93 protein-coding genes, 4 tRNA genes, 2 pseudogenes and 2 CRISPR repeat arrays (2 of these 101 cut by a window edge) are annotated in these 115,343 nt (G+C 64.0%); of the genes and pseudogenes, 47 read left to right on the forward strand and 52 right to left on the reverse strand.

Annotated elements, in window-relative coordinates:
- Positions 1-780, forward strand: the final stretch of a protein-coding gene (locus BQ7471_RS06885) for a hypothetical protein (protein WP_076465163.1). Its footprint begins 1,425 nt before the window's first position; only the last 780 of its 2,205 coding nucleotides appear in the window; the start codon falls outside the window, past its left edge; the stop codon is at positions 778-780.
- 184 nt (positions 781-964) lie between these two features.
- On the opposite strand, the gene cas2 (BQ7471_RS06890) is transcribed toward BQ7471_RS06885, so the two are convergent.
- The 7 genes from cas2 (BQ7471_RS06890) to BQ7471_RS06920 form a co-directional block, all read right to left on the reverse strand.
- On the reverse strand, positions 965-1,252 hold the full coding sequence (gene cas2, locus BQ7471_RS06890; protein ID WP_205408268.1) for a CRISPR-associated endonuclease Cas2: 288 nt from the start codon (positions 1,250-1,252) through the stop codon (positions 965-967).
- Entirely contained in the window at positions 1,243-3,120 is a 1,878-nt protein-coding gene (gene cas1, locus BQ7471_RS10815) for a CRISPR-associated endonuclease Cas1 (RefSeq protein WP_083663296.1), read from the reverse strand. The genes cas2 (BQ7471_RS06890) and cas1 (BQ7471_RS10815) overlap by 10 nt, the downstream gene beginning before the upstream one ends.
- A 429-nt stretch (positions 3,121-3,549) precedes the next feature.
- Positions 3,550-6,472: direct repeats of the CRISPR family, unit length 37 nt; unit sequence GTCATAAAGCACCCAGCGCCATAAGGTGCATTAAGAC.
- 401 nt (positions 6,473-6,873) lie between these two features.
- On the reverse strand, positions 6,874-7,533 hold the full coding sequence (locus BQ7471_RS06900) for an AAA family ATPase (RefSeq protein ID WP_083663297.1): 660 nt from the start codon (positions 7,531-7,533) through the stop codon (positions 6,874-6,876).
- Complete coding sequence (locus tag BQ7471_RS06905) at positions 7,530-7,937, reverse strand: hypothetical protein (protein ID WP_129583374.1); 408 nt, start codon at positions 7,935-7,937, stop codon at positions 7,530-7,532. The genes BQ7471_RS06900 and BQ7471_RS06905 overlap by 4 nt, the downstream gene beginning before the upstream one ends.
- Positions 7,913-8,590 (reverse strand): hypothetical protein, encoded by a 678-nt coding sequence (locus BQ7471_RS06910; RefSeq protein ID WP_076465167.1) that lies wholly within the window; start codon positions 8,588-8,590, stop codon positions 7,913-7,915. The genes BQ7471_RS06905 and BQ7471_RS06910 overlap by 25 nt, the downstream gene beginning before the upstream one ends.
- Before the next feature lie 227 nt (positions 8,591-8,817).
- On the reverse strand, positions 8,818-9,846 hold the full coding sequence (gene fbaA, locus BQ7471_RS06915; RefSeq protein WP_076465169.1) for a class II fructose-bisphosphate aldolase: 1,029 nt from the start codon (positions 9,844-9,846) through the stop codon (positions 8,818-8,820).
- Between the two features lie 123 nt (positions 9,847-9,969).
- Positions 9,970-10,590, reverse strand: a complete 621-nt coding sequence (locus BQ7471_RS06920) for a TrmH family RNA methyltransferase (protein ID WP_083663298.1) — start codon at positions 10,588-10,590, stop codon at positions 9,970-9,972.
- Between the two features lie 57 nt (positions 10,591-10,647).
- Here BQ7471_RS06920 and BQ7471_RS06925 point away from each other — a divergent pair, with 57 nt between their 5' ends.
- The 4 genes from BQ7471_RS06925 (at position 10,648) to BQ7471_RS06940 (ending at position 13,564) form a co-directional block, all read left to right on the forward strand.
- Entirely contained in the window at positions 10,648-11,160 is a 513-nt protein-coding gene (locus tag BQ7471_RS06925) for a PH domain-containing protein (RefSeq protein WP_076466239.1), read from the forward strand.
- Between the two features lie 339 nt (positions 11,161-11,499).
- A complete protein-coding gene (locus BQ7471_RS06930) occupies positions 11,500-12,318 on the forward strand; it encodes an HAD-IIA family hydrolase (protein ID WP_076466242.1) in 819 nt (272 codons plus the stop codon).
- Positions 12,319-12,391: 73 nt separating this feature from the next.
- Positions 12,392-12,961 (forward strand): orotate phosphoribosyltransferase, encoded by a 570-nt coding sequence (pyrE, locus tag BQ7471_RS06935; RefSeq protein ID WP_076465170.1) that lies wholly within the window; start codon positions 12,392-12,394, stop codon positions 12,959-12,961.
- Between the two features lie 102 nt (positions 12,962-13,063).
- Entirely contained in the window at positions 13,064-13,564 is a 501-nt protein-coding gene (locus BQ7471_RS06940; RefSeq protein ID WP_129583375.1) for a hypothetical protein, read from the forward strand.
- 46 nt (positions 13,565-13,610) lie between these two features.
- Here the strand turns inward: BQ7471_RS06940 and BQ7471_RS06945 are convergent, their stop codons facing one another.
- The gene (locus BQ7471_RS06945; protein WP_076465173.1) at positions 13,611-15,332 is read right to left on the reverse strand and encodes an NlpC/P60 family protein; all 1,722 of its coding nucleotides are present in this window, start codon (positions 15,330-15,332) and stop codon (positions 13,611-13,613) included.
- A gap of 482 nt (positions 15,333-15,814) precedes the next feature.
- Complete coding sequence (locus BQ7471_RS06950; RefSeq protein ID WP_076465175.1) at positions 15,815-16,591, reverse strand: SDR family NAD(P)-dependent oxidoreductase; 777 nt, start codon at positions 16,589-16,591, stop codon at positions 15,815-15,817.
- Between the two features lie 83 nt (positions 16,592-16,674).
- Between BQ7471_RS06950 and BQ7471_RS06955 the strand changes: the two genes are divergently transcribed.
- From BQ7471_RS06955 to BQ7471_RS06970, 4 genes are all read left to right on the forward strand, one after another.
- Complete coding sequence (locus BQ7471_RS06955) at positions 16,675-19,290, forward strand: DUF2339 domain-containing protein (protein WP_076465177.1); 2,616 nt, start codon at positions 16,675-16,677, stop codon at positions 19,288-19,290.
- Between the two features lie 5 nt (positions 19,291-19,295).
- Positions 19,296-20,084 (forward strand): exodeoxyribonuclease III, encoded by a 789-nt coding sequence (locus BQ7471_RS06960; RefSeq protein WP_076465178.1) that lies wholly within the window; start codon positions 19,296-19,298, stop codon positions 20,082-20,084.
- 10 nt (positions 20,085-20,094) lie between these two features.
- Positions 20,095-20,916: a serine hydrolase domain-containing protein gene (locus tag BQ7471_RS06965; RefSeq protein WP_076465180.1), complete on the forward strand. Its 822-nt coding sequence runs from the start codon at positions 20,095-20,097 to the stop codon at positions 20,914-20,916.
- A 211-nt stretch (positions 20,917-21,127) separates the two neighbouring features.
- Positions 21,128-21,580, forward strand: coding sequence for a GNAT family N-acetyltransferase (locus BQ7471_RS06970; RefSeq protein WP_076466244.1), 453 nt, complete (start codon positions 21,128-21,130; stop codon positions 21,578-21,580).
- Between the two features lie 5 nt (positions 21,581-21,585).
- Here BQ7471_RS06970 and galK read toward each other — a convergent pair whose 3' ends face one another.
- The 5 genes from galK to BQ7471_RS06995 form a co-directional block, all read right to left on the reverse strand.
- A complete protein-coding gene (gene galK, locus BQ7471_RS06975) occupies positions 21,586-22,830 on the reverse strand; it encodes a galactokinase (protein WP_076466246.1) in 1,245 nt (414 codons plus the stop codon).
- An 11-nt stretch (positions 22,831-22,841) separates the two neighbouring features.
- On the reverse strand, positions 22,842-24,350 hold the full coding sequence (gene araA, locus BQ7471_RS06980; protein ID WP_076465181.1) for an L-arabinose isomerase: 1,509 nt from the start codon (positions 24,348-24,350) through the stop codon (positions 22,842-22,844).
- The gene (locus BQ7471_RS06985; protein WP_076465183.1) at positions 24,350-25,093 is read right to left on the reverse strand and encodes an L-ribulose-5-phosphate 4-epimerase; all 744 of its coding nucleotides are present in this window, start codon (positions 25,091-25,093) and stop codon (positions 24,350-24,352) included. The genes araA and BQ7471_RS06985 overlap by 1 nt, the downstream gene beginning before the upstream one ends.
- Positions 25,094-25,278: 185 nt before the next feature.
- Positions 25,279-26,307, reverse strand: coding sequence for a LacI family DNA-binding transcriptional regulator (locus BQ7471_RS06990; RefSeq protein ID WP_083663299.1), 1,029 nt, complete (start codon positions 26,305-26,307; stop codon positions 25,279-25,281).
- A gap of 341 nt (positions 26,308-26,648) precedes the next feature.
- A complete protein-coding gene (locus tag BQ7471_RS06995) occupies positions 26,649-28,262 on the reverse strand; it encodes a xylulokinase (RefSeq protein WP_076465184.1) in 1,614 nt (537 codons plus the stop codon).
- A gap of 202 nt (positions 28,263-28,464) precedes the next feature.
- Here BQ7471_RS06995 and BQ7471_RS07000 point away from each other — a divergent pair, with 202 nt between their 5' ends.
- On the forward strand, positions 28,465-29,766 hold the full coding sequence (locus BQ7471_RS07000; protein WP_076465186.1) for a M18 family aminopeptidase: 1,302 nt from the start codon (positions 28,465-28,467) through the stop codon (positions 29,764-29,766).
- Positions 29,767-29,806: 40 nt separating this feature from the next.
- On the opposite strand, the gene BQ7471_RS07005 is transcribed toward BQ7471_RS07000, so the two are convergent.
- The 3 genes from BQ7471_RS07005 to BQ7471_RS07015 form a co-directional block, all read right to left on the reverse strand.
- Positions 29,807-30,313, reverse strand: a complete 507-nt coding sequence (locus BQ7471_RS07005; RefSeq protein ID WP_076465188.1) for an NUDIX hydrolase — start codon at positions 30,311-30,313, stop codon at positions 29,807-29,809.
- 196 nt (positions 30,314-30,509) lie between these two features.
- Positions 30,510-32,078, reverse strand: coding sequence for an aspartate:alanine exchanger family transporter (locus BQ7471_RS07010; RefSeq protein WP_076466249.1), 1,569 nt, complete (start codon positions 32,076-32,078; stop codon positions 30,510-30,512).
- 10 nt (positions 32,079-32,088) lie between these two features.
- Entirely contained in the window at positions 32,089-32,781 is a 693-nt protein-coding gene (locus tag BQ7471_RS07015) for a TetR/AcrR family transcriptional regulator (RefSeq protein WP_076465189.1), read from the reverse strand.
- 112 nt (positions 32,782-32,893) lie between these two features.
- Here BQ7471_RS07015 and BQ7471_RS07020 point away from each other — a divergent pair, with 112 nt between their 5' ends.
- Together BQ7471_RS07020 and BQ7471_RS07025 are read left to right on the forward strand one after the other, a co-directional pair.
- Positions 32,894-35,614: an MMPL family transporter gene (locus tag BQ7471_RS07020; RefSeq protein ID WP_083663300.1), complete on the forward strand. Its 2,721-nt coding sequence runs from the start codon at positions 32,894-32,896 to the stop codon at positions 35,612-35,614.
- Complete coding sequence (locus BQ7471_RS07025) at positions 35,614-38,307, forward strand: hypothetical protein (protein ID WP_076465192.1); 2,694 nt, start codon at positions 35,614-35,616, stop codon at positions 38,305-38,307. Before BQ7471_RS07020 ends, BQ7471_RS07025 begins: the two co-directional genes overlap by 1 nt.
- A gap of 54 nt (positions 38,308-38,361) precedes the next feature.
- Here BQ7471_RS07025 and BQ7471_RS07030 read toward each other — a convergent pair whose 3' ends face one another.
- Positions 38,362-39,354, reverse strand: coding sequence for an LCP family protein (locus BQ7471_RS07030; protein ID WP_129583376.1), 993 nt, complete (start codon positions 39,352-39,354; stop codon positions 38,362-38,364).
- Between the two features lie 48 nt (positions 39,355-39,402).
- On the opposite strand from BQ7471_RS07030, the gene BQ7471_RS07035 reads away from it, so the two are divergent.
- The gene (locus BQ7471_RS07035) at positions 39,403-39,888 is read left to right on the forward strand and encodes an RNA-binding S4 domain-containing protein (protein WP_076465195.1); all 486 of its coding nucleotides are present in this window, start codon (positions 39,403-39,405) and stop codon (positions 39,886-39,888) included.
- On the opposite strand, the gene BQ7471_RS07040 is transcribed toward BQ7471_RS07035, so the two are convergent.
- From BQ7471_RS07040 to BQ7471_RS07050, 3 genes are all read right to left on the reverse strand, one after another.
- Positions 39,885-42,503: an ABC transporter permease family protein gene (locus BQ7471_RS07040; RefSeq protein WP_129583377.1), complete on the reverse strand. Its 2,619-nt coding sequence runs from the start codon at positions 42,501-42,503 to the stop codon at positions 39,885-39,887. The genes BQ7471_RS07035 and BQ7471_RS07040 overlap by 4 nt on opposite strands.
- A gap of 68 nt (positions 42,504-42,571) precedes the next feature.
- Entirely contained in the window at positions 42,572-43,270 is a 699-nt protein-coding gene (locus BQ7471_RS07045) for an ABC transporter ATP-binding protein (protein WP_083663302.1), read from the reverse strand.
- Positions 43,271-43,293: 23 nt separating this feature from the next.
- Positions 43,294-43,893, reverse strand: coding sequence for a PadR family transcriptional regulator (locus BQ7471_RS07050; RefSeq protein ID WP_076465199.1), 600 nt, complete (start codon positions 43,891-43,893; stop codon positions 43,294-43,296).
- A gap of 250 nt (positions 43,894-44,143) precedes the next feature.
- Here BQ7471_RS07050 and BQ7471_RS07055 point away from each other — a divergent pair, with 250 nt between their 5' ends.
- Both BQ7471_RS07055 and BQ7471_RS07060 read left to right on the forward strand, forming a co-directional pair.
- On the forward strand, positions 44,144-45,883 hold the full coding sequence (locus BQ7471_RS07055; RefSeq protein ID WP_076465201.1) for an ABC transporter ATP-binding protein: 1,740 nt from the start codon (positions 44,144-44,146) through the stop codon (positions 45,881-45,883).
- Positions 45,880-47,895 (forward strand): ABC transporter ATP-binding protein, encoded by a 2,016-nt coding sequence (locus BQ7471_RS07060; RefSeq protein ID WP_076465202.1) that lies wholly within the window; start codon positions 45,880-45,882, stop codon positions 47,893-47,895. The genes BQ7471_RS07055 and BQ7471_RS07060 overlap by 4 nt, the downstream gene beginning before the upstream one ends.
- Before the next feature lies 1 nt (position 47,896).
- Here the strand turns inward: BQ7471_RS07060 and BQ7471_RS07065 are convergent, their stop codons facing one another.
- A complete protein-coding gene (locus BQ7471_RS07065) occupies positions 47,897-49,000 on the reverse strand; it encodes a sialidase family protein (protein WP_076465204.1) in 1,104 nt (367 codons plus the stop codon).
- A gap of 149 nt (positions 49,001-49,149) precedes the next feature.
- Between BQ7471_RS07065 and BQ7471_RS11900 the strand changes: the two genes are divergently transcribed.
- Positions 49,150-49,323, forward strand: coding sequence for a hypothetical protein (locus tag BQ7471_RS11900; RefSeq protein ID WP_407922693.1), 174 nt, complete (start codon positions 49,150-49,152; stop codon positions 49,321-49,323).
- On the opposite strand, the gene BQ7471_RS07075 is transcribed toward BQ7471_RS11900, so the two are convergent.
- Complete coding sequence (locus tag BQ7471_RS07075) at positions 49,255-50,535, reverse strand: LCP family protein (protein ID WP_076465205.1); 1,281 nt, start codon at positions 50,533-50,535, stop codon at positions 49,255-49,257. The two genes, BQ7471_RS11900 and BQ7471_RS07075, sit on opposite strands and share 69 nt — an antisense overlap.
- A gap of 203 nt (positions 50,536-50,738) precedes the next feature.
- Here BQ7471_RS07075 and BQ7471_RS07080 point away from each other — a divergent pair, with 203 nt between their 5' ends.
- The 3 genes from BQ7471_RS07080 (at position 50,739) to BQ7471_RS07090 (ending at position 53,549) form a co-directional block, all read left to right on the forward strand.
- Positions 50,739-51,590 (forward strand): aldo/keto reductase, encoded by an 852-nt coding sequence (locus BQ7471_RS07080; protein ID WP_083663397.1) that lies wholly within the window; start codon positions 50,739-50,741, stop codon positions 51,588-51,590.
- A gap of 164 nt (positions 51,591-51,754) precedes the next feature.
- Entirely contained in the window at positions 51,755-52,165 is a 411-nt protein-coding gene (locus BQ7471_RS07085) for an ACT domain-containing protein (RefSeq protein WP_076465208.1), read from the forward strand.
- A gap of 64 nt (positions 52,166-52,229) precedes the next feature.
- Positions 52,230-53,549 (forward strand): DUF4921 family protein, encoded by a 1,320-nt coding sequence (locus BQ7471_RS07090; RefSeq protein ID WP_076465210.1) that lies wholly within the window; start codon positions 52,230-52,232, stop codon positions 53,547-53,549.
- A 52-nt stretch (positions 53,550-53,601) separates the two neighbouring features.
- On the opposite strand, the gene BQ7471_RS07095 is transcribed toward BQ7471_RS07090, so the two are convergent.
- The gene (locus BQ7471_RS07095) at positions 53,602-54,744 is read right to left on the reverse strand and encodes a type 2 periplasmic-binding domain-containing protein (protein WP_076465212.1); all 1,143 of its coding nucleotides are present in this window, start codon (positions 54,742-54,744) and stop codon (positions 53,602-53,604) included.
- A 192-nt stretch (positions 54,745-54,936) separates the two neighbouring features.
- Here BQ7471_RS07095 and BQ7471_RS07100 point away from each other — a divergent pair, with 192 nt between their 5' ends.
- Positions 54,937-55,197, forward strand: coding sequence for a DUF4235 domain-containing protein (locus BQ7471_RS07100; protein ID WP_076465213.1), 261 nt, complete (start codon positions 54,937-54,939; stop codon positions 55,195-55,197).
- Between the two features lie 30 nt (positions 55,198-55,227).
- On the opposite strand, the gene BQ7471_RS07105 is transcribed toward BQ7471_RS07100, so the two are convergent.
- Positions 55,228-55,587, reverse strand: coding sequence for a sterol carrier family protein (locus BQ7471_RS07105; protein WP_076465215.1), 360 nt, complete (start codon positions 55,585-55,587; stop codon positions 55,228-55,230).
- 133 nt (positions 55,588-55,720) lie between these two features.
- Between BQ7471_RS07105 and BQ7471_RS07110 the strand changes: the two genes are divergently transcribed.
- Positions 55,721-56,719: a hypothetical protein gene (locus BQ7471_RS07110; RefSeq protein ID WP_235821256.1), complete on the forward strand. Its 999-nt coding sequence runs from the start codon at positions 55,721-55,723 to the stop codon at positions 56,717-56,719.
- A gap of 156 nt (positions 56,720-56,875) precedes the next feature.
- Here BQ7471_RS07110 and BQ7471_RS07115 read toward each other — a convergent pair whose 3' ends face one another.
- The 12 genes from BQ7471_RS07115 to BQ7471_RS07170 form a co-directional block, all read right to left on the reverse strand.
- Positions 56,876-57,619, reverse strand: a complete 744-nt coding sequence (locus BQ7471_RS07115; protein WP_076465217.1) for a CDP-alcohol phosphatidyltransferase family protein — start codon at positions 57,617-57,619, stop codon at positions 56,876-56,878.
- A 779-nt stretch (positions 57,620-58,398) separates the two neighbouring features.
- Positions 58,399-60,768 carry a phosphoribosylformylglycinamidine synthase subunit PurL gene (purL, locus tag BQ7471_RS07120; protein WP_076465218.1) on the reverse strand — a complete coding sequence of 790 codons (2,370 nt, stop codon included), beginning with the start codon at positions 60,766-60,768 and terminating at the stop codon, positions 58,399-58,401.
- Between the two features lie 122 nt (positions 60,769-60,890).
- The gene (gene purQ, locus BQ7471_RS07125; protein ID WP_076465220.1) at positions 60,891-61,601 is read right to left on the reverse strand and encodes a phosphoribosylformylglycinamidine synthase subunit PurQ; all 711 of its coding nucleotides are present in this window, start codon (positions 61,599-61,601) and stop codon (positions 60,891-60,893) included.
- Positions 61,598-61,864 (reverse strand): phosphoribosylformylglycinamidine synthase subunit PurS, encoded by a 267-nt coding sequence (locus tag BQ7471_RS07130; protein WP_076465221.1) that lies wholly within the window; start codon positions 61,862-61,864, stop codon positions 61,598-61,600. Before BQ7471_RS07130 ends, purQ begins: the two co-directional genes overlap by 4 nt.
- A gap of 27 nt (positions 61,865-61,891) precedes the next feature.
- Positions 61,892-62,830: a phosphoribosylaminoimidazolesuccinocarboxamide synthase gene (locus BQ7471_RS07135; protein WP_235821257.1), complete on the reverse strand. Its 939-nt coding sequence runs from the start codon at positions 62,828-62,830 to the stop codon at positions 61,892-61,894.
- A 21-nt stretch (positions 62,831-62,851) separates the two neighbouring features.
- On the reverse strand, positions 62,852-64,198 hold the full coding sequence (gene purD, locus BQ7471_RS07140) for a phosphoribosylamine--glycine ligase (protein WP_076465223.1): 1,347 nt from the start codon (positions 64,196-64,198) through the stop codon (positions 62,852-62,854).
- 54 nt (positions 64,199-64,252) lie between these two features.
- Positions 64,253-65,344, reverse strand: a complete 1,092-nt coding sequence (locus BQ7471_RS11135) for a hypothetical protein (protein ID WP_076465224.1) — start codon at positions 65,342-65,344, stop codon at positions 64,253-64,255.
- Complete coding sequence (locus BQ7471_RS07150) at positions 65,334-66,422, reverse strand: vWA domain-containing protein (protein ID WP_076465226.1); 1,089 nt, start codon at positions 66,420-66,422, stop codon at positions 65,334-65,336. Before BQ7471_RS07150 ends, BQ7471_RS11135 begins: the two co-directional genes overlap by 11 nt.
- A complete protein-coding gene (locus BQ7471_RS07155; RefSeq protein ID WP_076465227.1) occupies positions 66,422-67,438 on the reverse strand; it encodes a vWA domain-containing protein in 1,017 nt (338 codons plus the stop codon). Before BQ7471_RS07155 ends, BQ7471_RS07150 begins: the two co-directional genes overlap by 1 nt.
- Entirely contained in the window at positions 67,435-67,947 is a 513-nt protein-coding gene (locus BQ7471_RS07160) for a hypothetical protein (protein WP_076465229.1), read from the reverse strand. The genes BQ7471_RS07155 and BQ7471_RS07160 overlap by 4 nt, the downstream gene beginning before the upstream one ends.
- A complete protein-coding gene (locus BQ7471_RS07165) occupies positions 67,937-68,830 on the reverse strand; it encodes a DUF58 domain-containing protein (protein WP_076465231.1) in 894 nt (297 codons plus the stop codon). The genes BQ7471_RS07160 and BQ7471_RS07165 overlap by 11 nt, the downstream gene beginning before the upstream one ends.
- Before the next feature lie 6 nt (positions 68,831-68,836).
- Positions 68,837-69,826 carry an AAA family ATPase gene (locus BQ7471_RS07170; RefSeq protein WP_076465232.1) on the reverse strand — a complete coding sequence of 330 codons (990 nt, stop codon included), beginning with the start codon at positions 69,824-69,826 and terminating at the stop codon, positions 68,837-68,839.
- Positions 69,827-70,045: 219 nt separating this feature from the next.
- Here BQ7471_RS07170 and BQ7471_RS11140 point away from each other — a divergent pair, with 219 nt between their 5' ends.
- Both BQ7471_RS11140 and BQ7471_RS11145 read left to right on the forward strand, forming a co-directional pair.
- Positions 70,046-71,065, forward strand: coding sequence for a hypothetical protein (locus BQ7471_RS11140; protein WP_129583378.1), 1,020 nt, complete (start codon positions 70,046-70,048; stop codon positions 71,063-71,065).
- An 18-nt stretch (positions 71,066-71,083) separates the two neighbouring features.
- A complete protein-coding gene (locus tag BQ7471_RS11145) occupies positions 71,084-71,608 on the forward strand; it encodes a hypothetical protein (RefSeq protein ID WP_129583379.1) in 525 nt (174 codons plus the stop codon).
- Between the two features lie 172 nt (positions 71,609-71,780).
- Here BQ7471_RS11145 and BQ7471_RS07175 read toward each other — a convergent pair whose 3' ends face one another.
- A complete protein-coding gene (locus BQ7471_RS07175; RefSeq protein ID WP_076465234.1) occupies positions 71,781-73,616 on the reverse strand; it encodes a phosphoenolpyruvate carboxykinase (GTP) in 1,836 nt (611 codons plus the stop codon).
- Positions 73,617-73,875: 259 nt separating this feature from the next.
- Here BQ7471_RS07175 and BQ7471_RS07180 point away from each other — a divergent pair, with 259 nt between their 5' ends.
- Genes BQ7471_RS07180 through BQ7471_RS07190 form a run of 3 tightly spaced genes read left to right on the forward strand, consistent with a single transcriptional unit; the run spans position 73,876 to position 76,047 of the window.
- Positions 73,876-74,508: a DUF47 domain-containing protein gene (locus BQ7471_RS07180; RefSeq protein ID WP_076465236.1), complete on the forward strand. Its 633-nt coding sequence runs from the start codon at positions 73,876-73,878 to the stop codon at positions 74,506-74,508.
- Between the two features lie 4 nt (positions 74,509-74,512).
- Positions 74,513-75,574 (forward strand): inorganic phosphate transporter, encoded by a 1,062-nt coding sequence (locus BQ7471_RS07185; RefSeq protein ID WP_076465238.1) that lies wholly within the window; start codon positions 74,513-74,515, stop codon positions 75,572-75,574.
- 2 nt (positions 75,575-75,576) lie between these two features.
- Positions 75,577-76,047 carry a septum formation family protein gene (locus tag BQ7471_RS07190; protein ID WP_235821258.1) on the forward strand — a complete coding sequence of 157 codons (471 nt, stop codon included), beginning with the start codon at positions 75,577-75,579 and terminating at the stop codon, positions 76,045-76,047.
- Between the two features lie 21 nt (positions 76,048-76,068).
- Here BQ7471_RS07190 and BQ7471_RS07195 read toward each other — a convergent pair whose 3' ends face one another.
- Positions 76,069-77,136 (reverse strand): NUDIX hydrolase, encoded by a 1,068-nt coding sequence (locus tag BQ7471_RS07195; RefSeq protein WP_235821259.1) that lies wholly within the window; start codon positions 77,134-77,136, stop codon positions 76,069-76,071.
- Between the two features lie 245 nt (positions 77,137-77,381).
- On the opposite strand from BQ7471_RS07195, the gene cas9 reads away from it, so the two are divergent.
- From cas9 to BQ7471_RS07220, 5 genes are all read left to right on the forward strand, one after another.
- Positions 77,382-80,681 carry a type II CRISPR RNA-guided endonuclease Cas9 gene (cas9, locus tag BQ7471_RS07200; RefSeq protein WP_076465240.1) on the forward strand — a complete coding sequence of 1,100 codons (3,300 nt, stop codon included), beginning with the start codon at positions 77,382-77,384 and terminating at the stop codon, positions 80,679-80,681.
- 11 nt (positions 80,682-80,692) lie between these two features.
- Positions 80,693-81,604 (forward strand): type II CRISPR-associated endonuclease Cas1, encoded by a 912-nt coding sequence (gene cas1 / locus BQ7471_RS07205; protein ID WP_076465241.1) that lies wholly within the window; start codon positions 80,693-80,695, stop codon positions 81,602-81,604.
- Positions 81,605-81,608: 4 nt separating this feature from the next.
- On the forward strand, positions 81,609-81,929 hold the full coding sequence (gene cas2, locus BQ7471_RS07210; RefSeq protein WP_076465243.1) for a CRISPR-associated endonuclease Cas2: 321 nt from the start codon (positions 81,609-81,611) through the stop codon (positions 81,927-81,929).
- A gap of 50 nt (positions 81,930-81,979) precedes the next feature.
- Positions 81,980-82,591: a CRISPR direct-repeat array (repeat unit 36 nt; unit sequence CAAGTTTATCAGAGGGAAGGGTGACTGATTCCCAGC).
- Positions 82,592-83,400: 809 nt separating this feature from the next.
- Positions 83,401-83,727, forward strand: coding sequence for a DUF4342 domain-containing protein (locus BQ7471_RS07215; RefSeq protein WP_076465245.1), 327 nt, complete (start codon positions 83,401-83,403; stop codon positions 83,725-83,727).
- A 116-nt stretch (positions 83,728-83,843) separates the two neighbouring features.
- A complete protein-coding gene (locus tag BQ7471_RS07220; protein ID WP_076465246.1) occupies positions 83,844-85,079 on the forward strand; it encodes a TsoY family (seleno)protein in 1,236 nt (411 codons plus the stop codon).
- A 28-nt stretch (positions 85,080-85,107) separates the two neighbouring features.
- Here the strand turns inward: BQ7471_RS07220 and BQ7471_RS07225 are convergent, their stop codons facing one another.
- Together BQ7471_RS07225 and BQ7471_RS07230 are read right to left on the reverse strand one after the other, a co-directional pair.
- A complete protein-coding gene (locus tag BQ7471_RS07225; RefSeq protein ID WP_076465248.1) occupies positions 85,108-87,492 on the reverse strand; it encodes an RNA degradosome polyphosphate kinase in 2,385 nt (794 codons plus the stop codon).
- A gap of 423 nt (positions 87,493-87,915) precedes the next feature.
- Complete coding sequence (locus BQ7471_RS07230; RefSeq protein ID WP_076465250.1) at positions 87,916-88,548, reverse strand: hypothetical protein; 633 nt, start codon at positions 88,546-88,548, stop codon at positions 87,916-87,918.
- Positions 88,549-88,626: 78 nt separating this feature from the next.
- Here BQ7471_RS07230 and BQ7471_RS07235 point away from each other — a divergent pair.
- The 3 genes and pseudogenes from BQ7471_RS07235 to BQ7471_RS07245 all read left to right on the forward strand — a co-directional run bounded on the left by BQ7471_RS07235 (position 88,627) and on the right by BQ7471_RS07245 (position 92,330).
- Positions 88,627-88,701, forward strand: a tRNA-Lys gene (locus BQ7471_RS07235).
- 57 nt (positions 88,702-88,758) lie between these two features.
- On the forward strand, positions 88,759-90,855 hold the full coding sequence (locus BQ7471_RS07240; protein WP_076465251.1) for a PfkB family carbohydrate kinase: 2,097 nt from the start codon (positions 88,759-88,761) through the stop codon (positions 90,853-90,855).
- A 279-nt stretch (positions 90,856-91,134) separates the two neighbouring features.
- A pseudogene (locus BQ7471_RS07245) lies at positions 91,135-92,330 on the forward strand (multidrug effflux MFS transporter).
- A 13-nt stretch (positions 92,331-92,343) separates the two neighbouring features.
- Here BQ7471_RS07245 and BQ7471_RS07250 read toward each other — a convergent pair.
- The 3 genes from BQ7471_RS07250 to BQ7471_RS07260 all read right to left on the reverse strand — a co-directional run bounded on the left by BQ7471_RS07250 (position 92,344) and on the right by BQ7471_RS07260 (position 95,451).
- On the reverse strand, positions 92,344-93,222 hold the full coding sequence (locus tag BQ7471_RS07250) for an EamA family transporter (RefSeq protein WP_076465253.1): 879 nt from the start codon (positions 93,220-93,222) through the stop codon (positions 92,344-92,346).
- A gap of 3 nt (positions 93,223-93,225) precedes the next feature.
- Entirely contained in the window at positions 93,226-93,645 is a 420-nt protein-coding gene (msrB, locus tag BQ7471_RS07255; RefSeq protein ID WP_076465254.1) for a peptide-methionine (R)-S-oxide reductase MsrB, read from the reverse strand.
- Between the two features lie 75 nt (positions 93,646-93,720).
- Complete coding sequence (locus BQ7471_RS07260) at positions 93,721-95,451, reverse strand: mechanosensitive ion channel family protein (RefSeq protein WP_076465256.1); 1,731 nt, start codon at positions 95,449-95,451, stop codon at positions 93,721-93,723.
- 207 nt (positions 95,452-95,658) lie between these two features.
- Here BQ7471_RS07260 and BQ7471_RS07265 point away from each other — a divergent pair.
- The 11 genes from BQ7471_RS07265 to BQ7471_RS07315 all read left to right on the forward strand — a co-directional run bounded on the left by BQ7471_RS07265 (position 95,659) and on the right by BQ7471_RS07315 (position 102,930).
- Positions 95,659-95,731: transfer RNA gene (locus BQ7471_RS07265), tRNA-Glu, on the forward strand.
- Positions 95,732-95,791: 60 nt separating this feature from the next.
- Positions 95,792-95,865, forward strand: a tRNA-Asp gene (locus BQ7471_RS07270).
- A gap of 27 nt (positions 95,866-95,892) precedes the next feature.
- Positions 95,893-95,968: transfer RNA gene (locus BQ7471_RS07275), tRNA-Phe, on the forward strand.
- A 124-nt stretch (positions 95,969-96,092) separates the two neighbouring features.
- Positions 96,093-96,428: an NAD(P)H-binding protein gene (locus BQ7471_RS11905; protein ID WP_407922694.1), complete on the forward strand. Its 336-nt coding sequence runs from the start codon at positions 96,093-96,095 to the stop codon at positions 96,426-96,428.
- Between the two features lie 164 nt (positions 96,429-96,592).
- Positions 96,593-97,336, forward strand: coding sequence for an NYN domain-containing protein (locus BQ7471_RS07285; RefSeq protein WP_076466258.1), 744 nt, complete (start codon positions 96,593-96,595; stop codon positions 97,334-97,336).
- Positions 97,337-97,577: 241 nt separating this feature from the next.
- Positions 97,578-98,924, forward strand: coding sequence for a hypothetical protein (locus tag BQ7471_RS07290; protein ID WP_076465257.1), 1,347 nt, complete (start codon positions 97,578-97,580; stop codon positions 98,922-98,924).
- Between the two features lie 121 nt (positions 98,925-99,045).
- Positions 99,046-99,507, forward strand: a complete 462-nt coding sequence (locus tag BQ7471_RS07295) for a phage holin family protein (RefSeq protein WP_076465259.1) — start codon at positions 99,046-99,048, stop codon at positions 99,505-99,507.
- Entirely contained in the window at positions 99,504-99,845 is a 342-nt protein-coding gene (locus BQ7471_RS07300; protein ID WP_076465260.1) for a DUF3618 domain-containing protein, read from the forward strand. Before BQ7471_RS07295 ends, BQ7471_RS07300 begins: the two co-directional genes overlap by 4 nt.
- Before the next feature lie 173 nt (positions 99,846-100,018).
- Positions 100,019-100,264: a DUF3073 domain-containing protein gene (locus BQ7471_RS07305; RefSeq protein WP_076465262.1), complete on the forward strand. Its 246-nt coding sequence runs from the start codon at positions 100,019-100,021 to the stop codon at positions 100,262-100,264.
- A gap of 162 nt (positions 100,265-100,426) precedes the next feature.
- On the forward strand, positions 100,427-101,422 hold the full coding sequence (locus BQ7471_RS07310) for a S41 family peptidase (RefSeq protein WP_076465263.1): 996 nt from the start codon (positions 100,427-100,429) through the stop codon (positions 101,420-101,422).
- Between the two features lie 194 nt (positions 101,423-101,616).
- Positions 101,617-102,930 carry a Fic family protein gene (locus BQ7471_RS07315; protein WP_076465265.1) on the forward strand — a complete coding sequence of 438 codons (1,314 nt, stop codon included), beginning with the start codon at positions 101,617-101,619 and terminating at the stop codon, positions 102,928-102,930.
- Between the two features lie 79 nt (positions 102,931-103,009).
- Here the strand turns inward: BQ7471_RS07315 and purM are convergent, their stop codons facing one another.
- The 8 genes and pseudogenes from purM to BQ7471_RS07360 form a co-directional block, all read right to left on the reverse strand.
- A complete protein-coding gene (purM, locus tag BQ7471_RS07320; protein ID WP_076465266.1) occupies positions 103,010-104,146 on the reverse strand; it encodes a phosphoribosylformylglycinamidine cyclo-ligase in 1,137 nt (378 codons plus the stop codon).
- An 86-nt stretch (positions 104,147-104,232) separates the two neighbouring features.
- Complete coding sequence (purF, locus tag BQ7471_RS07325) at positions 104,233-105,807, reverse strand: amidophosphoribosyltransferase (protein ID WP_076465268.1); 1,575 nt, start codon at positions 105,805-105,807, stop codon at positions 104,233-104,235.
- Entirely contained in the window at positions 105,782-106,195 is a 414-nt protein-coding gene (gene mnhG / locus BQ7471_RS07330) for a monovalent cation/H(+) antiporter subunit G (protein WP_076465270.1), read from the reverse strand. Before mnhG ends, purF begins: the two co-directional genes overlap by 26 nt.
- On the reverse strand, positions 106,188-106,577 hold the full coding sequence (locus BQ7471_RS07335) for an MrpF/PhaF family protein (protein WP_076465271.1): 390 nt from the start codon (positions 106,575-106,577) through the stop codon (positions 106,188-106,190). Before BQ7471_RS07335 ends, mnhG begins: the two co-directional genes overlap by 8 nt.
- The gene (locus BQ7471_RS07340; protein WP_083663308.1) at positions 106,574-107,152 is read right to left on the reverse strand and encodes a Na+/H+ antiporter subunit E; all 579 of its coding nucleotides are present in this window, start codon (positions 107,150-107,152) and stop codon (positions 106,574-106,576) included. The genes BQ7471_RS07335 and BQ7471_RS07340 overlap by 4 nt, the downstream gene beginning before the upstream one ends.
- Positions 107,149-108,918, reverse strand: a pseudogene (locus BQ7471_RS10835) (Na+/H+ antiporter subunit D). Before BQ7471_RS10835 ends, BQ7471_RS07340 begins: the two are co-directional and overlap by 4 nt.
- On the reverse strand, positions 108,915-109,424 hold the full coding sequence (locus BQ7471_RS07355; protein WP_076465277.1) for a Na(+)/H(+) antiporter subunit C: 510 nt from the start codon (positions 109,422-109,424) through the stop codon (positions 108,915-108,917). Before BQ7471_RS07355 ends, BQ7471_RS10835 begins: the two are co-directional and overlap by 4 nt.
- Positions 109,421-112,309 (reverse strand): Na+/H+ antiporter subunit A, encoded by a 2,889-nt coding sequence (locus BQ7471_RS07360; protein WP_076465279.1) that lies wholly within the window; start codon positions 112,307-112,309, stop codon positions 109,421-109,423. Before BQ7471_RS07360 ends, BQ7471_RS07355 begins: the two co-directional genes overlap by 4 nt.
- Positions 112,310-112,449: 140 nt before the next feature.
- On the opposite strand from BQ7471_RS07360, the gene BQ7471_RS07365 reads away from it, so the two are divergent.
- Together BQ7471_RS07365 and dcd are read left to right on the forward strand one after the other, a co-directional pair.
- On the forward strand, positions 112,450-114,888 hold the full coding sequence (locus BQ7471_RS07365) for a heterodisulfide reductase-related iron-sulfur binding cluster (RefSeq protein ID WP_076465280.1): 2,439 nt from the start codon (positions 112,450-112,452) through the stop codon (positions 114,886-114,888).
- 78 nt (positions 114,889-114,966) lie between these two features.
- Positions 114,967-115,343: the 5' portion of a dCTP deaminase gene (dcd, locus tag BQ7471_RS07370; protein ID WP_076466260.1), read on the forward strand. The gene runs 205 nt beyond the window's last position; the window shows 377 of its 582 coding nt (coding positions 1-377); the start codon lies at positions 114,967-114,969; the stop codon falls past the right edge of the window.

Consider the following 115,343-nt stretch of genomic DNA (forward strand, 5'->3'; position numbering starts at 1 on the left):
AGGCGCTTCCTGACGACGCGGAGAGGGGCGACACCTACGCAAGAGAAGGATCAGCTTCTCCCCCGTTCGGAGTATTTTTCCGAGGGACAGCTCCTAGGAGCAGCTACCTACCCTGTCCATCGTGAGCTACTCAATTCTCAGAGTTTCCCCGAAGAGATAATCCAGAACACGAAGGTCGACCAGTCGAATGACAAGGTCCGGATGACTGCGAAGTCGTGGATCGCTCCTGGCTCCATCCTGCGCTGTCGCATTCGCTTCGAGGATCTCACGAGCAATGAACTGTCCGTACTCGTGTGGGTCCTGACGCCTGAGAATCTCGTTCCCGACTCCGAAAAGGACGCAGGCCGCGTGGGCTATCTACGGATGGGACTCGGAAAACCCTACGGCCTTGGCGCGCTCGAGGTTCGGCTTGCAGAAGACGGGCTCCATGCGGTGCGCGGGGGCGGGGATTCGGGCCTTGCCGCAATGTATCGGGATCTCAGTGGATGCTTGGGCACTGCGGAGCATGTTCATCCTGCGACTGATTTCATCCTCCACAAGGAAAAAACACTGCTGAAGACGCCGTGGATTCAAGCCCTTCAACGGGCGGCCTTCGGTTACTCCGATGGAGTGCCCGTGAGATATATGTCTCTCGAAGAAAACAAGGCGAACAATAGAACCGACCCAAAAACAGGATTCCCTCAAACGGACTGCGGCGTTTCACCTCAAGACCTTTTCGGCACCGACGCAACGAAGCCCCTTGAGATTCCTAAGGGGTCTCCAAAGCGGAAGAAGCACTGAGTCCGGTGCAGGACATTCGCTGAGCCGTCTCGTCCCGAAGGAAGGCTGACCTGTAGAGGACTTCACGCAGTGTCAATGAGCGTCATCAGCTCGCCAACGCTCTCAACAGCCACCGCCGATTCCGTTTCTGCGCCGGTCGCACTCCAATTCGTCTCCGCTGGTATCCCCTCTCCCCCTCGCACCTTCACCACAACCCTCGATACAGCCCCACGTCGTCAAGGGCGACGGCGGTTCCGAGGACTTCTGACCGCGCCGCGCACGAGGCACACACCGGGTAGATATGAATGACATCGTCTGCTGCGTCAATAATCGAGTCAAGCTTATGTCGCACCGCATCTAGATCGCCGGTTTCGAGTCGCAGCTGGAACACGGACTCTTGGATTCTGTATCCCCAGCTCTGAAGAGCATGAGCGACTCGGTTCCGCCTTCTATTGGCGGCGATGTCGTAGGCGACGATGTAGGTCATCGCCATGCGACGCCGGTCCACGTGTAGTCAGGTTCCATGATCGCTCGCCCCAACAGTTGGGCTTCATGATGGATATGTCGGCGCCAGGTTCCAGCGAATCCCGGAAGCGCGCCCTTCACATGCCGTTGCATCGTAGCCTCATATCCGTCGACCACGGTTTTCTTCCCCTCTCGGGTGAGCCACACGCCGTCCTCATTGCCCGGAGCAGTGGTGGCGTGTTCGGGGCGAAGGCGATGCATCCGCAGCAGCGCCATCACTGTCGAATCGACGAGGAGCGGTCGGAACTCTTCCATGAGGTCGAGTGAGAGACTCGGCCGTTTGTCGGTTGACGAGTGGAGTATCCCCAGCGACGGTTCAAGGCCTGCGGCGAAAAGTGCGCCTGTACATTCTCCGAGCAGAATAGCGTAGCAGTAGGACAGGGCAGCGTTTGCGAGATCTCGCGGTGGCCGACGGCTGCGTCCATGGAACACAACATCTTCAGGGACCAGCGAGGACAGAGCGGCATAGTACGCAGTGGATGCGGCTCCTTCCAGTCCCATGATCTCATTGATTGAATCGGCATGGATGATGTCCTCGGCGAGGGTCCTCACCTCTCGCACGGCGGATTTCACATCATTATCCGCGTCTCGACGACCGATTCGGTTGAGAACATGGACTTGGTTGCGCAGCTTCGCTCTGACGATAGACCGCGCGAGGGGAAGGCGTTTGTCTTCGTCACCGCTGAATTCTGCCTGAGCGAGCAGTCGGCGAGCGTTGACGGTGGATCGGGGACCCGCCAGCTGCCCGAGGTAACTCCCTCTGCGAGACAGACATATGACGTCAATGTCGTTGTAGAGCGCCCAGGATCGCGCCCCGACCGACAATCCGACGCTACCTGTCAATACGATGCGGCTGACCGCTCGCTGCGGAATCGACATTTGAGGAAGCCCATCGGAGCCATCGACGATGAGCCGACCTTTTGTCACATGGACGCGGGCACCGTCGCGTCCGACGTAGATGACATGATTCGGATCAGACTGTCCTTTGATGTCATGGTGCGGGCCTGATTCCGGTCGTGTTTTCGTGAAGTCGACACCGAGATAGCAGAAGCCCTCGTCAAATGAAGTCATAGTTGTCTTGTCCTGGTTGAGAGTCAGTTCGTATGCGGCAGCGAGGTCGCTGAGCAGATCGATGGCGTCGAGGATGTCTTGGTCACGCGGTGAGCACACGACGATGTCGTCAGCGAATCGAGCGTACCCGTATCCTGCATCGCATATAGCGTGGTCGAATCGGGTGAGGGATAGGTTGGCGAGCAGGGGTGACAAACACGAGCCTTGTGCAACGCCTCCGCTTCGGGAGCGTTGGCGACCTCGCGCACGTCCGGGCATGGCGATGAGTCGGACGAGGGCGAGAAGGTCGCGTTCTTGAAGAGAGGCGGGGAGGGCTTCAAGTGCATGTTCGAGATTGACGTGGGGGAAGAAGTCTTCGATGTTGGTGCGCAGGACATACTGGTAGCCTTCGTCTCTGAGTGTTGCGACGTGGTGAATGGCGTCGTCGGCTCCGATTCCTGTCCGGTAGGCGAAGGAGCAGGATGATTGAACGAGGTCAGCACCGAAAGCTATCGTGTCGACGACTGCACGTTCGACTACCCGGTCTCGGATTGTAGGGATACTGAGTGTCCGAGTCTTGTCGTAGGCCCCTTTGGAAATGTCGATGCGGTTGAGCGGCTCCGGTTCGTATGTTCCGCTCCGAAGCAGTGCTGATAGATCGACTAGGAATGCATCGGAGTCTTTGATTATCTTCTTGCTTTGCCGTTGAAGAACACCGTCGTGTGCATCTCGAGTAAGGACGGACTGCCACGCCCGTTCGAGGACTTCGATTGAAGATAACTGCATGAACACTGGAGACACTGAACAACCTCCAGCGGTATCAGACATACTGGCACGCAGGCGATCTACAGGCTGTCCGAAGAAGTGCCCGGACGGCCGAGATGCCGCAAGCGCATGACGCCCCCCTCGTCTTGATCCACTGTCCATCAGCTCTCCCTACACTGAATGTTTACTGTGTATTATTGCCGCTGCGACCGTCCTGTGAGCGTCTTTCACGTGCATCGTCTCGATCGTCCCGCTGACACCGACGTCCTGTGAGCTTTGCTCCAAAATCCGGCGGACGAACGCTTTGTTCGTCTATCGGTGGCGACAGCCCCATGATCAGCAAAAATGTGGTTAAATGAGGTTGTGCTTGTTGGCTTGTTTGGTGCTTCCCGAGCCAGTGGCGATCTTCCTGGTATCTTGCCTGATCGCAGGACATCCCCAGGAGGGAGGGTCATAAAGCACCCAGCGCCATAAGGTGCATTAAGACGAACTTCCCAACACTCACGCCCAGTCGGTGAGGCTCCGCCTGTCATAAAGCACCCAGCGCCATAAGGTGCATTAAGACGATTTGAATGATTCGAGTGGTGCGGTGGCGACGGTCATAAAGCACCCAGCGCCATAAGGTGCATTAAGACGAGCGTTCTCGACTCCTTGCGCCAGCCCCTTGAAGAGTCATAAAGCACCCAGCGCCATAAGGTGCATTAAGACTTCATTTCGTCTTCTCCGTTCGTGTTGTGTGTAGGTGGTCATAAAGCACCCAGCGCCATAAGGTGCATTAAGACGCCCGCATTTTTGACAAGCGTAGCGAGTCGATTGCGTCGTCATAAAGCACCCAGCGCCATAAGGTGCATTAAGACGGCAGCGAACCCGCTATTATGAGCATCGTCCTGTTAGACGTCATAAAGCACCCAGCGCCATAAGGTGCATTAAGACGGCATCCACAAGTCGTCGCTAGTCCCAAGCAATTTGGGGGTCATAAAGCACCCAGCGCCATAAGGTGCATTAAGACTCGCGTGGCGCATGTACGGCGCGGCCGAGGTCCGTCATAAAGCACCCAGCGCCATAAGGTGCATTAAGACTTGAATAGTGTTTCCTGAGAAGCATTCATCTCATATGGTCATAAAGCACCCAGCGCCATAAGGTGCATTAAGACGTGCCTGTGGCGCTCCCGCCGGGAGACTCTCCCCGTGCAGTCATAAAGCACCCAGCGCCATAAGGTGCATTAAGACACCGAGGAGGAAGACTCATGGATATCGACTTCCCGGTCATAAAGCACCCAGCGCCATAAGGTGCATTAAGACGCACCTCTTTTCGGAGATTCTTGGCGACGAGCCTGCGAGTCATAAAGCACCCAGCGCCATAAGGTGCATTAAGACGCACCTCTTTTCGGAGATTCTTGGCGACGAGCCTGCGAGTCATAAAGCACCCAGCGCCATAAGGTGCATTAAGACATTGTCCGCGAAAAACCCGATCGTGCAGCGACCGTCCAGTCATAAAGCACCCAGCGCCATAAGGTGCATTAAGACTCGCACCTGAAACTCGCGTCCACTCTCCCGGACTCATCGGTCATAAAGCACCCAGCGCCATAAGGTGCATTAAGACACCGAGGAGGAAGACTCATGGATATCGACTTCCCGGTCATAAAGCACCCAGCGCCATAAGGTGCATTAAGACGCGAACTCCTTTCAGTGAGCGGTGGACTCGGCCAGTCATAAAGCACCCAGCGCCATAAGGTGCATTAAGACGCGCTGTGCAGCGCTGCTAGGGGGCGCTTGGATTCAGAGTCATAAAGCACCCAGCGCCATAAGGTGCATTAAGACGGTACACGGGTACATTGGCGCAATCGCCTTTGACAGTCATAAAGCACCCAGCGCCATAAGGTGCATTAAGACCACAATTAATGAACGTTGTAGTCTCTAACGAATATAACGGTCATAAAGCACCCAGCGCCATAAGGTGCATTAAGACGCACGTAGTACGCGGTCAATGCCCACGACATTTCGGTCATAAAGCACCCAGCGCCATAAGGTGCATTAAGACTCTTCCCCAGTCTCTTCGTCAGTCATCGTGACAATCGTCATAAAGCACCCAGCGCCATAAGGTGCATTAAGACGATCATCACGGGAACACTCCAGGCGCGCCGCATCACCTGGTCATAAAGCACCCAGCGCCATAAGGTGCATTAAGACGCTTTGATGAGCGCGCGATTGATCTCGCCTTCGAGGGTCATAAAGCACCCAGCGCCATAAGGTGCATTAAGACCTCAGCGCACCGCCATCCGCGTGGTTTGCGATTTCGGTCATAAAGCACCCAGCGCCATAAGGTGCATTAAGACGAGCGTCTCGATACCCCGCGTGACAGGGGCTTCTTCCGGTCATAAAGCACCCAGCGCCATAAGGTGCATTAAGACCGCCTGCTCATCGCCGACGGCGGGACGCGCATCGCCGTCATAAAGCACCCAGCGCCATAAGGTGCATTAAGACTTTACTATCCGAAGGATTATACGCCCGGTTAAACGCCGGTCATAAAGCACCCAGCGCCATAAGGTGCATTAAGACCCGGTACTCTGCGCGCTGCGCAGAGCTACCTGCGCTCGCGTCATAAAGCACCCAGCGCCATAAGGTGCATTAAGACGGGGACTAACATACCTCCGTAGCAGTTATTCGGGTGTCATAAAGCACCCAGCGCCATAAGGTGCATTAAGACATGATGTCGAACAAAGCATTCGCCTGTTTTCTCATCCGTCATAAAGCACCCAGCGCCATAAGGTGCATTAAGACATCAAAGAAAACGCTTTCGAGGCGACTACGCTAGCCTGTCATAAAGCACCCAGCGCCATAAGGTGCATTAAGACTGTGCAAAACAGCAAGCGGCCGCTTTGTCTCGCTTGAAGTCATAAAGCACCCAGCGCCATAAGGTGCATTAAGACGCTCGTCGCATACATCACCCCAGGGAGTGTACGGTGCGTCATAAAGCACCCAGCGCCATAAGGTGCATTAAGACGCTGCGATAAGTGCTGCAACAATCGCATCACTGAATAGTCATAAAGCACCCAGCGCCATAAGGTGCATTAAGACAATCAGTATCAGAATCAACAGCGCCCAGTTTATACGTCATAAAGCACCCAGCGCCATAAGGTGCATTAAGACACGTTGTCTCTCGGATGGTACGAATCATTGCCTTGGCCTGTCATAAAGCACCCAGCGCCATAAGGTGCATTAAGACACCAGAGCCGCCGATCAGGCGGATACGAGTCTGAGTCATAAAGCACCCAGCGCCATAAGGTGCATTAAGACGGGTGTGATCGTGACGGTGATGGTTTTCGCGGTCTTGGTGGTCATAAAGCACCCAGCGCCATAAGGTGCATTAAGACCGTTTCGAGCCACCAATACACCTGGGTATCCCTATCGATGGTCATAAAGCACCCAGCGCCATAAGGACATCGTCATGCACTGAGTTCTCATCAAGGTCACAAATGATTCAGATCAGTCCACGGTTTCGACGGCTCCAAGTCCTCTCTTCATTGCGGGCGGCGTCAATAAGGTTGATAAGAGAGGTCTTCGTATATCGCCGCGACCCCACTCTTGGAAGAAATGTCGGAACGAATCGCTCCTTATATCGGGTATCCAAGAGTGAGCGATTGTACTGTTCTTCAGTCTTTCCTTCAACGGAGAAAAAGAGTTCGGTGCGCGGTTGACGAGTCCCCTCGCAACGTACTCCTCGATAACGATCCTGCGGTCTTGACTTCTGTGCCCGTGCCATGATCGCATCACCTCAGATGCGCGGAATTCCACCGATTCGTCCGGACATGTAGAAACCGAGCAGATCAGCATCCTTGCGAACACCGTCTCGGGAGAAGTCGGACAGACGCGTCAACTGGGATTCGCCGTCAACTTTGTCCGTCAGCCAGATTTCATCCCTGCGCAACAGGTCGGAGCGCATGAGCTGGATCTCATGGGTGGTGAAGATGAGTTGGTGTCGATCCTCGGAATCCAGCCCTTCGAAGAATGAAGCGACGAAGTTCTCGGTGAGCTTGGGATGCATTGAATTCTCCAACTCATCGATGATGAAGACGCCCTGCGAATCCTCTTCGCGGAGCTGGAAGAGCACCGGCAGGAGATTCATGAACCTGCGTGTGCCATCGGATTCTTCACGAAGAGGAAGGGTGCACGAACAACACTCATCGGCACCCGCCCCTGTTTCGAGGTGGTGACGGGCAACAAGGCGCTTCACCTCCGGGCCGCCCTCGTTGTTCACGTAGAGCAGGATCGCGTCATCCCCGTTCAAACCGACGACGAAGTTACCTCCCTTCTCGCGCAGTTCTTCGACGAGATCATCAGTCGCCTCGGCATCAAGGGGAAGCGCTCCGATTTTCATCTCCTCGAACTCGAGTCCCACTATTCCCGTATCCGCGCGGGTCAGTCCAGAGTTCATCGCTTCGGCGAAGACGGCGTCACGGTTGAAGTGGCGGGAAGATGGACATAGGCGGAACGGGGATGGATGATCGTCAGTTCATCCTCGAACCAGTGACGGGCATCGGCGACGGGGCTGATTCCTTCGGCTCCGAAGGCGCCGAGATACGTCTCATTCTCGGCGACCACCATCGCGTGAGCGCGAGCGCGTTCATCGTCTTCAAGATCTCCGAAGAGGGTGACGGTCCGTCCTTCGCGCTCGAAAATGAAGGTTTCAGTCATGGTGCGAACGTCAACGAGGATTTCCCTGAGGATCCGACGCCTATCGGCCACGACCTCGTAGAGGAGGACTCGTTCCTTTCCCGTATCCTGGCTGGCGCGGCCTCGGCGCCGACCGCCGATCAGTCGAGTTCGCTGCCACCCCATTCGACGGCGGTGAAACCTGTTCGCGAGGGCGGGGCGGTGAACTCCTGCGGCTCGGCCCTCGTTGACGCATCCGCCTTCGAGAACACCATGAACACCCGGATGAACGTCTCCGGTGACGCCTCGCGCCCCTGCTCGTCGGTGAACGAATACCGTACCGCCGGAGTGTACTGATCCGTCGCGAAAGTCACCAGGGAATAGTCGTTCGCCTGCAAGCGCGGCGCCCAGAAGGTGATGAAGTCCGCCGCCTCGCGATCAGTAAGGCCCTGAGCGGCCAAAGTGCGCTCCAAAAAGGGCACGACGTCATCCCTTGCTACGACAGTGCCCTCCTTCTGCGACCATGCGACATTCACGCGCCCCTCCCAGAACAGGGACGGGTATTCGCGCCCCCGCGCGTCCATCAACGTCCCATCGGGGCAAGCCGAAACCGACCACTCGCCCTCGGCACCGGCGTCCGCGGAGGGCGCGAGGACGGGATACGAGGACGTCACTGTGCCATCGACGTCGACGCCCACCTGAAGCCGAAGGTCGTCCTGCGGATACAGGTAGAGCACGGGCTTGTACGCGACCGGCTCCTCCTTCTCAGGGGCGCACGCCCCCAACCCCATGACGCAGAAACCGAGAATGATGGCGACGAGAACGCGAAAACTCTTCATGGGAAATCCCTCTGATAGTGATGATTGACGATCTACCGGGAGCGCGTGAAACAGAAGCGTTTCCCCACTCCGGTGTCCCCTGTTGAATCGCCACAACGGCGGAGGACGAAGACCAGGGTGGGGCCCGGGGAGAGCTGAACTGCTCCCCGGGCCCCACCCCAGCAGGTCCAGCCGATGGGATCAGCCGAGGCCCTCAGTCACGCGATACCGATCGACGGATCAGCGGTTCACTTCATCTTGGTGCCGACCGAGCCGAGGCGCTGGCAGGCCTCGACGACGCGGGCGGCCATGCCGGCCTCCGCCGCCTTGCCCCACGAGCGCGGGTCGTACATCTTCTTGTTACCGACCTCACCGTCGATCTTGAGGACGCCGTCGTAGTTGCGGAACATGTGCTCGACGACGGGACGGGTGAAGGCATACTGGGTGTCGGTGTCGACGTTCATCTTGATGACGCCGTTGGCAACGGCCAGAGCGATCTCGTCGGCGGTCGAGCCGGAGCCGCCGTGCATGACCAGGTCGAACGGGCGATCATTCTTCCAACCGATCTTCGCAGCGACCTCTTCCTGGATGGTGCCGAGGATCTCCGGACGCAGCTTCACGTGGCCCGGCTTGTACACGCCGTGCACATTGCCGAAGGTGAGCGCGGTGAGATAGCGGCCCTTCTCGCCCATGCCGAGAGCCTCAACGGTCTTGAGGGCGTCCTCGGTGGTCGTGTAGAGCTTCTCATTGATCGCGCCGACGACACCGTCCTCTTCACCGCCGACGACACCGATCTCAACCTCGAGGATCGTGTTCGCCTTGACGGAGAGTTCGAGCATCTCCTTCGCGATTTCGAGGTTCTCAGCGAGCGGAACAGCGGAACCGTCCCACATGTGCGACTGGAAGGTCGGCAGTCCGCCCCGGGCCACCTGCTCGGCTTCGAGTTCCATGAGGGGGCGGATCCACGAATCGATGTTCTGCTTGGCGCAGTGGTCGGTGTGCAGGGCGATGGTGACGCCGTAGTTCTTCGCGACCTCAGTCGCGTATGCGGCAATGGCGAGGGAGCCGGTGACGCGGTTCTTGATGGTCGAGCCGGACGCGTACTCGGCGCCGCCGACGGAGACCTGGATGATGCCGTCGGACTCCGCCTCGGCGAAGCCCTGGATGGCTGCGGTAACGGTCTGCGAGGAGGTGATGTTGATCGCGGGGTAGGCGAACTTGCCTTCCTTCGCGCGGTTCAGCATTTCGGCGTAGACCTCAGGGGTTGCGATAGGCACAGGAGCCTCCTAATCGAATGACAAATCCGTCAGTGTTGATTGTCTCATACCCCGCCCCGTCATCGCGAGGATCGAAGTCCCGAACCGACTGCACATATTCGCATCGGCCGCCGGTCGCCCTCGTCAGTCCTCAAAGGAGGCGAGCTCGGATGCGTGCGCCCACATCACGATCGCCGCCGCGTGTCCGACATTCATCGACCGCGTCGACCCCCGCTGTGCGATGTGGACGATCATCTCGCATGCGGCCCGCATGTCATCGCTGAGCCCTGCGGATTCCTCCCCGAAGACGAGGCAGCAGAGTGACGGCAGCGGCGTGGACTCCAAGGGGAGCGATCCGTCGACATTGTCGACTCCGACGAGGGCGAGGCCGTGTCCGGCGCAGTGGGCGGCAAGTTCTGTCGCATCGGCCATATGGTCGACCCGCAGATAACGGTCGGTCACCATCGCACCGCGCCTATTCCACCGCCTGCGGCCCACAATGTGAACGGCCCGCACCCCCAGTGCATTCGCCGTCCTCACAATCGACCCGATGTTGAAATCGTGACCGAGGTTCTCGATCGCCACCTCGAAGGGAAGGGAGCGCCGGGCGATGTCCTCACGGATCGCCTCCATCGTCCAATACCGGTAGCGGTCCTCCACATTGCGCCAGTCGCCGTTTGCGAGCAGCTCCGGATCGTAATGGTCGCCCCGGGGCGCCGGCCCTTCCCACGGGCCGACGCCGCGACGCTCGGCCTCGTCGTTCATATCGTTCACCGCGCCCACGATAGTGCCACGAGGCGCGCGAGATGGCAGGATGGGGGCATGGCACCGCGCGCACACCTCCTGTCCAAGGATGAAGTCATCGTCCGACACATGCGAACCCACATCAAGGCGATCCTCGCCAACATCATCGGCGAGATCCTCCTCCTGGCCGTCGGCGTCGCCGCGTCGATCGTCATGCCGCCCGAATGGGCGCCCTTCAGCCACGCCTTCGTGTGGGCGATCGTCGTCGTCGCGACGATTCCCCTGTTCGTCGCGCCTCTCCTGCGGTGGGCGACCACCACCTACACCCTCACCTCGAAGCGAGTCATCACGCGCCACGGCATCCTTAACCGGCGCGGCCACGACCTGCCGCTGTCGCGCATCTCCGATGTCGCCAACGAGCGCGATCTCATCGACAGGTTTTTCGGGTGCGGCACCCTCACCCTGCAGACCTCCTCCGACGACCCGCTGGTCTTGCACGACATCCCGAAGATCGACTACGTCCAACTCGAGGTCTCCAACCTTTTGTTCAACGATGTGCAGGGTGCCGTCGACGCCGATCCCGCGGACTGACAACGGCCCGGTCCCCGTGCCCCGGTGAGGCCGAGCACATAAGACCCGGGCATCAGGTGCGGGCATCCGCAACCCCGGGCGTCAGGCCCTCGTATCGGGCGCACGCCCCTTCCACGAAGGCGCCGTACGCCCACTCTGACTCAGGTCATCTCGAACCCGCCACAGTTCCTGATAAATAACGCACAGACACGAGGCGCCCCCCGTAAACCAAAGGATGAGCCACTCAGGACTCTCGGAGATCATGCGCCCTTCATGTCACGCCGCTGTACGGGAGACATTTGTGTCTTCATCCACTAGAAGCTGAGCGCGCAAGCCTTCAACACCTAGGATGAAGCCATGATGAGTTTTCACGCATCCACGCCCCTTACTGAAATGCCGCCGGTGTCCGCGTGGCTGTCGGATATGGACGGCGTCCTCGTCAAGGAGAACCGGGCGCTGCCCGGCGCCGAGCAATTCCTCGACGCATTGCGCCGCCAGGGCTACCCGTTCCTGGTCTTGACGAATAACTCGATCTTTACGAACCGCGACCTGTCGGCGAGGCTCGAGCGCTCGGGCCTCGACGTGCCCGAAGAGCACATCTGGACCTCGGCGAACGCCACCGCCGCCTTCCTCGCGCAGCAGTCCCCCGACTCTTCAGCATTCGTCATCGGAGAAGCGGGCCTGACGACGGCATTGCACGGCGCGGGCTACATCATGACGGACCAGGATCCGGAATACGTCGTCCTCGGGGAGACCCGCTCCTACGATTTCAATGCGCTGACCAACGCAATCCGCCTCATTGAGCGGGGCGCGAAGTTCATCGCCACGAACCCCGACGTCACCGGCCCCTCCGATGAAGGCACCCTGCCCGCCACGGGTTCCATCGCCGCGATGATCACCGCCGCCACAGGCAAAACCCCCTACTTCATCGGCAAGCCGAACCCGGTGATGATCCGCGCCGGACTCAATAAGATCGGCGCGCACTCCGAGAGCGCCGCCATGGTCGGGGACCGCATGGACACCGACATCCAGGCGGGCGTCGAGGCCGGTCTGCGCACACACCTCGTCTTGTCGGGCTCAACCTGTCTGGAGCAGGTGGAGAACTACCCGTTCCGACCATTCGGCATCCACGAGGGCATCGGGGAACTCATCGAATTGGTGGAGGCCGTCTCCAACTGACCCGCACTCGTGTTCCCGTCCACTGGGCCGCGTCCAATCCCCTCGGATGCGGCCCGCGCATTAGGCTGGGGCCATGACGAATGACTCTCATAAGGACCGCTTGGCCGGCCTCGTCAAAGAGCTGGCGGTCATCCACGAAAAGGTGACCCTCGCGTCGGGGCGAGAATCCGACTTCTACGTCGATATGCGCCGCGCGACCCTCCACCACGAGGCCGCACCCCTTATCGGGCACGTCATGCTCGATCTGCTTGAAGAAGCGGGTTTCACCCCCGGCGTCGACTATGCCGCCGTCGGCGGACTCACCATGGGAGCCGACCCCGTCGCCGCCGCGATGATGCACGCAGCGGCCTCACGCGGCCTCGACCTCGACGCATTCGTAGTACGCAAGGCCGCCAAAGACCACGGCATGAAGCGCCGCATTGAGGGCCCGGACGTCACGGGCAAACCGGTCGTCGTCCTGGAAGACACGTCCACGACGGGCGGCTCCCCTCTGGAGGCCGCGCACGCATTGACCGAGGCAGGCGCCACAGTCGTCGCAGTCGCCGTCATCGTGGACCGGGCGACCGGTGCGAAGGAGCGCATTGAAGCAGAGGGATTCCCCTACTTCCATGCCCTCAACCTGGCCGACCTCGACCTGGCCTGAGCATTCCCGCCCCAGCGGGCGGCACGGACGAGGAGGAGATATGAGAATGAGTCGGCGCGTAGCTGGGGTGGCATTGGTGATCGGCGCCATGGCGCTGGCCGCATGCTCGCCCTCCTCCCCGACTGCGCAATCCTCGCAGTCCGAGCAATCCGCCCCCTCGCCGCAATCAGGAGGAGCCGGGGCGACGCCCCGTCGGATGGGTGCGCTGCAATGGACGGGGTCCTGGCCGAGGCTCTTGATGCCATGGACGAGGGGAGGGCATTCATATCGGCACGCGACTCGGGCGACTCCGCATCCTCAGTCACCGCATGGTCCTCTTTCGTCATCGCCTTCGCCTCCGAATACCGTAATGACATGGCATCGGCTGCGATGGATGATACGGCGACGGAGGCGCTGGACGCCCTCGACTCGTATACCGCTGCGCTCACGCTGCTGTCCAACCCCACGGTGAGCGAATTCGCCGACCCCGCGCAAGCCGAGGCGAATATCAAAATGGGGCGGGAACCGCAGCGCGATCCCGAATATGCGGCGGCAGTGGACGCGGTGAACTCTTCCCACATCACCTTATCGCAGTGCCTGCCGCACTGGCCGATCCTGTTCTGATACCGCTGCAGCCTCGAGTCGGCGCCCGGCATCGGACCGCGCCCGGTCATGGGAAGGGGCGAGCCACCCAGGGGGCAGTGTTCGACCACCCATATCCGACGGTCATGTGCTGAATGCGGGCGGGGCGCCCCATCCAATCCGTGTGAATAACCTGATCATTGCCGATATAGAGGGCGACGTGGGTAACGACTCCGTCGGTCTTGTAGAAGATGAGGTCCCCGCGTCGGCGCTCCGACAACGGCTTGTACATGAGTGCCGAGTGGTTGTACAACTCTCGCGACGTGCGATACGAGGGCAACCCATGTTTGACGACGGTAATCGGCTGCGGGTCGATGCCGCCCGCATACATCGCCTGCAGGACGAGGCCGGAGCAGTCGAATCCCAGATCGTAGGGGCCCGCCCCACCCCACGTGTAGGAGGAACCTACCTGGTTCCACGCATATCCGATCATCGCTTCGATGTGTTCTTCGCGCGAAGCACTGACGGAGATCGGCGTCGCCTGATACTGGTCGACGTACCAGGAGTACCCGATTCCCAGGGCATTCCATGTGCGTTGATCGACAATCCCCGTCACGGGCAGACCCGCTCGGGATTGGAAATTGCGAACCGCCCGCTGGAAGGTCGCATCGACGGATGCGAGGGTCCCCGAGTTCCAGATGCCGAGGCGCTGTTGGACAATGCGGACCTTGACGCCGTTCATCCCCCATGTCAGTTGGTTGGTGTCCAACCCCAGCGGAGTGATCGACGAGGTCGGCTGCAGGTAGCCGGTGGGCGCCTGATAGTTGATCCATTCGCCATTGGCCTGGAACCTGTAGCGGGTCCCGCCGACGGTCTGGTCGGTGGTCGCCATGATGCCGGATTTCGTGTCGAAGTAGTACCACGCGGTTCCGACTCTGTGCCACGCGAATATTTCGGCACCGGAGGAGGCGTAGAAGCGCCACCCGTCGAAGTGGTGGAACCACCCGGTCGCCATTGCGCCCGAATCAGCGAGGAAGTAGGTGGCTGCGCCCTGCGTCAAGAAACCGGTGCGCATGACGCCCGTCGCAGGATTCAGGTAATACCAGATGTCGCCGTCTAAAACCCAACCGGTCACCATCGCACCGCTGTTGGAAAAGAACCTCCACCCCTCGCCCGAGTGACCCCACCCCGTCACCATTGCGCCCGAATTGGTGAAGAAATACGATTCCCCACTGACCTTCACCAACCCGACGCCCATCACTCCCGTCGCAGGATCCAGGTAATACCAGGCACCGCCGTCTAAAACCCAACCGAGGTTCGCTTCGCCGGAGGGAGCGCAATGGAACCATTTGCCGTCCTCGGCGAACCATCCCGTGCGCATGAACTCATCGGCGCCGAAGTAGTAGTAGTTGCCGTGAATGCGCGCCCACTGCGAGCGCAGGACGACGCCGTCATCGCCGCGCCACTTCCATTTGCCGTCAAACGCCTGCCACGAACCGGTGCCGCCGATATCGGCAAGAGTGACCAGCGTCGAATCGGCTGCGGAGCGTTTCTGCGACTGTAGAGCATCGGAGGAGTCGGCGCTGCTCGCATCCAGGTCTGTCTCCGGCGCACTGTGATGCTCAGCCGAGTCTGTGTCCTCTGCTGGGCTGAATTGCTGGTCGCTGCTGTCTGAACTCTGTCCTGAGACAGGTGTGTACGCGGCCTCGGTCTCGTCGGCATTCGCGGTCGCCGTCAGAGGAAGCATGAGGGCGAGCGCTACGCAGGCGCTCAGGGCTGTCCGGATCAGTGGCGCGCGCAGTGGCCGCATGTGTTCTCCCGCTTCGCTTCGGCCGATTGTTGAGGGTACTCATTGTGCGAGGCACTTCCCCGGTCGTGGCACCCATCCTAGCCGTCAATCTGTGTTTGTGTTTATGCCTGCATGAACAAGCGGTGACGGCGCCATGCCCGAGAGCACGGCGCCGTGACGCATCGGGTTATGTCGAATCGATGATCTGCGATGCATTCCCTCTACAGGACCCACCAATGCGATGACAGCGAACAACAACACAGCGACTCGAAGGAGTGAGTGCCTGAACGAACGCGTAATAATATACGTGCCCACTCCTCAAAAAAAGAGAATCACCTTCATTATCGCACCACGAGCATGTCGCACAACTTACTAGACGGATCTCGTAATCCTATGAGCTCCGTCTCGCATTAAGAAATGTCAAAAAATGACAGTACTACGCCAATAGCTCTCCGATGGACGGCGACTGAACGGCCGTTATCACCTGTGACGAGTAGAAACGGTCACATGTGGGGGACGGAGCGCATGACGCGGCGCACCACTGAGCGCGGCGCGATCTTCATCGCCGCCATCATCACTTTGTAGGTGGGCGTCGGCGTAACGAGGACCCGCCCGACGCGCACCGCATCGAGGGCCTCTGTGACGACCTCTTCGGGAGTGGACATCATCCAGTCGGGGGTGCCCGACATGTCGACGCCCGCGTTGTCGAAGAACGGTGTCTTCGTGGGCCCCGGACACACGCATGAGGCCGTGACACCGGTGCCGCGCAGCTCTTCGGACAGCCCCTCCGTGAAAGCAACGATCCACGCCTTGTGCGCGGAATAGGTGCCTGCACCCGTGCGCGACGCGACGGAGGCGACGTTGAGGATCGCGCCGCGACCGCGGGCGCGCATCGATCGGATGGCGTGGTGGCTGAGGACCATGACGGCGCGGACCATGACGTCGAGCGCGCCCAGTTCACGGTCGAGGTCATCGTCGGCGAATGCCCTGCCCAGACCGAATCCCGCATTGTTGACGAGCAATCCGACAGGTGCAGGACCGCCGGGTGCTCCCGATTCATCGAGACGGGCGGTGACGAAGGCGAGCTCATCCGGATTCGTGAGGTCGGCGACAATGACCTCCGCATTGACGCCCGCAACATTGCGCAGACGCATCGCAAGGTCGTCGAGGAGAGGCTTGCGCCGAGCGACGAGGACGAGGTCGTGTCCGGCGACTGCCAGTTGCCAACAGAATTCTTCGCCGAGCCCTGAGGTGGCGCCTGTAACGAGTGCTGTTCCCACACGATGATCGTAGTACGACTCTGTTCATCATTGCCGGTTCATGTTTATTATCCTCACAAGCACTGTCGTTGACGAGGGGCATCATGAACGATCCATATGGCGATCCGCAGGTCCAGGGCCGAACGGGCGACGAGGGCGGGCAACTGTCGACCTCGTCGGCTCCTGACACTGAAGCCGATCACGTATCCCTGGACACTCTGAGCGAGCAGATCACTCGCCTGTCCCGCGAGATCACCCAGCTCACCGTCGCACTGCAGCAGGCGCGGGTCGTCGCACCGCCGACGACTCAATCCGCTCCGGTCCGCCCGGTGCAAGCGCCGAACCGGCAAACCGCAGTCCAGGCTGCGGCGCCGCAGTTCCGCGTCAGCGCAACGACCCCCGTGAATCCCTTCGCCAGATCGGCGGATCAGCGCTTCGCGCCCTCGGCGATGCCACCGGCCCAGTCTCCGCCTCCCATTCAGGCGGCCCCTCCAAGTGCGGCTCCCGCGTCGCAAGTCCCCCGGCCGCACACACCTCACGCTCCGGCCGCCCAGCAACAGTTCACGCAGCAGCAGGAGGTGCGTCCACAGCGGCGCATCGGCGAACAAGCACTCGGGCAGTACGCCCTGTCCGGCGCCGCCGCCCTCCTCATCTTCCTCGCAGCGGGCAGCCTCATCGCCCTCCTGTGGAACACGATCCCCGATGTCGCCAAAGTCGGCGCAGTCGGCGCACTCGCCCTCGTCCTGACCGGCATCGGCACCCGGCTCGGCATTCGTTCGCACTCCCGCGGAGCACAGGGCGCGCCGACGGGCGTCCCCGCAGCGACCCTCATGGGAACCGGCGGCGGCCTCGGCTTCGTCGCCGTCGTCGGGGCGGTCATTCTCGGGGGCATCGTCTCCCCCCTCACCGCACTGTCCCTGCTGTGCCTGTGGGGGATTGTCCTCGTCATCCTCGGAGCGCGGACCCGATTGCCGATGACGTGGGTGATCGCCGCAATCGGCGGCATCACGACTGTGGGTGTCACCGCCACATATTCCGCGCAGGTCCCCGATCAGGCGTTCATGGGGCTCGTCGCGATCCTCGCCTATGTCATCGCCCTGTCGGCGGTCACCGCCGTCGTCGCCCCCACATGCACGAGCGACGCCTCCCGCCCGTGGTATCTCATGACGAGCCTCGTCGTCGGCGTCGCCGCGCTGGCAGCCGCCCGAACGGACCTCGCCGCGACTACCACCGACCTCGGCGCCGCCATCGTCTCGGCATGCCTCGGGCTGGTCGTCCTCGCCCAATACGTGCTCGTTATCCGAAGCGTCCGCCCCGATGCCCGCGGCTCGGACAACTGGGCGTTCGGGTGGCTCGGGACCCCCGTCATTGCGATGCTCGCCGCATTCAAGAGCCTCGACGCGACCACCCTCGTCTCGAATTCAGCGCCGCCATGGGGCGGAGTCGTGTTCGCGGCCGGTACCGGCGTGTGCGCCCTCGCCGTCGCATTCATCCCCCTCCACGCGCGGGTCCGCATTTGGGCGGGATACTGCCTCTTTGCTTCCGCTTTCATCGCCATCCTCCTGACGAGCGACCTTTCGATGATGAACGCCATCGTCCTCGTCGTCGTCCTCATCATGACGGCGGTTCCTACGGTGCGCTCCGCCTATGGGGCGCACGCCGTGCTCGTCCCGCTCGCCTTCCCCGTGATCATGTTCCGCTACATGGACTATTCGTGGACGGCTGTTGCAGTTTTCGCCCTGCTCTTCGTGGCCGTACTCGCAGCCGCCGTCATTATCGACGAGTATGCCCTGCGCACTGCACCCGCACAGCAGGCCCCGCTCGGCGCCGCTCAAGCGCCCACCGGCACTCCCCCGGCTACGCCCCCCGAACCCGGGATCGCCCCGCCGCGCGGCTCCTCACGCGCAGCAGCGTGGGTGTGGGGAATCGTCGCCGTCCTCGGCGCTTGCGAACTCGTCCCCGACATCGTGCGCCTCATCAGCGCCGACGCCCGGTCGTGGGCCGAGTGGGTGACGTACGCGATCATCCTCATCGGCACGGGAGTGCTCATTGTGGCGGGTTTGCCGACGCACAGACTCACCCCATTCGGCCTCGTCACCGGACGCGGCTTGTTCACCCGCCCTGAGCCGGCTAAGGCAGCCGAGCCGGGCAAGACCGTGTTCGTCGCGCCGCTCCTGGTCGCGATCTTCTCCCTGCTCATAATGGTGACGACCACGGCCGTATTCTCCGCATCCGATGCGCAGGTCGCATCGTCGCAGTGGCTGCGCGCCTTCCTCATGGCTCCCATCATCATGGGACTGGGCCTCGCCCTCGTGTGGATGATGATGCCGACGATCCGCACCACCATCGTGGGAGTGTCCACCGGACTCGTCATCACGATCAGCGTCGCCTGCGTCATCGGCCTGTTCTCACTCACCGACGTGTACTCGATGCCGCTCAATATCGGCCTCATCCTCGCCGGAGCGGCGTGCATCGTCGTCGGATTCAGCCTGCGCGCGAAGTTCTTGCGCCTGTACGGCCTCATCCTCGTCATCGCGATGGTCCTCAAGTTCGCCCTCGTCGACATGTCGGGGCAGAACTCCATCATCCGCATCGTCTCACTGCTCATCGCCGGAGTCATCTGCTTCGCCCTCTCCGTCGCCTACTCGCGATTCTCCGCGCAACTCGACGAGGACGCCCACGATGCTCCCCAGGACACTCATCATGCTCCAGTAGGCTGACCGGCATGAGACTCGCGACTTGGAACGTCAACTCCATCCGCACCCGCGTCGACCGCGTCATCGCATTCCTCGAGCGCTCCGGCACGGATGTCCTGGCGATGCAGGAGATCAAGTGCCGACCCGACCAATTCCCCGTCGATGCCTTCGCGCACGCGGGGTACGAGGTCGCGGCCTGGGGGCTCAACCAGTGGAACGGCGTCGCGGTGGCCTCCCGCCTGCCGATCACATCCGTCGTGGATCATTTCCCGAGCCAACCCGGCTTCGGCGATCCCGTAGTCGTTGAGGCGCGCGCCCTCGGAATCACCGTCGAGGCTGGGGATGCGCCGCTGACCGTGTGGAGCCTGTACATCCCCAACGGCAGGGAGCTCGACCACCCGCACTATGCGTACAAGCTCGAATGGCTCGACGCCCTGCGCCGCGACGCCGCAGGATGGCTCGCCGATGATCCGGGTGCGAGGATCGCCCTCGTCGGAGACTGGAATGTCGCGCCCCTCGACGAGGACGTGTGGGACATGGCTGCCTTCGAGGGCGCCACGCACGTATCCGATGCGGAGCGCCGAGCGTTCTTCGCATTCGAATCCGACGGCTGGCGGGAAGTGACCCGAGGACGTGCGGACAACTACACGTACTGGGACTACCAGAAGCTGCGTTTCCCCAGGAACGAGGGGATGCGCATCGACTTCGTCTACGCCTCCCCCGCCCTCGCCGCATCGGTGACGGGCGCGAGCATCGACCGCGATGAGCGCAAGGGGAAGGGCGCCTCCGACCACGTCCCCGTCATCGTCGACGTATAGGCTGGTGCGCATGCAGCGACGAGGAGCCCCCACAACCCTGCCGGTTGATATTCCCTTCGACTATTCCCTGGCGGTGCTGCGCGGCGATGACGTGATCCTCAGTATCGGGAATACCCGGCTGGTGCGCCCCTTGGCGTCAGTGACGAAAGTGTGCGCCGCATGGGCGACGCTCATCGGAGTCGATCGCTCCATGCTCCGCCTCGATGACTCCGCGGGTCCACCCGGGTCGACCATCCGCCACCTCCTCGCGCATGCCTCCGGTCTTCCCGCCGACTCGCGCGAGCCGCTATTCGCCCCAGGCAAGCGCCGTGTCTACTCCAATGCGGCCTTCGACGTCCTCGGCGACGCAGTCGAGCAGGCGACAGGGACCCCGATCGGACGGTGGATCGACGAGACCCTTTTCGAGCCGCTCGGCATGTCGAGCGCCCTCGTCCCCGCCTCCCCCGCGCATTCGGGCGAGGCGAGCATCGAGGATCTGATCGTCCTCGCGAACGAACTCCTGCATCCGGCGCTCCTGACCCCCGGCCTTGCCGTAGAGGCGGCAACCATTCAATTCCCAGAGCTCGCGGGAGTCGTGCCCGGATACGGGCGCCATACGCCCTGCCCGTGGGGGCTCGGCGTGGAGGTCAAGGGCGGCAAGTCCCCGCATTGGACCGGGGTCGGCGCAGACCCGGCAACTTTCGGGCACTTCGGGGTGTCCGGATCCTTCATCTGGGTGGACCGCGTCAATAATGCCGCGGCCGTGTTCCTCGGAGCCGAACCCTTCGGACCGTGGCACAAGGAGAACTGGTCGCCCCTCAACGACTATCTCCTCGCCCTCGCCCGCAGCTGAGCCCGTCGGCGCCCGTGCACGGATTCTGCTCCCCGGGGGCTGCCGTCTCGCACAGGCGCGCGGCTGCCGCGCCCCGCGAAAACCCCGGCGCCGGGGCACGATGAGTCGGCGGCGCATAGTCGATCCGCAATGCGTCCAGTCGCCCCCATGGCCCCCATCCGCTTTAGAATCTCCACAGGACCACGCGGTCGCTACGACGAAAGGCATGCGCATGAGTGTTGAGATCATCACCGAGTCCTCCGATGAACTCGTCGAGGCGATGGAGCGCCTCATCCCGCAACTGTCGCGCTCGGCACGGCCCTTGGATGCTGCCGGCTGCGAGCGCTTCGTCGCCCAGCCCGGCGTCCGCCTCTTCGTGTTCCGCTCCGACGAGGCCGACTCCGATGGGACTCGCCCGATCCTCGGCATGCTCTCCCTGGCGACATTCGAAATCCCGACGGGGGTGCGCGCATGGGTGGAGGACGTCGTCGTCGATTCCGAAGCGCGCGGCCAGGGCGCGGGCCAAGCCCTCGTGCAGGCGGCACTCGACCATGCGAAGGCGATCGGCGCGCGCACCGTGGACCTGACGAGTCGGCCGACGCGCGAGGCCGCGAACCGCCTCTATCGTCGCAGTGGATTCGAGCTGCGCGAGACGAACGTCTACCGGGTGACGCTCGACAAGTAGGAGACTCAGTCCTCCCTGCGCGCAGGGCCACCCGGAATGGCGGTGAGGAAGTGCGGCTCATTGAAACCGGCCTGCGCGAATGCGCGAGCGATCGCGGCGCCGACTTCTTCGCCCCTCCCTTCGTTGATGAGAGCGATCGCGCTTCCGCCGAATCCTCCGCCGGTCATACGAGCGCCGTAGGCGCCGTTCGCGCGCGCCACGTCGACCGCGAGATCAAGTTCGGGACACGACACCTCGTAGTCGTCGCGCAAAGAATCATGCGAGTCGTTCATCAGTGCTCCGGCGGTCGCCAGGCGCGCCCCCTCAAGGCGACCCGCCTTGAGCAGTTCGATGAACGCCCTCGTCCGGGCGATTTCTGAGACGACGTGGCGCACCCGCATGACCTCGCGCGGCTCCGACACCACCGACAGCGCCGCCTCCACGTCCTCGACGTCGACGAGCAGGTCGACGCCGATCGCACGTGCCGCCGCTTCGCAATCCGCACGACGCGATGCGTATTGCCCGTCGTTGAGCGTGTGGGGAGCGCGCGTGTCGATGACGAGAAGCTGCAGGCCGCTGCAGCTCATATTGAAGGGGATCTGTTCGATCGACATGTCGCGGCAATCGAGGGCGAGTGCATGCCCTTCGAGGCAGCGCAGCGACGCCGTCTGGTCGAGTCCACCGGTATTGGCGCCGGCGATGGTGTTCTCAGCGGCGCGGCAGGCGTCAACGAGGATGATTCGCCCCGCATCGTTCGGGGCATCATTCGATCCCGCGAGGCCGAGCCCTTCGAGGTCGTCAATGGCGACTGCCATCGCGCATTCGAGTGCGGCGGAGGAGGAGAGACCGCCGCCCTGGGGGACGCAGGACCACAGGGCCGCGTCGAAACCGTGAAGGGAGTCGTCCCCCGCCTGTTCCAGCGCCCAGGCCACTCCGGCCAGATACGCCGCCCAGCCGCGCACCTCGCCCTCAGTGCCGCGAGGCCCGATCGTATCGAGGTCGAGGATGTCGACGCGATCGCGGGTCTGCAACGAGACGAGGCGGATGAGGCGGTCGGTGCGGGGGCTGACCGCGAGATAAGCGCGATGCGGCAATGCGATGGGCAGGCAGGGACCGCCGTTGTAGTCGACGTGCTCCCCGATGACATTGACCCTGCCCGGAGCGGACCACACGCCGTGGGGCTCATAGGCGAAGACCTCGGTGAACAGGCTGCGCGCCCGGGCGGAGCCCTCCTCAGGGGTGACTGCAAGATTCCAGATGATATCGGTCATGGTGTCGAGCCTCACAGCCCTTCGGCGAGTCGGTGGTAGGACTGGTTCCAGCGGATGCGCTCGTGGAAGTCGGCGGCTGTCGTCGATTCGTCGATGACGAGGAGTTCCATCTGCGCGATTCTTGCGAACATCTCCCAGACGTCGGGGCCGATCTGCGTCGTCATCGCCGTATGGTGCGCTCCTCCCGCAGTCAGCCACGCCTCGACCGAGGTGTACAGGTCGGGGGCGGGGCGCCACATGACGCGGGCGACGGGGAGCTTGGGCATGTCGTGGGGAGGTTCGACGACCTCGACGACATTCGCGGTGAGGCGGAAGCGGTCGCGCATATCGGATAGGGCGACGACGACGCCCGGGCGCGGAGCCGCATTGAATACCATGCGGACCGGATCCTCGCGGTTTCCGATGCCCAGCGGGTGGATCTCGATGCGCACCCGCTCCGGGGTCAGCGACGGGCACACTTCGAGCATGTGCGCGCCGAGGATCAATTCGTCGCCGGGGACGAGGTTGTAGGTGTAGTCCTCCATGAGGGAGGCGCCGCCGGGCAGTCCCTCGCCCATGACCTTCGCCGCGCGCACGAGGATCGCGGTTTTCCAGTCGCCCTCGGCGCCAAAACCGTACCCGTCGGCCATGAGGCGCTGGACGGCGAGGCCGGGCAGCTGGCGCAGCTCCCCGAGGTCCTCGAAGTTCGTGGTGAAGGCGGTGGCGCCGCGCTCGTCGAGGAAGGCGCGCATGGCGATCTCCTGGCGCGCGGCGTAGCGCAGCGACTCGTGGCGATCACCCGTCGAGCGCAACTCGTCGGCGACGTCGTAACGCTCTTCGTAGAGGGCGACGAGGGCGTCGACTGCGGCCTCGTCCACCGCGTCGACTGCGGCGACGAGGTCGTTGACGCCCCACGTGGTGACGGAGACGCCGAGCTTGCGCTCCGCCTCGGTCTTGTCGCCCTCGGTGACGGCGACATTGCGCATATTGTCGCCGAAGCGGACGACGCGCATGGAGTTCGTCGCGGCCCAGCCGACGGCGGCCCGCATCCACTTCGCGACCCTGTCCGTGACCGCCGGGTTCGAGGCGTGTCCGACGACGGTGGTGCGCGAGACGCCGAGGCGGGTGAGGATGTAGGCGTACTCGCGGTCGCCGTGGGCGGCCTGGTTGAGGTTCATGAAATCCATGTCGATGGTGTCCCAGGGGATTTCAATATTCGCCTGGGTCGCCAGGTGCAGAAGCGGCTTGGAGAGGACTTCGAGGCCGCGGATCCACATCTTCGCGGGGCTGAAGGTGTGCATCCAGGAGATGACGCCAATGACCGAGTCATCCGCCGAAGCGTCGAGCATGGCGCGGCGGATCGAGTCGGAATCCTTGAGGACGGGTTTCCATACGACGGGTGCGGGAAGGACTCCGGATTCATTGAGCAGGCGGACGACCTCTTGGGATTGTTCCGCCACCGTTGTGAGGGTCTCTTCGCCGTACAGGTCCTGGCTGCCGGTGTAGAACCAGACTTCACGGCCGTCGTAGAAACTGGTCATCAGGCATTTTCCTTGCTGGTGGGGGCGGCGTCGTGCTGTCCGTAGACGTTCTGGTAGCGGTTGAAGAGGGAGTCGATCTTGTCCTGGGGGATCGGGATAGGTTCGCCGAGTTGGCGGGCGATGTGCACGGTGCGGGCCACTTCTTCGACCATGGCCGCGGCTTTGACTGCGGCGCGCGCATCGGCGCCGATGGTGAAGGGGCCGTGGTTCTGCATGAGGACGGCGGGGCTGCGCGACTCCTTAAGCGTGTCGACGATGCCGCGACCGATCGAGTCGTCCCCGATGAGGGCGAAAGGACCGACGGGGACCTCGCCGCCGAATTCGTCCCCCATCATGGTCAGGACGCAGGGGATCGCCTCGCCGCGCGCCGCCCATGCGGTCGCGTAGGTGGAGTGGGTGTGTACGACGCCTCCGACGTGGGGCATGTGCGTGTACACGTAGGCGTGGGCCGCGGTGTCTGACGAGGGTGAGCCTTCGCCCTGCACGAGGTTCCCCTCGAGGTCGCATACGACCATGGATTCCGGGGTGAGGTCGTCGTAGGACACGCCGGAGGGCTTGATGACGAGCAGATCCTGTGAGCCGTCCGGGGCGGGGCCGACGATGCGCTGGGACACATTGCCCGCCGTCCAGACGATCAGCTCCCATTTGGGCAGCTCCGAGTGCAGTGCCGCAACGACCTCGCGTGTGCGCTGTACCTCTTCGGCGAACCCGGGTGTCCAGGTGTTCGGATCACGATGATCCATGGGTACTCCTTCGTATCGGTGAGAGTGCGGAATCCGGAGCGTCTCAGCGCCTCGGACGCTTCTCTTCACACGTCGTGACAACAGCTCAAGGTTAACGCTCACACTAGCGTGATTTCAAGGTTTTCCATCTTTAGAAAGAGAGCGGTCCCGCCAGTTTTCATCTGGCGATTCCCGATCAGCAGGCGTCATGCCCCGCGCGGGGCCGCCGTGGATGCGCGGACGACGAGATGGGAGGGAAGACTCACGCCGTCGGGCGTCGAGCCCCCGATCGCCACGATCATGGTGTCAATGATCTTGCGGCCGATCTCCTCGAAGTCCTGGGCGACAGTCGTCAGCGCAGGACGGTAATAGCGTGCCTGCGGCAGATCGTCGAAGCCCGCAACCGACACGTCCTCGGGGATGCGGATCCCGCTCTCCGCGAACGCCCTGTACATGCCGAGCGCGATCTCGTCATTCGCGCAGAACACGGCGGTAGGAAGATCACCCTTCGCCATTGCCCGGCCCTCCTGATAGCCCACCTCGGCGGACCATCCGCGGGCGCCGAGGTCGCGCAGGCGAAGGCCGCGCTCGCTCAGCATGGTCCGCCAGACGTTCTCGCGGATCCGTGCCTCGTATGCCCTCGGGGGGCCGCCGACATGAGCGATATCAACGTGACCGAGGCTGACGAGATGATGAATGAGCTCCCGGGTGCCCGCCTCCTGATCGATGGTGGCGACCACGGCGTTGGGCAGGGAATCGACCGGGGCGGCGATCACCGCGACGAGGGGGATGTCCAATTGCGCGTCCCCGATATCGGAGACGATGTCACGGGTCGGCGCGATGAAGACGAGCCCCTCGACGGGTAGGCCGAGGAAACGGTCGAGGGTTGTGCGGACGGCCTCGTCATCATCATCGTCGATCGGCGAGACGACCGTGTAATAGCCTGCCGATCGGGCCGCAATCTCCACCGCTAGGAGGATCGAAGTCGGGCCATAATGCCACGAGGAGGTGGTGATGATGCCAAGGATCCCGGACTTGCGGGTAACCAATGCCCGGGCCACCGAATTGCGGCGATAGCCGATCGCATCGATGGCGGCGCGCACGCGCTCACGGGTCTCGGGCGTGACGCGCTCGGAGTCGTTGAGGACACGGGACACGGTTTGGTGGGACACGCCAGCGGCTTTGGCGACGTCGAGAATCGATGGGGGCCGTGAAGCGGCGCTGCGGCGCGGCATTATCACTCCTCATTCACACATGCGGATAGCAGAACTGTAGGCCGAAAAAGTCGGAGCGGCACAGATAACCGCGCCGCCCCGATCAGGTGATCCTCCGATCACTGGCCTCTGATCGCTGACTTCCAGCCCGGCGCTTGTTCCACACGTCGAAGGCGACGGCGAGTTCCTCGTTGGCGTTCACCGTGCCGTTCTCGGCGAGTTTCAACAGGCCCGCGATGGCGTGAGGGCCCCCACAACAAGGCTGTGTGCAGGACGGGAATCAGTTGGGAACCCTGGAACACGACATTAACAGCCAGAGGGCGGCGCTCCGCCGACCGTGCCTGTCCCGCCAGCCTTACGAATCAGGCATCGGCTTCGGTTGCGTAGGCCGCAGCGGCAGCGTCTACAGCCGCCGCGCCTCTGAGGTAGAGTTCCATGTAGCGCTCGCACGCCGACGCATCGGCCTCGTCGGGTTCAATGACACTGACCTGCGCAGTGGCGAAAACCCTCTTATCGAGATAGTGCGGAAGCGACTCGCCCTCGTCTCGGCATGCCGCGAAGCGCGCGAGCACGGCGATGCCCCACGCGCCTCCCTCGCCTGCCGTCTCTCCCACTGCGACTGGCGTGCGCACGGTATCGGCGAGGATCTTCTGAGCGACCCCCGCTGTCTTGAAGATGCCGCCGTGGGCGAGAAGTCGGTCAAGGACGACGTCCTCGCGGGTGAGGATGTCCATGCCGACGCGCAGCGGGGCGAAGACGGCCATGAGCTGCGTGCGCATGAAGGTCGCGAGGTCGAGGTCGGCGGCGGGGGCGTGAAGGACCATCGGACATCCTGCGTCGACGCCGAGGATGGGCTCTGCGGCCAAGAGATTGTAGGACAGGACGCCCGCACCATCGGCCGCGCCGGTGAGGGCATGACGGTAGAGCATGTCGTAGAGATCGCCGACTTCGAGGTCTACTCCTGCGAGCCGCGCAAACTGGGCGAAAACGCCGACCCACGTGTCGAGTTCGGAGGCGCCGTTATTCGAATGGACCATCGCGACTGGCGCCCCATCGGGGGTAGCGACTTGGTCGATCTCCACATGGACGCCTTCGATGGCCCGGTCAAGGACGACCATCGCGAAGACCGAGGTTCCTGCGGAGACATTGCCGGTGCGCGGCGCGACGGCATTGGTCGCGACCATGCCGGTCCCGGCGTCCCCCTCGGGCGGACACAGTGCGATCCCCGCTTCGAGTGCACCAGTCGGATCGAGGAAGCGCGCCCCCTCTTCGGTGAGGACGCCTGCAGGGTCGCCCGCTGCGAGGACCTGCGGCAGAAGCGATGTGAGGGTCCACGGAACACGGTCCTCGACGAGGGCGTCATAATCGGCGACGCAATCGGCGTCGTAGTCGAGGGTCGTAGAATCGATGGGGAACATGCCCGATGCGTCGCCGACTCCGAGGACGTGACGCCCGGTGAGCATCTGGTGGACATATCCGGCCAGAGTCGTGATCCGGTCGATCCTGGCGACGTGCTCCTCGCCATTGAGGACCGCCTGATGCAGGTGAGCGATCGACCAGCGATGGGGGATATTCACCCCGAAGAGACGGGTGAGCTCCTCGACTGCCGGACCGGTAGAGACATTGCGCCACGTTCGGAAAGGGACGAGGAGTTGCCCGTCGGCGTCGAACGCCAGGTAGCCGTGCATCATGGCGGAGATGCCGATGGCGCCGTATCCCGTGGGGGTCACGCCGTAATGCGTGGCGACCTTGGCGACGAGGTCGGCGTAGGCGCTTTGAACTCCGTGCGCCACTTCGTCGAGCGGGTAGGACCACAGGCCGTCGACGAGACGGTTTTCCCAGGCGTGCGATCCGGTGGCGATGACGTCATGGTCCGGTCCGATGAGCACCGCTTTGATGCGGGTCGAGCCGAACTCGATGCCGAGTGCCGTGTCTTTGCCTGTGATGATGTCCTGGATCGATGCGGGCTCGCTCATGTGCTGCCACTCCTCGTGTCGTCGTCATTGACAGTGTGCGCGACGAGCGCGCCTCCAATAGGTTAACGCTAACACGGTGCAGATCCCCCGGGAAGGCCACACAATCTCGCAGATCAGGGCACTGATCAGATGAGCGACGCAGCACGGGGTAGACGAGGGCGCAGCACGGGTGGGGTGTGCCCGTGAGCCCTACCATGGGCGTATGACTTCTTTCGAACTCGACGCAGCCTCGCACCACGCCATCGACTATCAGCACTTCCTCTTGGACTCCCCGAGTCCCTACCACGCGGCGAGCCTCGTCGCCCAGCGACTCGAAGACGCCGGATTCACGCGCCACAACGAGACCGACCCCTGGGACGCCTCACCCGGCGGCCACGTCATGCTCCGCTCCGGCGCAGTCGCCGCATGGGTCGTCCCCGACGCCGTCTCCGCGGACGCCGGCTTCCGCATCGTCGGCGCACACACCGACTCCCCGGCATTCCACATCAAACCCTCGCTCCAATCGACGACATCGGACGGATGGGGCCAGATCGACGTCGAAGTGTACGGCGGAATGCTGTGGAACTCGTGGCTGGACCGCGAACTCGCCATCGCCGGCCGACTCATCATGCGTGACGGATCGACCGTTCTCGTACGCACGCCCGCACTCGCACGCATCCCTCAATTAGCGATCCACCTCGACCGCAGCGTCAACACCGACGGAGTGAAACTCGACCCTCAGCTGCACCTGCACCCCGTGTGGACCGTCGACTCACCCGAGGCGGACCTGCTCGACCTCGTCGCACGCTATTCCGGGCTCGACGACGCCTCCGAAGTCGTCGCCCACGACCTCATCCTCATCCCCACGCAGGGGCCGGGAACCTTCGGCGAGAAGGCCCAGTTCTTCGCAGCAGGCCAGCAGGACAATCTGTCATCCGTGCACGCCGGACTCACCGCGCTCGAGCGGCTGGCGGACGAGACCCCCGCGGACGGCGACATCCGGGTCTTCATGTGTTTCAACCACGAGGAGATCGGCTCGGCGACGAGGGAGGGGGCGGCGGGCCCCATCTTGGAAACGGTGCTGCAACGCACCGCCGGAGCCCTCGGCCGCGATTCGGATGCCATCGCACGCATGTACGCGGCCTCCTCGTGCATCAGCGCCGACGCCGCCCACTCGGTCCACCCGAATTATGCCGACCGTCACGACCCGCAGACGAGGCCGGTCATGGGCCGCGGACCGATCCTCAAGATCAATGCGATCCAGCGCTATGCGACGGATGGGGAGGGGATCGCACTGTGGCTGCGCGCCTGCGACGCGGCGGGAGTCGCCTCCCAGTCCTTCGTGTCAAATAATGCGATGCCATGTGGGTCGACGATCGGGCCGATTACGGCGACTCGATTGGGCATCCTCACCGTCGATGTCGGCATCGGCCTGTTGTCGATGCACTCGGCGCGCGAGATGAGTCATGTGGACGACCTCGTCGCCTTGTCGCGCGCACTCGAATCGTATTGGGCGGGCGCCTAACGCCGCGCCGCTTCTCGGGGTCCGATGCGTCAGCGTGGGTTCAGAACTCGAATGCGGCGGCCTCGTGCCCTGACAGGGCCCGTTGAATAACCCGCGTGAATCGCTCATTCATCTCGGGCAGTTCGTCGCCGCGCACGAAGCGCGCGTCCGTATTCTCCCCATCTGCGGGCCACGGTTCCCCGCCCTCCCATATGAGCAGGAAGGCGCTGTCGAGATAGACGGCGCGGTCCCCATTCGGGTATGTCATCGGTCCGACGACTTCGGTGGACACGAGCCGCAGCGGGCGGGCGCGCACCCCTGCTTCTTCTTCTACTTCGCGCACGAGTGCGGCGGCGGGCTCCTCGCCGGGGTCGACGATGCCCGTCACGGGCGTCCACCTGCCATTGTCGGAGCGTTTGACGATGAGGATCTCCACGTCGGCGGGATCGAGACAGGCACGCGGGTCGTGCCCGTCCGTGCGCACGACGACACCGGTCACCCCCGGCATCCACAGCAAGTCGTGGCCGATGTGCCTGCGCAGTTCAAGCACGAAGTCCGGTGTCGTCATGTCCACCACCCTACCCCGATGATCATCTGCTCCTCGCGGTACCTACCGCTAATCTGCACACAGTTTCACTCCCGACGACACGGTCGAACGGGAAGAGTTTCTCATATACGCAGTTCAAAGCCGACTCTCCATGTCAGCACATGAGCGTGCGAGGAGAAACTGTGTGCGTTTGTGCGGGTGCGGGAAGGCACCCGGCTCACAGGCTCCAGATGAGGGGGACCAGGAAGATCTTGATAACGATGGAAAAGGCGAAGAGAGTCGCATAGGCCGCTTCGATCCGCTCATCGGCGACGCGGGCGTCGGCGGCCTGCAGAACTGCGGGCTGACCGAGGAACCCGGCGACTCCGCCCGCGCTGCGCGCTGCCGACAGACCCGCGAATCTCCCGGCGAGTGCTTGGGCAACGCAGCAGATGATGACGATGACGAAGGCGAGCAGTGCGGCCCTCCATCCCATGTCGGAGGCGAGCAGGGATGCCAATTCGGGACCTGCGCCCAGGCCGAGCCCGGCGAGGAAGAGCATGAGCCCGATCTGACGGATCGTGAGGTTCGCCGATGTCGGCAGGGTCCACACCATCGGCCCCGTTCGTCGAAGCGCCCCGAGCAGCATTCCGACGATGAGAGGGCCTGCGGCCGATCCCAGTTGGAAGGCGGCGCCGCCCGGCATGGGGAAAGGGACCGCGCCGAGGAGCAAACCGAGGACCATGCCGATGCCGAACGCCATCGCATCCACTTCCGAGATGCGTTTCTGCGAATCCCCGAGCCACGTCTGAATGGCGTCGAGCTCAGCGGTGGGAACGACGACTGCGACGTGGTCGCCGAGTTGGAGGTCGAGATCGTCGCGGGCGAGCAGGTCGAGGTCTCCGCGCCTCACGCGCGTAATGACCGCGCCGAAACGGGTCGTCACAGTGAGGTCGGCGATGGATCGCCCGGCAATATCCGGGTTGGACACGACGATCCTTTCGAAGGCGACGTCGCTGCGGTCGTCTTCGAGATGCCGATCGACGGGGGTGCCGACCTGGGCTGCGGCCTCTTCAATATTCGCGGGGTCCCCGACGACGAGGACGAGATCGCCCGCATAAAGGTCCTCCCCCGGGACGACGACGCGGGTGCGGCCGTCGCGTCGCAGATACGACATGCGGACCCTCTGGTCTCGCCACGCGGCGATCGCTCGGGTATTGATGTGCTCCTCGACTCTCACTGTCACCGTCTCAAGGCTGGATCCTGCCAGGGACGGCGTGTCCCGGTGGCCGATCCAGTGGCGGGTGACCGTCATGGTGACGACGATGATGCCGACGATCACTCCGATCGGGTAGCCGAAGGCGTAGCCGACTGCCGCCTGTGGATCGCCGGTGACGCGGGTGGCTGCGTCGAGGGCGGGCGCCGCAGTGAGGGATCCGGTGAACAGTCCGAGGGTGAGTCCCCTGGGCAGATCGAGCAGGCGTCCCCCGACGAGGGCGACCACCGCGCCGAGAAGGGCGACCGCCGCGCAGGAGCCGAGGAGAGCCGTCTGTTTGCGCAGGTCTGCAAAGAATATGGCTCCCGCGGAGATTCCGACGGTGTAGACGAAGAATGCGAGGCCGATCTGCTGGACGATCTGCATCCCCTCGCCGATGTTCGGGTTCCACGCGGACACTGCAAGGCCGACGAAGAGCGCTCCGGCGGCTCCGAAGCGCAGCGGTCCGAATCGAATGGCGCCGAGCACGGCGCCCGCTCCCACGACGAGGAAGAGGGCGAGAAGGTGGTTCGTCTCAAGCAGGGATGCCATGACTCCCACACTAGTCACGCGCGCCCTTCTCCCACGCTCCTGCTCGGGTGGAACTACTCACCACCTGTTCCCGATGCTGAACCGCTCTGGGTGTGGAGAAGGCGACGATGATGGCTTCAATGACTTGCCGCAGCAGATCGGAGTCGTCGGTGTCGACTCCGAAGTAGTCGGGGCTGAGCGAGTCGAGATAGAAGATCGTGAGCATGCGCGCGATCGTTCCGGTGGGGAAGAGCGCCCGCCTGCCCATGCGGGCCAGCACATCCGAAATGATCGAGGTGACGGCGCGCTCAATGTGCTCGCGCTGGGCTAGCGGGAACTCCGCGAGGTCCTCGCCCGCGAGCGAATGGCGCATCCGGTAGAGGTTGTACTCCATGGCGAGGATATACGTCGACTGCTGATTGGATCTGACGGTGTCGAGGACCGTCATGATCGAGTCGATGGTCGGCGTCCCATCGAGGTGCACGAAGGCTTCTTGCAGATCATCAACGGTGCGATTGGAGCGCTCGATGAGCACGTCACGCAGGATGTCGTCGATTGAAGAGTAGTTGGAGTAGAACGCACCCCTGGTGAATCCCGCCCGCGAGACGATGTCGTCGATTCTGGCGCCACTGATGCCCTTGGCGATGAATACCTCGGTCGCGGCATCGATGAGGCGCGCACGTGTATTCGAGCGTTTGCGCAGTGCACGGGGGGAGGCGGGCATTGAGGTCCTCTCAATGTGGTGTCTGTGTTCTCACTCTACCCCCACTTTCAATACATAAATGCATCGAGTACAGTTTTGTATCGAAAGCGGGTTTCGAATGAAAGGGCCTCCCGTGTCCTCCCTTCTGTACCGACTCGGACGCTGGTGCGCCCGACACGCCGGACGAGTCCTCGCCTCCTGGGCGGCGCTCCTCACCATCCTCGCCATCGCCGTCGCGAGCCTCGGAATGAATCTCACGGGCTCTTTCAAGATCTCCCAGGCCGAATCCATGGACGGCCTCACCATGCTCGCCGAGCGCCTCCCCCAAGCCGCCGGCACCTCCGAGCAGATCCTCTTCACCGCAGCAGACGGCGACATCACCGCCCACCGCGACACGATCGACGGCTTCGTCGCCGACGCCGAGCAGATCGACGGCATCGCCATGGTCTCCGACCCATTCGCTGAAGCAACCAACACCGTGTCCGAAGACGGGGCGCACGCCCTCGTCCAAGTACAGGCGGACACCTCCGTCGGCTCAATAGCCACCGGCGACACTGAACAAGCCGAAAGCGTCAAGACCGCTCTCGACGCCCTCGTGACGGCCACCGAATCCACAGACTCCGCACTCACCATCCAACTAGGCGGAACCATCGGTCAAAGTGTTGACATCGGACTGTCCGCGACGGAACTCATCGGCGTCCTCATCGCCGCGATCGTCCTCATTGCGACCTTCGGTTCCCTGCTCACAGCGGGCGCCCCGATCCTGTCCGCATTCATCGGCGTGGGAACGGGGATGCTGGCGCTGCTCGTCGCAGCGACCTACACGCCGATCAACTCGGTGACCCCCGTCCTCGCCGTCATGATCGGCCTGGCCGTCGGGATCGACTACGCGCTGTTCATCATCTCGCGCGCCCGCGAGTACCTGCGCAAGGGCATCGAACCCGTCGAGGCCGCCGCACGCGCGAACGCCACAGCGGGGTCCGCCGTCGTCTTCGCAGGCGGAACGGTCATCGTCGCCCTGTGTGGCCTCGGCGTCGCAGGCATCCCCTTCCTCACGACCATGGGAGTCTCCTCGGCCGCCGTCGTCGCCATCGCCGTCCTCGTCGCACTGACCGCAGTCCCCTCCCTGCTCGGACTGCTCGGAACGAGGGCGACACCGAAGACCCGCCCCGCTCAGACCCGCTCCTCCGACGCCGCGGGACGCCGTACGGTCGCCGCCATCTGGATCGACCTCGTCACCCGGATTCCGGCCCTCACGGTCCTCATCGTCATCGTCCTCCTCGGTCTCGCCGCCATCCCCGCGACGGGCATGCGCCTCGGCTTGACCGACAACGGCTACGAGGCGAAGGGCACGCAACTGCGCGACACCTACGACGCGATCAGCGAGGCGTACGGCCCCGGCTACAACTCCCCCATCGTCGTCATCGCCGACATCTCCCAAACCACCGATCCCATCGGGGTCACCAACGACCTCGCCGACGCCCTCGATGACTTCGACGGCGTGGACCGCGTCGCCCTCGCCACGCCGAATCAGGACGCAACGATCGCCTTCGTGCAGATCCTGCCCGACAAAGGACAGACCGATCCGGCGACGACCGCCCTCGTCAAAGAGATCCGCGACCATGCGGGAGGACTCGAGTCCGACCTCGGAATCCGCGAGGTCATGGTGACCGGCCAGACCGCCGTCGCCATCGACATCGCGAGCCAGCTCAACGCCGCGCTCATACCCTTCGGGATCGTCGTCGTGGGCCTGTCGATCATCCTGCTCATGATCGTCTTCCGCTCCATCGCCGTGCCCCTGACGGCGACGCTGGGCTATCTGTTGAGCCTGGGCGCCGGTTTCGGCGCAGTCGGCCTCATCTTCGGATGGGGATACTTCGCCGATGTGCTGGGGGTCACCAAAGTCGGAGTCGTCATCTCCTTCCTGCCCGTCATCGTCATGGGCGTCCTCTTCGGACTGGCCATGGACTACGAGGTGTTCCTCGTGTCCCGCATGCGCGAGGAGTGGATCCACTCCCACGATGCGAAGCGTTCAATCCGGCGCGGATTCATCGGATCCTCGACGGTGGTCACAGCAGCCGCCATCATCATGACCGGCGTGTTCGCCGCATTCATCCCCCATGGGAATGTCTACATTAAGCCGATTGCAGTGGCACTCACCGTCGGCATCGCAGCCGACGCATTCCTCGTGCGCATGACGCTCATCCCCGCGCTCATGGCGATGCTCGGACGCTCCGCCTGGTGGATCCCCGCATGGCTCGACCGCCTCCTGCCCGTCGTCGATGTCGAGGGCGAGGGCCTGGCACGTTCCCTCGAACACCAGGATTGGGCAGCCGTTCACGGCCAGTCCATGATCCGATTGGAGAATGTACGCGTCCGTGAGGACCGCGATGTCGCATTCACGGGACTGTCACTCGTCCTGCCCGCGGGCGGGCTCGGCGTCGTCCGCAGTGACGACGCGGTCGCCAGGGCCGCCCTCGCCGCCGTAGTCGGCGCCAGGCTGCGCCCGACCCGCGGAATCGTCGTCATCGGGGATCACCCCCTGCCCGACGGCTCCGCCCTCGTTCAGCGCTCCACGATGACGATGCGCGCCTGGGACGATCCAGTTCCCGCCCACGCTCTCATCGTCATCATCGACGACCCCGGGGGCCGCAGGTGGCAACGGGTGCGCGAACTCCTCGGCGAGGGCCGGACGGTCCTCGTCACCGGGCCGATGGGCATGCCCATCCCCTCCGACATGGTTGTCGACTCCTCCGCGACGCTGCACGCTGACGGCGCATCGAATCCAAGCCGCACCCCGTCGGCTCCCACAGGCGGGGCCTTCCCCGCCGCTGCCCCGAAGGAGGGCGAGTAATGAAACGACATTGGATACTCCTCACACTCATCGTGATACTCCCCGCATTGTTGGGGCTGACGACACTGCAATCGGTATCGCACGCGGAGGCGAACTCCTCACTGGTGCGCGCCGCGATCGTCAACAATGATGAGATCGCGACGACCGCTGACGGCACGCAGATCCCCGGCGGGCGCCAGATCATCGCCGCACTCACCGAAGATCGGGGCGAGGACGAGGACGGCCTCGACTGGGACGTCGTCACCGCTGTGACCGCCGCCGAGGGCCTTGCAGGCGGCGCCTACGACGCTGTCGTCACGATCCCCGACAACTTCTCGGCGAGCCTCGTGCGCGTTTTGACCGAACGCTCGGCGGCGGTCCCGGAGTTGTCGGTCCAGTACGCCGATTCGGCATCCTCCCAGTCCGCCAGAGTCGCCTCCGCCCTCGTCGACGCGGCGGCGGATCAATTCGGGACGACCCTCACCGTGTCCTACCTGACCCAGTCCCTCGAAGCGACCGGCACAATCGCCGATTCCTTCGCGCAAGCCGCAAACGGGGCGAAGAGGGTCGCCGACGGGCAGGCGAGCGCCGCATCCGGAGCGGTGAGCCTCGCCGAGGGAACCTCGACGCTCGCATCGGGCAGCGGCGAGCTCGCCTCCGGAGCATCCGCCCTCAATGAGGGGGCGGACAGCCTCGCAGATGGCGTCTCCCGACTCTCGAGTGGCGCCTCCAACCTGTCCGATGGCGCCTCCTCGCTGTCCTCCGGCACATCCCAGGTGTCATCCGGAGCCGCAGCCCTGGCAGGGGGCTCGCGCACCCTCTCCGATGGGGTGTCTTCATTGTCGTCCGGCTCCGCTCAACTGAGCAGTGGCGCCTCCGCACTCGCAGGCGGCATCTCACAGCTCGCTTCCACGACTCCTCTCCTCAACACCTCCACATCCGCCCTGTCTCAGGGCGTCACGGAACTGTCATCGGGCGCCAACTCCCTGTCGCAGGGGGCCTCGGCACTCTCGGACGGTGTGAGCGCCTACACCGCCGGCGCGGTGCGAGTGTACGCGGGGCTCACGCAGTCGCCCGACGGCACCACCCCCAGCCTCCAACAGGGGGCGGGGAGCCTCGCCGACGGACTGGAGCTGCTCAACACGCAGGTGTCCGCGATCGACGCCTCCGCGCTCGCCGCCCTTCCCGGCTCGCTGACGAATGCATCGCAGGGGGCCTCCTCCCTGTCCGGCACCGCCTCCTCCCTCGCGCCACTCATTCAGGCCTGCGGCGCGGGCGATGCCGCGATGTGCGCGCAGGCGATCAACGTGTCCCAGGCGGTAGCGAGCGGCGCATCCGACCTCGCCACGCAACTCGACGCGGGAGCCACATCCGCGACGGAACAAACGAGCGCCCTCGCGGCACAGCTGTCGACACTGCAGTCCGCAGTATCCGACTCCGCGAGCGGAGCAGCCGCCCTGTCCAATGGCGTCAATAGGATCGTCACCGGCATGGAGTCCGGCCTCGTCGGAGACGAGGCACAGCAACTGACCGACAGCGCGCGCAACCTCGCCGCGGGAGCACAGCGACTTGCCACCGGAGCGTCGACCGCCAGCGCGGGCGCACAGGCACTGGCATCGCAAACCCCCCGATTCGTCGCCGGCACAACCCGCGCCGCCGACGGCGCCTCCGCCCTGGTCACAGCCGCCGAGCAGCTCTCCGCAGGAGCCTCGCAGGCCGCGAGCGGAGCAGTTCAGACGGCGAGCGGTGCGAACTCCCTCGCCGATGGGGCGGCCCGCACCGACGAGGGTGCTCAGGCGCTGGCAAGCGGAGCATCGACCCTCGCATCGGGCGCCTCCACCATCGACTCCTCCATGCCGGGGCTCACCTCGGGGGCCTCCGCTCTCGCAGACGGCGCGCAGACCCTCGCCGATGGTTCGATCACCCTCGATGATGGGGCGCACACCCTGTCGTCGGGGATGACGGAACTGATGAGTGGATCGCGCACCCTCGCGGACGGGCTCTCCGATGCGGGCGACAAGATCCCGACCTACACCCAAGACGAGGCATCGGCATCCGCGACCGCCCTCGCCTCCCCGATCGGCGTGTCCGCCGCCGCGCGGGCGACATCGACGGCGACGGTGTGGGCGCCGACGGGCATAGTCCTCGCCCTGTGGCTCTCCGCCATGGTCGGAACCCTCGCCTTCGGGGCGCTGCACTCGCGCCGCGTCGACTCCGCGGCCACTCCCGCCGCGCTCGCCTGGTCCACGCTGTGGCCGAATCTCATTGTCTCCGCCGTTGCGGCGATCCTCCTCGCGATGGCACTCCTCCTCGCGGGGGTGAGCATGAGCGGCCTGTGGGGCTCGCTGGCGCTCATGGTCGCCTGTGCGGCGGCGCTCACGGCGGTTCATCAGGCCCTTATCGCGGTATTCGGCCAGCGCATGGGCGTTCTCGTCTCCGTCGTCCTCCTGGTCGGCCAGGCAGTAACCCTCGCGGGTATCCTCCCCGCAGCCGCACAGTCCGGGTTCTTCGCCTCCATACGGTCCGCACTCCCACTGCCCGTAGTCGAGGACGCGTTGCGGACGCTTATGGTCGGCTCCGGCTGCGGGTCGGTCGGCGCCGCCGTCGGAGTGCTGCTCGTGTGGGCACTCGCCGCCGTCATCGCGTCCATCGCGGCCGTGGCGAAGCGCAGGCAGACGACTCTGTCCCAGTTGCGGGCGCGCGCTCGAGCCTAGCGGCCCGCCTCTAGTCTCCTCCCGCGGTCGGCCGCGTCCGAGGGAGGCCCGTATCTACCCGGCTGCCGTCCGGCAGGTCCCCGGGCTGTATCCGACTCCTTCGAGGACGCTCTCGGCGCCCCCTCCGCCGGGTCCTCTGTCCTCCTCGACGAGGTGAACATCGAGGCCGCCGCGGCGTACCGCCGCTGACACGGACCTTGCCGTCCGCACCGTGTCGAGGAGGGTCGTCGAGTCGTCGACGCTGATGGCGCGCGCAATGGAGTCGGCGAGGCTCCTGCCCCTCACGAAGGAACGGGTCTGCCGCTCGAAGCGGACGCCAACGGCTCTCATCACCTGTGCCGCCCACTCGGCCCGCTCCTCGGCGCGGTCGCCGACGGGAGCCCATCTGCCGTCGCGGTAGTACTCCAAATGTCCCGCACGGACGAGGGCGAGTGCCGTCGCCCCGTCGACCCGCACGCGCCCAGCCGTGGGCAGGTGAAGCCCGAAGCGGGTATCCCGCATCGGAGTCGGGATGTCGAGGGTGATCCCCCCGAGTACGTCGATGAGGGAGGAGAATTGGTCCATCGTGATGACGATGAGATGGTCGGTGCGCACCGACAGGGACTCGCAGAGGACATTGACCGTGTTCTGCGGCCCCCGCTCCAGGATGGAGGCGAGCGTCTGCCCCTGCGACGCGTTAGTCAGTTCCAGGTCGTGGGGGATCGAGATGATGGAGGCCCTCTCCCCGCCCGTTTGGAGGAGCAGCGCCACTTCGGCGTGAGCGCGGGACTGGGAGGGGTCTGCCGAGTCGGTCCCCAGGATCAGCCACGTCTCCGGCTGACTATCCGGCAGGGACTCAACGGAGTGCGGCAGGGCGATGGGGAGGCGCTCGGGCAGCATCCAGATCCGATGCACGTCCGCGATGGCGAGGCCGAGTGCCACCGCCAGCACGGAGACGAGGAAGATGTCGAGGAGGCGCATGGAATGGACGAGGGTGATGATGCGCCGAGTGGGGCCCGCGTCCACGGCGGCGCGGTTCTCTTCGGCTAAGTCCTCTCGTCTCGTCACAGTGCGATTATGCCGTGCCCGGTGCCGTGGCGTCGTAGCATCACCGTCATGACGTCTTTCACCGAGTCTTCGTCAACGCCCCCCGAGGAGGCCCCTCCCCCGATCCCGTCCGGCGCCCTCGCACCGGGGAACACCGTCCGGGTGGATACGTGGCTGTGGGCGACCCGCCAGGTCAAGTCGCGTTCGCAGGCGACCAGTGCGGCACGCGCGGGACACGTCAAGGTGAATGGGGAGACGGCGAAGGCGGCGCAGAAGATCCGTATCGACGATGAGGTGCGCCTGAGGATCGAGGGCTTCGATCGGATTCTGCGGGTGACCGGGCTCCTCGTGAAAAGAGTCGGTGCACCGCAGGCGCGCACCTGCTACGAGGATCTCACCCCTCCCCGGCCGCGCCTGTCGATCCCCGTCGCCATGCGGAAGCGCGGGAGTGGGCGCCCGTCGAAGAAGGAGCGGCGCGAACTCGATCGGCTGCGGGGTCGCGACTCGCACGAGCACTACGAGGCGGCGGTGCGCGCCCTGTCGGATGAGTCCTAGTCGATACGCCGGATTCTGGAGAAGCCCTTGGGGCGCGCCGCCACCGCGGCGATAGCGGCGATCACCGGGGTCGCAACCGCCGACACGATGACTTCCGTCCACGGGATCACCGGAGTGAGGACGAGGTCGCCCAGGATTCCCGAACGGTCGAGGGTGACGACGATGAGGACGCCCGCCGCCAGTCCCGAGACCACTGCAATGGGCACGCACACGAGGGCGAGCCCCACGCCCTCGAGCAAGGGGATCCGCATGCGCAGCTTCGACGAGGCGCCGATGGCCTCCAGGACGTCGAAGTCTGAACGCATATCGCCTCCGGCGAGGACCACGACGAGTGCCACAGTCCCCAGTGCGGCGAATAAGGAAATGAATGCCGCACCGTGCGGCAGCGCCGACGACGCGAGATCCGGTTGGATCACGGTGATCGATGTGCCCGGTGCCTGCTGGGCGATAGCGGTTGCGAAGCTCTGCGAGCCCAAGACGGTGACGGGGCGATCGAGGATGAGGAGGTGTCCGAGGGTGCGCACCGGAAGATCGAGGCGGTCGGCGGCTTGAGGGGACAAGACGATGACAGTGAGGGATGCCAGCTCCACGGGAACGTTGATCGAGGAGACGACGACGGGCGGCGGGATCTTCGACTTGCCCTCGGCTCGGGCGCTCACAGTATTCGTCATATCCAATGATCGCAGCGTCACCGATTCGATCCCCGCCTGGGCCGATGATGCCGGGATGATCGCGCCCCCCTCTTGGAGCACCGCCGTGACGCGCTCGAGTTCGTCATCCCTGACGAGGCCGGAGGCGGACAGATAGGTGCCGTCATCAACGATGTAGACGAGGTCGAGCTCCTCGATCGCATCCGCTTCACGGGGTGCGGAGAATCTCGTCCCGTCGGTGAAGAGAGCCTCGACTGCCGTGTCGGGACCGTATCGTTCCGACCGCACAGCCGCGCCCCTCACAGGGGCGTCGCTGACGATGGTCGCCTTCGCGCCGATCTCCTTGACCGCCAGCTCCTGTGTGAGCGCGGCCTGGGAGGGAGAGGCTGAGGCATCCGCATCGCCGATGAATACCGAACCCCTCGGCCCCAGGTGGGGGGTGGAGTTCCACACCGCGGTGTTGGTCGACGTCAGTGTGATGAGCAGCGTGCATGCGATGAATGCCGTGGTGAGAAGCGACGCCATCGCGGGGAGGGTCCTGTGGCCGTTGCGGACGGCGTCGCGGGCCGCCAAGCGGATCCCGATCGGCGCAGCGGCGATCGCACTCCATCTGATCGTGATGAGATAGGGGATCGACCCGATGATGCCCATCTCCAGCAGTGCAATGCCGATGAGGAGCAGTGCGATGGATCCGTGCTCGGCCGCGATGAACAGCAGCGCCAGAGAGGCGACGAGGGCGATTGGGTAGAAGACGATGCGGCGCACCATCCCCGACGGGGTGCGCACTCGTCCAGCGATGACGGCGACGGCATCGACTGAGGCGAGATCGCGCGCCGGTTTGATCGAGGCGATGATCGACAGGATGAAAGGAACGACGAGGGCGGAGATGGTGCTCGGCCAGGGGATCCTCGAGATCCCCCACCCCCACGTGGATGAGATGATCGCATTCGCCATGAGGGTGAGGACGATGGTCACGGCCGATGACATGAGGCCGATGTGGAGTCCGTGGGCGAGCAGGAGACGCCGCTGATCGCCACGATCCCCTCCAATCGACAAGAGGATCGCGGCCGTGCGCGATGCGGCGTTCTGCGCAACTGCGAAGATCGGTGTGACGAGAAGGAGCAGTTCGACGAATACGAGGAGCACTGCGACGATGAGGACGAGGACCTGCCACTCCTGCTGATAAGCGATGCCCGTATTCGCAGTGGGAGGGGAGTTGATGATGACATCGCGTGAAATGACGAGGAAGCCATAGGCATTGATCCTCTCGATGTCCTCCCAGGTGATGGGTGCCGCGCCGCGGACGTACCACGAGGTCGCCGAGTCGATGGAGGGGGCGAAGGAGGACAGGGTGATGGTGTCCGCGCCGAGGATTATGCGCCGCTCGCCGTCGATCACGCGATCGACTGTGACGTGCACCGATTGCAAAACGAGCGGGTGCCCCGAGGAGACGTCGACGATGAGGGAGTCCCCCGCCGCCGCACTCAACTCCTGCGCAAGGTCGGCGCTGATGAGAATGTGCCGCCGGTCGAGGAGTGGCGGGGGGTCGGATATGTCGATGGGGGGGACGTCGAGTCGGGCCGTCTGGATCGTCTCGGAGACCAGGGTCGACGCCGAGAAGTCGGTGCGCGACAGGCGCGCCGCTGTGAGGACGTCGACCCTGATGAGGGAGTCTCCCTTCGGCACCCATTCGTTGAGAGCGTTATTCGCGGCGTCGGCGTCGAGCTCCTCGTTTCCGACGATGGTGACGGAAGAACCGAGAGCGTCCTGGGTGATGGAGGATCGAGCGACCCTGGAGACGACGCCGACGATATCGCAATCGGCTCCCAGCCATTCCGCAGCCGGGTATCTCGCCGATGTCATGATGACCCACGCATTGGCTCCGACGATTGCGAGGACGACGGGGATGGAGATGAGGGAGACCGCTGCGACGGTCCTGCGGGGATCGTGTCTGACCGTCCTCAAAGCGAGGCGCCATGCGACGATCCACCGGCGTTGCCACCTGAGTAGCCTGTTCGCCCTTTTCGGAGATCCTATCGCACCCACGCCAGGAGATCCTCAGGCCGGTCCTCGCACGAACGGTCGACGATGCGCCCGTCTCGCAGGAAGATGGTGCGGTCCGCCCATGCGGCGAACCGGGCCTCATGGGTGACGAGTATCCCGGCGGCGCCTTTGTCGATGTGCGTGCGCAGTGCGAGCATGACCTGTTCACCCGAATGGGAGTCGAGGGCGCCCGTCGGCTCGTCTGCAAGGATGATCGACCGATCGCCCACGAGGGCGCGCGCAATGGCGACCCGCTGTTGCTGGCCCCCCGATAGGGCGGAGGGGAAGCGGTGGGCAATATTGAGTGCGCCGACGTCCCCGAGTGCCGCGAGTGCCGCTATGCGGGCCCTCTTCGGCGATATCCCGTCGAGGTGGAGCGGCATTTCAACATTCTCAACGGCTGACAGCGTCGTCAGCAGATTGAAGTCTTGGAAGACGTATCCGATGTTCCTGCGCCTCACCGCGGCCCGGTCGGCCGACGATAGCGACGCGATATCGACCCCGTTGATGAGGACGGCGCCGTGGTCGGGCTTCTCCAGCCCGCCCGCGATGGATAGCAGCGTTGATTTTCCTGACCCGGAAGGGCCCATAATAGCCAGGAGTTCCCCTGGATTCACCTCGAGGTCGATGAGCGAGAGGGCGTGGACCCGGGTTTCGCCGGCGGAGTGCTCGTGACTCACGCCGACCATCCTCACCGGATAGGGGACGCTGATCATCGCACTGCGTCGGCTGCCATCCGCTGGGACTCGATGGTGGCATCGCCGTTCTTCGCACGGGCGAATGCGGCGCGCCTGGCGGCCTCGGAGATCGCTCCCGACTCGATGTGGTCGAGCCAGTTGAGTTCCGACTCGAGGTCGAAGATGTGACGCTCGAGGATGAGTTTCCACGCGAGCTCGTCGTCGGAGGCGCCGGCCTTGACGCGGGTAACGTCGCGCAGACACGCCAGGGTGGAGCGACGCTGGGTCTGGATGAGCATAGTGACGTCGACATCCGGGTTCGCGGCGGCGACGGCGAGTTTCATCACGAGTTCATCGCGCGACGGTGCGTCTCGCGGAACCGGCGTCGACCACCATTTCTCGAGGATGGCGCGTCCGGCGTCGGTCAGTTCGAAGACTTCGGAGTCCCGTCCGGCCTTCGTCTCGGAGTGGGAGACCACGGAGCCGTCACGTTCGAGGCGCTGCATCGTCTGGTAGACCTGACCGATGTTGAGAGGCCAGGCTCCACCGGTCTGGTCCTCGAAGACTTGGCGGAGGCGGTAGACGCCTGCGGGGTGTTGAGCGACGAGGGCGAGGAGCGCGTTGCGGACCGACATGATTCTCCGTTTGCTCCGATCTGAGTGGGAGAGTGCTGAAAAACTATGAGCATCGTATCGTCCCGACCCGGCGACTGTCATTATCGTGGACACTGTCGCGTTCGGCATACCCGAACCGTACCGCCCGGACCTGGGGTCTCGTCGGGTGCTGTGACTTCTCCCCCCAGCACAAACACTGAACATGGCAAGGCGTCAGATCAAGAAATAGGGTTTCAGCGACCTGAAATTATCGTGATGAAAGAAGTCATACATGCTTTTCCCGCTCGCATGGCGCCACCTCAAGGCGAGGATCTGGGAGATGCTCGCAGTCGTCGTGCTCCAGACGGCCGCCACCCTCGCCGCTCTCGAACTGCCCGATCTTAACGCCGCCATCATTGACCAGGGCGTCTCCACGGGCGATGCCGCGATCATCTGGCGACTCGGTCTGCTCATGCTCGCAGTCGCCGCCGTCCACATGATCTGCACTGCGATCGCGATCTACCTCGGTGCGCGCCTCTCAATGTCCCTGGGCGCCTACCTGCGAGAACAAATGTTCCTCCATATCCACGGATTCGCCTCCCAGGATTTCCACGCCTTCGGCGCCTCATCGCTCATCACAAGGTCCACCAACGATGTCCAGCAGATCCAGACGACGACAATGATGACCTTCTCCGTCATGATCGGCGCTCCCATCATGGGCATCGGCGGCGTCATCATGGCGCTGCGCCAAGACGTTCAGCTTTCCCTCATCCTCGTAGTCCTCGTCCCGCTCCTCGCCCTCGTCATCGGACTCATCATGAGCCGTCTCAGCCCCCTCTTCTCCACCCAGCAGGAGCGCATCGACCAAATGAATACGGCACTGCGGGAGGAACTCACCGGCATCCGCGTCATCCGCGCATTCATCCGACAGGGGTTCATCCGCGAACGCTACACGGACGCGAATGATCGCCTCCGCGCAGTCGCTTTGAGGATCGGCACATGGTTCACCCTCATGTTCCCCGCCGTCACCGTCATCATCTCCCTGGCAACCGTCGGGGTCATCTGGTACGGCGGCGCCCTCATCGACTCCGGCGACCTGCAGATCGGCGCGATGATCGCCTACATTTCCTACGTCGCCATGATCTCCACAGCGGTCATGATGGCCGCGATGATCTTCATCATGGTGCCGCGCGCGAATGTCGCAGCGGGGCGCGTCGCCGCCGTCCTCGATCACCCCTGGTCGATTTGCGACCCCGAGGCGCCACAGGACGAACCCGCAGGCACCTGGGAGTTCGCCCTCGACCGCGTCACACTGCGCTACCCCGGCGCCCAAGAAGCAGTCCTCGATTCAGTGTCGATGATTCTTGCCCCCGGCACGACCACCGCGATCATCGGCTCGACCGCGTCGGGCAAGACGACTCTCGTCAATCTGCTGCCCCGGCTGATGGACCCCACCTCCGGGAACATCACCGCCTCGGGCACTCCGCTGACGCAACTGCCCATCAAGGTGGTGCGCGACCGCATCGCCATGGTCCCCCAGCGCGCCTACCTCTTCTCCGGAACCATCGCCTCCACCGTGTCGAGCACGTCGACGCCCGACGATGCGCAGCGCGAGCGGGTCGTGTGGGCGCTCGAGGGCGCTCAGGCGACCGAATTCGTGTCCGCCCTCCCCGACGGCATTGATCACGAGGTCGAAGCCGGTGGGACGAATTTCTCCGGCGGCCAGCGCCAGCGACTCGCCATCGCCCGGGCGCTCTACCGATCCGCCGACCTCTACATCTTCGATGATTCCTTCTCCGCCCTCGACTATGCGACCGATGCGGCGCTGCGCCTGGGCCTGCCCCGGTACACGCGGGGCGCCGCGGTCCTCATCGTCGGCCAGAGGGTCGCATCGATTCGGCACGCCGACTGCATCCTCGTCCTCGAAGAGGGGCGGATCGCAGGCAGGGGGACGCATCGCGAACTCATGGCGTCATGTGCCACGTACCGGGAAATCGTCGAATCCCAGATGAGCGAGGAGGAAGCGGCATGAGCGAGCGCGAACCCCGCCGCCCCCAGCGCGGCCACGGGCCCCACGGAATGCAAGCACCCGTCGAGAAGTCGAAGGACTTCACGGGCTCCCTCAAGCGCCTCATCGCACAATTACGGCCCGATGGGTGGCTGGTGTCGTTAGCCCTGGTCGGAGCCGCCCTATCCGTCGGTCTCAACGTCGCAGCACCGAAGATCCTCGGGAAGGCGACCGATCTGCTCTTCAACGGCGTCATCTCGAAGATGATCGCCGACGCCCCGTCGAAGGAGGCCGCCATCGCCGCCCTGGAGGCGCAGGGGCAAACGGAAATGGCGACCATGCTCTCCGCCATGGACGTCACCCCCGGCGCCGGGATCGATTTCGCCGCGCTGGGCGAAGTCCTCTTGTGGTGCGTCGGCATCTACGTCGCCTCGGCGCTCATCTCCTTTTTCGGCGGGTGGGTGTTGAGGATCGGTGTGCAGAACCTCGGGTGGCGCATGCGCGATCAGGTGCAGTCGAAGATCGAGCGCCTGCCGCTGTCGTATTTCGACTCGCATTCGCGCGGTGACCTCATGTCGCGCGTGTCGAATGACGTCGACAATGTCACGCAGGTGATGAACCAGACGCTGTCCCAGCTGTTCCAGGCGGTGCTCACCGTCATCGGGATCTTCGCAATGATGCTGTCGCTGTCGGTCGGGCTCACCGCCCTCGCGATCCTTGTGATCCCCGTGGGCGCCGTTATTGCAGGGATCCTCATGGGCAGGGCGCAGCCGCAGTTCCGCCAGCAGTGGAAGTCGACGGGCGAGGTGTCCGACCTCGTCGAAGAGTCGATCTCTGGGCATGAGGTGCTCGCCCTATACGGACTCGACTCCGAGTTCGACTCCTCCTTCGCGCAATCGAATACTGCGCTGTACCGGTCGAGTTTCGTCGCCCAGTTCGTGTCGAACCTCGTGATGCCGCTGATGAACATGGTCTCGAACATCTCCTACGTCATCGTCGCAGTCGGCGGCGGCCTCATGGTCGCGCGCGGCTCCATGAGTCTGGGCGACGTTCAGGCATTCATCCAGTATTCGCGCCAGTTCACGCAGCCGATCGGCCAGTTCGCCTCGATGGCGAACTCCGTGCAGTCGGGCGTCGCCTCCGCTGAGAGGGTCTTCGAGTTCCTCGACGCCGAGGAGACGCCCGCCGATGAGGGCGCTCTCACTCTCGCTGCGGCCCGCCGACGGAATGCGGCGGATGGAGTGCTCGTTGACGAGGCCGCGGATTCGGCATCGACCAGCGTCAAGCGCCTCCGCGGGCGCGTCGTCTTCGACCATGTGCGCTTCTCCTATGTGGAGGGGAGGCCCATCATCAACGACCTGTCACTGACGGTGGAACCCGGTCAGATGGTCGCCATCATCGGGCCGACTGGGGCGGGCAAGACCACGTTGGTCAACCTGCTCATGCGCTTCTATGAACTCGACTCCGGGGCGATCAGCGTCGACGGAGTCGATATCGCCGACCTCAACACCGATGCGCTGCGCTCCCACATGGGGATGGTTCTTCAAGACACGTGGCTCTTCGACGGAACCATCGGCGAGAATATTGCCTTCGGAGCCGAGGGGGCCACGCATGACGAGGTCGTCGATGCCGCGAAGCAGACGGCGTCTCACCGCCTCATCCGTCAGCTCCCCAAGGGCTACGACACCCACGTGTCCGACTCGTCGGACACTGTGTCGCAGGGCGAGCGACAGTTGTTCACGATCGCGCGGGCGTTCGTGTCCAAGCCGGACATCCTCATCCTCGATGAGGCGACCTCGTCGGTCGATACCCGCACCGAGGTCCTCGTTCAGCGGGCGATGGATCGCCTGCGCGAGGGGCGCACGGCCTTCGTCATTGCGCACCGCCTGTCAACGATTCGCGACGCCGACCTCATCTTGGTGATGGAGCAGGGCGATGTCGTGGAGATGGGGCGCCACGAGGACCTCCTCGAGCGCGACGGCGCCTATGCGCGCCTGTACAACGCCCAGTTCGCGGGGCCCGTCGACGCCGCCTGAGCTAGGCGGGGTTGACGACGGGGGGCTTGGCGCTGCCGGGGGTCCCCCTTCTGGGGGTGATGCGCACCCGCGCATCGTCCCATGAGGGCGCCCCGTCCTCGATGAGGACTCCGAGTTCGTCGAGGCCGATGACGGCGCAGACTATGCTCCGGTAGTCGTCGGCCTCCCAGACGAGGGCGAGCGTCGACTCGTCGAGGGCACAGGCCGCCGAGTACGCTGCGGCGCCGGAATCGATGAGGATCGCGGGAGACCATGTGGCGCCCTCGTCGGCTGAGACGTGGAGGGCGAGGCGGGTCCGTTCGCTCGGATGGTCGCACATGGAGGCGACGAGGACGGAGCCGACTCGTGCGAGCCCCCCATTGCAGGCGGGGTCTGTGAGTCGCTCGTCCTCGCGCGCGGGAGTGAAGATCCTCCCCCGGTCCGATGACCATGCGCAGCGCCGGTGTCCCGCTGCGCGGGCGTGCATGAGGACACGCCCGTCGGCGAGGCCGATGACCTTGTTCTCGTCGCATCCGGGTCCGACGGGCTCCCCGAGACTCCATGTGTCGCCGCGGTCCCAGGAGAGTGCGCAGATCGCGTAGTCGCACTCGTCGATGCGGGCAACGAAGGGCTGGATGAGTGTGCCGTCGGCGAGGACAGCGCCATTGCCGGAGGCCGCGAACATGCCTGCGACGCGAGGTGGCCTCAGGTGTGACATGTCGCGGTGGGTCCAGGTCTCGCCCTCGTCTGTAGAGGTCGCGAGCCATAGTTCGAGGCCCTTTCCCTGCGCTGTCGCTGAGAAGTAGGACTCGCCGGAGGAGCCGACGTACCAGCAATGGATGTTGCCCGTGGAGGGGTCGTAGATGAAGGAGGCGTCGCCGAAGCCGTGTCCGGGGGTGTGGCGGCGCAGCGCACGTGGAGCGGACCATGTCTTCCCCGCGTCGTCGCTGCTCACGAGGGCGATGTCGAAGTCTGCGGGGAGGTCGCGCCAGTCGGAGCGCACGTCGTAGGCGACGAGGATGCGCCCCGGGGCTGTCACGGTAAGTGCGGGGATCCGGTACAGGGGCGTCTCGAATGCGGATCCGGGGAAGGGATGACCGGCGCGGGCGATGGTGGTGATGTGCATGAGTCCGATTGTGGGCCCCAGGCGTGCGCCTGCACAATTCCGCCACCGGGAAAACTCCCATTGTCGACATCACTGGCAGCAACGGCTAATGAGGGAATCGGCAAGCCGAGGCCCTCAAATACAATTTCGCAGGCTATTGGTCCAGGCGGATCACCGACGAGCACCGACTCGCCTATAGGGTGACAGATTCGGGAATCCTCATCGCCGCCTGCTGCTACCACCACGGAACGCAGTCGCTGCCGCGCCCCGGGCGTTCAACGGCCGGGCGGGCACGTAACAACAGGGGCGGGCGGCGAATCGGCTGTGGGCGCCGTCGCGGATGAATCACCGTCTGCACCCTCATCGTTCGATGATTGCGCATCCGACGACTGGGACAGAGCAGCCGGGTCGGGGACAATGCCCTCGACGCCATTTCCATCCTTGTAAGCGATGCCGATGGGAAGCGGTTGATCGGCCGCGAGCGCCGACCACAGGGCGTCGGCCTTGTCATCGAGAGCGACGACGCGAGCGGGTGCCCATTCCGGATACTCGAAGGGAAGAGTGACGAACTGAATGGACGCTCGGTCGATACCGGCTACCGATGCGAGCAGACCGACATCGGTATTGAGATCGGCGAGCCCCGGTGATGGATAGACGGACGCGAGCGTTGCTTTCATGAAGGAAACGACCGATGCAACGTCGGTAATCGGGTTCTTCGAGAGGATCTCTGCGAGCATCGCTCCGATGAGTTCCTGTTGGCGTCCGATTCTGGAGATGTCGGAACCGTCGCCGAGACTTTTGCGCGCGCGGGCGTAACCGAGAGCCTGGGTTCCATTGAGCTGTTGACATCCGGCCGACAGGCTGAGAGCGGCCTCTGGATCAGAGATATCCGAGGGAATGTCGAGCCAGACGCCGCCGAGGGCGTCAGTCATTGCGATGAAGCCCGTGAAGTCGACGACTGCGAATGCGTCGATAGTGAGACCGGACAGCTTCTCTACCGTCGACACAGTGCATGCTGCGCCCGAGGCGATGTCGTATCCCCAGTTCGCTCCGACCGTCATGGAGGAGTTGAACATTCCACTTTCTACCGGCTCCGACACCGAGCCGTCGGCTCGCGTACAGGCGGGGATGTCGACGAGGAGATCACGCGGAATGGAAATGATCTGGATGCGGTTCCTATCTGCGGATACGTGGATGAACATGGTGGAGTCCGCTCGGATGCCCTCCACCCCATCTTCAGTCCCATAAGCGGTGCCCTGCCCCTGTCTCGAGTCCGTTCCAATGACAAGAATGTTGAGAGCCCGCCCCTCGAAGGAATCGACCGGCGCGCGCTGCTCGTTGTCGGCCCCTGTAGCTCCGAGTCCCGTCGTATCGATCGTATTCGACGCGAGTTGGGCGGAAAGATCGCGGTACACGTAGAGGGCAGTCGTGGACACGAAGACGGTCAGTGCAACTACAACGAGGACGAGGCCGCGAAGCAGGGTCACACGGTGGGGATCCGTCTGCGCATGGAGGATGGGCGCAGATGAGGGGTGTGATTCCTCTGCGTCGACCATCGCACCTCCTCAATTTGATAACGATTTGATAACGCCACTGTATCGACCTCTCATCACCGCCACAACCAGAGCCTCGTCACACGGACCCCGCCTACCGGTACCGCTATTGCGCCTGAGCCCAGCGTCCGGGCGCCGCACGTGAGAAAATGAGTGCGCATCGCCCTCGTCGATGTCTCAGCAGTACCCCCGAGGAGATGACGACCATGCCAGCACCACTGCCGCCGATCCCGACCCTCGCCCTGTCGACAGGGGCGCCGATCCCTCGGCTCGGATTCGGGACCTTCAAAATCTCCCATGGCGCCTACGAGGCTGTAAGCAGCGCGCTCGCCCTCGGGTACCGCCATATCGACACTGCTCAGATGTACGGGAACGAGGCCGAGGTCGGACGTGCGATCGCCGACTCGGGCATCTCCCGCGAACAGATCTTCCTCACCTCGAAACTCAACAACAGCAATCACGAGCCACGCCCAGCCCGGACCTCCTTCGATCAGACGCTTGAGGACCTGCGCACCGATTACGTCGACCTCTTCCTCATCCACTGGCCCCTGCCCACCCTCTACGGCGGGGATGTCGCCCTGCCATGGCCCGTCCTCGAAGAGTTCTTCAATCAGGGGCGTGCGCGGGCGATCGGCTTGTCGAATTATCAGATCCCGCACATCCAGGCGGTGCTGGACCGAGCACAGATCGCGCCTCACGTCCTTCAGACCGAGGCCCACCCCTACCTGCCGAATAATGAGATCCGCGAGTTCGCACGAGCACACTCCATGGTGGTCGAGGCTTGGTCGCCGCTGGCCCGCGGCCGCGCCACATCCGACCCGACTCTCGCCGCGATCGGCGATCCCATGGGGGTATCCGCTGCGCAGGTGGCGCTGCGGTGGGCGTTGCAGCGCGGGGATGTCATCTTCCCCAAGTCCGTCACACCGTCGCGCCAATCAGAGAATCTCGACATCTTCGGCTTTGCTCTGTCGCAGGCGGAAATGTCAAGGATCGATGCACTGAATGAGGGGGAAGCGGGGCGCACCGGCTCACACCCGGACACCATGAGTCGAATCTGAGCGATCGGGTAACCGAATCGCGGACACAATAATGTGACGCGCGCCTCACCTCGGAGCGCAAAGGCGCCGATGTCCTGCATTTTGGGCCGCCTCCCCACCTCCGGGACCATCCATCAGGGGAAACACTGATACCGCAGCACATGCTTACGCGATAACCTCAGCGCATGTCACAAGCAGAAAACCTTGACCATGTGCTTGCCACTCTCGCCCCCAAACCCCAGGGCGAGTACGTGTTCGCCCTCGTTGACGAGGTCCCCGCAGGCATCCACCCCTTCGCCATCATCCGTGACGAAGACAAGTACACAGTCGTCTTGGAGAAGACGGAGGCCGAAGCACTCGGGCTCCCCGTCGACAAGACCTACGCGCACCTCTTCCTCGGCCTCGATGCTGACCTCGACTCCATCGGTGTGACCGCGACGATCGCGCAGGTGCTGTCGGCGCGCTCCATCGTCGCCAATGCGATCGCCTGCGCCCGTCACGATCACTTCTTCGTCCAGGCGGACCGCGCCGCTGAGGCCGCAGCGCTCCTCGCCGATCTTGGCAAACATGCTCGCGGATGGCTTCCTAAGAACTGATTCGCCTCTCGCATACCCGCCGGGAGACCTCCCCCGAGGGGGCCCGGCGGGTACAGTGGTATGCATGGCAAAGCAGCTCTCGCGGACTGACCGCGCCATTGTGCGCCTCGCGGATGGCACAGTGAAACAGCAGAATCTTTTGACCGGCACCGAGGTGTGGACGGTCCCCGGCAGGGGCAATCGCCCGCTCTCCGCCCCTCAGCTCAACCCCCGCCCGATCGACCACTCCCAAGACGGCTGCCACTGCGCATTCTGCGCGAAGCGCTACCTCGAGACTCCCCCGGAGAAGTCCCGCCTCATCATCGACGAGGACGGTCAGTGGCAGGAGATGTCTGGCCTGCCCGCTGACAAGCTCAACGACACCACCGCCGAGTTCCGCCGCATCCCGAATCTCTTCGAGATCGTCTCCTACAACTACTGGCACCTCAATCACGGCCACATGCCCTCGGAGTCGGAGCACCGCCGTATGGCGGAGTACCTCGCCTCCTCGCAGGGCTACGACCATGTGATGAGGGTGGTCCGCGCGCGCATGCTCGCCTCGGGCATTTCCGAGGGCGAATTCGAGGCGATGACGGATTCGGCGAAGCTCCAACAAGCGAATGGTTTCTTCTCCGGCGGACACGACCTCATCGTCGGGCGCAGGCATTACGTCGACGGGGCGAAGGATACGACGCAGCTCGCGGGGTCAGGCACCCTCACCCCCGAGGAACACTACCAGTACATGGCGTTCACTGCTCGGGCCATGCACGACCTTTATGACCTCGACCCGAACGTCCGCTATGTCGCCGCCTTCCAGAATTGGCTCAAACCTGCTGGCGCATCCTTCGACCATCTGCACAAGCAGCTCGTCGCCATTGACGACTATTCGGTCCAAACTGAGGCGGAACTCAACCGCCTGCGTTCCCAGCCCGACATTTACAACGAGATCCTCAAAGTCGGGGCGACCCGCAAGCTCCTCATTGCACAGAATGAGCACGCCGTCGCCATCGCCGGGTTCGGGCACCGCTTCCCGGGTGTTGCGATCTGGCCGCTCCGCGCTCCGCGCAACCCGTGGGAAGCGTCGGCCGAACAGATGCGCTCCGTGTCGGATCTGCTCCACGCGGTTCATGCGGCTACGGGAGTCGATGTGCCCTGCAATGAAGAGTGGTACCACCGTCCCCCGACGGTGAAGACGCCGATGAGGTGGAGGATCCTCCTCAAGTGGCGGATCTCCACCCTGGCGGGCTTCGAGGGCGGAACCCGCATCTACCTCAATACGATCGACCCGTGGCAGGTCGTTGATCGTATGTTGCCGCGCCTGCGCGATATGCGCGAAGCGGGCACGATTTCACCGATGGACCTGGGCGGCGAATGCCGCGTCACCCCGGAGATGCTCGCGGATTGACGCGGGCCAGGTCGAGTCCTATCGCGTCGTCATCGTCGACAAGGGAGCACCATTAACCGTGGCCCCGGACGGCGGAACTCCACTGCGCGAGTAGATCTGCGGGAGACGATGAGAGCTCCTCGGCGACACTCACAGCATCCCCATGCGGAGTCATGAACCATCCAGCGGGGGTGCCATCAGCGGCTGAGCCATCGAGCGGATAGGCGGTGCCCTGTGAGGCGATTGTTCGCTGGCCATGCCATGTGAGGAGCCAGGCGAGGAACGACTGCACGCCGTCCTCGCCATCGCCGCTCGACGCGGGTGCGGCGTACAGGTAGCGCATCGTGCACGTCCCTCCTACGGCCTCCGCATAGGACTCAGCGCCCGGCGTCGTCGTCACCCGGGCGATCGTGCTCATGGGGGCGACGAGGAAGGGCATGTCCCCCGCCTGCGCGCCGGACTCGGCATCCCTTCCCACTGCTGAAAGGGTCCATGCGGAATCGGCTCCCTCCTCGGAGGATACGAGTGCGCCCCCTGATGCGAGCGACCGCGACCATTGCGAGATATCCGCACCGATTGCGGATGCAGCGCCGAGGAGGAGGGTGCGTCCGGTCATCGAAGACTCGGGGTCGGGCACTGCGAGGAGGCCCGCGATAGAGGGAATGGCCTGGAATCCAGTGCCCACGCTCGCGCGAGTAGCGCTCGCCCAACTCCGATCGACGAGGACGCACACGTCATCACGCCCATAGGCGACGGCCTGCGGAACGGAAGCGAGACCCGTCCCCTCCGCAGAGGCGATGCCCTCGACGGCGGCGCCGAGGGCGCCCTGCCCCGATGCCTCGACGAGGCCGGAGGCGTCGAAACCGAAGAGGACATCCGCATGGATGCTGGCGAGCTCATCGGTTGATGACACCGTTTCAATAGCGAGGGTGAAGCCCGTGTCGGAATGGAAAGCATCGGCGAGCTCTGCGGGCACAGTCGTATCCGCAGGCGTGGCGACCGTGAGCGTTCCGGAGCCGGTGCGAGGCTCGGGACCACCGAGTGTGCCGGATTGGGGAATGTCTGCGGCGCTCGACGACGGGTGCTGGGGGACGATGGGCTCGGCGAAGGGATCGGAGCCGTCGTACTTGGGCGAGACGGAGGGGGAACAGGCGGCGAAGAGAGCCGATGCCGCAATGAGGGCGACACCTGCGGCGATTCGTCGAGACACGGGCATTCAGGCACTCCTTGTGACGGCTGGACCCTCACAGTCTAAGCCGCAGGCGCGCCCATCCCCGTCGAGCGCGCAGCGCGCCACCGCCTTGGCCGCACGTATTCACTTCGAGTCAGCGTACACGACTGCGAAGGCGCTCACCGCGTCGTATGCTCCATGTGAAACGAAACGATTGCATCCCGAAGAGGAGACACAATGGACGGCATCGGCTGGAAACTCGCCAGTGCAGGAGCAATGGCGGCAGCAGCATTCGGCGCGGGGAAGGTCGCCGAGGTCGGATGGAAGCTCGTCACCGGTCGCGATGTCCCCCATGAAGATGATGACGAGGTCGCCCTCGTGTCGCTCGTCATCTTCGCAGCAGCCTCCGCCGCGATCATCGCCGTGGCACAGCGCTACGCCGTTCAGAGCGCGAAGAAGGTCTATGCCACTCACGCGCTTCCCCAGATCAGCGCCTGAATCGTGTCGGCCGCACCGGCCCGGCGGCGACTAGATGATCGGGAAGTAACGACCGAGGTCGGCGCGCTCTCCCGATGCCTGGATCCTCCCATCGGCTACGGCCTCGTCCCACGACAGCCGCCCCGTTGCGAGGCTGAGCCACACCTGCATCGACATCTCGACCACCGCAGGAGGCGTTCCCCTACGATGGGTCGTCCCCTTCAATATTTGGATTGCACCCGCCGGAGGGACCCTCACCTCGACTGATCTGCCCGGGTGCAGCGCGCCGATCTCCTCCAGGGTGAAGCGAACCGCCGTCAGGACCGCTGGGCGCGGCGCCGACTCTGTCTCGCGCATCCATGTGGACAGTGCGCTCATCCCCTTATCAGAGGGGATCCTCCTCGTCCCCATGACCTCAGTATAGCGACGAGGATCACGCAGATCAGAAGGAGAATCGGGGGACTCCCCCAGTGACAGACGGCCTCGGATCCGTCACAGTTGTCTATGAACCGTGTCACCCACGAATCGATTGTGAGGAGGGCTAATGGGTGCGAGCAGCGCGCGACGCGATAAGGCCGTCGAGTCCACTCGCATCCACGCGACCCCTGCGCCGACGACCCCTCCGCCGCTTGCACGCCCCGGCAGGTGGCTGACCACCGCCTCTATCGTGGACCTCTCCGATATGGACGGCTACGCGTGGGATGCACAGTTGCTGCTGCGCTTATCGGGGGCGGATCGCGTCGGGGAGATCTCCGCACGGCGGACCGTTTTCATCCCCGACCTCGACGACATGATGCCCGCGGTGACCGACGACTTTTGGCTGCCCGACACATGGGGCCGCGCCCTCGGGCATCGTCTGCGCGAGGCGGTCAAACGACGCCACACCCTGTGGATCGGACTCGTCAACGAGGAGAACTTCCATATTCTCTCGGGCTTCATCGGCCCCGGGATCCTCCATATCGCAGGAACTCAATCCGAGCAGACAGGGCTCCTGCCCGTCGCCCTCAATCCGATCGACCTCATCACCTTGTGGAGCTCCTCGCCGACCCGCGCCGCATATCTGCGCACCGTCCTGGACGGCGTCGACACCCTACGGGCGACTCGAAGCGCCATCCGCGCCCTCGGAACCGCGCGTGTGGATACCCGAGTCCGCTCCCGTGCAGCGCGGCTGACCGTGAATCCCACCTTCATCGCCTACGCCGTCGTCTTCATCTACTCGTCTCTGCGGGCGCTTCCCGTTGTCTTCGTACCCGGTTTCAAAGGGAATGTCGCGGTGCTGTGGAGCATCGACATCATCACCGCGATCCCGTACACGTGGGGGATCCTCGCAATGGTCGCTGGGCGCAATCGCTTTATCCGCTTCGCGGGCCTCACCGTCACAGTGGTGACCTTCATAGCGCCCTATGTGTACTTCTGGGTTCACGGGCGCCACAGCCCACCCGCTGTGCTGGTGTTCGTGGCGGCGATGATCGTCGGCGCCATTGCTCTGGAACTCGGCCGCTGGTGGCGCGATCGCCTCGTAAACGACTGGCTCGTCCGCTAGCTCCTCGCCCTCGTCGCGGCACCGTTGGCGCGGACGCGTCATTGCATCCGGGAGGCGCATCCCACCCGCAGGGCCCCCTCGCGCCTTACATCCGAACGACGACTCTCGAATACAGGGAGGCCCCGCACAATGAACGAGAGGAGCCTCATCTCCGCGTTACCTGCCCCGCACTGTCCGTAGGACACCCGCGAGCAGGAACCAGGCTCCGGAGACTGAGAATATGACGAGCGCCCACAGCGGCTTGGCCGGGTACGTCGCAATGAGGACGCCAGTCGAGGCGATCCACACCACCGAGGACACTATATTGGCCGTTCGGTAACGCTTGACCCTCATCGGGTGCGTGAAGTGCAGGGGCGCGAGGGTGAGGACGGCGAGTGCGACAGTGACGATGATATTGACGGCTGCAGGCGTCTCGAGGACGTACATGATGACGGCGACAATATTCCACGCTGCGGGGAATCCCACGAAGTAGTTATCCGAGGACTTCTCACCCTCATTCGCATAGCAGAACACGGACGAGATGATGGCGGTGACCGCCATGACGAGGGCAATGATCTTGGAGCCGAAGGGCAGATACATATACATGAACAGCGCAGGAAGGAACGTCCACGTGATGTAGTCGATGATATTGTCGAGGACCGCTCCATCGAACCATGGGATCACCTGCTTGACGCAGGCCTTGCGGGCCATTGAACCGTCAACCCCGTCAACGACCAGGGCGACTCCCAGCCACAGCCACATCATCGAGATGTACCCCTCGATGAGACTGATCGTTGCAAGAGTCGCGAACAAGAGCCCCGACATGGTGAAGGCGTGAACTACCCACGCCGCGATGACCCTCTTCGTGCTCGCAGCACTGGGGGCATCCGGAGTCGGTGGGGTGGTGGGCAGGGCTGGCACAGTAAACTCCTGTAGGGATGCGGATAGTGGGACACTCGTTCGTAACGGGTCCACCCGGTTCGGCTCATTCCAGTGTGCTCGACAAGTAGCCTTCCCGGGTAATCGCCGCACCGTATCCAGGGATGTTTCAGGGCTTCCCCCCATGCGGGTCCCATAGCCACAGTCCGCTTCGAGGGGCATGGGTCACATGCGCAGTCGGCAGACCTGTGGCCGCACGCCCCGCACCTCCTAGCGCGAACACCAATCCGAACGCTACGCACACCGTCGGAACCACCGCACAGAATCCGAACGTTGTACCGTTCGGATCGAGGCCGTAGCGTTCGGGCCATTGTGCGGCGTGTGGCATCGACAGAAGCGGTACGACCGGCCGATGTCGCTTTCGACGCGGTGTTCGAGAATCGCTGAGAAGCGTCCACGCTTACATGACTGATCCCGGTGGATCGGTTCGGTAGCCTCTTCCCGATCCGCCGATATCGATTCCACATGCTCGTTGCGACATATCCCCTCCTCGGGACGTTGATGCTCACCTCGGCAGTGAGGTTGTGCAGACACGATCCGCCATCAGCGGCTCACCGTATCTCATCACCGATCGGGGTCCGATAACCAGGGAGTCAGGGCCGACTTCTGCACATCGACAGCACAAGTCATCTGTGGCACAACCTCCTCATAGAGCAAGCCCTCCTCCCCGCAGAAACTCGTTTGCTGGCACATAGTTTCCTGACGCTGTGTGCGTTTTGACGGGGTGACTGGTCCCTTCCACACGGTCCCGTCAACAACGGTCAGAACCTCGTTCGCAGGGCGTTCTCCGATAAGATCCGCAGATCGTCGAGGTCGGCGACCCAACCCGCACTCCCGATGTCGGCGAGAACATCGGTGCCGGTGACGACAAGCATATCGCCGCCCGTCGTACCGATCCTCGCAGCGGGCACGTCCTCCGCCTCGGCGGCCGCATACACCGCATCCAGCGCAGCCTCCGGCACGGCGATGATCGCCCTGGCCTGTGACTCGGAGAACAGGGCCTCGAAGTCGGAGATGCCGTCGCGGCCGGTGATCGGCGCCAGATCGAAGGATCCGCCAATGCCGAAGTGCAGGCACGAGTCGACGAGGGCCTGCACCAGGCCACCATTGGACAGGTCGTGAGCAGCACGGACGAGCGGGCGCCCATCCGGATCGGAGGCATCCGTCAATGCCCGCACCACGGTGCCCAAGGCGACCTCCGCCGCCAGATCGACCATGGGCGGAAGCCCTCCGAGGTGGTTGTGACGGATCCTCGCCCACGCGGAGCCGTCGAGCTCTGCACGGGTCTCGCCGAGCATGACGACAGCCAGCCCCTCATCGGTGAAGCCCGACGGATTCGCCCGCGTCACATCCTTCATGATGCCGAGCATGCCGACCACGGGAGTCGGGTTGATCGACGAGGTCGGGGTGTTCTTCACTGTCCCGGAGGAGTTGTACAGGGAGACGTTCCCGCCCGTGACGGGGATCCCCAATTCGACGCAGCCGTCAGCCAGACCCGTCATCGCGGTGACGAGCTGCCACATGGCATCCGTATCCTCCGGGTTGCCGAAGTTCAGGCAGTCGGTGATCGCGACGGGCTCTGCTCCGACGATCGCTACATTGCGGTAGGACTCAGCGAGCGCCTGGCGGGCACCCTCACGCGGGTCGAGTTTCGTGTACCAGCCGTTCGCATCCGTCGACAGCGCCACTCCCAAGCCGGTCTCCTCATCCACTCGGATGACGCCCGCATCGTCGGGCTGCGCCAGCGACGTATTGCCCTGAACATAGCGGTCGTATTGGTCTGTCACCCAGGCTTTCGACGCCTGGTTGACATCGCCGAGCACTGCCCGGATATCGGCGACGAGGTCGGCGCCCGTGGCGGGCCTGGGCAGTCGATCCGAGGAGTCCGCCTGCAACTCGTCCTGCCATGCGGGACGCGCATAGGGGCGATCGTAGACGGGACCCTCGTGGGCGACGGTCTTGGGATCGACCTCGACGATGCGGTGGCCGTAGTGGTCGATGGTGAGCACACCGTCGCCGGTGAGATGGCCGATGACGGAGGCCTCGACATCCCACTTGTTGATGATCTCGAAGAACCTGTCGGCGTCCTCTGGGGTGACGATCGCCATCATGCGCTCTTGGGACTCGGACATGAGGATTTCACCGGCCGTGAGGGTCGGGTCGCGCAGGAGGACCTTCTCAAGGTCGACGTGCATGCCCGAGTCGCCGTTGGATGCCAGCTCCGAGGTCGCGCAGGAGATGCCCGCCGCGCCGAGGTCCTGAATGCCCTGGACGACTCCCGCATGGAACAGGTCGAGGCAGCATTCGATGAGGACCTTCTCCATGAAGGGGTCGCCGACCTGGACGGAGGGCCGCTTGGCGGGCATCCCGTCTTCGAAGGTCTCCGAGGCGAGGATGGAGGCTCCGCCGATGCCGTCGCCGCCGGTGCGCGCGCCGAAGAGCACGACGAGGTTGCCGACCCCTTCAGCGTTGGCGAGGTGGATGTCCTCGTGGCGCAGCGTCCCGATGCACAGGGCGTTGACGAGGGGATTTCCCTGGTAAGAGGGGTCGAACTCGGTTTCACCGCCGATATTGGGCAGGCCCAGGCAGTTTCCGTAGCCGCCGACGCCCGCGACGACGCCATGGACGACGCGCGCCGTATCCGGATGGTCGATGGCGCCGAAACGCAGCTGGTCCATGACGGCGACAGGGCGGGCGCCCATGGAGATGATGTCGCGGACGATGCCGCCGACGCCGGTCGCCGCCCCCTGGTAGGGTTCGACGAAACTCGGGTGGTTGTGGGATTCGACTTTGAAGGTGACGGCCCAGCCGTTGCCGATGTCGACGACACCTGCGTTCTGCCCCATGCCGACGAGGAGATGGCGTTTCATCTCCTCAGTGGTACGCGCGCCGAATTGCTCGGCCAGGTGCTTCTTGGAGGACTTGTAGCTGCAGTGCTCGGACCACATGACCGAGTACATGGCGAGTTCGGCGTTCGTGGGGCGCCGACCCAGGATGTCGCAGATGCGCTCGTATTCGTCGGCCTTGAGGCCGAGCTCCTTCCACGGCATCTCCTTGGTCGGGGTCGCGGCCGCGGCCTCGACGGTGTCGGGAAGCTCGCGGGGGCTGGTGGGGGTGACCTCGGCGGTCATGCGGTGCTCCATTCGTTTCCCCAGTGGCCTTGCGGCCCGGGCGTGACGTTCATCAGTTATCCGCAGGGTTCCTGCGCGTGTCGTCCCCATCGTGTATCCGAGAGGGACGAGGGCGGATCCGTTCAGCCGACGAGGCTGGTGAGCACGGATCGGAAGATTCCGAGGCCCTGTGTGCCCCCGTGCCCGGCGTATGAGCCGTCGCCATGGCGGTCGAGGGGTCCGAAGCCCGCTTCGACGGCGTGCTCGGGGTGGGGCATGAGGCCGACGACATTGCCAGCGTCATTGGCAACTCCGGCGATGTCGTTCGCCGAGCCGTTAGGGTTGAGCCCGACGTAGCGGAAGACGACGCGCCCCTCCCCTTCGAGGCGTTCCAACTCGGCGGGAGATGCCTGGAAGTTACCCTCACCATTCTTGAGAGGCACCGTAATGATGTCACCCTCGTTGAATGCGGCGGTCCACGCGGTGGAGGCGTTGTCGATGCGCAGATCCTGGTCGCGGCAGAAGAACTTCTGGTGATCGTTGCGGATGAGGGCGCCGGGCAGCAGGTGCGCTTCGGCGAGGATCTGGAATCCGTTGCAGATGCCGAGGACGGGCATTCCGCCGTTGGCGCGCCGGATAATCTCCGACATGACGGGGGCAGTGGCTGCGATGGCCCCGCAGCGCAGGTAGTCGCCGTAGGAGAAGCCTCCCGGGATGACGACGGCGTCGACCTCGTGAAGGTCGGCGTCCTTGTGCCACAGGGCGACGGGTTCGGCTCCGGCGAGGCGCACTGCGCGCGCGGCATCCCGATCGTCAAGGGTGCCGGGGAAGGTGACGACTCCGATCCGTGTCACTGCGCACCCTCGCTGTCCTCGAGGGCCTCGACGCGGACGACGTCCTCGATGATCGGGTTGGACAGCACCTCGGTCGCCGCGCGGCGCGCATCGGCCAGGAGCTCGTCCGTCACCGGGCCGTCCGCCGCGAGGTGGAAGCATTTGCCCTGTCGGACGGACGCGAAACTGGTGATCCCGAGTCTGGGCAATGCCGATCCGACGGCCTTGCCCTGGGGGTCAAGGATCTCCGGCTTCGGCATCACTTCCACGATGATTCGCCCCACGGCGCTCCTCCTTTGTCGAGTGCGGATTCAACGTCCGCCGATAGTGGTGTGTGACAGTTGGGGTTCCGCGTCGGTGAGACGGCGGAAGGCTTCGATGTAGCGGTCCCGGGTCGCGGCGACGACCTCGTCGGGCAGGGCCGGGGGCTCGTCGCCCGAGGAGCGGTCCCAGCCCGATTCTGCGGAGGCGAGCCAGTCGCGCACGTACTGCTTGTCGAAGCTGGGGGTGACGGCGCCCGGGGTCCACTGGTCAGCGGGCCAGAAGCGCGACGAGTCGGGGGTGAGGATCTCATCTGCGAGGACGAGGGCGCCGCTCGTCGGGTCGATGCCGAACTCGAACTTCGTATCCGCGATGATGACGCCCTTGTCGAGGGCGATGTCGCGGGCGCGCTCGTACAGGGCGATGGAGGCGTCACGCAGGCGGGCCGCGAGGTCGGTGCCGACCATGTCGGCGGCACGCTCAAAGCTGATGTTCTCGTCATGGTCGCCGACTTCGGCTTTCGCGGCGGGGGTGAAGATCGGGGCGTCGAGCCTTGACGCCTCACTGAGGCCGTCGGGCAGTGCGATACCGCAGACCCGCCCGGCCCTGCGGTATTCGATGAGGCCGGAACCGGTGAGGTATCCGCGCACGACGCATTCGATGGGGATCATGTGCAGAGCTTTCGCGACAACCGCCCGGCCCTCGACTGCGAGGGGCACCGACAGGGGGTCGGCCGGGTCATGGAATGTTGAGAGCAGATGGTTGTCGATGATGTCGCTCAGGCGCCCCATCCACCAGACGGCCATCTGATTGAGGACCTTGCCCTTGGAGGGGATCGGCGTGGGCAGGATGAAGTCGTAAGCGCTGATGCGATCGGATGTGACCAAGAGGAGCCTGTCCGGGGATTGCGTCCCCTCGGGCGCGTAGATGTCGCGCACCTTCCCGGAAGACATGTGCACCCATCCGGGCAGTTCCATGTGATCGGTCATTGCAGTCCTCCGTGTGAGTACTCAGTCCAGTGCGCCGGGCCGCTTGCGATCGAGTTCAGCGGGCCAGGTGGCGATGTCGCTGCGATGATGCTCGCCCTCGAAGTGGATGAGGGCGACGCCCTCGTAGGCGGCGGCGCGCGCGGCATTGATGTCGGAGCCCCTGCCCACGACGTTGAGGACTCGACCGCCGGAATTGACGATCGCCTCCTCGGGTTCGAATCCGCAGCACCCGGCCGCGACATCCTCCATCGGGGAGACGATCCGCGTGGAGGTGCCCGCGTGGATGACATGCACCCCGTCGAGGGATTCCGCATCGTCAATGCCGGTGATCTCATGACCCGTGTCAGTAGTCCCCGGGTATCCTCCGGACGCCATGACGACGGTGACCGCCGCGTCAGGCGACCACACGGGGGCGGGCGCCTTATCGAGGGTTCCGGTGGCGGCCGCATGCAGCAGCACCCCAAGGGGCGAGTCGAGTCGTTCGAGGACGACCTGCGTCTCCGGGTCGCCGAAGCGGACGTTGAATTCGACGACGCGAATTCCCTTCGATGTCATCGCCAAACCGCAGTAGAGCAGGCCGACGAAGGGGGTCCCCCGATTCGCCATGGCGTCGACGGTTGGCTGGGCGACGGTGCGCACAACTTCGCCGACGACGCCCTCGTCGAGCCACGGCAGCGGCGTATAGGCGCCCATGCCGCCCGTATTGGGACCGGAGTTCGCGTCGCCGACGCGTTTGAAGTCCTGCGCGGGGACGAGGGGGACGATGGTGGCGCCATCGGACAGGCAGAAGAGGGAAACTTCGGGGCCGTCGAGGTAATCCTCGATGACGACGGCGCCGCCTGTGCGGGACAGGCATGCTTCAGCGTGGGCGCGGGCCTCGTCGATATCGGAGGTGACGACGACGCCCTTACCCGCGGCGAGGGCGTCATCCTTGACGACGTGGGGAGCGCCGAGATCGGCGAGCGCCACCTCGACCTCGTCCATGGTGGTGCAGGTGAAGGAGCGAGCAGTGGCGACACCCGCTTCTGCCATGATCTCTTTCGCGAAGGACTTCGACGCCTCTAGGCGGGCGGCCTGTGCGGTCGGCCCGAAACAGGGGATCCCCTCCGCGGTGACGGCATCGGCGACTCCGGCAACGAGCGGCGCCTCAGGACCGACGACGACGAGGTCGACCCCGTACCCCTTCGCGCGGCGCAGCACGTCCTGCGGATCGAGGAGGTTCATGACGACAGACGTGCCCAGGGGTTCTAAACCCGGATTACCGGCCTGGACGACGAGGTCGATCGGATGATCGGCGGTGGATGTTCTAACGAGTGCACGGGCGATGGCGTGTTCACGCCCCCCGTTTCCCACGAGCAGGACCTTCACATCATCAGCCTAACGGGATTTCACCCGCCGATGTGACGACGTCCACCATGACGATCACCACGCGCCATTGGGATCGCCGAAACGGTTCTGATCGTAGGAGTCCTGCCGTCCGCCCGCGCCGGATCCCAGGCGCTTCTCGAGCTCCTCGCGGCGCTGGCGCTCCGAATCCGTCTCCCCCTCCCACGGGGAGGGGGTCTGGCTGGCGTCCTGGCCGTCACCGCCGGACGAGCCGCCCTGCGAGTTTGAACCTGAGCCACCCGAAGAGCCGGCGTCCCCAGTGGAATCGGGGTCCGACGCACCCGGGTCTGTCGAAGAGCCCCCACTGCCGCGACCCTGCTCCGATCCTCCGTTCGCATTGTTCTGCGCATCTTTGGACTTGTTCTCCAAGCGGTTCGACGACTGGTCGGCCTGCTCGCCCGGATCGGATGCCCCATCAGCGCCCTGGTCGTCGGAGCCCGAGCCGTCTTGTCCGCCATTCGAGTCCGAGCCGCCTCCGGACTGGCCTCCTCCGGACTGGCCTCCTCCTCCGGACTGGCCTCCACCACCGGCGCTACCGGTCGACTGGCAGGGGGTTACAAGGCCGAGGGCCTCGTCGTAGTGCTCGGCCGCCGCAGACCAGTCCTTTGCGGCTGCGGCCTCATCCCCCTGCGTCTCAATGCCGAGCGACAGGTTGATGCGAACCTGGCATTCATAGGAGTACGTTTCGATGCGACCCTCTTCGATTTCCTTCGCACGCGGCACACCGTCGTAGGCGACCCGCAGCGCATCCACTGCCTCGCCGATATTGCCCTGGCGCAACTGCGCAGTGCCGTGGTTGAAGTGAGCGACCCACGTCTCGGGGCCGTTTTGCGTCCACCACCGTTGATTAACATACCCCTCATCTGCGGCTGCGAATGCCCCGTCGTTCCACCTGCCCAGCGAGTGCGCCGACCACGCGGGCAACACGATGAGGAACAGGGCAATCATAAAAGCGAGGACGAGGATCGGCGAGGACCAGGCGAGCTGGCGCAGTGCGCCTCGGGACCTGCGGCGCGGTCGGCGCTGGTCGGCGTCGAGGGGGATCGCCTCACCGTCGGCGCCCACCTGTGGGACGCCGAAGGGCAGCATGATCTCCGATGGGTTCTTCCCGCGCTTGCTAGATCGCATGGGACCTCCTCATACGGCGGGATTTCGCTGCAAGAACCCAGCCCTCCCACGCGAGCAGGGCCGCCATGATGAGCGCGGAGGGCCACAGGATGTACCGGTACGTCGAGATCTGCTCGCGCGCCTCGGTCACGACCTGGGCGTTCCTGTCGAGATCCGCGGCCATTGACGCGATCGAGTGGGAATTAGGCGAGTGGATGTAGTCGACGCCCAGACGCTCGGCGATAGAGCGGAGCGTGGCCTCATCGATGTGCGAGATCGCGATCGGATTCCCCGGCTGCGACAGGTCGCGGATGTACTCGGGCTCCTTCTCAACCGGTGAGGCGCCCCCGGACTGGAAGTCGCCGCTCTGCGCGGTATCACTCGATGACGAAGACCCCGGGGTTCCGAGCCTGTGCACCTGCATGGGACCCCCCTCGTCGGTGCCGTATCCGATGACGGCGCCCCCGTCGATGAGCGGAGCGACATCGTCCCAGTCGGACTCATTGGCCGTCGTGTACCCCCAGTAGTCCTCATTCGAGGTCTCGCCGTCGGTGAAGACGAAGAGGGTCCGCACATTCTGGGGGTTCTCCTTTTGCGCGCGCGCCAGCGCCACCGCGAGTTCGGCTGCGGGTCGATTCGGTGAGGAGCCCTGGGAGGATTCCGATAGCTCCTGGGTGAAGGTGTTGAGGAAGGAATTAACGGCATTACGGTCAGTCGTCAGCGGCAAGATCATCTGCAGAGACGAGTCCCAGGTGAGGACCGTGAGTCGGGATCCCGCCATCGCGTCGATGATGGTGCGGACGTCCTCCCTGACTCCGTCGATGCGCGCCGTGGAGCCGTCCCAGTCCTCTGCTGCCATGGATCCCGTGCGGTCGATGACGAGCCACACCTCGGTATTGGAGACGACCTCGACGGCCTCGCCCGGAAGGGACGGTCCCGCGCAGGTGACAGCGAGGACTGCAACGATGAGCGCCCGACGGACAGCGTCGAGGTTGCGGGTGCGGGTCGTGCGGCGCATGCCCGCCCACACGAGACCGCCTCCGATAATGACGATGAAGACGATGATGAATGCGACGGGAAAGATCGGGCGGAAGATCATCACAGCCTCCCCACCGCGAGGAAGGCGAGGAGCGAGAGGGTCCCCGCGATCGCCCACGCCAGAGCAGCCGTCGGCTTATCCGTCTCGAGGACCTTCGAATCCGCTTCCAGGTCGACCCTTTGGAGGGACTCGATCTCTTCGATGATATTGTCCACGGATGCTGGGTTTGACACGTCGTAGAAGTCGCCGCCAGTGGTGGCGACCAGGCTCTTGAGTTCCTCGCCCTCGGCGGTGAGCAGCCCCTTCATCCCGGGGTAGACCGCGGTGACGACGACATCATGATCCGCTGCGAATTTCATCGCCTGGGGGAGGGTGTAAATCTGTGAGCCCATAACCTCGTTGTCGGTGGCGTACAGGATGAGACGCGATCGCTCGGAGTCCGTATGGTCGAAGCCGAGGACGCATGCCGCCAGCCCATCGCCCGCCAACGACGAAGCGTCGTCGTTGTCATCGGTGGTCCCGGATAAGTAGTCGATGAGTTCCTGCGTGACGAGGATCCCGTCGTCCTCCTGCCCCAGGAAACCCTTCTTCATGATGGAGGAGGTCTCTGCGAGCATCCGGTTCGCGAGCCGGTAGTCATCGGTGAGCGGGAACTTCGTGACGGAGCGGCTGTTCCACAGTTGCAGGCTGATGCGTTCGCCGGAGAAGTGGTCGACGATCTGCGTGAATGCATCGGCGATTTGGCCGTCGTAGGGGATCATCGAGCCGGATGCGTCTAGACAGATAATGATGTCCCTGCTTGCAAGCTTCTGGCTGTCGATGCGCCTGTCCACAGGGGTTCCCGCGGTGACTGCGGCAGCACCGACTGCGAGGCCGAAGCAGGCGCATACCGCGGCGATGATCCAGCGCGAGCGGCGCTGAAGCATCTTGAACTGGGGCAGATCAGACAGGTACCCGGTGTTGGCGACCCAGCCCAGGCGGCCCGAATGCTTCGAGGATCCGGCGAAGCGCCATCCCAGGTACGCGGCGACTGCCACGGCCACGATGGCGAGGACGATAAGGATCGGATACTTCATGCGTCGATCGCCGCCGATGCTTGCTTCATGAGGACGCGCACTCGAATGGACGACGCTTCATTGGAGGCGTCGAGGTTTCCGGTGACATCCGATGCGTTCGCTCCGTCGAAACTAGGTGCCTCGCAGCGGGCGAGGAGATCCGCCAGTTGCGGCCACATGGGGACGAGGGCGCGCACTTCCTCTGCGGTGGCGACTTCGAGGTCCCTGCCACTGCGCTCGGTTCCCAGGGCGCGCATAAGCCCGGCGACTGCGAGGCTCGCTCCGGCCTCGTTCCATTCTCCCTGCTCGTAGCGCTCGTGGATCGAGGTGAGGAACTCGTGGTAGCGCTCTCTCTGAGCGGCGTCCAGCGACTGCAGTTCCGGCACCGATGAGATGTCGGAACTCCACCACCGCCAGATGTTGAACACGATCCACACGATAATGAACAGAAGGATGAGAGAACCCACAACCCACATCCAGTTGGGGTAGATGATGGGGCTCCTCACCTGGTCGATGAGGTCATCGGACACGACTCCCCCTTCGCAGTGCTTCCATAAGGGCGTGCGGCAGTGCCGCCGACGAGCCGACTCCGACTCGGATGACACCGCGCCGGTCGAGTATCTCCGCAACCGCCTGAGTGCGGCGGCGGACGGCCTCGTGGGCCTGGGACGCGAGCGTGCTGTCGCGCAACAGGAAGTCCGGCAGCGGCCCCTCGTCGACGTCGATGACGCGCGTGCCCACCGGCAGATCCGCCGGATTCATATCCTCCACGCTGATGGCGATAACCTCGTGGCGCGCTCGCAGCCGCTTGAGGAGAGAGTCGGTGGCGGGAGTCGGTTCGGGTTGCATCGCGTCAGTGATGAGGACGATGAGGGATCTCCTGCGGGTCATGACGAAAGCGCGGTCGAGTAGGCGCGCTACATCGGATCGCGGCGATTCGAGAGTGATGTCCTCTTCAATGCGCCGCATGATCGTCTCCGCGTGGGCGTTGCCGCTGCGGGCCGTCATATGGCGGACCCTGCTCGCATCACCGGAGACGAGGCCGATCTGGTCTCCGCGGGCGACGGAGAGCCAGGCGAGCGCCTCGCACGCGGCGAGGGACACTTCTTCTTTCGTCTCCCCCGATGGTGCGAGAGCGCCCATGGACCGGCCGGTGTCGACGACAAGGATCATCTGAAGATTCGCCGACGCCTCGTATCTTTTGACCACTGGCTTGTCAAAGCGCGCCGTCGTCGCCCAGTCGATGGCATGGACATCGTCGCCGGCCTTGTACTCCGCAAGGTCGAGGAACTCCCAGCCCTTGCCCGCGCGTAGCCCCGCATGCTGCCCGTCCATGACGGACAGCAGCTTGCGCATCACCGGCAGGTGGATTCTGGATGAGAGCGCGTGGAGCTCTCTGGAACGGACGGGCATGGCGGCTCAGGGGACGGGCACCGCTGAGAACACGGCGTCAATGAGGCCTTCGACGAGCACGTCATCGGCGAGGGCGTCGAAGGTACGGATGATGCGATGGCGCAGGATCGAGTGGCGCAGCTTCTTGATATCTTCGGGGATGACGTAGTGGCGCCCGTCCATGAGGGCGACCGCCTGTGAGATATGCATGAGGGCGATACCGCCTCGCGGGGATGCCCCGACCCTCACATGCTTATTCCAGTCGGGCAGGGGCTTGGGGCCGCCGCCTCGGGAGGTGTTGATGAGGTCGACGATGTACGCCTTGAGGGTCGAATGGACGAAGACCCTCTTCGTCAGCTGCTGCAGGTCGACGAGGTCATCAATGCTGATGGGTTTGGCGGCGATGGGCGACCGCATGACACCGGAGTCGATTCGTTCGAGGACCTCGAGTTCCTCGCGGGGCTGCGGGTAGGTGATCACCTGCTTCATGACGAAGCGGTCCATCTGCGCTTCGGGCAGGACGTAGGTGCCCTCTTCCTCGATGGGGTTCTGGGTCGCCATCACCATGAATGGCGAGGGCAGGGGGTAGTTGACGCCGCCGATGGTGGTCTGGGCCTCCTGCATGGCTTCGAGCATCGCGGACTGGGTCTTCGCCGACGAGCGGTTGATCTCGTCGAGGAGGACGAAGTTGGCGTGGACCGGGCCGAGCTGGGTGGTCATCTCCCCCGCCGCCTGGTTCCAGATCTGCATGCCGACGATGTCATTCGGCATGAGGTCGGGAGTGCACTGGATGCGCCTGAATGAACCGGACACGGATGCTGCGAGTGTCTGTGCGGCGGTAGTCTTGGCCAGGCCGGGCACAGATTCGATGAGGATGTGTCCACCGGAGAGGAGCCCCGCGACCAGGCATTCGCGCAGCCCTTCCTGCCCGACGATCTTCGATGAGAAGATCTCGTTGATCCGGTCGAGTTTGGTGCGCGCTCTGGCGAGCTCGTCCTCGTTGAGGTATTCGGCCACGTGCCACTCCCCTCGGATGATGGTGGGTTCTCTTCGCCCTGTTGACCCCAACAGTGTAACCGCCCGGCACCGACGCATCAGAGTCGGATGATGGACGGACGGGGACTGCTCCCCATGCTGACACCCGAATGAGGGCCATCTGGACGACACGGGGATTCACACACCCGAGTGATGGTGATTCCCTATGGTCGACGAGCAGAGTTCGAGCAAGGAGGGACAATGCTTCAACGAGGCCGACGAACGGATGGATTGACCAAACGACCGGAGTTGAATGATCCGACGGTCAACGGTTTCAATCCTCTTGCTTCGATCACCACCAATCTTTTCGTCACTTGTATGACAGTGCTTGGCATTACGCATACAACGTCAATGATTCAAACATTTCCCAAACCGCCAACAGGCGTGACAATCGGATGGAATCTACTGACCGAGTACGCGATCAGTTCTGAACTCCCACCAGTACTCCTTGGAGCGGAGCGTGGCGTTGCCGCACTTGCAATGACAGTCGCAACCCTCAGTAGTCGCTCATGGCGCGAAGTTCGAGAATCCTCGGTCAGGGTTATCATCTGGGAGGCAGCATTAGAGACTCGTCTCACGACGATGCTGATATTCCTCGGCATAATATCGGGAATTAATACAACATTCCTTGCGTTGGCAACATGGCGCAGACAGGACTCTACTTATCTCTTATTCATCCCAATGCTTGCCCTTCATTTCATTATCGCTGCACTCCCCTCAGTGATGAGAACGAGCGGCGCTTCGCTCGTCCGCACCTACACGCTACAACTCACAGCCCTCGAGAGAAGTGCTGTCACAACTGGCGACCGCGAATTTACTCAGATCGTCCAGAGTGCAAAGGAGAGCGAAGGAGTCGGCTCCAATACCAGCAGATCGACAAGATTACGTCGACGATCTACCCGCGCGACAACCATGCACACTCGACACCGACGCAATCGCAGCCTTCCATGGTTCGTCATTCCAACAACCAGCGGCATTCTGCTCTTATTGACCGGTGCCATATTGAGAAACGTATGGCTACCCTTCGGAAACTCACTCATCGGCATCAGTCTTAGCTGTTTTACATTACTATTTCTTCTACCAATAGCAAGTGGAATATTTACAACTGATCACCGCTTTCAAAGAGTTATTGGATCAAACATCTTAATATATATCGCCTTCATTGAGGCAACAATGGGATTCTATAGTTGCAGAACCACACAGTGGACTGTATTGACATGAATCTGCGCAATACTCGTCTTGATCATTCCGCCAATAATGGCTTTAAGTGGCAACCGGAAGTTCTGGTCGTCAAAGCCCTTCGTCGGCATTCGAAACAGCAAAGTACAGCAAGTGTTTACGACCGCCACCGAATACCGCAGGAGAATCCTCGCATTCGACACCGACAGCGGAAACAACGGCGAAGCTCTTCTCAAGCGTCTGCATGCAGAACTCCTCGCAGGGCAAACCAAGGATTCTGCTATTGCGATGGTCATCGCCAGGATCGACCAATCCTCATCCGGAGTCGCAGCATACGACACCACCTCGTCGGGAATGCGCGAAAAAGCCCCTTTCCGCCCGCTATCTGAGCCGCACAATCGTCTCCCAGCGGACATCGCACATGTAGCGATACAGATGCCTGAAAGCCCCGAAGACAATGACGCTCATCGCCCGCCCGTCAGTACACGTCGAGCGGCATCACTGCTACTCGGATCAGCAGGGCTTGCCGCGACTCTGATCGGCGGAGTTATCGCAGTTCATCGACGCAATCGCCCTTCCACCTGACCTGTTGCTCTCACCGGGGCAGTGCTCCTGCCCGCCCGACGGGCAGCGCACGGGAAAGGAACAGAAGCCACGGCTCCGCCAGGGGCACCGACACGCAAAAAGGCCGCTGGCCGACCCCTCAGGGCCGACCAGCGGCATGCCACTGCGAGCAGTGCACTAGGAACGGGAATGCTCAGCCGCGGGCTGCTGCGATGCGCTCACGGAACTTCGCGAGCTGCTCAGTGATGGCCGCGGGGAGCTTGTCGCCGAACTGGGCGAAGTACTCCTCGGTGCCATCCATTTCAGCGGTCCAGGCATCGAGATCGATCTCGAAGAGCTTGGCCCACACAGCCTCGTCAATGTCGAGACCATCGAGGTTGAAGTCCTCGAACTTCGGGTAGCGGCCGGTGACGCCGTCAATCGCCTCGACCTCGCCCGCCGCGCGGCGAACGATCCAGTCGAGGACGCGCGAGTTGTCGCCGTAGCCCGGCCACATGAACTTGCCGTTCTCATCCTTGCGGAACCAGTTCACCTGGTAGACCTTCGGGAACTTGTCGCCGAGCTCGGCTTGCATCTCGAGCCAGTGGCCCCAGTAGTCGGCCATGTGGTAGCCGCAGAAGGGGAGCATGGCGAAGGGATCGTGGCGCAGCGAACCGGCCTTGACGTCGGTCGCGGCGGCAGTGACCTCAGAGGCGACCGAAGCGCCGATGAACACGCCGTGAGCGGCCTCGTACTGCTCGGCGACGAGCGGCACGTTCGTGGCGCGGCGTCCACCGAAGAGGATCGCGTCGACCGCGACACCCTGGGGAGCCTCCCAGTCGGGGCAGATGATCGGGCACTGCGACGCCGGGACAGTGAAGCGGGAGTTCGGGTGAGCCGCCTTCTCGCCGGACTCGGGGGTCCAGTCCTTGCCGAGCCAGTCGATAAGGTGAGCCGGAACCTCCCCGTCGATGCCTTCCCACCACACGTCACCATCGTCGGTCAGGGCGACGTTGGTGAAGATGGAGTTGGCGCGCATGGTGTCCATGGCCATCGGGTTGGTGTCGTAGGAGGTGCCGGGGGCGACGCCGAAGAAGCCGGCCTCGGGGTTGATCGCGTAGAGGCGACCATCGGGGCCCGGGCGCATCCAGGCGATATCGTCGCCAACGGTCTCGACGTTGTAGCCGGGGATCGTCGGCTGGAGCATCGCGAGGTTCGTCTTGCCACAGGCCGAGGGGAAGGCAGCGGTCACGTGGAACTGCTGGCCGGTCTCCTCGCGGGTCAGGCGCAGGATGAGCATGTGCTCAGCCATCCAGCCGTCACGACGAGCCATGGTCGAGGCGATGCGCAGCGCGAAGCACTTCTTACCCAGGAGGGCGTTGCCGCCGTAACCGGAGCCGAAGGACCAGATCTCATTGGTCTCGGGGAAGTGGGTGATGTACTTCTCGTCGTTGCAGGGCCAGTTGTCGTCGACGGCGCCCTCAGCGAGCGGAACGCCGACGGAGTGGACGGCGGGAACCCACGGCTTGCCCTCGGCAATGAGGTCCATGGCAGCAGTACCCATGCGGGTCATGATGCGCATGTTGCACACGACGTAGGGGGAGTCGGTGATCTCAACGCCGAGCTGGGAGATCGGGCCGCCCAGCGGGCCCATGGAGAAGGGGATCACGTAGAGGGTGCGACCAACCATGGAGCCGGCGAACTTCTCCTTGAGGATCGCCTTCATCTCCTTCGGATCGGCCCAGTGGTTCGTCGGACCGGCATCTTCTTCCTTCTCGGAGCAGATGAAGGTGCGGGACTCAACGCGCGCGACATCGGACGGCTTGGAGCGGGCGAGGAAGGAGTTCGGGCGCTTCTCCTCGTTGAGCTTGGTAAACATGCCGGTCTCAACCATGAGAGCGGTGAGACGATCCCACTCTTCCTGCGAGCCATCGCAGAACTCAATGGCATCAGGCGTCGTCAGCGCTGCGATCTCAGCCACCCATGCGAGGACGTCTTCGGGAGCGTTGGCGGGCGCAGCTGCGCGCACATCCTGTTCAGTCACGGACATTTTGCCTCCTGAGGCACTCGGTATTTCGGGGCGCGGTCACGCCCTTGATCTACGCGATCAATCATCGCTGATAACCGTGGATTGCGCGCGGGCGATTAGTCCCGTGGACACGTGTGCAACAGTTCACATGTCGTGTGGGTATACACACGCGTCATTCCCCCCGAGTCTTATCGCGATGCGGAAGTGGACGCGGCGCCGGTTTTATGCCCTAGTCTGTAAGCGCGACTAGTCCGCACCTCATCATCTCAGGAGGAAAATCGTGGGACTCCGCAAGGCCTCGTCTGGCCCGTCCTTCTTCGACCTGTTCACCGATCAGGCCACCAACCTGGTCACCGGGGCTCAGCTTCTCGCCTCGATCCTCACCGCATCTCCTCAGGAGTGCGTCGCGCTGCGCGATCAACTCCACGAGGTTGAGCACTCGGCCGATGAGATCAACCATCACATCGCCCGGCTCGTCAATCAGACCTTCGTCACGCCCTTCGATCGTGAAGATCTCGGCCGCCTGTCCTCGTGCCTCGACGACTGCATGGACCTCATCGACGAGGCCGGCGACCTCTACGTCATGTACGGGCTCGAAAACATCCCAGGCCCGACCGCATCCCTCATCGCCGAGCAGGCGGACATCCTCACGCGCTGCGCCGTTCAGACGGCGACGAATATGCCGTCGTTGAAGTCTCCTCTCGACATGCGCGAATACTGGGTGGAGATCAACAGCCTCGAGAACGAGGGCGACCTCACCTACCGCCGCGCGCTGACCGCGCTTTTCGATTCCGGGCTCGATCCGATCACGATCATCAAGCTCAAGGATCTCGTCGAGGTTCTGGAGAAAGCATCGGACGCCTTCGAAGATCTTGCGAATACGATCGAAATGATCGCGGTGAAGGAGTCTTGAGGCCGTGGATCTCAATCTGATCCTCGTCGTCCTGGTCATCGTCATCGCACTGGGATTCGACTACACGAACGGCTTCCACGACGCAGCGAATGCGATCGCCACGTCCGTATCCACGAGGGCGTTGACGCCGAGAGCCGCACTGTTCATGGCGGCCGTCATGAACATCGTGGGCGCGCTGTTGGGCACCGAGGTCGCCAAAACGATCGGTGAGGGGATCATCGACATCTCCCACTATTCACTGTCGACCGATGTCTCCATGCAGCGCGAGGGCCTCGTCATCGTTCTCGCCGCGCTCATCGGCGCCGTCGTCTGGAACCTCATCACATGGTGGTTCGGACTCCCCTCGTCGTCATCGCACGCTCTGATCGGCGGCCTCGTAGGCGCGGGCCTGGCCTCTGCGACTGCGGTGAAGTGGGGCGGGATCCTGTCTCACGTCATCATCCCGATGTTCGCCTCACCCTTTGTGGGCTTCTTCCTCGGCTACCTGCTGATGAAGGTGCTGCTCAAACTCGTCCAAAACCTCCCTTACCATCCGACGATGCGCCGCTTCCGCATCCTCCAGACCCTCTCCGCTGGTGCAATGGCACTCGGACATGGATTGCAGGACGCGCAGAAGACAATGGGCGTCATCGTCATGGCACTGGTCGCGGGCGGCTACGGCGAGCACCATGCCATCTTCGATCCGGTGACGGGCGACATGCAGATCCCCCTGTGGGTCAAGATCGCCGCCGCCGCCGCGATTTCACTCGGTACGTATTCGGGCGGCTGGCGCATCATGCGCACCCTCGGCCGCAAGATCATCGACCTGGATCCCGCACGCGGCTTCATGGCCGAGAGCGTGTCCGCGATCGTGCTGTATCTGTCGGCGTATGTCCTCCATGCACCGATTTCAACGACTCACACCATCACCTCCGCGATTCTCGGGGTCGGCGCGACCAAGCGCTTCTCAGCGGTGCGCTGGGGAGTCGCCGGCAATATCGTCGGCGGTTGGTTCCTGACCATCCCCGCAGCTGCGGCGGTCGCGGCGGTGGTCTTCTGGATCACCGGCTTCATCGTGGGAGTCTGATCGTGGGCTCGTCTCACGCCGATCAACGGGGTCTGTCCGCCCGCGCCATGAGCGCGAGCGGCGTCCTCGTCGGAGCGTGCGCCCTGGCGTTGTCGGGATGCACCCCGTCATCCGTCATGAATCTCTCCGTCGGCGATTGCATGCAGCTGCCAACGGATTCGACTGCGGTCACCATCGACCGCTCATCGTGCACCTCCCCCCACCAGGCGGAGGTCGCGGCCGTCATCAATGTTCAATCGGATGCGGACGCCGCTTTCCCCGGGAATGCGGCGCTCAATTCGCAGGCGGAGACAGCTTGCGTCGAGTCTTTCGAGGATTACGTGGGCGCAGCCTACGTGTCCTCCTCGTTGGATGTCACGTGGCTGACTCCAACAGCGGAATCGTGGCAGCGGGGCGACCGTTCGATCGTGTGCCTCGTTCACGCGATGGGATCGGCTGAGCTGACCGCCTCGGTCAAGGGCTCCGGGCTCTGATCTCCTGTGTACGGCCCACGTTCAGGAGGGGACGCCGAAGACTTCCTTCGTCCTTGTCCCATGGCGTTCGATCCCGATGACTGAGGGCGAGGCCGATGTGTGGACGACGTGCGCGATCAGCAGGTCCGTGGTGCCCAGCCAGGGGCTCGACGAGGGGAAGAGCCTGGTGAGAGTCGACGGCGCCGCATCGCGCAGTGGCTGCAGGAGGAGCGGGATCGTGGGGCGGTGGACGCAGATCGCCGTCGGCCCGGAGGCTTGGGCGACCAGGCCGCTCATGACTCGGGAGGCCGCTTCCGGATTCGCCTTCGTGGCATCCTCGGTGAGGTCGTCCTCGTAGAGGATCGGTGCGTCGGAGAGACCCGCCCATGGTGCGAGAGTCTGGCGGCACCTCGTCCACGGCGAGGAGACCGCCGATTCGATGCCGAATGCGGAAAGGATGTCGATGAGGTCGAGGCTCTGGCGCGCTCCGAGGCGCGTGAGGGGGCGCCTCGCCTCCCCGCCGAACCAGGAGGATCGGGACATCGCCTTCGCATGGCGGACGACGGCGAGCGTGGTCGTCACGAGGAGCCCATCGCGGGCTCGGGTCACCACTTCGGACAGCAGACGACGATCGCCTCTGCGCGTCAGCATCTGTTCGGCCCGGGAGGGCTTGGCCCACCTGGTGAGGTCGATTTCAGCGGTGGGCGCGGTGTGGACGGGAAGCCTGGTTCGCTCGACGGCGCCCCCCGATGAACGAGGATCGGATGAGACGAGGGTGCCGATCCAGTAGTAGACCTCTTTCGTCTGCCCGGATCCGAGACGATAGCGCTGCGTCGTCAGCGGCGCCCCGAGGACGACGACCAGCCCCGTCTCCTCCTCCACTTCACGGACTGCTGCGTTGACGATCGACTCACTGCGCTCGGCCTTGCCCTTGGGCCATGACCAGTCCCTGTATCGGGGCCGGTGCACCATGAGGACTTCAATGTCATGGGGGTCGATGGATTCGCCCGGGATGGGGGTGCGCTCGGGATCCGTGAATCGCCACACCACCGCGCCCGCTGCGCGCACGAGGCGCGAAGGAATCGGAGCTGGACGGATGAGACGCGGCACCCTCCAAGCCTACCGGCACCGACGCCCCCGCGCGTGTCGGCGGACCAGGGATGGCGTTTGACCGCATTCAATCCGATGATTCGCCGTTGTTCATGCCCGCGGACGACGCTGGCGCGTTATCATTGATTCTGACTGATTCTCAGTAAGTTCCGACTCGTTAGCGGAACTGAATGCTCCACCGGGCCACTCGATTGAGTGGCCCGGTTTTCGCCCAAATGTCCGAGTAATGCGCCATGATTGGAAACATGACCATCAACGACGACAACAATCCTCATCCCATCTATCGAATCGGCATTGATGTCGGAACACACTCAACAGGCTTCTGCGCGGTAGAAGTGGATGACTCGGGCTCTCCCCTCCGCCTCCTCAACTCGGTGGTGTTCATGCACGATTCTGGAATTGATCCAGCCGGAGCGAAAAAGGCCGAGACCCGGAAGGCTGTGTCTGGTGTTGCTCGGCGAACACGACGCCTCTACAGGAGTCGGCGTACTCGTCTTTTCGAACTCGATAAGACGCTGAGACGGCTCGAGTACCCGTTGATCGATCTTGAGTCCATTGAGGATCCCCGTGCGCCGTGGCATGTGCGATCCCGACTCACCCACGAGTTCATCTCCGACGAGGTCGAACGCCGTGAAGCGATCTCGATCGCTCTGCGTCACATTGCCCGCCACCGCGGATGGCGCAACCCTTATTCGAAGGTCGAATCCCTCCTCATCCCAACAGAGCCGTCCGAATTCCTTACTGGGTTGAATCAACGCATCGGCGAGAAGCTCGGTGAGAATCTCGACCCCGACCTCACACCGGGAGAGCTCATGTCGCGGCTCTTCGTCGCCTTCCCGACTGCTCGTATCCGCGGCCCTAAAGGCATCTTGAACGGGAAACTTCACCAGTCCGACAATGCACAGGAAATTCGTCTCATCGCCGAGATGCAGGACATCGATGATGAGGAACGGGATCTGCTCATTCGAACAGTCTTCGATGCGAAGTCTCCTCGAGGCAGTGCACAAGGCCTTCGAGGAAAAGATGCTCTGCCCGGCCAGCACCACCACGTTCGCGCAGAGAAAGCGCATCCTGTCTTCCAACTCTTCCGAATCGTCGGTGTCTTGACGAATCTTCGAATCAGAGAAGGCAGAGAAGAGCGAAGACTGACGCCTGATGAGCTCCGAGGTCTCGTCGACTATTTAGAGGTGACGGGCGCTGGTGACACTCCCACGTGGGGCGATATTGCTGACAATCTCGGTGTTGAGCGTTCAGCACTGCGGGGCACGGCTTCACCCGGTCCTGATGGTTCTCCTGCGCTGTCGTCTCCCCCGATTAACGTCACTGATAGAGCCATCGCGGCATCGAAGATTCCGTGGCTCGTCGACTGGTGGACGAGTGCATCTTCCGACGAGCGGGGTCGCATGGTTGACGCATTGTCGAATAGCGGCGGTTCAGAGGATACCCCCGATGCTGATGACGAGATCGCTGAGATCCTCGAACAGGCGTCTGAGCAGGATCAGGAGAAGCTCGATGCAATCTCCCTGCCGGCGGGTCGAGCCGCCTATTCGCTCGACTCCATGAGGCGTCTGAGTGAATACATGTTGGCGAATGGTGCTGACCTTCATGAGGCCCGCAAAGCCGTGTTCAACGTTGACGACTCATGGAGACCGCCAGCCGATCCAATCGGAGCCCCCGTTGGCAATCCTGCGGTTGACCGTGTGACGAAACAGGTCGCTCGATGGCTGTCCGGCGTCGAACGCCAGTGGGGACCTCCTCAGGCGATCAACATCGAGCACGTGCGGCATGCGTTGGGAAGCGAACGCGCTGTTCGAGAAGCAATGCGTGACAACGAAACACGTTTCAAGCGCAACCAGCGCATGTTCACGAAGATGCATGAGCAGCTCGGCCTGTCGGGTCGGCCCAGGCGCAGCGACCTCATCCGCTATCAGGCTCTGCAGCGTCAGAACGGCCAATGCCTGTACTGCGGCTGCATGATCACATTCGATACTGCGGAGATGGATCATATCGTTCCCCGCGCCGGATCGGGTTCGACGAACACGCGGATGAACCTCGCTGCAGTGTGCCGCACATGCAACCACACGAAGAGCAAAATGCCCTTCGCCGTGTGGGCGGCGACTGATTCCCGTCCTGAGGTTTCCCTGAAGGAGGCTGAGCAGCGCGTGCGTCACTGGCTCCGCGACGAGGGAGTATCAGCTCGGGATCACAAGAGATTCCAGAATGAGGTCATTCGTCGTTTAAGGACGACGACACAGGATGAGGAGTTCGACGGCAGGTCACTCGAGTCGGTCGCATGGATGGCCAATGAACTGCGCAATCGTATCGACCAGCACTTCAACGCACATGATCGGCTCGTCGATGTTGCTGTTTACCGGGGTTCTCTCACTGCCGAGGCCCGTAAGGCAAGCGGTTTAGAGCGGAGGGTCAACCTCATTGGTACAGGAGGCAAGACGCGATTCGATCGGCGACATCATGCGATGGATGCTTTGACCATCGCTCTCATGAACCGTTCTGTTGCTGCGTCCCTCGCATTGCGAACGAACCTCCGCGATTCTCAGCGGATCACGCGCGAGCCTGAGACGTGGAAGTCCTTCACGGGCACCACTGAGGAGGCTCGCCGACAGTGGTCACTATGGGATGACGCAATGCGACGCGCATCTGACCTGTTCAACATCGCATTGACTGAAGATGCGATCCCCATTGTGGAGAACATTCGTCTTCGTCAGGGCAGTGGGGCAATGCACGAAGCGACGATCTCTCCGTTAACCCGCGTCGCACTCAGCTCTGCTATGCCCGTTGATCTCGTCGACAGAGCATCGACACCCGCTTTGTGGACAGCCCTCACTCGTCTGCCCGACTTCGATGATCAGCAGGGACTACCCGCTGACGAGAACCGGGAAATCGTCGTTAATGGGCGCCACATTCGTGCGAGCGAGGACGTCTCATTCTTCGACACGGATGCCGCATGCATTGCTGTGCGGGGTGGGTATGCGCAGTTGGGAGCCTCTATCCATCATGCGCGTATCTTCCGGATCGAGGGGAAGAAGACGACATATGCGATGGTCCGCGTTTACCAAGTCGATTTGGTGAAGCATCGCAATGAGGATCTTTTCACCGTCGAGCTTTCGCCTTCCACGATCTCGATTCGCACGGCCGAACAGAAGATTCGGAGGGCGCTTGAAGATGGAACAGCCACCCAAATCGGTTGGCTCGTCGAAGGCGATGAACTCAGGATTGATTCGTCGGCGTTCACCTCTGCGGCAATCGGCGAGTTCTTCTCCGCATACCCGATGTGCCAGAGTTGGCGAGTGGCGGGTTTTCCAGGTCTGGCGAGGCTTCGACTGCGTCCACTCGCCCTCGCCTCAGAGGGGATGCCGGACGACGCGAGCGCGGGGATCAAAGAGATCATCGCAGGCCAGGGGTGGCGCCCAGCCGTCAATGCTGTCCTCAAGTCAGGGAGCGTTCATGTTGTTCGCAGAGATGCTCTGGGACGCCCCCGCTATCGGCGCACGTCGACTCTTCCGTTGTCACAACCATTGATTTGAGGCGATTGGCGTTGGCTTCTCAGTGGCGCATCGTAGACTTCTCGAACTTTGAGGGCGGCCTTAAGTCTGTTCGCGGAGGCATCGAGATCATTCCTGACTCCGGCGATCCAATGGTGGTACCCGTGGCCGATCTCGCGGTTGTACTCATCGGGATGCACGTGTCATTGAGTGCGGCCGTTCTACATCGGCTGTGCGAAGCGGATGTCGCCGTCTTGTTTTGCGACTGGCGCGGCATTCCTGAGGGCGGTGCGTATTCGTGGTCAGATCATGGACGTGTAGGGGCGCGGCATCGGGCACAAGCCGAGCTCACACTTCCCCGGAAGAAGAATGCTTGGGGGCGTATCGTTCGTGCGAAAGTCCTTGGACAGGCTGAGGTGCTCAAGCGCGCTGAGATTCCCGGCGGTGGAGAGCTACTCGCCCTCGCTGATGAAGTGCGCTCGGGGGATCCGATGAACATTGAGGCTCAGGCTGCTCGCCTGTACTGGCAGCGCTTCTTCGGGCGGAAAGACAAGCGTCTTCCCGGATCGGGCGAGTTGCTCGGGCACAATCCGTGTCTGGACTATGGATACACCGTTCTTCGCGGACTGGTCATGCGCTCGGTGATTGCAACGGGGCTCAATGGTTCGCTCGGCATCTTCCACCGTGGACGCAGCAACGTCTTCGCACTTGCAGACGATCTGATCGAGCCATTCCGCCCGTGCATCGACGATGCGGTGTTGGGACTCCCATCGGATGCCTCGCCGTCAGATCCCGACGTCAAACGTGCACTTGTCGCTGCAGCAACCCAGCGTTTCAACGAAGACGGGCTGCATGTCCCCGCTGTGGTCGAGTCGTTCGCCCAACAATTCGGGCGCTACGTCGAGGGTGACATTCAACGCCTCGACCCGCCTGTGTGGCGCGGCCCCTTCATCATGGAGTCGTAAGACGATGGCGGACGACGCGATGTGGTGCTTGGTGATGTTCGACTTACCGGTTGAAACGAAGACTCAACGTCGCGAAGCGACCAGGTTTCGCCAGTCACTATTGGACTGGGGCTTCTCCATGGTTCAGTTCTCCGTATACGTCAAGTATTGGCCGACGGGCGGTCAAGACGCCGCGACCATCTCCGCCATCAAGCGATGGCTTCCGCCTGGAGGACAGGTACGGGTCCTCGCCCTGACAGACCGACAGTGGGCGACGGGGCTTCGTTTTGACAACGCGAAGCCCCAATCAACGGAGCCGAAGCCCGAACAGTTGATGATTTTCTAACCCCGGACCGCTCAAAACCGTTGAAATCCTGCGGAAAACCCTTCCCTCGCCAAGTTTATCAGAGGGAAGGGTGACTGATTCCCAGCATTCGCCGAAGACTTTGACCTGGAAGCACAAGTTTATCAGAGGGAAGGGTGACTGATTCCCAGCTATCCAAGGTGAGGTGTACGTCCTCACCCAAGTTTATCAGAGGGAAGGGTGACTGATTCCCAGCCATCGAATTGTGCGCCTACACGCACTGCCAAGTTTATCAGAGGGAAGGGTGACTGATTCCCAGCCAGCCTGAGCCTCATGGTTGTCGCTGTTCAAGTTTATCAGAGGGAAGGGTGACTGATTCCCAGCGACTGGTCAATTTCCAGACCGAGGAAATCAAGTTTATCAGAGGGAAGGGTGACTGATTCCCAGCGTTCGATTGACGTCCACGATTGTAGTCCCAAGTTTATCAGAGGGAAGGGTGACTGATTCCCAGCTATGTCAGTGGCGCTGGGCGCGGCTTCGCAAGTTTATCAGAGGGAAGGGTGACTGATTCCCAGCCCGCCTGGCGTGGGGGGCCGATTCCGATCAAGTTTATCAGAGGGAAGGGTGACTGATTCCCAGCTCATCCCGAATGTCGGTGCCTCGACCATCAAGTTTATCAGAGGGAAGGGTGACTGATTCCCAGCGCGTTACACAACCCCCACATTTGTGCGCCAAGTTTATCAGAGGGAATTAGCAACAAATCCAAACAGCATATTCAACACTTCCAATATCGTGGTCACGACTACCAGAATAAATGACGATCAATCTTAATCCCCGTTCTTGACCTTCACTCTGATAATGGGGTTGTGCTCACGACGCGCATCGACCCCTTATCACCATTGGCCTGCAGGAAGCGGTGCTGAAACAACGGAAGTTATTCGAGAGGGGAACACCAGATCGCAGTTCGTGTTCTTCTCTCAGTTTGCCGCGCAGGCAGGATGAAGATTGGACTCTGGTTACTTCTTTCCTAGCGCACTGGGACGCGATGAATTCGTCACCGCCCGTTTCTACAGCCAGGCAACCGGCAGTAATCAGCGCTTGGTCGAAGTGTTGCGGCATGTCATCACTCCATCGTCAGCGATTATGCGACTCCCCTCTTCGTCGCGAGAATTCAGCGACATAATCGCCGGAGTCCAACGAGTCGTTGAAACCCAGTTAGCTGTCAGCGCGCCCGGAGTTGCGAGGCCGATCGGCGCGTGAGGACTCGAGCATCAATTGCTGTAGCCTTGTTCGAATGAACGCACCTGATGGCACAGGACGGCAACCCGCAGGTATTCAGGGCGAACCGACGATTTTCCACCGGTGCCCCAGCATCATGACTACCGCATTGCGGAATCGGAAGGGATTGAGATCCGGGAACAATCAGGGGGAATCCTCACTGCGCCGGGCACGCGTTGATGCTTGAATCAAAGACGGCGCTGAACCTGCGCCACACCACCCCCAAGGAGCAGCCATGACCACCGAGAACCCGAACCCCTCCTTCTCCGAACGTATCGACGTTGCCGGCGACCAAGTCGTTGCAGCAGTCAAGCAGCTCCTCAAGGACGGCTCCGTACGCCGGATCATCCTGCGCGACGACAATGGGCGCGAATTGTTCTCCGTCCCCATGAATGTCGGTGCGGCGGTCGGCGGCCTCGCCGTCCTCGCGGCGCCCACACTCGCAGCGGTCGGAGCGATCACCGCCCTCGTCACGAAAGTCACCATCGACATCGAGCGCACGGACATCACCCCTGAGGCCCCGGAGGTCGTCGATATAGAGCCCGACTCCCCCGCCGAGTGACGCCCCTGCCGGGGGAAACTCGCACACCCACGCGATCCCACTCCCACCAGTTGCATACCCCCAGGGGTATCCTCTAGCCTTTCGTGAACATTCACTTACGAGAGGTTGGACCACGCATGATCACCCACTTCAGTGAGAATTACCGCCCGCTGTACTTCCTATCCGCACTGGGCATGGGCGGCCTCAGCATCTCGTTCTTCATGTACTTGATGTTCCTCGTCCCCCACCCCAACACTCCCATCCCCACCTTCGACTCGCTCACTGCACAATTCGCCAAAGGCAATGTGACGGCGAACGTCCTCATGGTGGTGACGCTGCTGGCCATCGCCTACTTCGCCGTCCGCCACGTGCAGCTGCTGATCGCGAATATCGCCGCCTACCGGCGCTTCACCCGCACGCCCGACTACACGGCACTGATCTCCTCCAATGCGGAGGTCCAACTCATGGCAGTGCCGCTGACCCTGTCGATGACCGTCAGTGTGCTCTTCGTCCTCGGAGCACTCACCGTCCCCGGCCTGTGGGATGTCAAGGAATGGCTGTTCCCTTTCGCGCTCGCCGTGAATAGCGCCATCGGGGCGTACGCCTTCATGCTCTTCGGCCGATACATCAATCGGATCCTGTCCGACGGATCCTTCAACGTCGACGACACCAACCACTTCAGCCAGGTTCTGCCCTCATTCGCCTTCGCAATGATCGGCGTCGGCTTCTCCTCATCGGCGGCCATGAGCCAGACCCTGGTCACATCCCTCATCGGCGCCGCCGGGACCGCCCTCTTCCTCGCTGCAGCCGCGCTGTGGGGATTCGTGAAGATGCCCGTCAGTTTCGGCGCGATGCTTCGTCATGGAATGGCCCGCGAAGCCGGCCCAACCCTGTGGCTCGCGATCCCGATTCTCACCCTCTTCGGCATCGCCGGAATCCGCGTGAGCAGCGGACTCGCCCACAATGTGTTGCACTCCGATATCCCGGGCATCGTATGGCTCGTCTTCTTCGGCGCCATCGTCGCCCTGCAGCTCATCGTCGGCCTCTTCGGCTGGGCGGTCATGCGCCGCCAGGGCTACTTCTCCCAGTTCGTGAGCGGCCCGGGTCGGTCCATCCCCGCGTACGGCCTCATATGCCCCGGGGTCGCCCTCATCGTCCTCTCTCAGTTCTTCATCGGCCGCGGCCTGGTGGGCTCGGGAGTCCTTGAGAAGTTCTCCGTCACGCACATGGTGCTGCTCGCCCTCGTCTTCTTCCTGCAGCTGCTGACGATCCGCACCGTGGCGCGCCTAAACGCCAAACTCTTGGGAGTGCCGAAGCCGAGCGCCGAAGCGTCGGCGGACGAAGAGAACACGGAAGCGGTCTCTCTGCGTTGACCCCGCGCTGCGCTGATCTGGGCGGGGCCTACCTTCCGACAACCCGGGAGGAGGCCTCGTCCATCAATTCGGATTGCACATCCACCAAGGGGGAGCCGTCCTTCGCGAACTGGTTGCGCTTCCACTTGCCGTTCTTCTTCAATGCCCACGAGGACGTCCCCTCGGACACTCCGCGGCGCACGAGTCCCGCCAGATACGCGATCTGCGTCTCGTCTTTGATCCTCACCAGGGCCTCAACCCTTCGATCGAGATTGCGGTGCATGAGGTCGGCCGAGCCGATCCACACCTCCTCTGCTCCCTCGGGCCCGAAAGCGTAGATCCGGGAGTGCTCCAAGAAGCGACCGAGGATCGAACGGACCCGGATATTCTCCGATAGGCCCGGCACCCCCGCCCGAATCGCACAAATGCCGCGCACCAGAGCATCGACGCGAACGCCCGCCTGGGACGCCCGATAGAGGGCGTCAATGACAGCCTCGTCAACGGCGGAATTGACCTTAATGCCAATCCATGCATCCTCACCCGCCTTCTTCCGGGCGATCTGGCCGTTGATCCTCTGAATGAGGCCGTCCCGGATCGACAGAGGCGCCACGAGCAGGCGGTGGAATGTCGAGCGCGGCGCGTAACCGGAGAGCTGATTGAATAGGCGCGTCATATCCTGCGCCACCTCAGGATCACAGGTGAGCAGACCCAAGTCCTCATATCCGCGCGCCGTCTTCGGATGGTAGTTGCCGGTGCCGACGTGACAGTAGCGGCGCAGGCCATCGGTCTCTTGGCGCACGACGAGGGCGAGCTTGCAGTGCGTCTTCAAACCGACCATGCCGTAGACGACGTGGACGCCCGCCCTCTCCAGTTTGCGGGCCCAGCCGATATTCGCCTCCTCATCGAAGCGCGCCTTGATCTCCACGATCGCGACGACCTGTTTGCCCGATTGCGCTGCCTCGATGAGGGCCGACACGATCGGCGAATCCCCGGAGGTGCGGTACAGGGTCTGCTTCATCGCCAAGACATTCGGATCGCGCGCCGCCTGCGTGATGAACGCCTGAACCGAAGTCGCAAAAGAATCGTAGGGGTGGTGGAGAAGAACGTCGTGGCTGCGGATCTTGGCGAAGATATCGCCCGCGCGCGCCGACTCGAACTCTGCCAGTCCCGCTGCGGTGACCGGGACGTACTTCGGGTACTTGAGGTCGGCGAGGTCGAGATCGTGCAGTTCATTGCACAGCGTGAGATCGAGCGGCGCGGGCAGTGCGATGACATCCGCCGGAGCGATCTCCAGCTTCTCCACGAGGAATTCACGGACGAAGGGCGTAATCGTCTCTTCCACTTCAAGGCGGACGACGGGACCGAAGCGGCGCCTGAGGAGCTCCTCCTCCATGGCGGTCAGCAAGTTCTCCGCATCGTCCTCTTCCACTTCGAGGTCCTCATTGCGGGTGACGCGGAAGCCGTGGGCCTCGACGATCTCCACCCCCGGGAACAGGTGGTCGAGGTGTGCGCGCACCACGTCTTCCAGGGTCACGAAGGTGGCACCCTTTTCAGTGCCGACAATGTCTTCCACTGACCCGATGCCCGTCTTGCCCGCCGTCTCCACATTGATGAGGCGCGGCAGCGACTGGGGGACCTTGACGCGCGCGAAGTGCAGCTTGTCGGTCAGTGGGTTGCGCACGACGACGGCGAGGTTCAGCGACAGGCCGGAGATATAGGGGAAAGGGTGGGAGGGGTCGACGGCGAGAGGCGTGAGGACGGGGAAGATCTGGCGCCTGAAGTAGCGGGTGAGCTCCATCTGCTGTTCCTCGCCGAGGTCGTCCCAGCGGCGCAGGCGTATCCCCGAAGCATTCAGCGACGGCAGGATCTCCGACTGGAATGCGGCGGCTTGGCGCTCGAGGAGTTCACGGGCGCGCGCCTGGATCCCCTCGAGGACTTGGCGGGGCTCCAGCCCGGATGCGGATGCCTTCGCGATGCCCGCGGCGATCCGACGCTTGAGGCCGGCGACTCGGACCATGTAGAACTCATCGAGGTTGGAGGAGAAAATCGCGGAGAACCACGCGCGCTCCAGCAGTGGCAGGTTCACGTCCTCGGATTGTTCGAGGACGCGCTGATTGAACGCCATCCATGAGATCTCCCTGTCGGCGAAGCGCCCCCTGGGCAGGGGCTCGTCCTCGCCGAGCGGGGCTGAGGCGTCGATGTGGGTAGCAAGGGCAGGCAGTACCATCTGCGCCGGTATCGGGTCGTCGTCGTATTCGGAGTCCTCATGCTCGACGCCGACCAGTCCCGCCCGGTCCGCAGGGACAAGCATCTCATCGGCTCGCGCCACCTCCACTGCGGTTGCCTCGCCCACCTCCGGGGCGACTGCATCCTCGGGGATGGCCGGTCCCGGCCAAGAGCCATCGGGGGAGGAGAAGGTCGGGGAGTCGGACATTCGGGGTCACTTCCTCAATGTCGGGTCGCTTGGCGCGGTCCTGGGCGACGAGGGCGCTCCGCCCCATCCATGGGGTTAAACCCTCAGCGCGATTGCAGCCGCTTCCACCGCCGCTGCGGGCGCGTCTACTGTCGATCTTAGGCTGCCGGGTCGCTCCCCGCCGCTCGACGGCTCCCCGATAGCTGGGACTCAGACGGGTTCACCTTCGATGTCTTGGACGTGTCCTTTCTCATTCAAGGCACCCGGGGGTCGACATCGTTCCTCCGGAGCACCCGGATCTCGGGGGCTTCGCGCCCACCCTCGGGACCTATTCCAATGGCGTCATCGCGCCTGCGACTCCGCCCCTCCCCGACATCAGCACCTCGCGACCTCGCCCCACACACCAACACTCCCCAATCCTGAAGTGAGAGCCCTCTGCGGCACTCAATCCAGGTTCCCTACCGCTGCCTCCCGCGCGGCGAGGTCCAAGTCCTCAGCGGTCCTCAGCAGCGCATGGGCGCGCATCGTCACCGCGTGCGCGAGAGGATCGTTCGGGTCGGTGATCCACGATGCCCCACCGCCCTCCCCCGCTGCGAGGATCCTCATGGCGCGCGACGCATCTGCGAGGACACTCTGGAGGTCGTCATCGGTGAGGGTCCCGCGCAAGAGTGCGGCCACCTCGTCCATGACGGAATCGAGGGGGCGCACGTCGACGGGGTGCTCCAGTCCGGGGATGATCGCAGCGCGCTCACCGTCCTCGTAGCGGCTGTGGACGAGGGCGGGGTCGCGGTCGAACCACTGGAGGAGCAGGTAGAGTCGCCAGAAGGCTCCGGGGAGTGTGAAGTCGGGGCTGGAAGACCATAGGTGGGCGACCGCGTCGACGCCCTCCCGCTCAACGAGGGCGCGGAGGCGCTCGACCATCTCGGGCCCGAATTCATCATCGGGGACGCCCATGAGCGCCCACGCGCTGGTGTGGGCGACAGCGGAGGCCGCTGCGGGGTCCTCGTCGCCGACGAGGGCCTCGGCTCGCATCGGCGACAGCATTGCTGGCCGACGGGGGACACGGGATTGGGCCATTGAAGCGCCGTCCTCTTACACTAGGGATGCGGCGTGTCGCATGCTGGTGGTATTGTCCAGCGGTGGCGCAAACGCCGCGGGCCTATAGCTCAATGGTAGAGCAGCGGACTTTTAATCCGTGGGTTGGGGGTTCGAGTCCCCCTGGGCCTACCAGCACCGTCAACCATCATCACTCCCCGCGTCGGCGAACTCATAATCATAATAGAGCCTATGAGCGATGATGCACCCTCCACCGAGACCGCGCTGACGAGCACCGAGCGGGCTGTGGGCGCCCTCGTCGGGCTCGCCGCCGGGGACGCCCTCGGCATGCCGACCCAGTCCATGTCGCCCGAGCAGATCCGCTCCGAATACGGCTCCATCACCGGTTTTCGCGATGCATCCGCATCCCAGCCTTACGCGCCGAACCTGCCCGCCGGGCACATCACTGACGACACGGAGCAGGCACTCCTCGTCGCAGACCTGCTGATCTGCGGCGACGGGACGATTGACCCCGCAGCATTGGCGCACGCCCTCCTTGAGTGGGAGGCGGCAATGATCGCGCGCGGCTCCCTCGACCTGCTCGGCCCGTCAACGAAACTCGCCCTCGAACAGGTCCGCTCGGGGGCGGACCCCGCAACGACTGGGCGCACGGGTACGACCAATGGCGCCGCAATGAGGGTCGCCCCCGTCGGAATCGCGACCTCCACAGCGGATCGTGAGTCCTTCACGATGCGCGTCCTCGATTCGTGCCGCGTCACCCACTCGACGCATCAGGGCTTCGAGTCGGCGGCGCTCGTCGCAGCGACGGTGTCCCTCGGCATCGACGGGGCGGGGGTGCGCGACGCCCTGCGCGGGGCGCTGGAACTCGTGGCGTCACTGGAACCCCAGGGGACGTGGACCGGCAGGGCCAGTGTTGTCGCCACGACGAGGGCGGCCCTCGCCCACTCGTCCACGGCCCGCGCCGACGACATGAGCGACGATGACTTCCTCGACCTGCTGCGCGCAGAAATCGGGACAAGTGTCGAATCCTCAGAGTCGATCCCCGCAGCATTCGCCCTCGCCGACCGCTACTGTGACAGACCCTTCGACGCTCTGCTCGGTGCGGCGAATCTCGGAGGGGACACGGACACGATCGGAGCGATCGCGGGAGCCATCCTCGGCGCCTGCATCGGCCCCGGCATCGCGGGCCCCGACGCGAGGACGCTCATCGAGGGCGTCAACGGGATCGACCTATCGGCGCCCGTCGATGCTCTGCTCGCCCTGCGCCGGACTGCGCCCGAGGCGAAGAAAGGCGCAGCCGTGAGCCGATCCGGCCGTCCAGTGAGCGAAGGGGATCGTCTGGGCCGCGTCATCCTGCTCGGGCAGGTCATCGTCGATCTCGCGCTGCGCCTCGACGCGATTCCCTCCCCCGGCTCCGATGTCTTCGCCGAGGATGCGGGGATGCACACGGGCGGCGGTTTCAACGCTTTGTATGCGGCGACGCGGATGGGCGCCAAAACGGTGAGCCTCTCCGGTGTCGGAGACAGCGGTTTCGCCCGGATCATCACCGCCGACCTGGAAAGTATCGGGGTCGACGACGCGGGGCCGCACCTCACCGGCATTGACTCAGGCTATTGCGTGGCGCTCACCGACGCATCGGGTGAGCGGACTTTCGTGTCGACCCGCGGTGCGGAGACCCTTGTCCCCGCCGACGCGTGGGCCGCCTTCGCCCGCACCCGCATGCGCCCTTCGGATGTCGTCTATATCGACGGCTATGCACTCGCTCATCCTGCGAATGTTGGGGCGCTGAGAGCTGTCGCCGCACAGGACCTTCTCGCCGGTGCGCGCGTCATTGTGGACGTGTCGCCAATGGTGGAGTCCGTCGATCTCGCTGACCTGCTCATGCTCACCCCCTTGCGCCCCCTGTGGTCAATGAATGAGCGCGAAGCGCTAATCCTCTTGAGCCGCCTCGGCCTCGACGCAGCGGCCCGCACTGAGTCGACCGCTCACGGGGAGCCGCGCCCGGCGCTGTCCGCGAGTGCACTCGGCGAGTGCTTCGCCTCCGCGGTGCTGGTGCGGGCGGGGGCGGCGGGCGCGTGGCTGTGGACCCCTGGGGAGTCGTGCCCGCTGTACATCCCGACTCCGACGGTGAGCGTCGTGGATACGAATGGCGCCGGTGACGCTCATTCCGGGGTGCTGGCGGCCGCCCTCGTCGAGGGGGTTCCCCTTGAACGGGCGCTCGTCCTCGCCAATTGTGCGGGCGCTCTCGCGTCGACCAGGGTCGGCCCCGCCACCTGTCCGAGTCGCGACGAAATCGAAGCCGCAGCGGATGCGCTCCTCGCCGGTTAGCCCCACGCCCAGCGCAAAGAATCTCACATTTTGCGGCTTACGAGGCACCGCAGCGAATGCGTACCCTGAAACCATTCCTCCATCGCGGACTCCCACACTGTCGTCGGCATGCCCTTCAACATGCCCCGGCTGCGGGCACGCGCCACCTCACACATCACCGACAGAGAGCACATGAGCACCAGCACCGAACCATCCCCGGGTGCCACCGCTGCATTCGACTCCGCTGAGGCACCCGACGAGCGCTCGTCCTCGAGTATCGTCGGCGGAGCACTCACCACGATGCTCCTTGCAACGCTCGCCCTGCAGAACGCCGTGCCCCCGTTGGCGACGGACATGTACTCGCCGTCCTTCCCGAATATCACCGCCGATCTGGCGACCACGGCTACTCTCGTCGGGTTCACGCTCACCACCTTCTTCATCGGTTTCGGTGCCGGTCAGATCGCAGGCGGAGCCCTATCGGATCAGATCGGACGCCGCCGCCCGATGATCGCCGGAGGCCTCATCGCGGTGATCGGTTCGATCATCTGCGCGTCCTCCCCGAGCAGCGCCGTCCTCCTCATCGGCCGTTTCTTCCAGGGCTTCGGCGGCGGTGTCGCCTCCGCCGTCGGACGCGCCATCCTCGTTGACGTTGCACACGGCCACCTGCTGGCCCGCGCCATGTCGCTGCTTCAGGCGATCGGCGGGCTCGCCCCCATGATCGCCCCCGTCATCGGCGGCCTCGTCGTCACCTACGCGTCGTGGCGCATGATCTTCTGGTTCCTCACGGGTTCACCGTCATCATGGTTCTCGCCGCGTGGCGTTATGCCCCCGAATCCCTTCCCGCTGAGCGGCGCCGTGGCGGCGGCCTGTCTCGCTTCGTGTCCGGCATCGGTCACGTCATGCGGATCCGGCTCTTCGTCGGCTTCATGCTGACGAGCTCCTTCACGAGTTTTTGCATGTTCGGCTACGTGTCGAACTCGTCCTATGTCCTCCAAGAGCAGCTCGGCCTGTCCGCCATCACATTCTCGTGGATCTTCGGGGGCAATGCCCTCCTGTCGACGCTACTGGCCCTGGTAAATGTGCGGCTCATCGGGCGCTACGAGCCCCGTAGGCTCATCCTCTTGGGCATGAGCCTCGCTGCGGTGGGCGTCATCATCCTTGCCCTGTCGACCTTCGCGTGGACTCTGCCCCTCATTCCCACCTGTGTCGGCTTCTCCTTCATCATGGCGGCGAACGCCTTCATCTTCGGCAACGCCTCCGCTCTCGCCCTGGGCGAGGCCCGCGAACACGCCGGGACCGCGTCTGCGGTGCAGGGGCTCACGCAGGCGCTCGCGAATTCCATCGCCTCTCCACTCGCGACCTCTGGCGACGGACAGACCGCCGTCCCCATGGTGCTCGTCATGATCGTCGGCTCGCTCGGCGCGTGGGCGGCGTTCTGGCTGATCGCCCGCGGCGGCCAGAGCACTCATAGGTCGCGCCTGCCCATCGAGGAGTGACGCGCACGCACTGTTATGAGACGAGGTCGGCGGGCCGATGCCGCGGTTTCGGTGGCGCCGACGCGATCCATACCGCGATCGAGATGAGGACGAGGCCGACGAGTTCGCCAGGGGTGGGGACCTGCGCGAGCATCACCGCTCCGACGAGGGCGGAGGTGGCGGGCAGCAGTGCTGTGAAGAGCGCGAAAGTCGCTGCACTGAGGCGAGCCATCGCCATGGCCTCAAGGGTGAAAGGGATGACGGTCGACACAATGCCGATAATGATGAGCGTTCCCAGCACATTCCACGAGCCCACTGCGGCGATCCCCGCGGGGGCGAGCAACGGCGCGGATAGGAGCGAGGCGAAACCGAGGGATGCGGACAAGTTGGTGACCGCTGAGCGTTTCGACGCGATCGCCTGCCCGATGAGAATATAGCCCGCCCATGCGGCGGCCGCGGCGAGGATCCAGGCGATTCCCGTGATCGTGCCGGGCTCGTGGATGTCGAGGCCGAGTCCGCCGATGGAGGCGACGCCTGCGAAGGCGAGGAGCGCCGCGATGCGCGGCTCCCAGCCCCGCCCTCGTATGACTGCAACCGATACGGGTCCGAGGAATTCGAGGGAGACTGCGACGCCGAGGGGCAGACGCATGATCGCCTCGTAGAAACAGGCGTTGAGGGTGATGATGAACGCGCCGAAGATCATGGACCCGACACAGTCGCGCCTGCCCCACGCCTCGCGCCATGGTCGGCGCCAGGCGAGCAAGATGAGGGCAGCGGTCAGGACCCTCCACCAGGCGACCGATGCCGGTTCGATGCGGGAGAACAGGCCGACAGCCAGGCCCGCACCCACGTATTGGATGAGCGCGGATCCGACGATGAAGAGCTGCGCGGGGACACGGTCCGCGAGCCGCATGGACTACTCCTGGGTGGGGATGAAGGTGAGCGCCGCAGAATTCATGCAGTAGCGGCGACCGGTCGGCTGGTCGGGGGCATCGGGGAAGACGTGGCCGAGGTGGGAGCCGCAATTCGCGCAACGCACCTCGGTGCGGATCATGCCGTGCGACGTGTCCTCCGACTCGGTGGTGGAGGCGTCCTTGGACTGGTAGAAGCTCGGCCACCCGCAGTGGGACTCGAACTTCGCGGTCGCGTCGAAGAGCTCGGCGCCGCAGGCCGCACAATGGTAGGCGCCGGGACGGTCCTCGTTGAGGAGTTCGCCTGTGAAGGGGCGTTCGGTGCCCGCTTCTCGTAGCACGTGGTACTGCATAGGGGTGAGGATACGGCGCCACTGGGCGTCCGTGAGGGAGGCGGCGTCGTTGAGAGCCTGGAATTCAGTCATACGTCGATTCTCACCCCATCCCATCCTGTGCCGCCACCGGGACCCCATGGTGGACTCCGGCGATACGCGGCCCGGCTATTCCTTGTCCGTGTCCTCCTCGCGCCGTCCGCGTGCGTCTTCTTCTCGTTTCTTCGCCAACGCCTCACGCTCGGCGAGAGCCTCCTCGCCGGGGCCGGCGAAGATCTCGGAGCGCTCCTCCGCGTCGGGCGAGCCGGAGTAGAGGCGCTCTCCCCTGCCGCCGCTGGTCACTGTCGGCAGCGTCATGGTCCGCGTCTCCTGCAGGGGGGCGCCGACTCGCTGGGCGATCCGGGTTTCGGAGTCTGTTCCACAGGCGGGCGAGGAGGCGGAGACGACCCTGTCGAGGGTGCTCCTGGTCATCACTTGGGTCCGTGCCCCGTGCTCTTCAGTGGGCTTGCCCTCTGCGAGGTCGCGCATCCTCTCGGCCAGTGCACGCCTGCGGGCGCGCTTGGCCTTGCGCCTGGCTGCGACCATGCGTGCAGCGTGTGCGGCAGCATCATCGTCCGCCCCGGCGGACAGCGCGTTTTGGGCGGCCTCCATGACAGTGATACCGTCCTCGTCAATGGAGGTTTCGGAGGCGTCGTCGGCGATCTGGGACAGTTCCGAGGCGAAGGCGGCGACCCGTTCCCGCGAGCGGTCCTCAGGGACGGAGAGAGCTTCGAGCGGCTGTGTGCGATTCGCCGGCCTCGCCCACGGTTCCTCGTCAACGACCCAGGCAATGAGGTTCTCGCGCAGGTAGCACCGCAGATCCCACAGGTTGCCCGAGTTGGTCGCCGATACGAGGATGCGCACAGTGACGGTCGACGTGTCCGAAGCCGTCATCTGCACGTTCCAGGTCCGCCCGTCCCACAGGTCCGTCGCAGACAGGAGCTGTTCGACTTTTTGCCGGATGAGCGCCATGGGTGCCGCCCAGTCGAAGTGCAGTTCGACCGTTCCGAGTTGCGCTGCGGCACGACGGGTCCAGTTCTCGAAGGCGGTCGACGTGAAGTACGTGGAGGGGATGATGAGTCGGCGCTCGTCCCACAGCCTCACAACGACGTAGCTGAGCGTGATCTCCTCGATTGCGCCGGACTCGCCCTTGTCGTTGGCGACGACAACATCGCCGACCCGGATCGCGTCCGTGAAGGCGAGTTGGATTCCCGCGAAGACGTTCCCGAGGGTCTGCTGGGCGGCGAGGCCCGCGATGACGGAGATGAGGCCAGCTGAGGCGAGAAGGGTTCCCATCGCCTGGCGGGCGGCGTCGAAGGTCGCAAGGATCGCGCAGATGCCGATAATGGCGACGATCACTTGGATGAGCCTGCGGATAACCTGTGCCTGCGTCTCAAAGCGCCGCGCCCGGCCATAGTCGGCGCTCAAGCGCATCTTCGCAGCATCTTCGAATACCCACGCCGCCGCATAAGCGATCCACGTCATTGCGGCGATCGCGATGATGAGGAGCACGTGGAGGGAGGACTGCACGAGGGTCGCGTTCCCCCATCCGGTGAGTTCTGCGCCCTGGAGCATCCAGCCGAGGCCGAGCCACGCCCCCCACGTCATGAAGGTGACGTACAGGGGTGTGCGGACGCGTTTGACGAGGGCGGCCCCGGGCGCCCACCTGCGTAACATGCGCCTGAGTGCCGCGGAGACGAGGGCGGCTCCGATGAAGGCGATGAGGGCGCCGACGACTCCCCCGCCGAGGAGCGAGGCGATGTCGAGGGCGTTGCCGACGGCATCGTCTCCGGCGCCCGACTGGGCGTCTTCCATGGGCAGGAGCAGTGCGGCGATGAGCGTCTGAGGGAGCGTGGTCATGCGTCAAGCGTAGAGGCCCGGCGCTGCGTCGCCCGGGGAGGCCCCGTGCGTTTCCCATGAGTCGCCGATCGGTCTGGGACGGCAAGGGTCACGTCGGCGGTGAATGATACCCCTTGTGAGGGGGTTCACCGAGGAGCATTTTGCATACTAGTGGGTTATCTGCCTATTATTTTCCGCGTCACGGACGCCAGTCCGGTGGCCACTCAGGCCCCCATCGTCTAGCGGCCTAGGACACCGCCCTTTCACGGCGGCGACACGGGTTCGAATCCCGTTGGGGGTACTCTTCCCCCGGCATCGTGTCGATCGTGGAGAATAATTCAATAGGTCTTACCTGTTGTAAGGCCCCGTAGCGCAGTTGGTTAGCGCGCCGCCCTGTCACGGCGGAGGTCGCGGGTTCAAGTCCCGTCGGGGTCGCCGACCAGACCGGAAGGTCACGGTCCTGGCTCTGTAGCTCAGTTGGTAGAGCGTTCGACTGAAAATCGAAAGGTCACCGGATCGACGCCGGTCGGAGCCACCAGCAAACCCCGAAGCATTGCTTCGGGGTTTTTGGTTTTCCGGGAGCCCCATCGGTACACTCCGCTTAAAGGACAAAATGTGTTGGTGAAACGCTGAGTTTTGGACTTGTTGGAACCACGGGGACGATCGGCCGCGAAGTCTCCTCTCAACTCGTCGCCTCCAAACGCTCCATTCGCGCACTCACGCGCAACGACTCACGCGCACGCCGTCTCCTCGGACCCGACGAGGACGTCGTCGTCGAGGACATCGCGAATCCGAACGATGTCGCCGCAGCGCTTCACGGAGTCGACTCCGTCATCCTCACCCATGGCGGCGACTCCGACCCGCAGCGCATCAACTGCGGTGCTGTGAAAGCTCTCGTCACCGCGTTGAGCGGCGAGTCCGGCCAGGCTGGTTCGTCGAGACCAACCCCGGTCAGATGCGCTACCATCATTACCAGCAAGAATGGAAACAACGGGTGACAGATCTGCTGTTCGACTAGCATCCGTGCTAGCCTGTGAATCCACAGGTCCCTTGCCGTTGACCCTCCGCCAATATGGAGAGTTGCCGATGACAGGGACCGATTGTTTTGGAGCATGATGACAGGTAAGACCCCTACCGGTACCCGCGTCAGGAACCTATGTCCATGGACAGGCGCCGTGTCATCGTTACTGCGATTATGGTCGACGGAGGCTTCTACAGGAAGCGAGCACGGGCGTTGTTCGGGGACAAAAGAGCCGATCAGCGTGCGGATGAGCTGCTCGAGTACTGCCGACGTCACATTCGTAAGTCACACGCATCGCTCTACCGCATCTACTACTACGACTGTCCACCATCGGAACGAGTCATATTCCATCCCTTGACGCGCGCACAGATCAACTTGCGCAAGAGCGCCGAGTTCGAATGGATGACGCAGTTCATGCGGGCGCTGACCACGAAACGCAAAGTTGCGCTCCGTCGCGGGGAAGAACTTGAGACGCAACAGGGCTACATGCTGAAGTCAGAACCATTGAAGAAGCTTCTCGCGGGCACGAAGCAGATCTCCGATCTGACCGAAGAGGACTTTCTGCTCGACATCACCCAAAAGGGTGTCGACATGAGGATCGGCTTAGATATCGCTTCTCTTGCCGAACGGGGAGCTGTCAATCAGATCATCATGATCTCAGGAGACAACGACTTCGTCCCAGCAGCGAAGCACGCCCGCCGCTCCGGCATTGACTTCATCCTCGATCCGATGTGGGCCAACGTTACCGATAGCCTCAGCGAACACGTTGACGGCGTCCGTAAGTGCGTTCTTCGACCTCCTCAGAATCTACAAGATCCTCTGCACATCTCGAACATGGGGAATACCGAATCCCTCGTTGATGATGATGACCCGCATGAACTCTGAGTCACTAGTTAGTCGCCAGCACTCGAGTTCGTCATTTCTGCGGCCAGACACAGTTGAGCACGAGAACACCCTCCTGCCCCTTGCCAGCGTTCACATCGCGCCGAACCTGCTCCCCGTTGAGGTGAAAGGAGACGAGAGCCCCTCGTAGTCAGCAGACACGCCAGCGCCGAAGATCCCGCCGTTTTCCGCTCCCCGCCGCGTCACGAGTGAGAGACGGAGAAGAACCTGGGACAATGATCGCATGCCCAATGCGAATGGAAGCCTCAGTCCGAAGCCCTGGTGGCGCACTCGTAAGAACCACAGTGCACCCGGCCCGGGTTCGTCGGTGAACGTCTTCCTGCGCAACATCACCTTCAATGCGACCGATCGCGAGGCATGCATCCTCGACTCGATCACCCTCGGCTTCCGTTCCGGCTCCTTTACCGCGATCGTCGACCCGACGCTCGCGCACTCCCGCGTGCTCCTCCTCATCATCGCGGGCCTCCTTGAGCCGACCTTAGGCAGCATTGATGTCCGCTCACAGCGCTCAGGACGCATGGCGGCGGTCGCCCTCGTCCACCGCCACTCCACCATCGACGCTTCTCTCACCGTCCGCCAGAACCTCTTCCTGCCTCTCGCGGCGACCGGCACCGTGTCCGACTGGGGCCGTCTCAACTCCGCAGTGTCCCTCGCCTCCCTCGCCGAACGATTGTCGGATCGGGCGGACTCACTCCCCCCGATCGACCGCTTCCGCCTCGAAGTCGCGCGCGCCATCGTCTCCGGCGGGGATGTCATCCTCGTTGAAGACCCGACGCACCTGCCGTCCCGCGCGGACCATGCGAGCGCCATCTCCCTGCTGAAGAGTGTCGCCACCCATGGCTCGACAGTGATCCTGTCAACTGCATCGCCCGCGACCGCCGCCGCTGCCGACCGCGCCGTCGTCCTCACCTCCGGCATGGTCGTTGACGACCTCGTCCCCGCTGACGAGGCCGCAATCGGGGCTGCGCTGCAGGAGCACGTGCAGAACCCGGCAACCCTGCTTGGCCCGATCCCCTCCGCGCAACCACCCGTTGACGATGCCGTCCCGGTTGAGGCCGAGGCGGATGATGATCCGATGGTGCCGCCGTTCCACCCGCTCGACGGCGACTACGACAATATCGGGCGAGTCGGCGCACAGCCCGACGACCAGGACGAATCCTCCCCCGCGTTCACCGCGTGGCTCACGCGCATGTCCGCCCGCATGGGCGAAGGAGCGGACGACGACGCGGAGTCGGGCAACGGGACAGCCTCGGCGATCGACATGGCCGCCGAGGAGCGTTACCCCACTGCGCCGACGCCCGCGCAGCAGCTGCCCCCAGTCGCCCAGGGCTTCCCCCGGCAGCGCGCAACCCGTCACCGCGAGCCCGATCCGATCACGCAGGCGATCCGTATCCACGCGCAAGCAGCGCAGGAAAATGCGCCGGAGCGCCCGAGCGCCGATGAGGTGAGCGCGCTGCTGGCCGCACAGCGACCAGCGTCAACGACCCCCACCCCCGAACAGGCTCAGATCATCGACAAGGCGCGCCAGATCCTCAACGACCTGCCCGGGCCCGTTGTCCCCGAAGACTGAGTCCGCACCCCGTGCGCGTCGAAAATCCCTCAAGGGATCACCCGCGGGCGCAGATCGTGAGAAACTGAGAGGTACCAGCATAACGACCCGCGCACGTCTTTCAAGGAAGCGAGTGCCTTCGATGACGACACCATTCGAGTCGCTCGGCGACGCCGGGGCCGCGAGCCCGCGCCCGGCTGCCTCTTCGACAACGGATCCGAAACGACCGGCAACGATGGGTGAACTATTCGCCGCCCTCTCCACCCAGGTCACTGCCCTCGTCAACGGCGAGATCGAACTCACCAAGCTCAAGGCGAAGAACTTCGCGAAGAAAGCGGGCATGGGAGGGGCGCTCCTCTCAGTGGCGGGAGTCCTCGCCCTGTACATGCTCGGCTGGGCGTTGCACACCATTGAGCTCGCGATCGCCCTCACCCTGCCCGCATGGGCGGCCTCCCTCATCGTCGCAGGCGTCCTCCTCATCATCGTCGCAATCCTCGCTGCGGTCGGAACGAATGAGTTGAAGAAGAGCCAGGAGCATACGCCCGACTTCACCAGCGGGTTCAGCCAAGACATCGACGCCGTGAAGAAAGGTCTGGGGAAGTGAGCAGCACGGATAATCCGGTCGAGCGCACCGAAGCCGACATCCAGGCGGAACTAGAGTCCCTGCGCCTGCAGATGACGCAAACCGTTGATGAGCTTTTCGGCAGGGTCCAGCCCGCCTACATCGTGTCGCAGGCGAAGCAGAATGCGCAGGACACGATCGCAGAGTTGTTGGAAAAGACCCGCGAGAAGGCCCAGGAGTTCAAGACCCTGGCCGCACAGACTGCGCAGGATGCCCGCGAGGGCGACGTGGAAGCGTTGAAGAAGGTCGGTTATACCGCTGTTGGTGCAGTCGCCGTGACCGTCCTCGTCATGTGGCGGATCGCACGCAGAAAGCGCTGAATACTGCCCGAACTGCACCCGCTACTCCGTGGGAAACCATGATGCCGAGCACACGGGACGCATCCTGTGTGGGGACTTGCCGCCGGTTGAGGCTATGATATTCCCACGACACATTCTGATCATCCAGGGAACCGCCTAGCGCGGACCCGAACTACGCGGAGGGGGTCGACGCCATGGGGCGCGGCCGTCAAAAGGCTAAGCAGACGAAAGTCGCTCGTAAGCTGAAGTATTTCAGCCCGGACACGGATCTGGAAGCTTTACAGCGGGAGTTGGCATCAGCGGATCACGATTCCGACCATTCGGATGACGATGCTGACGAGGACGACCTCTACTCCAAGTACGCGGACTTCGCCGACGAGGACGACGAGGACGATCCTCGCGAACTCGACGAGGACTTCTGGGTCAACCCGTCGAAGTAGCCTCTGGGCGCGGCGGCGCCGCGCGGACGCAGTTCAACACGCGAAGTCGCGAATAACCGGAAGCGCACGATTCCCCCGGACTGGTCCGGAGGAAGTCTTCCGGGTTCTCACAGGGCATCCCCTCATAGTGGGCCGTGCGGAGGCGACCATACGATCAATGACATGTTGAAGAAAGTCCTCATCGCACTCGTTGCCGTCGTCATCGCACTCGCGGGGGGCGCCCTCGCCCTCGTCCACGTCTATGGGCCCAGCTACGGCATCATGCTCACCGGCACGCCCATCTTCCTAGTGGCGCCATCACCGCAGAAGTACGCGACGACCGTCCTCGAGGCGACCGATCTATTCGCGCTCGATGCGGATTCGCCCGAATATGCGGACGCCCGCGCCCGCGCCGTCGAGGCGTCGAAGAGCGCGACGGACTACTCCGACCTCCACGAGCCCTTGAAAGAAGCCCTGAAAACGGCGGGCGGCAAACACTCGAATTTCGTGAGCCCCCAGACACGCACCGACGTCGCCGAGAAATCGCCGCTCGTCGACCCAACGGTGACGGTCGACGGCAGAGTCGCCATCGCGACCGTCCCCGAATTCGACTCCTACGAGGGCGACCCCGAAAAGTATGCGAATATCCTCGCCAAGGGCCTTGATGGGGCCGTGTCGGGAGGCGCCTGCGGCGCAGTCATCGATCTGCGCGGCAACGGAGGGGGCGACATGGGACCCATGCTCGCGGGCCTCTCGCCCCTTCTGCCCGACGGGATGGCGCTGGAATTCGTCGGAAAGCACTCGGTGACACCGGTCATCATCTCCGGCGCCTCGGTCACCGGCGGGGGAACACCGACCGGTGTCGAGGGAGTCGGCAAGTACACGGTTCCCGTCGCAGTCCTCACCGATGGTGACACCGCCTCCTCCGGGGAGGCGACCGCCCTCGCATTCAAGGGTCTTGCCGACGCGCGCAGCTTCGGCGCACCGACTGCGGGTTATGCGTCGGCGAATATGTCATTCCTGATGCCCGATGGGGCGCTCGTCATGATCACCAGTGCCTACGACCGTGATCGGGAGGGGACCACCTACGGCGACGATCCGATCGCTCCGGATGAGCAGGCCGATGACGCTCTCTCCGCAGCGAGGGCATGGCTCTCCGCCGAATACGGGTGCCGGTGACAGCATCTCGAAAGCAGTACAGCTGCGGCACACGATCCCCGAAGTGAGTCGGGTCGGGCATTTCAGAATCACCGAGGGCGACCTCAGCTCATTCGGGTGACACCTCACGGCCTCTCCAGGATCAGGCTTAACCGTGGTCGTCCCGCGAGTTTCATCAAGGATAAGGATTAAACTTGAGAAGGAAAGGGGGCGCTATGGCCGGCTGGGATGAGCAATTCTGGGAATCCACGATCGAATCAGGGCTCCCGAGGCGTGCGCGTCGTTCAGGTACATATCGTTCCTACATCCCCGATCCGCTCGTCGGTTCCCCCCTCATTCTCACTCCCGAACTCGACGCCCTCGTCGCCGAGGCCGAGCGCGCAGTCCGTTCAGTCGCATCAAGCGACGACCTCGCAGGAATCTCCCGATTCCTTCTTCGATCCGAGGCGATCGCCTCATCCCAGATCGAGGGATATGCGCCCTCATCCAGGCAGGTGGCATTCGCAGAGCTCGAGGAGTCCGAAGGCAAGCTCAATGCTTCGGAGCAGGCGCGCCTAGTCGTTCACAACATGACGATCGTCGAAGAGGCGCGAAAGACTCTCGTCCACAAGCCTCGAATCGAGGCCGAGGACCTCGTGCGCCTTCAAGGAGCACTTCTCGCCGACTCACCCGATCTTGCAGGACTTCGGCAGGTTCAGAATTGGATCGGCGGAGACTCACACACTCCACTCGAAGCCGAGTTCGTCCCACCGGCCCCCGAGCGTGTGCGCACCCTCCTGTCAGACATCATCGACTATGCAAACGGGGCAGCGCACTCTCCCATCGTGCAAGCCGCCCTCGTCCATGCTCAACTCGAGACGATCCATCCTTTCGCTGACGGAAACGGCAGAGTCGGGCGCGCACTCATCCACACGATCCTCATGAGAAGAGGTCTTACCGAGAAAGCCGTACTGCCGATCAGTCAGGTTCTCTCGACATTTACGGATGATTACGTGTCCGCCCTCGACGCGTACCGGTACACCGGCCCGATCGGAAGCTCCGAATTCCACGCAGGACGCGCCCACTGGATCTCCTTCTTCACACGTTCGCTCGTCGCCGCGACCGAACAAGCGCGTTCGATCGAGAACGAGCTCAAGAGCATTCGAGAGGAATGGAACGAGGAGCTCGCCCGCTATGTGAATGCGAGCGGCCGATCCCGGGCGATGCGCGCGGATTCAGCATCGTCACGAATCCTTAACGACCTGCCGTCCACTCCCGTTCTGACCGCCACTTCAGCCAGTCGCATCCATTCAATTTCGACGCAAGCCGCGCGCCAGGGTCTCATTCAACTCGACGAAGCAGGAATCCTCGAGCGTCGAGACATTCGCGGAAAGACCTTCTTCTCGGCGCCTCGCGTGCTTGAGTTAGTCGATCTTGCTGCGAGACGACTCGCAAGCACGGCTTTCGATACGCGGATCAGCTCGCCGGTTTCAGCGGTTCCCATCATTCCTACCTCGGACACCTCACGGCCTCTCCAGGATCAGGCTTAACCGTGGTCGCCCCGCGAGTTTCATCAAGGATAAGGATTAAACTTGAGAAAAGTCCCGCTGCTTCCTCCGACCGACGCATTCAAGCCGTGCGATAGCTGCCGTGCAGTCGGACCGCGCCGGCCGTGACGCCCTTCGTCCCGGAGATGACGCGGCCACCGGCAGCGCCCTCGCCGACACCGCCCATGGACACGGTGCCGAGCACCCACGCACCCACTCCCGCGGCTCGCACTAGGCGCAGCACCTCATCAGCGGACTCGGAGCCGACGACTCCGACCATGCCGACGCCGAGATTGAGGGAATCCTCCATTCCCTCCCAGGTGACCGCCCCGCCGCGGCGCACCCAGTCGAACACCGGGGGCACGACCCACGAGCCCCGATCCACGGTGCCGACCGCGCCCGCGGGCAAAACCCGCGACAGATTCGCACCCAGGCCGCCGCCGGTTACATGGGACAGGGCATGCATGCCGCGTGCGCCCTCCCCCGCTCCGACGGCGTCGATGAGGTCGAGGCACAGCGTCGTATACAGGCGAGTCGGCTCTAACAGCTCCTCGCCGAGGGTGCGTCCGAACTCGTCAACCTGCGCATCGAGGCCGAGGCCGGTGCGCGCCACGACGGAACGCACCAGCGAATACCCATTCGAGTGCAGACCCGAGGACGCCATTGCGATGAGCACATCCCCATCCGAGACCCTCTCGGGACCCAGGACCATCGAAGCGTCGACGACTCCGGTCGCAGCCCCCGCGATGTCGTAGTCGTCGGGCGCCATGACTCCCGGGTGCTCAGCGGTTTCACCGCCGATCAGCGGCGTCCCCGTCGCCTCACAGGCCCGGGCGATGCCAGTGACGATCTGGGCGATCCGCTCGGGGACGACGCGGCCGCAGGCGATGTAATCCGTCATGAGGACAGGGCGCGCCCCGATGACGACGATGTCGTCGACGACCATTCCGACGAGGTCCTGACCGATCGTGTCGTGGACATCCATCGCCTGGGCGATGGCGATCTTCGTGCCGACCCCGTCCGTCGACGTGGCGAGGAGGGGACGCTCCATGTTGAGAAGCACCGAGGCGTCGACCATGCCCGCGAATCCGCCGGTCGCCCCAAGGACCGTCGCATCATGGGTCCGTGACACCGCCTCCTTCATGAGTTCGACGGCGCGGTCTCCCGCAGCGGTATCGACTCCGGCAGAGGCGTAATCGAGGGGGGCAGTATCACTCATCGAGGCTCCTAGTGTCGGCGGCGGCGGTGGATTCGATTCGCGGCGCTGAGCGCTCAGCGAGTACTCGCGGCGCGCATGGTCCGGGGTCAGCCGCTGATGGCCCCCGGCGTGCCGGGAATGGGCGTCCCCTTCGGGATCGCCTCGGGATAGTCGCCGGTGAAGCAGCCCAGGCACAGGCTGGTCCCCTGCTGGGTCGCACGGACCATTCCCTCCATCGACAGATAGGCGAGGGAGTCCGCGCCGATCGACTGGCACACCTCATCGACGCTCATTGACGAGGCGATGAGTTCCGCGCGCGTCGGGAAGTCAATGCCGAAGAAGCACGGCCAAGTGACCGGCGGCGATGAGATGCGCACATGCACCTCTGTCGCGCCCGCCTCCCTCAACATCTTGACGAGGGCGCGCTGCGTGTTACCACGCACGATCGAATCGTCGATGACGATGAGGCGCTTGCCCTCGATGACCGCGCGCAGTGGGTTGAGCTTGAGGCGGATGCCGAGCTGACGCAACGACTGGGTCGGCTGGATGAAGGTCCTGCCGACATACGCATTCTTCACGAGGCCGTGGGCGAAGGGGATCCCCGACTCTTCGGCGTAGCCGATCGCCGCAGGAGTGCCCGACTCGGGGGTCGGGATGACGAGATCGGCCTCGATCGGCGCCTCCGTAGCGAGGAGCGCGCCCATGTCGCGCCTGGCGGCGACGATCTGCCGATCGCCGATGACCGTGTCGGGGCGGGCGAGGTAGACGTACTCGAAGACGCAGGTATTGGAATGGCGCACGGCGAAGCGGCGCGAGTGGACGCCGTTGGAGTCGATGGCGACGAGTTCGCCGGGTTCGATCTCACGGACGAAGGTGGCGCCGCACAGGTCGAGGGCCGCAGTCTCGGAGGCGAGCACCCACCCCGAATAGAGGCGCCCGAGGACGAGGGGCCGGTAGCCGTGGGGGTCCCTGGCACCGTAGAGCGTGTTCTCATCCATGAAGACGAGGGAGAAGGCCCCCTTGAGTTTCGGCAGCACTTTGAGGGCGGGGCCGACCAGCGGCGCGGGCTCCCGGTGTGCGGCGCGCTCCCCGCCCTCTGCGGCATCGGCGCCGTCAATGGGTTCGTCGAGGGCGATCGCGGGAGGGATGAACGGGGAGGGGCCGGGGATGCGATCGGCCAGTCCGAGCAGTGCAGTAACGATCGAGGTATCCGTGTTGGCGCCGCGCTCCACGTCCTCGCCCTCATCCGCAATGGAGTTCGCGAGAGCGCGCACTTCGTCGGTGTTCGTGAGGTTCCCATTGTGGCACAGTGCGACGGTGCCGGTCGGGGTGGGGCCCAGGGTCGGCTGGGCATTGCGCCAACTGTCCTCCCCCGTCGTCGCATAGCGCACGTGGCCGAGGGCGAGGTGACCCGTCAGCCCGCGCAGCACCTGCTCGGAGAAGACCTGGTTGACGAGGCCCTGATCCTTGTAAACGAGGATCTGTTCGCCATTGGAGGCGGCAATTCCCGCGGACTGCTGTCCGCGGTGCTGCAGGGCGTAGAGCGAAAAGTAGGTGAGGCGCGAAACGTCCTCTCCCGGGGCCCATACGCCGAAGACGCCGCAGTGGTCGTGGGGGTGGTCGTCCTCGTAGGGGCCGAGGTTGATCGGTGTCTGGTCACTCTGAACGGAGATCGGGAGCACGCGTCAACTGTGCCACATTCGAGCCGTCTCGCGCTGGGGTATCCACGGGAGCATCCGCGAGGTCATCAACGGCGAGCCCCCCGATGGGGATCCCGGCTGCGGGCCGCTCGGTCCGGTCAATGCTGCGGGCGACGAGGTGGGAGCCGACGGGGGCGGTGATCACCTGCATGACGACGACGAGAATCGAGAGCACCAGCCATGCGGGACTCCACATCGTCACCGTAATGCCTGCGCATACGAGGAGCAGCCCGAGCAGCTGCGGCTTGGAGGCTGCGTGCATCCGGCTCCACGTGTCCTTCATCGTGACCATGCCGATGGCGGCGACGAGGGTGAAGAACACTCCTGCGAGCATGAGCAGCGCGCCGACCCAGTCGGTGATGTCACTCATGAGCGTCTCCCTGTTCGGCTTCGTCGAGTTCGGCGAGTTCGGCCTGTCGGGCCTCTTCCTCACGGCGCCGCAGCTGATCCGCGGCCTCTTGGGCAGTCAGGATGCGCCGCTCTTCAGCCCTTTCGCGGCCGGCGAAGCGGGCGATCACGACAGGCGAGAGGAATCCCACGACCGCCAGCAGCAGAATCACCGCGGCGAGGTCGTCGCGCGACCACCACACGACCATGACGGCAACGAGGCCGATCCCGCAGGCGGTGATGACGTCGGAGGCGATCGCACGATCGAGGAGGGTCGGGCCTAGTCCAACCCGCACGAGGGCGAGGACCGCGGCGAGTCCCGCCAGGATCGCGGTGGTGAGATAGACGAGGCTGAGTGCGCTCATTCCTCCCCCTGTCCGGTCGTCTCGCAGTCCTCGAGGCGGGAGACGACATCCGAGGGTGCAATGGCGCGGAGGATCCTCGCCTCCTGTTCGCGGATGGCTCGACGCACTCCCTCGGGACCGCCCTGGGCATCGAGGTCGAGGATGTGCAGGTAGATGCGCGCGCACGCCTGATCGACACGGACGACGATGGAACCGGGGATGAGGGAGGTCATCGCGGACAGGATCGTCAGGTGAACCGGGTCATCGGAGCGCAGGTCGACGCGGACGATACCGCGTGCGACGCAGGCGCCCGACAGCACGATCCACGACACCTGCAGGCCCGACTTCACCAAGTCGACGAGGAATCGGCTGAGGAGTCGGAGCAGGGCGATCGGACGGGCCCTCCACCTCGTGCCGACGCGCTCCATGGGGAGCAGGAGTTGGATTCCCACGGCTGTGAGGATCCCCGACACGACGGTCAGGGGTGTCAACTCGTGGAAGAGCATCAGCCATACGACGACGAGCCATAGCGTCAGTGACGCAGAGATGCGACCCTGGCGCCGGGTCTTCATCACCCGCGGAGGAGTACCCATCATCGGCCGCCCTTCCCGGTACCCGACTGTTCATCGAGGGGCGTCGCCCTCGGATCGGGGGCGATGTCGACGGACTGCGTCCCCCCGGACTCATCGACGGAGACGCCCAATCCGCGCCCATTGGAACTGAGGACGGCGCTGACATAGGAGGTGCGGGCCACCTGATCCCTCGCGGATGCCTCGACGTAGTCCCAGATGGAACCGGAGAAGAGTGCCATCGCTGCTTGCACCGCGAGCAGCCCCGCGACAACCGCGTACATAGGGCGCGAATTACGGACGGACGACGATTCGGTCTCGGTGCGCGAAGCACTCGCCGCCCGCGCCGACTTGACGGCGACTTGACTCTGAGCGGCTCTGGCCCGGGCGAATCGGCGCTCCGCGCGGGCTCTCAAGCGCTGCGGCGCGTCAGCGCGAACGGCGGGCGCCGACAGGAAGGCCGTCGAGTCGTCGGCGGACTGCCAAAACGCCAGGTTCCACCACTTGATAACCGCGAAGAGAGTGAGGAAGGAGGTGACCATCCCGCCACCGAGGAGCAGCCACCCCTGCGGGCTCGCCGCTTCCACGGATGCGCGGGCGAGGCCGAGTTTGCCGATGAAGCCGGTCAGCGGGGGAATGCCGATGAGGTTGAGTCCCGCCGTGAGGAACATGACGGCCAGTTTTGGCGCCGCGCGATACAGGCCCGACAATCTCGTCAATGAGGTCGTCCCCCTGCGCCGCTCAATGAGTCCCGCAATGAGGAACAGGGTCGTCTGGACGAGGATGTGGTGCGCCGCATAGTAGACGGCGGAGGCCAGCCCGATCCGGGAGGTCAACGACACGCCCCAGACCATGAAGCCGATATGGCTGACCAGGGTGAAGGACAAGAGCCTCTTGATGTCGTCCTGGGCGACGGCACCGAGGATCCCGACGAGCATGGTCGCCAGCGCGATGACGCTGAGCAGGGTCGTCAACCGTCCACCCGGGAAGAGGAGCACCTAGAGGCGGATGAGCGCATAGACGCCGACCTTCGTCATGAGGCCGGCGAAGACCGCGGTCACAGGGGCGGGCGCCGTCGGATAGGAGTCGGGCAGCCACGCGTGCAGGGGGAAGACAGCGGCTTTGATACCGAAGGCGACGAGGAGGACGACCTGGATGGCGAGCGAGGCTCCGGGATCGATCTGGGGCAGTCGTTGGGCGAGCTGAGCCATGTTGACGGTGCCGGTCGCCGCATAGACGAAAGCGATCCCGGCGAGGAAGATCGCCGAGGAGATGAGGGAGACGACGACGTAGACGGTGCCCGAGCGCACCCTCCCGCGGGTCGCCCCCAGGGTGATGAGCACGAATGAGGCGGCGAGGAGGATCTCGAAGCCGACGTAGAGGTTGAACAGATCACCGGTCAAGAAGGCGTTCGACACGCCCGCGGAGAGGACGAGGAAGGTCGGGAAGTACACGGAGACCGGTGCGCGCGGATCGTCGTCAATGGCTGATTGGGACAGCGAGTAGATGAGGACGGCGAGGGTCACGATCTGACTGACGAGCAGCATCACTGCGGCGAGTCGATCGGCGACGAGGGTGATGCCGATCGGGGCGGCCCAGCTTCCGACATCGAGTACGACGGGACTCGAGTCTGCAGCAATGGCGAGGATGGCCGCCACCAGAGTCGTTATGGTCATGACGACGAGGGCGATCGCCCGCTGGATGCGGGGCCTGCCCGCCAGGACGAGGGCGAACCCGGCTGCGCCGAGCGGCAAGAGGACGGGGATCGTGAGGAGCCATGCGGGCACTGTCATCGTGCATCCTCCCCTCGCGCGGGACCGTCGCCACCGGAGAGCGGCGCGGTGCCGCCAAAGGCGTCGGGGGCGTCCTCCGCATCGCGGTCGTAGTTGATACCCGCGTCTTCATCGCCGGTTGCCGCCCCTTCGACGTGCGTCTCCTCGTGGGCGCGTTCGCGCAGCAGCCGATCCTCGATGTCGTCAACGACCTCGTCGTGCCCGGTAAGGCGCCACTGGCGGTAGGCGAGCGCCAGACCGAAGGCGGTGGTGCCCAGCGAGAGGACGATGGAGGTGAGCATCATCGCCTGCGGCAACGGGTCCGTCATTGAATTGGGGTCCTCCTGGCCGAGGAGGGCGGGCCTGCCCGCTGCGCCGCCCGCAGCCAGGAGCAACACATTGATCCCGTGGGTGAGCAGTCCGAGTCCGATGAAGATCCTCGTCAGGGTCCGTTCGAGGATGAGGTAAACGCCGGAGCCGACGAGAACGCCGGCGACGATGAGCAGCATGAGCGGGGGAGTGTTCATCGACTCGCCCTCCTCACCGCTGAATCATCATGATCGGGTGTCGGCGATTGGCGGTCGATCTGCGCACCGGTCGCGGAGACCAGGTCGAGGACGAGACCGACAACGAGGATGTACACGCCGATGTCGAGGATCGTCGCCGTCGTGAAGTGCAGTGATCCGAGGGGTCCGGCGTCGAGGTCCACCGGCGTTGATTGGAGGACCGCGTTGCCGAAGGCGACGGGCGCCATGGCGGCGGCGCCCGCGACGAAGAGGCCGAGTCCAAGGATGCGCCCCGGCGCGATCGGCATCGCCTCGCCGAGTTCGTGGCGGCCTCCCGCCAGGTAGCGCAGGACGAAGGCGAGTCCGGCGACGACGCCCCCGACGAAACCGCCGCCGGGGTTGTTGTGCCCTATGAGCAGCAGCCAGATGGACACGAGGATCATGGTGGGGAACATGAGGCGAGCGACCACTTCGAGGACGGTGGAGCGCTCCTCGTGGGGCAGGGCGAGGGCGCCGCGCAGGAAGGGGTTGCGCTTCTTGCGCCGGATGAGCGCAGGGGCCCTGTCGATGCGACCCGACCGCGAGCGCACGTACAGCAGCGACGCGACGCCGGTGGCGATGACGAGGAGGACCGACAGTTCGCCGACGGTGTCCCAGGCGCGGATGTCGACGAGGATCACGTTGACGATGTTCTCCCCGCCGCCGAACTCGTAGGCCTCATTCGCCATGATCGTCGACACCGGGTCGTGGATGCGCGCCGATGAGGCGACGAGGCCGGTGATGACGACTCCCGCGCCCACGACGATGGCGACGGCGAGTTTCGCCCAGCGGCTCGACGCGAGGGGGCGGTCGGAGAAGAATCGGGGTAGGCGGCGCAGGACGAGGACGAAGACGACGATCGATACTGTTTCGACGACGATCTGCGTCAGGGCGAGGTCTGGGGCGCCCTGGGAGGCGTAGAGGACGGCGACGGCGAGGCCGACTGCGGACAGGGCGACGACCGCGCGCATCCGTCTGCGCGAGCGAACAGTCTCGACTGCGGCGATCAGCGCGACGATGCCGACGATCACATGGATTGGCGAATCCGTCCAACGGATGACCGCCGGATTGATCGAAGTGGCCGTCAATGCGCCGCCGACCAGCAGGATCAGCGTAATGAACAGGATCGACAGGTCCCACGGAAGGGATCCTCGACCGAAGGTGCGGGTGACTCTGGTCGCAAGGATCTCAACCTCGCGCAGGCTCCATGCGTACAGGTCGACGACGACGAGGGGGAAGCGCCATATCCTCTGGATCCTCCCGAATGCCTCGTGCCAACGGGAGATCAGCGCGGCGATGGCGAAGATGCCGACGGTGATGAGTGCGGGGACGGGGCCCGACCACCAGGCGAGGTGTGCGTGTCCGGGAAGGCCCACGCTCGCCTCGCCGAGAAGGCCCTCCACTGCTGCGGGGGCGAGCCCGATGAGGGCGCCCGCTCCGAGGAGGAGGATCGGGGCCTGCATGAGCGCGGGGGTGGGCAGGCAGTGCTTCGTATCCCGGCGCATCAGCCCCTCATCGCCCTCGGCGGGAAGGTCGCGTTCACCGAAGGCACCCCACCAGGCGCGCCACGAGTATGCGGCGGTGAGGATCGAGCCGACGACGACGATGACGAGGAGGAGGCGATCGACCGCGGGCGAAGCCCAAGCCGCCCCCGTTCCGTCAATGAGGCCGGTGATGAGTGCTTCTTTGCCGACGTATCCGACGGTGATCGGCACCCCTGCCATGGAGGCCGCGGCGAATGCCGCGCCCGCGGCGAGCACAGGTTTGTGCCTGCCCAGCCCGGACAGGTTGCGCCAGTCCCGCGTGCCCGTCGCGGACTCGATCGCACCGACTGTGAGGAAGAGTGCGGATTTGAAGAGCGAGTGGGAGATGAGCATGGTGAGTCCGGCGGTCATCACGGGGGCGCTTCCATGACCGACGGCAGCGGTGATGAGGCCCAATTGTGAGACCGTGCCGTAGGCGAGGACGAGTTTGAGGTCGTATTGCTTGAGGGCGCGCCATCCGCCAACGAGCATGGTCGCCGCTCCGAAGGAGACGATGACTGCAGACCACGGGCCGATGTGCGTGAAGCCGGGGGTGAGCCGGGCAACGAGGTAGACGCCCGCTTTCACCATGGCGGCGGCATGCAGGTAGGCGGATACGGGGGTCGGCGCGGCCATTGCGCCGGGCAGCCAGAAATGCGTGGGGATAAGAGCTGATTTGGAGAACGCGCCGGAGAGGATGAGCAGGGCGCCTGTGACGACCTGCCCGGAGGAGACGGCCAATGATCCGGATGCTGCGGACGATACGAGTTCACTGAGCCGGTAGGAGCCGCCGGGCGCTGCGGCGATCATGATGAAACCGGCGAACATGGCGAGAGAGCCGGAGGTCGTCACCAGTAACGCCTGCCGTGCTGCGATCCGCGCGGGCCGACGATCGTAGTGGTGTCCGATGAGCAGGAAGGACAGCACGGACGTCGCCTCCCAGAACACGTAGAGGCCCATAGAATGGTCGGTCTGGACGAGTCCAAGCATCGCTGCGGCGAAGGCGGTGAAGACCATCGCGAATCGGCGCAGGCCGTGCGATTGGTCGGAGAAGTACCGCGAGGCGTAGACGAGGACGAGGCCGCCGATTCCCCCAACGATGAGCGTCATCAGCCAGGACAGCGTATCCATGCGCATCCACACTATGAGGTCGAGCCCGCGGATCCACACGAGAGATTCTTCGACGGGAGTGCCCGACAGGACGCGGGGCGAATACGCCAGGGCGAGGGCGAAGGCGGAGAAGGGGGCGAAGGCGAGGAGGGCGAGCGCGCGCCGTCCGAAACGGGTCACGAGCAGAGGCGCCACGAGCACCGCACACACGTGCGCTGCGATGACGGCGAGCATGTCGGACTCCTTGATGGGGCTGTGGATGAATTCTACGGGAATGGCTGCCCGCCTGCGTGGTCGGCTCAGCGTCACGGGGGCGCCCGGTGTCACAATGGGGGCAGTACTGTGGTTCCCGATCTGCACTCCGGAGGTGCCCGTTGTCGGCCTCGCCCGCACTCAGCGTCGTCAGCTGGGTCTTCGTGCTCTTCGCAACCCTGTTCGCGCTTCTGTCATTCGGGAGGGGACTGGCGCACATGTGGCGCCAGGTGTCGCAAGGGTCTGCGGATCCGGGCAGGCTCCGACCCGTGCCCGCTCGGGTGTGGATGATGCTGACGACTATCCTCACCCACCGCGAATTCAGACACCGTCCGTGGGTGAAGGCCGCCCACTGGCTCGTCATGCTCTCCTTCCCCCTCTTGTTCCTCACGCTCGTCACGGCGTATGCGCAATTGCGCGATCAGATGTGGGCGCTGCCCCTCATCGGCCATTTCATCGGCTGGGAATGGTTGACGGAAATCCTCGCATGGGGCGGCCTGCTCGGCATCATCTACCTGATGGTGCTGCGCGGACGTTCGGGCCGCGGCTCCATCGCCGAAGCGGCGCTCTCCCACGACGACCCCGACTCCGCCGCGAAGGATGCGGGTGCCACAGTCCTGCCCTCCCAACTGTCATCGCCGCACCCGCGCGGAGGCTCCCCCGCTGCCCTGGCGTCCCGCTTCCTCGGTTCGACCCGCTGGCAGGCCCTCTTCGTCGAATGGGTCGTGGCGATCGTATGTGCGTGCATCATCACGCTCCGCGGCCTCGAATATGCCCTCATGTCGGCTGAGGGCCAAGGGGCGGGCCTCGTGCGGCACTTCCCACTGACCGCGTGGATCGGCGCCCTCGCGGGTTCGGCCTCGCCCTCGTCCATTGCGAATGCCATCGTCGTCACCGCGACCGTCAAAATCATGACGTCGATGCTGTGGATGATGGTCGTCGGTGTGCAGACGTCAATGGGCGTCGCCTGGCACCGATTCGTTGCCATCGTGAACCTCTACTCGCGCCGCAACGAGGACGGGAGCAAATCCCTGGGCCCGGCGGACCACATGCTCATCGGTGGCGTCCCCGTCACCTCGCCCGACCAGTTCGACGACCTGCCCGAAGATGCGGTCCTGGGGACGGGCACAGCGGCGGACCTGTCATGGAAGGCTCGCCTCGACCTGTATTCCTGCACCGAGTGCGGGCGCTGCCAGGAGCTGTGCCCCGCGTGGAACACCGCCAAGCCCCTGTCCCCCAAGCTCCTCATCATGTCGATGCGCGACCACATGGAGTCCGCGTCCAATAAGGAGATCGTCTCCCAGCAGGTCCTCGACCAGCAGGTGCCGGGCGACCGCGGCGTTTCCGGTGTCGAGGACGACGGCGAGATGCTCCTCGACAAGGGCGTCGACCCGAGCCCCCACTCCTTCGACCTGGCGACGGTCCTCGCCGCCTCGGGCGCGACCGGGCCACTCGGGGTCGCCGATGTTACGGCGCCCCTCGTCCCCGGCGTCGTCTCCGAGGAGGTGCTGTGGGACTGCACCATGTGCGGCGCCTGCGTCGAACAGTGCCCCGTCGACATTGAGCACATCGACCACATCCTCGACCTGCGCCGCCACCAGGTCCTCATGGAGGCGGCCTTCCCCCGGGAGCTGGGCAGGGCGTTCCGCGGTATGGAGTCGAAGGCGAATCCGTACAACCAGCCGGCCCGCAAGAGGCTCGATTGGGCGAAAAATCTCGACTTCCCGGTCCCCGTCATCGGAGAGGACATCGAGTCCGCCGAAGGCGTCGACTACCTGTTCTGGGTGGGTTGCGCCGGGGCCTTTGATGACAAGGCGAAGCAGACGAGCGCCGCCGTCGCGGAACTGCTCCATACGGCAGGAGTATCCTTCGCGGTCCTCGGCTCCGGGGAGTCCTGCACGGGAGACCCCGCCCGCAGGGCGGGCAATGAAGTCCTGTTCCAGATGCTCGCCGCCCAGGCGATCGAGACCCTGAACGGGGCGAAGCCGCAGCGGATCGTGGTGTCCTGCGCCCACTGCTTCAACACGATCGCCGGGGAGTACCCGGAGCTGGGCGGGCGCTTCGATGTCATTCACCATACGCAGTTGCTCAACCGACTCGTCCGCGAGGGGCGCCTCACACCCGTCGCCCCGCCCTCGGGTTCCACCGCCCCCCTTCAGGTCGCCTACCACGACGCCTGTTTCCTGGGGCGTCACAATCGGATCTACGAGCCGCCGCGTGAACTCGTCGGCGCACTGCCCGGCGTCGACCTTGTGGAGATGCCGCGCAACCGCGACCGCGCGCTGTGCTGCGGAGCGGGCGGCGCGCATGCATGGTTCGAGGAGTCTCGGGGCGTGCGCATCGCGGACGCGCGCATCGCTGAGGCCTCGGCGACGGGCGCGGATGTCGTGGCAACCGCCTGCCCGTTCTGCTCCCAGATGCTCGGATCCGCCTCCGGTTCCTCCGCCGGACTCGCAGTCTCGTCGTCCGGCGGCGATAGGGATGCCTCCGCATCGACTCTCCCGGAAGTCAAGGATGTTGCCATCATGCTCCTCGACGCGGTTCGCAGGAAGAACGACTGACCGTCGCTCAGGGGTCTTTCAGAGGCAACCCCTGAGCGACTCGCCCCTGCGCGGGCAGGGGTGTGGGACAATCGCACCATGCTCCTCAGTGACCGCGATATCCGCGCCAGCCTCGACTCCGGGAGGATCCAACTCGATCCCCTCGACCGCAGTCTCGTTCAACCGGCGAGCATCGACGTCCGCCTCGACAGACTCTTCCGCCTCTTCGACAATCACCGCTATTCGGTGATAGATCCCGCTGCGGACCAGTCGGACCTCACTCACCAGGTGGATGTCGGCCCCGACGGGCCCTTCGTGCTCCACCCGGGTGAGTTCGTTCTCGGCGCGACCTATGAGCTTGTGACGCTCGGCGACGATATTGCGGCGCGACTGGAGGGCAAGTCCTCCCTCGGCCGTCTCGGCCTGCTCACTCACTCGACGGCTGGATTCATCGACCCCGGTTTTTCCGGGCACGT

Source organism: Actinomyces mediterranea, from assembly GCF_900155595.1.
Lineage (GTDB): Bacteria > Actinomycetota > Actinomycetes > Actinomycetales > Actinomycetaceae > Pauljensenia > Pauljensenia mediterranea.

What these genes read in the sequence shown, in the direction of transcription:
- BQ7471_RS06955 (WP_076465177.1), top strand. Translation starts at nt 16,675, where the DNA reads ATGAACGATCCATATGGCGATCCGCAGGTCCAGGGCCGAACGGGCGAC.
- BQ7471_RS07150 (WP_076465226.1), bottom strand. Translation starts at nt 66,422, where the DNA reads ATGATCTTCCGCCCGATCTTTCCCGTCGCATTCATCATCGTCTTCATC.
- BQ7471_RS06930 (WP_076466242.1), top strand. Translation starts at nt 11,500, where the DNA reads ATGAGTTTTCACGCATCCACGCCCCTTACTGAAATGCCGCCGGTGTCC.
- BQ7471_RS07215 (WP_076465245.1), top strand. Translation starts at nt 83,401, where the DNA reads ATGACCACCGAGAACCCGAACCCCTCCTTCTCCGAACGTATCGACGTT.
- BQ7471_RS07080 (WP_083663397.1), top strand. Translation starts at nt 50,739, where the DNA reads ATGCCAGCACCACTGCCGCCGATCCCGACCCTCGCCCTGTCGACAGGG.
- BQ7471_RS07310 (WP_076465263.1), top strand. Translation starts at nt 100,427, where the DNA reads ATGTTGAAGAAAGTCCTCATCGCACTCGTTGCCGTCGTCATCGCACTC.
- BQ7471_RS06905 (WP_129583374.1), bottom strand. Translation starts at nt 7,937, where the DNA reads ATGGGGTGGCAGCGAACTCGACTGATCGGCGGTCGGCGCCGAGGCCGC.
- BQ7471_RS06985 (WP_076465183.1), bottom strand. Translation starts at nt 25,093, where the DNA reads ATGGATCATCGTGATCCGAACACCTGGACACCCGGGTTCGCCGAAGAG.
- BQ7471_RS07035 (WP_076465195.1), top strand. Translation starts at nt 39,403, where the DNA reads ATGACGTCTTTCACCGAGTCTTCGTCAACGCCCCCCGAGGAGGCCCCT.
- BQ7471_RS07295 (WP_076465259.1), top strand. Translation starts at nt 99,046, where the DNA reads ATGACGACACCATTCGAGTCGCTCGGCGACGCCGGGGCCGCGAGCCCG.
- BQ7471_RS07085 (WP_076465208.1), top strand. Translation starts at nt 51,755, where the DNA reads ATGTCACAAGCAGAAAACCTTGACCATGTGCTTGCCACTCTCGCCCCC.
- cas1 (WP_083663296.1), bottom strand. Translation starts at nt 3,120, where the DNA reads ATGCAGTTATCTTCAATCGAAGTCCTCGAACGGGCGTGGCAGTCCGTC.
- BQ7471_RS07005 (WP_076465188.1), bottom strand. Translation starts at nt 30,313, where the DNA reads ATGACGACACCGGACTTCGTGCTTGAACTGCGCAGGCACATCGGCCAC.
- mnhG (WP_076465270.1), bottom strand. Translation starts at nt 106,195, where the DNA reads ATGAGTGACATCACCGACTGGGTCGGCGCGCTGCTCATGCTCGCAGGA.
- cas9 (WP_076465240.1), top strand. Translation starts at nt 77,382, where the DNA reads ATGACCATCAACGACGACAACAATCCTCATCCCATCTATCGAATCGGC.
- cas2 (WP_205408268.1), bottom strand. Translation starts at nt 1,252, where the DNA reads ATGGCGATGACCTACATCGTCGCCTACGACATCGCCGCCAATAGAAGG.
- cas2 (WP_076465243.1), top strand. Translation starts at nt 81,609, where the DNA reads ATGGCGGACGACGCGATGTGGTGCTTGGTGATGTTCGACTTACCGGTT.
- BQ7471_RS06960 (WP_076465178.1), top strand. Translation starts at nt 19,296, where the DNA reads ATGAGACTCGCGACTTGGAACGTCAACTCCATCCGCACCCGCGTCGAC.
- BQ7471_RS07340 (WP_083663308.1), bottom strand. Translation starts at nt 107,152, where the DNA reads ATGATGGGTACTCCTCCGCGGGTGATGAAGACCCGGCGCCAGGGTCGC.
- BQ7471_RS07305 (WP_076465262.1), top strand. Translation starts at nt 100,019, where the DNA reads ATGGGGCGCGGCCGTCAAAAGGCTAAGCAGACGAAAGTCGCTCGTAAG.
- BQ7471_RS07050 (WP_076465199.1), bottom strand. Translation starts at nt 43,893, where the DNA reads ATGTCGGTCCGCAACGCGCTCCTCGCCCTCGTCGCTCAACACCCCGCA.
- BQ7471_RS07290 (WP_076465257.1), top strand. Translation starts at nt 97,578, where the DNA reads ATGCCCAATGCGAATGGAAGCCTCAGTCCGAAGCCCTGGTGGCGCACT.
- BQ7471_RS07240 (WP_076465251.1), top strand. Translation starts at nt 88,759, where the DNA reads ATGAGCGATGATGCACCCTCCACCGAGACCGCGCTGACGAGCACCGAG.
- BQ7471_RS06945 (WP_076465173.1), bottom strand. Translation starts at nt 15,332, where the DNA reads ATGCGGCCACTGCGCGCGCCACTGATCCGGACAGCCCTGAGCGCCTGC.
- BQ7471_RS06900 (WP_083663297.1), bottom strand. Translation starts at nt 7,533, where the DNA reads ATGAACTCTGGACTGACCCGCGCGGATACGGGAATAGTGGGACTCGAG.
- BQ7471_RS07075 (WP_076465205.1), bottom strand. Translation starts at nt 50,535, where the DNA reads ATGGTCGACGCAGAGGAATCACACCCCTCATCTGCGCCCATCCTCCAT.
- BQ7471_RS07055 (WP_076465201.1), top strand. Translation starts at nt 44,144, where the DNA reads ATGCTTTTCCCGCTCGCATGGCGCCACCTCAAGGCGAGGATCTGGGAG.
- BQ7471_RS07260 (WP_076465256.1), bottom strand. Translation starts at nt 95,451, where the DNA reads ATGACCACGCTCCCTCAGACGCTCATCGCCGCACTGCTCCTGCCCATG.
- BQ7471_RS07090 (WP_076465210.1), top strand. Translation starts at nt 52,230, where the DNA reads ATGGCAAAGCAGCTCTCGCGGACTGACCGCGCCATTGTGCGCCTCGCG.
- BQ7471_RS07315 (WP_076465265.1), top strand. Translation starts at nt 101,617, where the DNA reads ATGGCCGGCTGGGATGAGCAATTCTGGGAATCCACGATCGAATCAGGG.
- BQ7471_RS07355 (WP_076465277.1), bottom strand. Translation starts at nt 109,424, where the DNA reads ATGAACACTCCCCCGCTCATGCTGCTCATCGTCGCCGGCGTTCTCGTC.
- BQ7471_RS07110 (WP_235821256.1), top strand. Translation starts at nt 55,721, where the DNA reads ATGGGTGCGAGCAGCGCGCGACGCGATAAGGCCGTCGAGTCCACTCGC.
- BQ7471_RS06925 (WP_076466239.1), top strand. Translation starts at nt 10,648, where the DNA reads ATGGCACCGCGCGCACACCTCCTGTCCAAGGATGAAGTCATCGTCCGA.
- galK (WP_076466246.1), bottom strand. Translation starts at nt 22,830, where the DNA reads ATGACCGATATCATCTGGAATCTTGCAGTCACCCCTGAGGAGGGCTCC.
- araA (WP_076465181.1), bottom strand. Translation starts at nt 24,350, where the DNA reads ATGACCAGTTTCTACGACGGCCGTGAAGTCTGGTTCTACACCGGCAGC.
- BQ7471_RS07025 (WP_076465192.1), top strand. Translation starts at nt 35,614, where the DNA reads ATGAAACGACATTGGATACTCCTCACACTCATCGTGATACTCCCCGCA.
- BQ7471_RS07360 (WP_076465279.1), bottom strand. Translation starts at nt 112,309, where the DNA reads ATGCTCGCCGTCATCGCAGCGCACGTGTGTGCGGTGCTCGTGGCGCCT.
- purL (WP_076465218.1), bottom strand. Translation starts at nt 60,768, where the DNA reads ATGACCGCCGAGGTCACCCCCACCAGCCCCCGCGAGCTTCCCGACACC.
- BQ7471_RS11140 (WP_129583378.1), top strand. Translation starts at nt 70,046, where the DNA reads ATGCTTCAACGAGGCCGACGAACGGATGGATTGACCAAACGACCGGAG.
- BQ7471_RS07015 (WP_076465189.1), bottom strand. Translation starts at nt 32,781, where the DNA reads ATGCCCGCCTCCCCCCGTGCACTGCGCAAACGCTCGAATACACGTGCG.
- BQ7471_RS06970 (WP_076466244.1), top strand. Translation starts at nt 21,128, where the DNA reads ATGAGTGTTGAGATCATCACCGAGTCCTCCGATGAACTCGTCGAGGCG.
- BQ7471_RS07095 (WP_076465212.1), bottom strand. Translation starts at nt 54,744, where the DNA reads ATGCCCGTGTCTCGACGAATCGCCGCAGGTGTCGCCCTCATTGCGGCA.
- BQ7471_RS07000 (WP_076465186.1), top strand. Translation starts at nt 28,465, where the DNA reads ATGACTTCTTTCGAACTCGACGCAGCCTCGCACCACGCCATCGACTAT.
- BQ7471_RS07220 (WP_076465246.1), top strand. Translation starts at nt 83,844, where the DNA reads ATGATCACCCACTTCAGTGAGAATTACCGCCCGCTGTACTTCCTATCC.
- BQ7471_RS07155 (WP_076465227.1), bottom strand. Translation starts at nt 67,438, where the DNA reads ATGAAGTATCCGATCCTTATCGTCCTCGCCATCGTGGCCGTGGCAGTC.
- BQ7471_RS07230 (WP_076465250.1), bottom strand. Translation starts at nt 88,548, where the DNA reads ATGGCCCAATCCCGTGTCCCCCGTCGGCCAGCAATGCTGTCGCCGATG.
- BQ7471_RS07225 (WP_076465248.1), bottom strand. Translation starts at nt 87,492, where the DNA reads ATGTCCGACTCCCCGACCTTCTCCTCCCCCGATGGCTCTTGGCCGGGA.
- BQ7471_RS06910 (WP_076465167.1), bottom strand. Translation starts at nt 8,590, where the DNA reads ATGAAGAGTTTTCGCGTTCTCGTCGCCATCATTCTCGGTTTCTGCGTC.
- BQ7471_RS07175 (WP_076465234.1), bottom strand. Translation starts at nt 73,616, where the DNA reads ATGTCCGTGACTGAACAGGATGTGCGCGCAGCTGCGCCCGCCAACGCT.
- BQ7471_RS06995 (WP_076465184.1), bottom strand. Translation starts at nt 28,262, where the DNA reads ATGAGCGAGCCCGCATCGATCCAGGACATCATCACAGGCAAAGACACG.
- BQ7471_RS07105 (WP_076465215.1), bottom strand. Translation starts at nt 55,587, where the DNA reads ATGGGGACGAGGAGGATCCCCTCTGATAAGGGGATGAGCGCACTGTCC.
- msrB (WP_076465254.1), bottom strand. Translation starts at nt 93,645, where the DNA reads ATGACTGAATTCCAGGCTCTCAACGACGCCGCCTCCCTCACGGACGCC.
- BQ7471_RS11135 (WP_076465224.1), bottom strand. Translation starts at nt 65,344, where the DNA reads ATGCGATCTAGCAAGCGCGGGAAGAACCCATCGGAGATCATGCTGCCC.
- BQ7471_RS06940 (WP_129583375.1), top strand. Translation starts at nt 13,064, where the DNA reads ATGCTCGCCCTCCTCCCCGACTGCGCAATCCTCGCAGTCCGAGCAATC.
- BQ7471_RS06920 (WP_083663298.1), bottom strand. Translation starts at nt 10,590, where the DNA reads ATGAACGACGAGGCCGAGCGTCGCGGCGTCGGCCCGTGGGAAGGGCCG.
- BQ7471_RS07100 (WP_076465213.1), top strand. Translation starts at nt 54,937, where the DNA reads ATGGACGGCATCGGCTGGAAACTCGCCAGTGCAGGAGCAATGGCGGCA.
- BQ7471_RS07060 (WP_076465202.1), top strand. Translation starts at nt 45,880, where the DNA reads ATGAGCGAGCGCGAACCCCGCCGCCCCCAGCGCGGCCACGGGCCCCAC.
- BQ7471_RS07135 (WP_235821257.1), bottom strand. Translation starts at nt 62,830, where the DNA reads ATGACCGATCACATGGAACTGCCCGGATGGGTGCACATGTCTTCCGGG.
- BQ7471_RS07010 (WP_076466249.1), bottom strand. Translation starts at nt 32,078, where the DNA reads ATGGCATCCCTGCTTGAGACGAACCACCTTCTCGCCCTCTTCCTCGTC.
- BQ7471_RS07250 (WP_076465253.1), bottom strand. Translation starts at nt 93,222, where the DNA reads ATGCGGCTCGCGGACCGTGTCCCCGCGCAGCTCTTCATCGTCGGATCC.
- BQ7471_RS07065 (WP_076465204.1), bottom strand. Translation starts at nt 49,000, where the DNA reads ATGCACATCACCACCATCGCCCGCGCCGGTCATCCCTTCCCCGGATCC.
- BQ7471_RS07285 (WP_076466258.1), top strand. Translation starts at nt 96,593, where the DNA reads ATGGACAGGCGCCGTGTCATCGTTACTGCGATTATGGTCGACGGAGGC.
- BQ7471_RS07165 (WP_076465231.1), bottom strand. Translation starts at nt 68,830, where the DNA reads ATGCCCGTCCGTTCCAGAGAGCTCCACGCGCTCTCATCCAGAATCCAC.
- purM (WP_076465266.1), bottom strand. Translation starts at nt 104,146, where the DNA reads ATGAGTGATACTGCCCCCCTCGATTACGCCTCTGCCGGAGTCGATACC.
- BQ7471_RS07335 (WP_076465271.1), bottom strand. Translation starts at nt 106,577, where the DNA reads ATGAGCGCACTCAGCCTCGTCTATCTCACCACCGCGATCCTGGCGGGA.
- pyrE (WP_076465170.1), top strand. Translation starts at nt 12,392, where the DNA reads ATGACGAATGACTCTCATAAGGACCGCTTGGCCGGCCTCGTCAAAGAG.
- BQ7471_RS06990 (WP_083663299.1), bottom strand. Translation starts at nt 26,307, where the DNA reads ATGCCGCGCCGCAGCGCCGCTTCACGGCCCCCATCGATTCTCGACGTC.
- BQ7471_RS06965 (WP_076465180.1), top strand. Translation starts at nt 20,095, where the DNA reads ATGCAGCGACGAGGAGCCCCCACAACCCTGCCGGTTGATATTCCCTTC.
- BQ7471_RS07045 (WP_083663302.1), bottom strand. Translation starts at nt 43,270, where the DNA reads ATGGTCGGCGTGAGTCACGAGCACTCCGCCGGCGAAACCCGGGTCCAC.